General features: G+C 72.2%; 105 protein-coding genes, 1 tRNA gene, 2 pseudogenes and 1 riboswitch (2 of these 109 only partly in view). Of the genes and pseudogenes, 65 read left to right on the top strand and 43 right to left on the bottom strand.

What is annotated here, in order from left to right; all coding sequences use genetic code 11:
• The 5 genes in view from DEI82_RS08940 to manD are tightly spaced (at most 47 nt apart) and all read left to right on the top strand, a layout consistent with a single transcriptional unit that may run on beyond the window.
• Positions 1–635, top strand: partial view of a sugar phosphate isomerase/epimerase gene (locus tag DEI82_RS08940; protein WP_111036555.1) — the 3' portion only. The gene continues 208 nt to the left of window position 1, outside the view; only the last 635 of its 843 coding nucleotides appear in the window; its start codon lies beyond the left edge, outside the window; it ends in the stop codon at positions 633–635.
• Positions 632–1,840, top strand: a complete 1,209-nt coding sequence (locus DEI82_RS08935) for a Gfo/Idh/MocA family protein (RefSeq protein ID WP_111036538.1) — start codon at positions 632–634, stop codon at positions 1,838–1,840. Before DEI82_RS08940 ends, DEI82_RS08935 begins: the two co-directional genes overlap by 4 nt.
• A complete protein-coding gene (locus DEI82_RS08930) occupies positions 1,837–2,697 on the top strand; it encodes a sugar phosphate isomerase/epimerase (RefSeq protein WP_111036537.1) in 861 nt (286 codons plus the stop codon). Before DEI82_RS08935 ends, DEI82_RS08930 begins: the two co-directional genes overlap by 4 nt.
• Positions 2,694–4,016, top strand: a complete 1,323-nt coding sequence (locus DEI82_RS08925; RefSeq protein ID WP_111036536.1) for a mannitol dehydrogenase family protein — start codon at positions 2,694–2,696, stop codon at positions 4,014–4,016. The genes DEI82_RS08930 and DEI82_RS08925 overlap by 4 nt, the downstream gene beginning before the upstream one ends.
• Before the next feature lie 47 nt (positions 4,017–4,063).
• Positions 4,064–5,302 carry a D-mannonate dehydratase ManD gene (gene manD, locus DEI82_RS08920; RefSeq protein WP_111036554.1) on the top strand — a complete coding sequence of 413 codons (1,239 nt, stop codon included), beginning with the start codon at positions 4,064–4,066 and terminating at the stop codon, positions 5,300–5,302.
• Between the two features lie 27 nt (positions 5,303–5,329).
• Here the strand turns inward: manD and DEI82_RS08915 are convergent, their stop codons facing one another.
• On the bottom strand, positions 5,330–6,307 hold the full coding sequence (locus tag DEI82_RS08915) for a hypothetical protein (protein WP_111036535.1): 978 nt from the start codon (positions 6,305–6,307) through the stop codon (positions 5,330–5,332).
• On the opposite strand from DEI82_RS08915, the gene DEI82_RS08910 reads away from it, so the two are divergent.
• Both DEI82_RS08910 and DEI82_RS16225 read left to right on the top strand, forming a co-directional pair.
• Positions 6,297–6,683: a hypothetical protein gene (locus DEI82_RS08910; protein ID WP_111036534.1), complete on the top strand. Its 387-nt coding sequence runs from the start codon at positions 6,297–6,299 to the stop codon at positions 6,681–6,683. The two genes, DEI82_RS08915 and DEI82_RS08910, sit on opposite strands and share 11 nt — an antisense overlap.
• Positions 6,684–6,965: 282 nt before the next feature.
• Complete coding sequence (locus DEI82_RS16225) at positions 6,966–8,027, top strand: hypothetical protein (RefSeq protein WP_181435162.1); 1,062 nt, start codon at positions 6,966–6,968, stop codon at positions 8,025–8,027.
• An 11-nt stretch (positions 8,028–8,038) separates the two neighbouring features.
• Here the strand turns inward: DEI82_RS16225 and DEI82_RS08900 are convergent, their stop codons facing one another.
• Entirely contained in the window at positions 8,039–8,533 is a 495-nt protein-coding gene (locus tag DEI82_RS08900) for a MarR family winged helix-turn-helix transcriptional regulator (protein WP_111036533.1), read from the bottom strand.
• 53 nt (positions 8,534–8,586) lie between these two features.
• Between DEI82_RS08900 and DEI82_RS08895 the strand changes: the two genes are divergently transcribed.
• The 4 genes from DEI82_RS08895 to mfd all read left to right on the top strand — a co-directional run bounded on the left by DEI82_RS08895 (position 8,587) and on the right by mfd (position 14,473).
• Positions 8,587–9,375, top strand: coding sequence for an alpha/beta fold hydrolase (locus DEI82_RS08895; protein ID WP_111014245.1), 789 nt, complete (start codon positions 8,587–8,589; stop codon positions 9,373–9,375).
• A gap of 200 nt (positions 9,376–9,575) precedes the next feature.
• Positions 9,576–10,160 (top strand): 50S ribosomal protein L25/general stress protein Ctc, encoded by a 585-nt coding sequence (locus tag DEI82_RS08890; RefSeq protein WP_111011437.1) that lies wholly within the window; start codon positions 9,576–9,578, stop codon positions 10,158–10,160.
• Between the two features lie 21 nt (positions 10,161–10,181).
• On the top strand, positions 10,182–10,766 hold the full coding sequence (pth, locus tag DEI82_RS08885; RefSeq protein ID WP_111027645.1) for an aminoacyl-tRNA hydrolase: 585 nt from the start codon (positions 10,182–10,184) through the stop codon (positions 10,764–10,766).
• A 113-nt stretch (positions 10,767–10,879) separates the two neighbouring features.
• Positions 10,880–14,473, top strand: coding sequence for a transcription-repair coupling factor (gene mfd / locus DEI82_RS08880; RefSeq protein WP_111036532.1), 3,594 nt, complete (start codon positions 10,880–10,882; stop codon positions 14,471–14,473).
• A gap of 97 nt (positions 14,474–14,570) precedes the next feature.
• On the opposite strand, the gene DEI82_RS08875 is transcribed toward mfd, so the two are convergent.
• The gene (locus tag DEI82_RS08875; protein ID WP_111036531.1) at positions 14,571–15,743 is read right to left on the bottom strand and encodes a Na+/H+ antiporter NhaA; all 1,173 of its coding nucleotides are present in this window, start codon (positions 15,741–15,743) and stop codon (positions 14,571–14,573) included.
• Between the two features lie 118 nt (positions 15,744–15,861).
• Here DEI82_RS08875 and DEI82_RS08870 point away from each other — a divergent pair, with 118 nt between their 5' ends.
• The 8 genes from DEI82_RS08870 to DEI82_RS08835 all read left to right on the top strand — a co-directional run bounded on the left by DEI82_RS08870 (position 15,862) and on the right by DEI82_RS08835 (position 23,915).
• Complete coding sequence (locus DEI82_RS08870) at positions 15,862–16,599, top strand: MazG nucleotide pyrophosphohydrolase domain-containing protein (RefSeq protein WP_181435161.1); 738 nt, start codon at positions 15,862–15,864, stop codon at positions 16,597–16,599.
• Positions 16,600–16,883: 284 nt separating this feature from the next.
• Positions 16,884–18,131 (top strand): histidine--tRNA ligase, encoded by a 1,248-nt coding sequence (hisS, locus tag DEI82_RS08865; protein WP_111036530.1) that lies wholly within the window; start codon positions 16,884–16,886, stop codon positions 18,129–18,131.
• Between the two features lie 64 nt (positions 18,132–18,195).
• Positions 18,196–19,479: a phosphopyruvate hydratase gene (gene eno / locus DEI82_RS08860; protein WP_111011429.1), complete on the top strand. Its 1,284-nt coding sequence runs from the start codon at positions 18,196–18,198 to the stop codon at positions 19,477–19,479.
• Positions 19,480–19,737: 258 nt separating this feature from the next.
• Entirely contained in the window at positions 19,738–20,313 is a 576-nt protein-coding gene (locus tag DEI82_RS08855; RefSeq protein ID WP_111036529.1) for a septum formation initiator family protein, read from the top strand.
• 86 nt (positions 20,314–20,399) lie between these two features.
• Positions 20,400–20,948 (top strand): DUF501 domain-containing protein, encoded by a 549-nt coding sequence (locus DEI82_RS08850; protein WP_111036528.1) that lies wholly within the window; start codon positions 20,400–20,402, stop codon positions 20,946–20,948.
• A 36-nt stretch (positions 20,949–20,984) separates the two neighbouring features.
• Complete coding sequence (locus DEI82_RS08845) at positions 20,985–22,547, top strand: NAD(P)/FAD-dependent oxidoreductase (RefSeq protein ID WP_111027639.1); 1,563 nt, start codon at positions 20,985–20,987, stop codon at positions 22,545–22,547.
• Between the two features lie 141 nt (positions 22,548–22,688).
• Positions 22,689–22,761, top strand: a tRNA-Leu gene (locus DEI82_RS08840).
• 53 nt (positions 22,762–22,814) lie between these two features.
• Positions 22,815–23,915, top strand: coding sequence for an acyltransferase (locus DEI82_RS08835; protein WP_111036527.1), 1,101 nt, complete (start codon positions 22,815–22,817; stop codon positions 23,913–23,915).
• An 89-nt stretch (positions 23,916–24,004) separates the two neighbouring features.
• Here the strand turns inward: DEI82_RS08835 and DEI82_RS08830 are convergent, their stop codons facing one another.
• A complete protein-coding gene (locus DEI82_RS08830) occupies positions 24,005–25,714 on the bottom strand; it encodes a class I adenylate-forming enzyme family protein (RefSeq protein ID WP_111036526.1) in 1,710 nt (569 codons plus the stop codon).
• Positions 25,715–25,823: 109 nt separating this feature from the next.
• Entirely contained in the window at positions 25,824–28,208 is a 2,385-nt protein-coding gene (locus tag DEI82_RS08825; protein ID WP_146242872.1) for a hypothetical protein, read from the bottom strand.
• Between the two features lie 231 nt (positions 28,209–28,439).
• Between DEI82_RS08825 and DEI82_RS08820 the strand changes: the two genes are divergently transcribed.
• Positions 28,440–29,021, top strand: a complete 582-nt coding sequence (locus tag DEI82_RS08820) for a LemA family protein (protein WP_111011421.1) — start codon at positions 28,440–28,442, stop codon at positions 29,019–29,021.
• Between the two features lie 12 nt (positions 29,022–29,033).
• Here DEI82_RS08820 and DEI82_RS08815 read toward each other — a convergent pair whose 3' ends face one another.
• A complete protein-coding gene (locus tag DEI82_RS08815; protein WP_111036524.1) occupies positions 29,034–30,311 on the bottom strand; it encodes a winged helix-turn-helix domain-containing protein in 1,278 nt (425 codons plus the stop codon).
• Between the two features lie 115 nt (positions 30,312–30,426).
• Between DEI82_RS08815 and DEI82_RS08810 the strand changes: the two genes are divergently transcribed.
• Positions 30,427–31,782, top strand: a complete 1,356-nt coding sequence (locus DEI82_RS08810; RefSeq protein WP_258372015.1) for an AI-2E family transporter — start codon at positions 30,427–30,429, stop codon at positions 31,780–31,782.
• A gap of 57 nt (positions 31,783–31,839) precedes the next feature.
• Complete coding sequence (ilvA, locus tag DEI82_RS08805) at positions 31,840–33,084, top strand: threonine ammonia-lyase (protein ID WP_111036523.1); 1,245 nt, start codon at positions 31,840–31,842, stop codon at positions 33,082–33,084.
• A gap of 196 nt (positions 33,085–33,280) precedes the next feature.
• Here the strand turns inward: ilvA and greA are convergent, their stop codons facing one another.
• Positions 33,281–33,769 (bottom strand): transcription elongation factor GreA, encoded by a 489-nt coding sequence (gene greA / locus DEI82_RS08800; protein ID WP_111010902.1) that lies wholly within the window; start codon positions 33,767–33,769, stop codon positions 33,281–33,283.
• A gap of 71 nt (positions 33,770–33,840) precedes the next feature.
• Positions 33,841–34,290, bottom strand: a complete 450-nt coding sequence (locus tag DEI82_RS08795; RefSeq protein ID WP_111010901.1) for a DUF4307 domain-containing protein — start codon at positions 34,288–34,290, stop codon at positions 33,841–33,843.
• A gap of 96 nt (positions 34,291–34,386) precedes the next feature.
• Here DEI82_RS08795 and mca point away from each other — a divergent pair, with 96 nt between their 5' ends.
• A complete protein-coding gene (gene mca / locus DEI82_RS08790; protein ID WP_181434886.1) occupies positions 34,387–35,271 on the top strand; it encodes a mycothiol conjugate amidase Mca in 885 nt (294 codons plus the stop codon).
• Positions 35,268–35,648 carry a hypothetical protein gene (locus tag DEI82_RS16520; RefSeq protein ID WP_309146644.1) on the top strand — a complete coding sequence of 127 codons (381 nt, stop codon included), beginning with the start codon at positions 35,268–35,270 and terminating at the stop codon, positions 35,646–35,648. Before mca ends, DEI82_RS16520 begins: the two co-directional genes overlap by 4 nt.
• 20 nt (positions 35,649–35,668) lie before the next feature.
• On the opposite strand, the gene DEI82_RS08780 is transcribed toward DEI82_RS16520, so the two are convergent.
• On the bottom strand, positions 35,669–36,394 hold the full coding sequence (locus DEI82_RS08780) for a hemolysin III family protein (protein ID WP_111036522.1): 726 nt from the start codon (positions 36,392–36,394) through the stop codon (positions 35,669–35,671).
• A gap of 79 nt (positions 36,395–36,473) precedes the next feature.
• Here DEI82_RS08780 and DEI82_RS08775 point away from each other — a divergent pair, with 79 nt between their 5' ends.
• The 3 genes from DEI82_RS08775 (at position 36,474) to DEI82_RS08765 (ending at position 40,329) form a co-directional block, all read left to right on the top strand.
• The gene (locus tag DEI82_RS08775) at positions 36,474–37,253 is read left to right on the top strand and encodes an isoprenyl transferase (protein ID WP_111010899.1); all 780 of its coding nucleotides are present in this window, start codon (positions 36,474–36,476) and stop codon (positions 37,251–37,253) included.
• Positions 37,254–37,464: 211 nt separating this feature from the next.
• A complete protein-coding gene (locus tag DEI82_RS08770) occupies positions 37,465–38,574 on the top strand; it encodes an aminotransferase class V-fold PLP-dependent enzyme (protein WP_111010898.1) in 1,110 nt (369 codons plus the stop codon).
• 369 nt (positions 38,575–38,943) lie between these two features.
• On the top strand, positions 38,944–40,329 hold the full coding sequence (locus DEI82_RS08765) for a PhoH family protein (RefSeq protein ID WP_375334617.1): 1,386 nt from the start codon (positions 38,944–38,946) through the stop codon (positions 40,327–40,329).
• Between the two features lie 237 nt (positions 40,330–40,566).
• Here the strand turns inward: DEI82_RS08765 and DEI82_RS08760 are convergent, their stop codons facing one another.
• From DEI82_RS08760 to xseA, 5 genes and pseudogenes are all read right to left on the bottom strand, one after another.
• On the bottom strand, positions 40,567–42,003 hold the full coding sequence (locus DEI82_RS08760; RefSeq protein ID WP_111036521.1) for an aspartate ammonia-lyase: 1,437 nt from the start codon (positions 42,001–42,003) through the stop codon (positions 40,567–40,569).
• 125 nt (positions 42,004–42,128) lie between these two features.
• The gene (locus DEI82_RS08755; protein WP_111036520.1) at positions 42,129–42,788 is read right to left on the bottom strand and encodes a carbonic anhydrase; all 660 of its coding nucleotides are present in this window, start codon (positions 42,786–42,788) and stop codon (positions 42,129–42,131) included.
• On the bottom strand, positions 42,785–43,441 hold the full coding sequence (locus tag DEI82_RS08750) for a DUF4245 domain-containing protein (protein WP_111036519.1): 657 nt from the start codon (positions 43,439–43,441) through the stop codon (positions 42,785–42,787). The genes DEI82_RS08755 and DEI82_RS08750 overlap by 4 nt, the downstream gene beginning before the upstream one ends.
• Positions 43,438–43,686, bottom strand: a complete 249-nt coding sequence (locus DEI82_RS08745; RefSeq protein WP_111027076.1) for an exodeoxyribonuclease VII small subunit — start codon at positions 43,684–43,686, stop codon at positions 43,438–43,440. The genes DEI82_RS08750 and DEI82_RS08745 overlap by 4 nt, the downstream gene beginning before the upstream one ends.
• A gap of 78 nt (positions 43,687–43,764) precedes the next feature.
• Positions 43,765–45,057 (bottom strand): annotated as a pseudogene (gene xseA, locus DEI82_RS08740) (exodeoxyribonuclease VII large subunit); the annotation flags it as partial.
• A gap of 168 nt (positions 45,058–45,225) precedes the next feature.
• Between xseA and DEI82_RS08735 the strand changes: the two are divergent.
• Together DEI82_RS08735 and DEI82_RS16380 are read left to right on the top strand one after the other, a co-directional pair.
• Positions 45,226–46,293 carry a 4-hydroxy-3-methylbut-2-enyl diphosphate reductase gene (locus DEI82_RS08735; protein WP_111010893.1) on the top strand — a complete coding sequence of 356 codons (1,068 nt, stop codon included), beginning with the start codon at positions 45,226–45,228 and terminating at the stop codon, positions 46,291–46,293.
• Positions 46,290–47,021, top strand: a complete 732-nt coding sequence (locus DEI82_RS16380) for a DUF6264 family protein (RefSeq protein ID WP_111036517.1) — start codon at positions 46,290–46,292, stop codon at positions 47,019–47,021. Before DEI82_RS08735 ends, DEI82_RS16380 begins: the two co-directional genes overlap by 4 nt.
• Positions 47,022–47,144: 123 nt before the next feature.
• On the opposite strand, the gene DEI82_RS08725 is transcribed toward DEI82_RS16380, so the two are convergent.
• Positions 47,145–48,410: a M18 family aminopeptidase gene (locus DEI82_RS08725; protein WP_111036516.1), complete on the bottom strand. Its 1,266-nt coding sequence runs from the start codon at positions 48,408–48,410 to the stop codon at positions 47,145–47,147.
• A gap of 2 nt (positions 48,411–48,412) precedes the next feature.
• The gene (fbaA, locus tag DEI82_RS08720; RefSeq protein ID WP_111010890.1) at positions 48,413–49,441 is read right to left on the bottom strand and encodes a class II fructose-bisphosphate aldolase; all 1,029 of its coding nucleotides are present in this window, start codon (positions 49,439–49,441) and stop codon (positions 48,413–48,415) included.
• A 178-nt stretch (positions 49,442–49,619) separates the two neighbouring features.
• Here fbaA and glpX point away from each other — a divergent pair, with 178 nt between their 5' ends.
• Positions 49,620–50,606 carry a class II fructose-bisphosphatase gene (gene glpX, locus DEI82_RS08715; RefSeq protein WP_111010889.1) on the top strand — a complete coding sequence of 329 codons (987 nt, stop codon included), beginning with the start codon at positions 49,620–49,622 and terminating at the stop codon, positions 50,604–50,606.
• A 116-nt stretch (positions 50,607–50,722) separates the two neighbouring features.
• Here glpX and DEI82_RS08710 read toward each other — a convergent pair whose 3' ends face one another.
• Entirely contained in the window at positions 50,723–52,018 is a 1,296-nt protein-coding gene (locus DEI82_RS08710) for a DNA recombination protein RmuC (protein ID WP_111036551.1), read from the bottom strand.
• 72 nt (positions 52,019–52,090) lie between these two features.
• On the bottom strand, positions 52,091–52,705 hold the full coding sequence (locus DEI82_RS08705) for an exonuclease domain-containing protein (RefSeq protein WP_111027081.1): 615 nt from the start codon (positions 52,703–52,705) through the stop codon (positions 52,091–52,093).
• A 179-nt stretch (positions 52,706–52,884) separates the two neighbouring features.
• On the opposite strand from DEI82_RS08705, the gene ychF reads away from it, so the two are divergent.
• Complete coding sequence (gene ychF / locus DEI82_RS08700) at positions 52,885–53,958, top strand: redox-regulated ATPase YchF (RefSeq protein ID WP_111036515.1); 1,074 nt, start codon at positions 52,885–52,887, stop codon at positions 53,956–53,958.
• A gap of 239 nt (positions 53,959–54,197) precedes the next feature.
• Here ychF and DEI82_RS08695 read toward each other — a convergent pair whose 3' ends face one another.
• On the bottom strand, positions 54,198–54,797 hold the full coding sequence (locus DEI82_RS08695; protein WP_111013668.1) for a TetR family transcriptional regulator: 600 nt from the start codon (positions 54,795–54,797) through the stop codon (positions 54,198–54,200).
• A 102-nt stretch (positions 54,798–54,899) separates the two neighbouring features.
• Between DEI82_RS08695 and DEI82_RS08690 the strand changes: the two genes are divergently transcribed.
• The 3 genes and pseudogenes from DEI82_RS08690 (at position 54,900) to DEI82_RS16375 (ending at position 56,963) form a co-directional block, all read left to right on the top strand.
• Positions 54,900–55,847: an aldo/keto reductase gene (locus DEI82_RS08690; RefSeq protein ID WP_111036514.1), complete on the top strand. Its 948-nt coding sequence runs from the start codon at positions 54,900–54,902 to the stop codon at positions 55,845–55,847.
• Positions 55,848–55,954: 107 nt separating this feature from the next.
• Positions 55,955–56,254, top strand: a pseudogene (locus tag DEI82_RS08685) (DUF933 domain-containing protein); the annotation flags it as partial.
• Between the two features lie 28 nt (positions 56,255–56,282).
• Positions 56,283–56,963 carry a hypothetical protein gene (locus tag DEI82_RS16375; RefSeq protein WP_220037253.1) on the top strand — a complete coding sequence of 227 codons (681 nt, stop codon included), beginning with the start codon at positions 56,283–56,285 and terminating at the stop codon, positions 56,961–56,963.
• 122 nt (positions 56,964–57,085) lie between these two features.
• Here the strand turns inward: DEI82_RS16375 and DEI82_RS08675 are convergent, their stop codons facing one another.
• A complete protein-coding gene (locus tag DEI82_RS08675) occupies positions 57,086–57,472 on the bottom strand; it encodes a HepT-like ribonuclease domain-containing protein (protein WP_111036513.1) in 387 nt (128 codons plus the stop codon).
• Entirely contained in the window at positions 57,469–57,933 is a 465-nt protein-coding gene (locus DEI82_RS08670) for a nucleotidyltransferase domain-containing protein (RefSeq protein WP_111036549.1), read from the bottom strand. Before DEI82_RS08670 ends, DEI82_RS08675 begins: the two co-directional genes overlap by 4 nt.
• Before the next feature lie 145 nt (positions 57,934–58,078).
• On the opposite strand from DEI82_RS08670, the gene DEI82_RS08665 reads away from it, so the two are divergent.
• Entirely contained in the window at positions 58,079–58,543 is a 465-nt protein-coding gene (locus DEI82_RS08665) for a phage tail protein (RefSeq protein WP_111036512.1), read from the top strand.
• A gap of 133 nt (positions 58,544–58,676) precedes the next feature.
• Here the strand turns inward: DEI82_RS08665 and DEI82_RS08660 are convergent, their stop codons facing one another.
• Positions 58,677–59,693: a LacI family DNA-binding transcriptional regulator gene (locus tag DEI82_RS08660; protein WP_111013665.1), complete on the bottom strand. Its 1,017-nt coding sequence runs from the start codon at positions 59,691–59,693 to the stop codon at positions 58,677–58,679.
• 165 nt (positions 59,694–59,858) lie between these two features.
• On the opposite strand from DEI82_RS08660, the gene DEI82_RS08655 reads away from it, so the two are divergent.
• The 5 genes from DEI82_RS08655 to DEI82_RS08635 are packed head-to-tail and all read left to right on the top strand — an operon-like array spanning position 59,859 to position 67,166.
• Positions 59,859–61,793, top strand: coding sequence for a glycoside hydrolase family 127 protein (locus DEI82_RS08655; RefSeq protein WP_111036511.1), 1,935 nt, complete (start codon positions 59,859–59,861; stop codon positions 61,791–61,793).
• Between the two features lie 56 nt (positions 61,794–61,849).
• Complete coding sequence (locus DEI82_RS08650; protein WP_111036510.1) at positions 61,850–63,124, top strand: ABC transporter substrate-binding protein; 1,275 nt, start codon at positions 61,850–61,852, stop codon at positions 63,122–63,124.
• 9 nt (positions 63,125–63,133) lie between these two features.
• Positions 63,134–64,078, top strand: coding sequence for a carbohydrate ABC transporter permease (locus tag DEI82_RS08645; RefSeq protein ID WP_111036509.1), 945 nt, complete (start codon positions 63,134–63,136; stop codon positions 64,076–64,078).
• Positions 64,075–64,974: a carbohydrate ABC transporter permease gene (locus DEI82_RS08640; protein ID WP_111010881.1), complete on the top strand. Its 900-nt coding sequence runs from the start codon at positions 64,075–64,077 to the stop codon at positions 64,972–64,974. Before DEI82_RS08645 ends, DEI82_RS08640 begins: the two co-directional genes overlap by 4 nt.
• Complete coding sequence (locus tag DEI82_RS08635; RefSeq protein WP_181435160.1) at positions 64,971–67,166, top strand: hypothetical protein; 2,196 nt, start codon at positions 64,971–64,973, stop codon at positions 67,164–67,166. Before DEI82_RS08640 ends, DEI82_RS08635 begins: the two co-directional genes overlap by 4 nt.
• A gap of 119 nt (positions 67,167–67,285) precedes the next feature.
• On the opposite strand, the gene DEI82_RS08630 is transcribed toward DEI82_RS08635, so the two are convergent.
• On the bottom strand, positions 67,286–67,576 hold the full coding sequence (locus DEI82_RS08630; RefSeq protein WP_111010879.1) for a hypothetical protein: 291 nt from the start codon (positions 67,574–67,576) through the stop codon (positions 67,286–67,288).
• Between the two features lie 825 nt (positions 67,577–68,401).
• Here DEI82_RS08630 and DEI82_RS08625 point away from each other — a divergent pair.
• On the top strand, positions 68,402–69,244 hold the full coding sequence (locus DEI82_RS08625; RefSeq protein ID WP_111036507.1) for an alpha/beta fold hydrolase: 843 nt from the start codon (positions 68,402–68,404) through the stop codon (positions 69,242–69,244).
• Between the two features lie 6 nt (positions 69,245–69,250).
• Here DEI82_RS08625 and DEI82_RS16675 read toward each other — a convergent pair whose 3' ends face one another.
• The 3 genes from DEI82_RS16675 to DEI82_RS08610 all read right to left on the bottom strand — a co-directional run bounded on the left by DEI82_RS16675 (position 69,251) and on the right by DEI82_RS08610 (position 70,515).
• A complete protein-coding gene (locus tag DEI82_RS16675) occupies positions 69,251–69,661 on the bottom strand; it encodes an antibiotic biosynthesis monooxygenase (RefSeq protein WP_111036506.1) in 411 nt (136 codons plus the stop codon).
• A 96-nt stretch (positions 69,662–69,757) separates the two neighbouring features.
• The gene (locus DEI82_RS08615) at positions 69,758–70,024 is read right to left on the bottom strand and encodes a hypothetical protein (RefSeq protein WP_111013659.1); all 267 of its coding nucleotides are present in this window, start codon (positions 70,022–70,024) and stop codon (positions 69,758–69,760) included.
• Positions 70,021–70,515: an FBP domain-containing protein gene (locus tag DEI82_RS08610; protein ID WP_111010875.1), complete on the bottom strand. Its 495-nt coding sequence runs from the start codon at positions 70,513–70,515 to the stop codon at positions 70,021–70,023. The genes DEI82_RS08615 and DEI82_RS08610 overlap by 4 nt, the downstream gene beginning before the upstream one ends.
• Before the next feature lie 220 nt (positions 70,516–70,735).
• On the opposite strand from DEI82_RS08610, the gene DEI82_RS16220 reads away from it, so the two are divergent.
• A complete protein-coding gene (locus tag DEI82_RS16220; protein WP_181435159.1) occupies positions 70,736–70,903 on the top strand; it encodes a hypothetical protein in 168 nt (55 codons plus the stop codon).
• Here the strand turns inward: DEI82_RS16220 and DEI82_RS08605 are convergent.
• Entirely contained in the window at positions 70,875–71,660 is a 786-nt protein-coding gene (locus DEI82_RS08605) for a M56 family metallopeptidase (protein WP_111049555.1), read from the bottom strand. The two genes, DEI82_RS16220 and DEI82_RS08605, sit on opposite strands and share 29 nt — an antisense overlap.
• A gap of 11 nt (positions 71,661–71,671) precedes the next feature.
• The gene (locus DEI82_RS08600) at positions 71,672–72,049 is read right to left on the bottom strand and encodes a BlaI/MecI/CopY family transcriptional regulator (RefSeq protein WP_111010873.1); all 378 of its coding nucleotides are present in this window, start codon (positions 72,047–72,049) and stop codon (positions 71,672–71,674) included.
• A gap of 98 nt (positions 72,050–72,147) precedes the next feature.
• A riboswitch (glycine riboswitch) is annotated at positions 72,148–72,262 on the top strand.
• 157 nt (positions 72,263–72,419) lie between these two features.
• Here DEI82_RS08600 and gcvT point away from each other — a divergent pair.
• The 3 genes from gcvT to gcvP are packed head-to-tail and all read left to right on the top strand — an operon-like array spanning position 72,420 to position 76,967.
• Positions 72,420–73,583 carry a glycine cleavage system aminomethyltransferase GcvT gene (gene gcvT, locus DEI82_RS08595; protein ID WP_111010872.1) on the top strand — a complete coding sequence of 388 codons (1,164 nt, stop codon included), beginning with the start codon at positions 72,420–72,422 and terminating at the stop codon, positions 73,581–73,583.
• 2 nt (positions 73,584–73,585) lie between these two features.
• On the top strand, positions 73,586–73,963 hold the full coding sequence (gene gcvH, locus DEI82_RS08590) for a glycine cleavage system protein GcvH (protein WP_111013656.1): 378 nt from the start codon (positions 73,586–73,588) through the stop codon (positions 73,961–73,963).
• A 16-nt stretch (positions 73,964–73,979) separates the two neighbouring features.
• Positions 73,980–76,967, top strand: coding sequence for an aminomethyl-transferring glycine dehydrogenase (gcvP, locus tag DEI82_RS08585; RefSeq protein ID WP_181435158.1), 2,988 nt, complete (start codon positions 73,980–73,982; stop codon positions 76,965–76,967).
• A gap of 158 nt (positions 76,968–77,125) precedes the next feature.
• Here the strand turns inward: gcvP and DEI82_RS08580 are convergent, their stop codons facing one another.
• The gene (locus DEI82_RS08580; protein WP_111036503.1) at positions 77,126–79,159 is read right to left on the bottom strand and encodes a S9 family peptidase; all 2,034 of its coding nucleotides are present in this window, start codon (positions 79,157–79,159) and stop codon (positions 77,126–77,128) included.
• Positions 79,160–79,497: 338 nt separating this feature from the next.
• Here DEI82_RS08580 and DEI82_RS08575 point away from each other — a divergent pair, with 338 nt between their 5' ends.
• From DEI82_RS08575 to DEI82_RS08565, 3 genes are all read left to right on the top strand, one after another.
• The gene (locus tag DEI82_RS08575) at positions 79,498–81,261 is read left to right on the top strand and encodes an ABC transporter family substrate-binding protein (RefSeq protein WP_111013653.1); all 1,764 of its coding nucleotides are present in this window, start codon (positions 79,498–79,500) and stop codon (positions 81,259–81,261) included.
• A gap of 281 nt (positions 81,262–81,542) precedes the next feature.
• Positions 81,543–83,069 carry an ABC transporter permease gene (locus tag DEI82_RS08570; protein WP_111010867.1) on the top strand — a complete coding sequence of 509 codons (1,527 nt, stop codon included), beginning with the start codon at positions 81,543–81,545 and terminating at the stop codon, positions 83,067–83,069.
• Positions 83,070–83,100: 31 nt separating this feature from the next.
• Positions 83,101–84,117: an ABC transporter permease gene (locus DEI82_RS08565; protein ID WP_111010866.1), complete on the top strand. Its 1,017-nt coding sequence runs from the start codon at positions 83,101–83,103 to the stop codon at positions 84,115–84,117.
• A gap of 44 nt (positions 84,118–84,161) precedes the next feature.
• Here DEI82_RS08565 and DEI82_RS08560 read toward each other — a convergent pair whose 3' ends face one another.
• Entirely contained in the window at positions 84,162–84,797 is a 636-nt protein-coding gene (locus DEI82_RS08560) for a PH domain-containing protein (RefSeq protein ID WP_111010865.1), read from the bottom strand.
• A gap of 92 nt (positions 84,798–84,889) precedes the next feature.
• On the opposite strand from DEI82_RS08560, the gene DEI82_RS08555 reads away from it, so the two are divergent.
• Entirely contained in the window at positions 84,890–86,665 is a 1,776-nt protein-coding gene (locus tag DEI82_RS08555; protein WP_111036502.1) for an ABC transporter ATP-binding protein, read from the top strand.
• Positions 86,666–86,770: 105 nt separating this feature from the next.
• Here DEI82_RS08555 and DEI82_RS08550 read toward each other — a convergent pair whose 3' ends face one another.
• The 3 genes from DEI82_RS08550 to DEI82_RS08540 all read right to left on the bottom strand — a co-directional run bounded on the left by DEI82_RS08550 (position 86,771) and on the right by DEI82_RS08540 (position 89,283).
• Complete coding sequence (locus tag DEI82_RS08550) at positions 86,771–87,373, bottom strand: hypothetical protein (RefSeq protein WP_111036501.1); 603 nt, start codon at positions 87,371–87,373, stop codon at positions 86,771–86,773.
• Positions 87,374–87,869: 496 nt separating this feature from the next.
• Positions 87,870–88,349: a peroxiredoxin gene (locus tag DEI82_RS08545; RefSeq protein WP_111036500.1), complete on the bottom strand. Its 480-nt coding sequence runs from the start codon at positions 88,347–88,349 to the stop codon at positions 87,870–87,872.
• Positions 88,350–88,482: 133 nt separating this feature from the next.
• On the bottom strand, positions 88,483–89,283 hold the full coding sequence (locus DEI82_RS08540; RefSeq protein ID WP_111010861.1) for a CPBP family intramembrane glutamic endopeptidase: 801 nt from the start codon (positions 89,281–89,283) through the stop codon (positions 88,483–88,485).
• Between the two features lie 86 nt (positions 89,284–89,369).
• Here DEI82_RS08540 and typA point away from each other — a divergent pair, with 86 nt between their 5' ends.
• The 7 genes from typA to DEI82_RS08505 all read left to right on the top strand — a co-directional run bounded on the left by typA (position 89,370) and on the right by DEI82_RS08505 (position 97,412).
• Positions 89,370–91,292, top strand: coding sequence for a translational GTPase TypA (gene typA, locus DEI82_RS08535; RefSeq protein WP_111013649.1), 1,923 nt, complete (start codon positions 89,370–89,372; stop codon positions 91,290–91,292).
• 115 nt (positions 91,293–91,407) lie between these two features.
• The gene (locus DEI82_RS08530) at positions 91,408–92,601 is read left to right on the top strand and encodes an amidohydrolase (protein WP_258372014.1); all 1,194 of its coding nucleotides are present in this window, start codon (positions 91,408–91,410) and stop codon (positions 92,599–92,601) included.
• On the top strand, positions 92,601–93,188 hold the full coding sequence (locus DEI82_RS08525; protein WP_111036498.1) for a hypothetical protein: 588 nt from the start codon (positions 92,601–92,603) through the stop codon (positions 93,186–93,188). Before DEI82_RS08530 ends, DEI82_RS08525 begins: the two co-directional genes overlap by 1 nt.
• Before the next feature lie 52 nt (positions 93,189–93,240).
• Positions 93,241–94,503: a PIG-L family deacetylase gene (locus tag DEI82_RS08520; protein ID WP_146242871.1), complete on the top strand. Its 1,263-nt coding sequence runs from the start codon at positions 93,241–93,243 to the stop codon at positions 94,501–94,503.
• Positions 94,504–94,540: 37 nt separating this feature from the next.
• Entirely contained in the window at positions 94,541–94,858 is a 318-nt protein-coding gene (fdxA, locus tag DEI82_RS08515; protein WP_111010856.1) for a ferredoxin, read from the top strand.
• A 3-nt stretch (positions 94,859–94,861) separates the two neighbouring features.
• On the top strand, positions 94,862–96,010 hold the full coding sequence (gene dapC / locus DEI82_RS08510; RefSeq protein WP_111036496.1) for a succinyldiaminopimelate transaminase: 1,149 nt from the start codon (positions 94,862–94,864) through the stop codon (positions 96,008–96,010).
• Positions 96,011–96,182: 172 nt separating this feature from the next.
• On the top strand, positions 96,183–97,412 hold the full coding sequence (locus tag DEI82_RS08505; protein WP_258372018.1) for a citrate synthase: 1,230 nt from the start codon (positions 96,183–96,185) through the stop codon (positions 97,410–97,412).
• 142 nt (positions 97,413–97,554) lie between these two features.
• On the opposite strand, the gene dapD is transcribed toward DEI82_RS08505, so the two are convergent.
• Entirely contained in the window at positions 97,555–98,568 is a 1,014-nt protein-coding gene (dapD, locus tag DEI82_RS08500) for a 2,3,4,5-tetrahydropyridine-2,6-dicarboxylate N-succinyltransferase (RefSeq protein WP_111036548.1), read from the bottom strand.
• 149 nt (positions 98,569–98,717) lie between these two features.
• Between dapD and dapE the strand changes: the two genes are divergently transcribed.
• From dapE to DEI82_RS08480, 4 genes are all read left to right on the top strand, one after another.
• The gene (gene dapE / locus DEI82_RS08495) at positions 98,718–99,800 is read left to right on the top strand and encodes a succinyl-diaminopimelate desuccinylase (protein ID WP_111036495.1); all 1,083 of its coding nucleotides are present in this window, start codon (positions 98,718–98,720) and stop codon (positions 99,798–99,800) included.
• Complete coding sequence (locus DEI82_RS08490) at positions 99,785–101,029, top strand: hypothetical protein (protein ID WP_111036494.1); 1,245 nt, start codon at positions 99,785–99,787, stop codon at positions 101,027–101,029. Before dapE ends, DEI82_RS08490 begins: the two co-directional genes overlap by 16 nt.
• Positions 101,030–101,135: 106 nt before the next feature.
• The gene (locus DEI82_RS08485) at positions 101,136–101,306 is read left to right on the top strand and encodes a DUF3117 domain-containing protein (RefSeq protein ID WP_111010852.1); all 171 of its coding nucleotides are present in this window, start codon (positions 101,136–101,138) and stop codon (positions 101,304–101,306) included.
• A 226-nt stretch (positions 101,307–101,532) separates the two neighbouring features.
• Positions 101,533–102,255, top strand: coding sequence for an AAA family ATPase (locus tag DEI82_RS08480; RefSeq protein WP_111010851.1), 723 nt, complete (start codon positions 101,533–101,535; stop codon positions 102,253–102,255).
• On the opposite strand, the gene DEI82_RS08475 is transcribed toward DEI82_RS08480, so the two are convergent.
• On the bottom strand, positions 102,256–102,888 hold the full coding sequence (locus DEI82_RS08475) for an O-methyltransferase (protein WP_111010850.1): 633 nt from the start codon (positions 102,886–102,888) through the stop codon (positions 102,256–102,258).
• A gap of 62 nt (positions 102,889–102,950) precedes the next feature.
• On the opposite strand from DEI82_RS08475, the gene DEI82_RS08470 reads away from it, so the two are divergent.
• Positions 102,951–103,310, top strand: a complete 360-nt coding sequence (locus tag DEI82_RS08470) for a Sec-independent protein translocase TatB (RefSeq protein ID WP_111036493.1) — start codon at positions 102,951–102,953, stop codon at positions 103,308–103,310.
• A 110-nt stretch (positions 103,311–103,420) separates the two neighbouring features.
• Here DEI82_RS08470 and DEI82_RS08465 read toward each other — a convergent pair whose 3' ends face one another.
• From DEI82_RS08465 to DEI82_RS08455, 3 genes are read right to left on the bottom strand one after another with little or no spacing between them, the layout of a single operon-like run.
• Positions 103,421–104,602 carry an Mrp/NBP35 family ATP-binding protein gene (locus DEI82_RS08465; RefSeq protein WP_111013641.1) on the bottom strand — a complete coding sequence of 394 codons (1,182 nt, stop codon included), beginning with the start codon at positions 104,600–104,602 and terminating at the stop codon, positions 103,421–103,423.
• Positions 104,595–105,140 carry a DUF1003 domain-containing protein gene (locus DEI82_RS08460; protein ID WP_111013692.1) on the bottom strand — a complete coding sequence of 182 codons (546 nt, stop codon included), beginning with the start codon at positions 105,138–105,140 and terminating at the stop codon, positions 104,595–104,597. The genes DEI82_RS08465 and DEI82_RS08460 overlap by 8 nt, the downstream gene beginning before the upstream one ends.
• Positions 105,141–105,192: 52 nt before the next feature.
• Complete coding sequence (locus DEI82_RS08455) at positions 105,193–106,521, bottom strand: magnesium transporter MgtE N-terminal domain-containing protein (RefSeq protein WP_111010847.1); 1,329 nt, start codon at positions 106,519–106,521, stop codon at positions 105,193–105,195.
• A gap of 68 nt (positions 106,522–106,589) precedes the next feature.
• Here DEI82_RS08455 and DEI82_RS08450 point away from each other — a divergent pair, with 68 nt between their 5' ends.
• Entirely contained in the window at positions 106,590–107,546 is a 957-nt protein-coding gene (locus DEI82_RS08450) for a general stress protein (RefSeq protein ID WP_111036492.1), read from the top strand.
• 42 nt (positions 107,547–107,588) lie between these two features.
• On the opposite strand, the gene DEI82_RS08445 is transcribed toward DEI82_RS08450, so the two are convergent.
• A complete protein-coding gene (locus DEI82_RS08445) occupies positions 107,589–108,074 on the bottom strand; it encodes a GNAT family N-acetyltransferase (RefSeq protein ID WP_111036491.1) in 486 nt (161 codons plus the stop codon).
• A 30-nt stretch (positions 108,075–108,104) separates the two neighbouring features.
• A complete protein-coding gene (locus DEI82_RS08440; RefSeq protein ID WP_181435157.1) occupies positions 108,105–109,583 on the bottom strand; it encodes an aminopeptidase P family protein in 1,479 nt (492 codons plus the stop codon).
• 93 nt (positions 109,584–109,676) lie between these two features.
• Between DEI82_RS08440 and DEI82_RS08435 the strand changes: the two genes are divergently transcribed.
• Positions 109,677–110,552, top strand: a complete 876-nt coding sequence (locus tag DEI82_RS08435; protein ID WP_111036489.1) for a PHP domain-containing protein — start codon at positions 109,677–109,679, stop codon at positions 110,550–110,552.
• 87 nt (positions 110,553–110,639) lie between these two features.
• On the opposite strand, the gene DEI82_RS08430 is transcribed toward DEI82_RS08435, so the two are convergent.
• Positions 110,640–112,256, bottom strand: a complete 1,617-nt coding sequence (locus DEI82_RS08430) for a DEAD/DEAH box helicase (protein ID WP_111036488.1) — start codon at positions 112,254–112,256, stop codon at positions 110,640–110,642.
• Positions 112,257–112,375: 119 nt separating this feature from the next.
• Here DEI82_RS08430 and DEI82_RS08425 point away from each other — a divergent pair, with 119 nt between their 5' ends.
• Positions 112,376–113,089 carry a ferritin-like domain-containing protein gene (locus DEI82_RS08425; RefSeq protein ID WP_258368670.1) on the top strand — a complete coding sequence of 238 codons (714 nt, stop codon included), beginning with the start codon at positions 112,376–112,378 and terminating at the stop codon, positions 113,087–113,089.
• 100 nt (positions 113,090–113,189) lie between these two features.
• On the opposite strand, the gene DEI82_RS08420 is transcribed toward DEI82_RS08425, so the two are convergent.
• Together DEI82_RS08420 and DEI82_RS08415 are read right to left on the bottom strand one after the other, a co-directional pair.
• Positions 113,190–113,492: a hypothetical protein gene (locus DEI82_RS08420; RefSeq protein ID WP_111010840.1), complete on the bottom strand. Its 303-nt coding sequence runs from the start codon at positions 113,490–113,492 to the stop codon at positions 113,190–113,192.
• Positions 113,493–113,505: 13 nt separating this feature from the next.
• Positions 113,506–113,730, bottom strand: a complete 225-nt coding sequence (locus DEI82_RS08415; RefSeq protein ID WP_111010909.1) for a DUF3107 domain-containing protein — start codon at positions 113,728–113,730, stop codon at positions 113,506–113,508.
• Positions 113,731–113,833: 103 nt separating this feature from the next.
• Between DEI82_RS08415 and DEI82_RS08410 the strand changes: the two genes are divergently transcribed.
• Positions 113,834–115,343, top strand: the 5' portion of a protein-coding gene (locus DEI82_RS08410; protein WP_111036486.1) for a UrvD/REP family ATP-dependent DNA helicase. 1,694 nt of this gene lie beyond the right edge of the window; the window shows 1,510 of its 3,204 coding nt (coding positions 1–1,510); its start codon is at positions 113,834–113,836; its stop codon lies off the right edge, out of view.

The raw sequence follows: 115,343 nt of genomic DNA, 5'->3' as shown, positions 1-115,343 counted from the left end.
TCGCCTCCCCGATCGGCAAGGTCGACGTCGGCCTGCCCGTCGAGCACGAGGTCGCGCGGCTCGAGCGGGCGATCGCCGCCGCGCACGCCCTCGGGACCCGGGACATCCGGGTCTTCTCGTTCTACCGGTCGCCCGAGCAGACCCCCGAGGACGTCCGCGACGCGGTCCTCACGCGGATGCGGGCCCTCGCCGACGTCGCCGAGCGCGAGGGCGTCCGACTGCTGCACGAGAACGAGAAGGACATCTACGGCGACGTCCCCGAGCGGGTGCTCGACGTGGTGGAGTCCGTCGGATCGGACGCGCTCCGCCTGGCCTGGGACAACGCGAACTACGTCCAGTGCGGGGTGCGCCCGTTCACCGACGGCTGGGGCCTCCTCGCCCCGTACGTCGTCTACCTCCAGGTCAAGGACGCCCTGGCCGCCGACGGCACGGTCGTCCCCGCGGGCGAGGGCGACGGCGAACTCCGCGAGACCCTGACGGCGCTCCGCGACGCCGGGTACGAGGGCCACGCCTCCCTCGAGCCCCACCTGGCGAGTGCCACCCGGCTCGGCGGATCGAGCGGACCGGCCGCGTTCGGTCGTGCCGCCCGCGCGTTCCGGGACCTCACGCGACAGATCGGAGTCACCCTGCGATGAGCACCAGCCCCACCGACGCGGCCCCACCGCTCCGCCTCGCCGTCGTCGGCGCGGGCGTCATCGGCCAGCACCACGCCCGTGTCGCCGCACAGCACCCGGACCTCGACCTCGTCGCCCTCGTCGACGCCGTCCCCGCGGCGGCCGTGGCCCTGGCGGACGAGATCACCGCGACCGGCGTGCAGCGACCCCTGACGGCGACGACCATCCGCGAGGCCGTCGACGCCGTGGCGATCGACATCGTCGCGATCTGCTCGCCGTCCGGGATGCACGTCGACCTCGCGACCGCGGCGATCGCGGCCGGCAAGCACGTCCTCATCGAGAAGCCGCTCGACACGACGATCCCGCGGGCACGGAAGCTCGCGGCGCTCGCCGCGTCCGCTCGCGACCGGGGGCTCGTCGTGTCCGTCGTGAGCCAGCACCGGTTCGACCCGGCCTCGGTCGCGGTGGCCCGGGCCGCGCACTCGGGCGGGTTCGGCACCCTCACGAGCGGCGTCGCGAGCGTCGCCTGGTACCGCTCGCAGGGCTACTACGACTCCGGCGACTGGCGGGGTACCTGGGCGCTCGACGGCGGTGGCGCGGTCATGAACCAGGGTGTGCACACCGTCGACCTGCTCGTCTGGACGCTCGGGCGTCCGGTCGAGGTGTCGGCGCGTACCGGTCGACTCGCCCACGAGCGGATCGAGGTCGAGGACACCGCGGTCGCGACGGTCCTGTTCGACGGTGGCGCCCTCGCCGTCGTCCACTGCACGACGGCCGCCTACCCGGGGCTGTCCGCGCGGTACCAGGTGCACGGCACGCGCGGTTCGGCGATCGTCGACGACGACCGACTCGCCTTCTTCCACATGGCGCCCGACGACGCGGCCCTGGTGTCCGCGTCGACGACGAGCGGCGCCCAGGCCGTCGCGGGTGCCACGGACCAACGGGCCGAGGTGGTGCCGCCCGAGCACGTCGTCGGCGGCCCGTCGGAGCCGGATGCGTTCCTCCACGGCCACGCTCGGCAGTACGACGACCTCGTCGACGCGATCCGCGACGGGCGCGAGCCCGGGGTGACGGTCGAGGCCGCCCTGCTGTCCCTGGCGACCGTGCGGGCCCTGTACGTGTCGGCGACGCTCGGCGTGCCGGTGCGTGTCGACGACGTCCTGAGCGGCCGGTACGACGACGTCGAACCCATGGTCGGGCCGGGCCCGGGGAGCGTGCTCGCATGAGGTTCTCGGTGTTCACGGCGGCGACGCCGGAGTGGGTCCCCGAGCAGGCCGTGTCGATGCTCGCCGCGCAGGGCTGGGACGGCGTCGAGTGGCGCGTCACGGACCAACCGGACGCCCAGGGCGCACCGGGGTTCTGGGCCGGCAACCGTGCCACCTGGCCGTTCACGGGCCTGGAGGACCAGCTCGGGCAGATCGCGCGCGTCACCGCCGGCTCGGGGCTCGCGTACTCCGGCATCGGCGGGTACCAGCAGGCGTCGGACCACGACGCGGTCCTGCGGATGCTCCGGGCCACCGCGGGGCTCGGGGCCGAGCGCGTCCGGGTCACGATGCCGCACACCCGGACGGGCACCCCGTACCCGCAGCTGTTCGACCGCACGCGCGCCGACCTCGAGTGGATCGCCGCGCGGGCCGCGGAGCTCGGCGTGCAGGCGCTCGTCGAGCTCCACCACGGCACGATCACCGCGTCGGCGTCCGCGGCGCTCCGGCTCGTCGACGGTCTCGACCCCGCGCACGTCGGGGTCATCCACGACCTCGGCAACCTCGTCATCGAGGGACGTGAGGACCACCTCGCCGCCTTCGAGCTGCTCGGCCCCTACCTGGCGCACGTGCACGTCAAGAACGTCCGCTGGGTGCCGACCGACGACCGACGCGCGGACGGCAGCACGGTGTGGGTGCACGAGTGGGCGACGCTCCGGACCGGGCAGGAGTCCGTCGCGGACTACCTCGCCGACCTGCGGACCGTCGGGTACGACGGCTGGGTCACGGTCGAGGACTTCTCGACCGAGCTGCCCCTCGTGGACCGCACGGCCGACGACCTCGCGTTCCTCCGCTCGCTCGTGTCGACGGACACCCCGTGACGGGCGGCACCACACCCGACCGCCGACCGGGCATCGTCCACCTGGGGATCGGTGCGTTCGCCCGCGCCCACCTCGCCTGGTACACGCAACGCGCCGGCACCGACGACGACGGACGCGCCTGGGGCATCGTCGGCTTCACCGGGCGGTCACCCGACGCCGCCACCACGCTCGCGGCGCAGGACTGCCGGTACACGCTCGTCGAGCGCGCGGCCGACGGCGACACCGCGACCGCCATGGACGTCGTCGTCGCCGCGCACCCCGGGTCCGACACATCGGCCTGGAGGACCGCCCTCGCGTCCCCGACGACGGCGATCGTCACGCTCACCGTCACCGAGGCCGGCTACCGGCCGGGGTCCGGCGTCGCGGACCGGCTCGTCGACGGCCTCCGGGCGCGGGCGACCGCGGCGGGCGGCCCCCTCACGCTCGTCAGCCTCGACAACCTCGCCGGGAACGGCCGGGTCCTCGCCGGTGCCGTGCGGGAGGCCGTCGGGGCGGATCCGGACCTCCTCGCCTGGATCGACCGGAACGTCACGTTCCCCGACGCCATGGTCGACCGGATCACCCCGGCCACGACCGACGAGGACCGCGCCGCCGTCCAGGAGCTGCCCGGCGCGGTGCCCGACGACCGCGTGCCGGTCGTCACCGAGCCGTTCGCCGAGTGGGTCCTCGCCGACCGCTTCGCGGGGGACCGGCCGCCATGGGAGCGTGCCGGGGTCCGCATCGTCGACGACGTCGAGCCGTACGAGCAGCGGAAGCTGTGGCTCCTCAACGCCGCGCACTCGCTGCTCGCCTACCTCGGCCTCCTGCTCGGGCACACGACGGTGGCCGAAGCGATCGCCGACCCGCGCTGCCGCGGCCGCGTCGACCAGCTGTGGGACGAGGCCGGAGCCGAGGTGCGCCTCCCGGCCGACGAGATCGTCGCCGCGCGTGCGGCGATGCTCGAGCGGTGGGCGAACCCGCGGATCCGTCACACGCTGCGACAGATCGCGAGCGACGGGTCGCGCAAGCTCCCCGTGCGGATCGTCGACCCCCTGCGACGGCGACTCGCTCGCGATCCGGACGCCGGCGTCGGACCCGGCACGGCGACGGTCGTCGCGGCGTGGTGGCTGCACTGCGCCCTGCAGGCCGACCTCGTGTCGGACGACGGCGCCCCCGCCCCGGACGCCGACGTGCACGACGTGCTGGCGGTGCTCGACCCGGACCTCGACACCGTCCCCGTTGTGTCCGCGATCACCGCGGCGGCGACCCGCATCAGGACCATGATGGACACCGACGACGGCGACGAGGCCGTCGATCCGACACGAGGAGCGACCGCATGACCGCCACCGACCTCCCCTCCACGAGCTCCACCCGGGGTGCGCGGGGGATGCGCATCACGAAGGCCGAGGTCGTGGTGACGAGCCCGGACCGGAACTTCACCACCCTGAAGCTCACGACCGAGGACGGCATCACCGGTCTCGGGGACGCGACGCTGAACGGCCGAGAGCTCGCCGTCGTGTCGTACCTGCAGGACCACGTCGTGCCGATGCTCATCGACCGCGACGCCTCGCGCATCGAGGACACCTGGCAGCTCCTGTACCGCGGGGCGTACTGGCGTCGCGGTCCCGTGACGATGGCCGCCATCGCCGCGGTCGACATCGCGCTCTGGGACATCAAGGCCAAGGCCGCCGGCATGCCCCTGTACCAGCTGCTCGGCGGCGCCTCGCGTGAGGGGCTCATGGCGTACGGACACGCGTCGGGCAAGGACCTGCCGGAGCTGTTCGACTCGATCCGGGAACACCAGGAGCAGGGCTACCGGTCGATCCGCGTGCAGACCGGCGTGCCCGGGCTCAAGAGCATCTACGGCATCGCGTCGAACGCCCGGCTCGACGGCGACCAGGGCGTCCGGTACGACCACGAGCCCGCGCAGCGCGGGGCCCTGCCGGCGCAGGAGGACTGGGACACCCGGTCGTACCTGCGCCACGTGCCCACCGTGTTCGAGGCCGTGCGGAACGAGTTCGGGCCCGAGCTGCCGCTGCTCCACGACGCCCACCACCGGATGACCCCGATCCAGGCCGCGCAGCTCGGCAAGTCCCTGGAGCCGTACGACCTGTTCTGGCTCGAGGACTGCACCCCAGCCGAGAACCCCGAGGCCCTCCGGCTCGTCCGCCAGCACACCACGACACCGCTCGCGATCGGCGAGGTGTTCAACTCGCTCTGGGACTACCAGCAGATCATCCGCGAGCAACTCATCGACTACGTCCGGAGCGCGGTCACCCACACCGGCGGGATCAGCCACCTGCGGAAGCTCGTCGAGTACGCCGCGCAGTACCAGATCCGCTCGGGGTTCCACGGGCCGACCGACATCTCACCGGTCGGGATGGCGGCCCAGATGCACCTCGGCCTCGCGATCCACAACTTCGGGATCCAGGAGTACATGCAGCACGGGGCTCGGACGAACGCCGTGTTCCAGCAGTCCTTCACGTTCGAGGACGGTCTGCTCCACCCGGGCGACCAGCCGGGCATCGGGGTGGACCTCGACGTCGACGAGGCGGGGAAGTACCCGTACGAGCAGGCGTACCTGCCGTACAACCGCCTGGCGGACGGCACCGTGCACGACTGGTGACCCCGCGGAGGACGTCGCTCGATGTCGCTACTGGGTGGCGATCCCGGCGAAGGTGTCGAAGGACGCCTTGCGCTGGTGTGACCAGGTGTAGAGCCCGAAGTCGCCGTCCTGGCCGTCGTCCTGCCAGCCGTAGAGGAACACCGGCCCGACCTGCGGGTACTGCGCGGCGATCTGGTACAGCTCCTTGATGGTCTCCTGCTGCTGTGCGACGGAGAACGCCGGGTAGTTGCCGTCCGAGCCGGTCGGCATGCCGCTCTCGGTCCACCAGATCGGCATCGAACCGTCCCCGTACTGGCGCATGACGGCGAGCAGGTCCGGCAGGACGGACAGCAGGTTGTAGCCGCCGTCCGCGGTCATCGGCATCACCGGGTAGGTGTACGGGTGCAGGTTGACGGCGTCGAACCAGCCCGCCGCACCGTTCCAGTACATCTGGCGGATGAAGTCGATGGGGTTGTAGTCGTTGCCCTGGGGGCCGCTCCCCGAGACCTGCCGCCCGAACGGTGCCATGCCCGCCATGAGCACGGTGGCCTGCGGGTCGGCCTGGTGGATGATGGGGTACACCGCGCGCAGCAGACCGGCGTACGCAGCGGGGTTCGCGTGGCCGCCCGCCCACGTCCAGCCGAGGTTGACCTCGTTGCCGATCTCGAAGTCGTGGATGCCCCCGGCCGCGAGGCGCCGCACCGAGTAGGTCATCCAGCCGTTCTGCGCCGAGTACCCGGCGGATTCCGGCATGGATGCCGTGCCGTCACCGAAGATGACCTCGACGTTGAGACCCGCCATGCGGGCCTGCGTGATCGTCTGGTCGGAGGCGCCGCCGTGCCCGGTGGAGTTGCCGGCGTAGTTGTAGTCGAGCCGGACCCACTGCACGCCCGCGGAGCGCATGTCCTGGAACACCGAGCGCGCTCCACTGGCGGACATCGTGTTGATCTCCGACTCGTACAGGCCGCCGGGCGAGATGCCCTTGCCGTGCACGATCCCGGATGCTGCGGCGGTCGTGGCCGTCACTGCCGACGCCGGCACCGCCGACGCGCTCGCGGCGGCCGTGGTCGCGGTGATGGTGCGCGGGGCGGGCGACGCAAGGTCCGCCCGCACTACCGGGGTGGCCGTCGTCGGCGCGGGCGACGCCGCCGCGGGGGCGGCAGTGGCACTCGGCTTCGAGGAGGCGGTGGTCGCAGCGTCGGCGGTGGTGCCGCCCTGGGGCAGCGCACATGCCATCAGCGCCACCGACGACGCCACTGCGGCGACCGTCACCGGGAGCGCCCAGCGCACGCGGCGTCGGGCCGAGCGGTCCGTTCCGCTCGTCGTGGTCTCGTTCATGGTCGGGTTCGTGTTGTCCATGGGCTCGTTCCTCCCTGAAGGTCGTGAGCGACCAGAAACGTAACGGTTTTCCGTACCCCCGGATTCGGCTGATTCTCAGGCACGCCGGTTGACTGTCGGGCGCGGATGTGAGGGTCCGTGGAGCGCCCTGTCACCTGTTCGGGGGTCAGGCGAATTACCTGTACGAGTTCGCAGGATTCGATTCGCTCGGACAGGTCGCGCACGGCCTCGCGACCGGGTTGGGGGGCACCCTTTGCAGGGCGGCGACGTCCGCAGCGGTGGATGCGGCGCGAGCCAGCGGGTGACACGCGAGCCGGCGGTCCCGGCGCGGGGCAAACTCGACGGCATGGACCCCGAGCAGCTCGCCGCCGTCGCGCGCGAGCTGTACCGGCGACGCCCCGAGGACTTCGTCGCCGAACGGACCGCGCGGGCACGCGATCTCCGGAAGCGTGACCGGGCCTTGTCGGACGGCGTGAGGGCGCTCCGCAAGCCCTCGCCCGCCGCGTGGGTCGTCGACCTGCTCGCGGCGCAGGGCGCCCTCGACGACGCGGTCGACCTCGGACCGGCGCTCCGCGCTGCGCAGGAGCACGCCGACCCGCGGGCGATCAGCCGGCTCCGGCGCGAGCGGGCCTCGCTCGTGGCGTCGCTCACGGACGCCGGGGCCGATCTGGCGCGCGACGCCGGGCACGAGCCGTCGGACGTCGTGCTCGAGCAGGTCGGGGCGACGGTCGAGGCGGCCATGGCGGACCCCCGTGCGGGTGCTGCCGTGCGGTCCGGGATGCTCGTCCGCGCGCTCGAGGCCGTCGGGTTCGAGCCGGTCGACCTCGACGGCGCCGTGGCGGTGCCCGAGGCGGTGCCCGACATCGACGGGGAGGGCGCCGAGGCTGAGCCGGAGCCGGAGCCGGAGCCGGAGCCGGAGCCGGAGCCGGAGCCGGAGCCGGAGCCCGGGCCGGAGCCCGACGCGGAGCCGGAGCCCGAGTCCACGCCGCCACGCCGTCCGCGCGGCGGCACCGGCCGTCCGCGCCGCGCGACCGGTGGCCATCCGGCGGACGCGCCCCGGTCCTCCCGTCCGACGCAGGGCGACGACCACGACCACGACCACGACCACGACCGCGTCCGCCAGGAGGCCCGGACGGCCGAGGCGGCGGCACGCGACGCCGCCCGGACCGCCGACGACGACCTCGAGCGCCTCGAGGACGCGCTCGACGACGCCGACCAGCGCCGTCGTGACCTCGAGGGGCGCCGGCACGACCTCGAGGAGGAACTCGCCGCGGTCCGCCGGGACCTCGACGACGCCGAACGGGAGACGCAGCGGCTCGAGGACGATCGCGACGCCGCGGAGGAACGCGCGGACGAGGCGCGGACGGCGCTCCGGCGGGCCCGCGCGCACCGGCGCGAGGTGGGCTGAGCCCGCGTCTGCTACCGGTCGTCCTCCGGCGTGTCCGAGCCCACGCTGGCACCACCGTCGGCACCACCATCGCCGTCGGCGCTGCCCCCGTCGTCGTCCTCGCCGAGCAGCCGGCCGAGGATCGACGTCAATGCCGCCCGGTCCGCCTCGTCGAGGGGCGCGAACAGCGTCGCGAGCGTCCGGTCCGCGGCCTCCTGTCCGGCTGCGAGGAGCCGTTCACCCTCGGCGGTGAGTTCGTACCGAACCCGGCGGCCCACCCCGGGACGGCGCTCGACGAGCCCCCGCGCGGCCATGCGCGTCGTGAGGGTCCCGAACGCCTGGTCGCTCTGGAACGTCACGAGTGCGAGCGCGTGCGCCGAGGCCCCGGGGCGGGTGGCGATCGCGCGGAGGGCGTCCCACTGGGCGAGGGTCGTCCCGACACCGTGCAGGGCCGCGTCGACCGCACGGTGGTCACGCCACTGCGCCTGTTTCACCATCCGGCCGAGCCGTCGCAGGTCCGTCGTCATGGTGCTACCGTATCAGCAGCATTAGATAAACATGTTGAGACAGGAGCGACACCATGGACATCACCCTCGACGAACGCGGCACCGACGGCCCCCTCGCCCTCGTGCTGCACGGCGGCGGCGGCCCCGCGACGGTGGCGCCCTTCGTGGCGCACCTCGCCGAGACGCACCACGTCATCGCACCGACGCACCCGGGGTGGAACGGCACCGACCGTCCGGACGACCTCGACACGGTGCGGGCACTCGCGGGCGTGTACCTCGACCTGCTCGAGCAGCGCGACGCCCGGAACGCCGTGCTCGTCGGCAACTCGCTCGGCGGCTGGATCGCGCTCGAGATGGCCGTCCAGGCGGCAGAGCGCGGCTCGGACGCGGTCGGTGCGCTCGTCGTCGTCGACGCGGTGGGCGTGACGGTGCCCGACGAGCCGGTGCGCGACTTCTTCGCGCTCGACGCGCGCGGGGTGGCGGAGTACGCCTGGCACGACCCGGAGCGCGGGTACCTCGACCCGGCGACCCTCTCGGACGAGCGCCGGCGCGTCCAGGCGGCGAACATGGTCGCGCTCCGGACCTACGCGGGCGCCGCCGCCATGGCCGACCCGACCCTCGCCTCCCGGCTCGCCGACGTGCGGGTCCCGGCGCTCGTCCTGTGGGGTGACAGTGACCGCATCGTCACCCCCGCGTACGGGGCGGCGCTCGCGGATGCGTTGCCCGACGCGCGGTTCGTCGTGGTCGAGGCGGCGGGCCACCTGCCGCAGCTCGAGCGCGCCGACGCCACGTTCGCCGCGGTCGACGCGTTCGTGACCGCGCTCCCGACGCCCGGCGCGGACGAGGCGCACGACATGCGCTAGAGTGACCGACTGGACTTCGGCGAGGGCCGTGCGCAGGCGCGGCCGTGATCGACGCGGTAGGAGATCCGGTCCCGTGCTCCGTGCGGGTGACCGGCGGTGGCCCCGGATCACGGGCCCTCCTGGCGCTGTGACGCGTTCGAGTCGAACACACTGACCGACGACGGCCGCATGGCGGTCGTCCCCACCCAGGAGGCACCACCATGGCCGACCAGTACCAGCTCGCCGCCGAGCACCGCACCGCATTCGGCAAGGGCGCGGCACGCAAGCTCCGCGCCGCCGACAAGATCCCCGCCGTCGTCTACGGTCACGGCACCGACCCGCAGCACGTCACGCTGCCCGGGCACGACACGATGCTCGTCGTCCGCCGCGCGAACGCGATCATCGAGCTCGACATCGAGGGCGCCACGCAGCTCGTCCTCGTCAAGGACGTCCAGCGTGACCCGGTGCGGCAGATCATCGAGCACATCGACCTCGTCGTGCTCCGTCAGGGCGAGCGGGTCACCGTCGAGGTCCCCGTGGTCGTGGAGGGCGAGTCGGCTCCGGGCACCATCCACGTGCAGGACGAGTCCACGCTGTCGCTGGTCGTCCTCGCGACGAACATCCCGCAGCACGTCGTCGTCGACGTCACGGGCCTCGAGGACGGTGCCCAGCTGCACGCCTCGGACATCACGCTCCCCGAGGGTGCCGAGCTCGACACCGACCCGGAGGCCCTGGTCGTCAGTATCAGCACGCCCCGCGGCGCCGGTGACGAGGGCGACGAGGCCGGCGAGGACGCCGCGGAGTAGTCCGCGAGCCTCCCGACGCCCATGGCGGAACGAACGCTGCTCGTGGTCGGGCTCGGCAACCCCGGGCCCGACTACGCCGGCAACCGGCACAACGTCGGACAGATGGTCCTCGACGACCTCGCGGTGCGGATCGGTGCGACCTTCCGGAAGCACAAGACCCCCGCGCAGGTCGCCGAGGGCCGCCCGGCCCCGGGTGGGCCGAAGCTCATCCTGGTCAAGCCCGCGTCGTTCATGAACACGTCCGGCGGCCCGGTGTCGGCTGCCCTGTCGTTCTACGGTCTGACGCCCGCCGATCTCGTCGTCGTGCACGACGAGCTCGACCTGCCGTTCGACACGCTCCGGCTCAAATCCGGTGGCGGGCACGGCGGGCACAACGGCCTCCGCGACATCATCAAGGCCTGCGGGACGAACGAGTTCGCTCGGGTCCGCGTCGGTATCGGCCGCCCGCCCGGTCGGCAGGACCCGGCCGACTACGTGCTCCGTGACTTCTCGTCGACCGAGCGCAAGGTGCTGCCGTCGCTCCTCGCCGAGGCCGCCGACGCGGTCGAGGCGATCGCGACCGACGGCCTCCTCGCCGCGCAGCAGCGGTTCCACGCGCCGGCCTGACCGTCCTAGGACGACCGGGAGGCTCGGTGTGCGCCCGCCCATCTCCCTCCCGTTCGCCCACAGCACGCGGTGGGCCGGATCGCCTGTCGGAGGGCGCCGGTACCATCGGATGAGTGACGATCTCGGGCATCATCCCTGCGCTCTCGCGCGCCTCCGCGTTCGATCGTGTCCTCGCCGCCGCCCCGCGTGACGCCGACTTCTCCGTCGTCGACGGCCTCCGCGTCCCGTTGCTGGCGGCACTGCTCGCCGAGCGGAACGGCCCGCAGTGCGCCTTCGTGATCACCGCCACCGGGCGTGAGGCCGAGGGCGTGCGTGACGCCGTCCGGTGCTACGTGCCCGAGGCCGAGGTCCTCGAGTTCCCCGCGTGGGAGACCCTGCCGCACGAGCGCCTGAGCCCGAGCGCGCAGACGGTCGGCACGCGCATCAACACCCTGCGGCGCCTCGCCGACTGGCAGGCCGCCGCCGACCGGGGCGAACCCCGTGGGCCGATCGTCGTCGTGGCGAGCGTGCGTGCCGCGCTCCAGCCCATCGCGGACAACATGACCGCGATGGCACCCCTGGTGCTCCGGACGAACTCGCGGGGCAACGACCTCACGCAGCTCGCCGGCGCCCTCGTCGACCTCGCCTACGCCCGGGTCGACCTCGTGTCCCGCCGTGGCGAGTTCGCGGTCCGCGGCGGCATCCTCGACGTCTTCCCTCCGACGGCCGACCACCCGGTCCGCATCGACTTCTTCGGCGACGAGATCGACGCGATCAAGGCGTTCAGCGTCGCGGACCAGCGCTCGACGGACGAGGACCTCGGGCAGGTGGAGCTCACCGCGAGCCGCGAGCTCCTGCTCGGCGAGAGCGTCCGGCAGCGGGCGCGCGAGATGCTCCACGAGTTCCCGAGCCTGTCCCAGATGCTCGCCAAGATCGCCGAGGGCATCCCGGTCGAGGGCATGGAGTCCCTCGCGCCCGCTCTGGTCGACCGCCTCGTGCCCGTCACCCACTACCTGCCGTCCTCGGCGGTCGTCGCGGTGTTCTCGCCCGAGCGTGTCGTCGCCCGGGCGCACAGCCTGGCCGAGACGAACCAGGAGTTCCTGCAGGCCGCCTGGAGTGCGGCGACCGCCGGCGCGCAGGCCCCCATCGACCTCGATGCCGGCAACTTCCTGTCCCTCGGGGCGCTCAAGCAGTCCCGTGGCGACCGCACCTGGTGGACGGTGTCGCCGTTCGACTCCGGTGCCGACCTCACCGACGAGCAGGCGGTCGAGTCGGCGGGCGACTACCTCCGTGTGCCCGCCGAGACCGTCCCGAGCTTCACCGGCAGCGCCGAGGGCGCGCTCGAGCACGTCGCCGAGCGCACGCGGGACGGCTGGTCCGTCGTGGTCACCGCGCAGGGCGCCGGTCTGGTCGAGCGTGCCGTGCAGGTCCTCGCGGACGCCGGCGTCGCCGCCCGGGTCGAGGACGTCACCGAGCCTCCGGAGCCCGGCGCCGTGTTGCTCACGACCGCGTCGGTCGAGCACGGGTTCGCCGTGCCGGAGCTCCGCCTGCTCGTGATGTCCGAGGCCGAGTTCTACGGCCGGAGCGCCCAGCAGGGAGCCCGGCAGGTGAAGAAGCTCGCCAGCCGCCGGAAGAACGTCGTCGACCCGCTGCAGCTCAAGCCGGGTGACGTCGTCGTGCACACCACGCACGGGATCGGCAAGTTCGTCGAGCTCGTCTCGCGCGAGGTCTCGTCGGGTGGTCGGAACGCGGTCAAGACGCAGCGCGAGTACCTCGTGCTCGAGTACGCGCCATCGAAGCGCGGGTACCCGGGCGACAAGCTCTACGTGCCGACGGACCAGCTCGACCAGCTCTCGCGCTACGTCGGCGGCGAGGCCCCGACGCTGAGCAAGATGGGCGGCAGCGACTGGGCGTCGGCCAAGAGCAAGGCGCGCAAGGCGGTCCGCGACATCGCGGTGGAGCTCGTCAAGCTCTACTCGGCGCGGATGGCGTCGAAGGGCCACGCTTTCGGGCCGGACACCCCCTGGCAGCGCGAGCTCGAAGAAGCCTTCCCGTTCGCCGAGACGCCCGATCAGCTCACCACGATCGACGAGATCAAGGCCGACATGGAGCGGCCGATCCCGATGGACCGCCTGCTGTCCGGCGACGTCGGCTACGGCAAGACCGAGGTCGCGATCCGCGCCGCGTTCAAGGCCGTGCAGGACGGCAAGCAGGTCGCGGTCCTCGTGCCGACCACGCTGCTGGTCCGCCAGCACTTCGAGACCTTCCAGGAACGCTTCGCCGGGTTCCCCGTGCACCTGCGCGCCCTGAGCCGGTTCCAGACCGAGAAGGAATCCAAGGAGACCATCGCGGGCCTCGCCGACGGCACGGTCGACATCGTGATCGGGACGCACCGCATCCTGTCCCAGCAGGTGCAGTTCAAGGACGTCGGCCTCGTGATCATCGACGAGGAACAGCGCTTCGGCGTCGAGCACAAGGACCAGCTCAAGAAGCTCAAGACGAACGTTGACGTCCTCGCCATGAGCGCGACCCCGATCCCGCGGTCACTCGAGATGGCCGTGACCGGCATCCGCGAGATGTCGACCCTCGCCACCCCGCCCGAGGACCGCCATCCGATCCTGACCTTCGTCGGGCCGCAGTCGGACATGCAGGTCGCGGCGGCGATCCGGCGGGAGCTGCTCCGCGAGGGCCAGGTGTTCTACGTGCACAACCGCGTCAAGGACATCCAGGGCACCGCCGCGCACCTCGCCGAGATCGTGCCCGAGGCCCGGATCGCGGTCGCGCACGGCCAGATGTCCGAGCAGGCCCTCGAGCAGGTGATGGTCGACTTCTGGGAGCGCAAGTTCGACGTCCTCGTGTCGACCACGATCATCGAGACCGGCCTCGACATCGCGAACGCGAACACCCTCATCATCGACCGCGCCGACAAGTACGGGCTGTCGCAGCTGCACCAGCTCCGGGGTCGTGTCGGCCGCGGGCGCGAGCGCGGGTACGCGTACTTCCTCTACGACGCCGACAAGCCCCTGTCCGAGACCGCGCAGGACCGCCTCGAGACCATCGCGGCGAACAACGAGCTCGGTGCGGGCATGCAGGTCGCCCTCAAGGACCTCGAGCTCCGCGGAGCGGGCAACCTGCTCGGTGGCGAACAGTCCGGTCACATCGCGGGGGTCGGGTTCGACCTCTACCTCCGGATGATCGGCGAGGCCGTCGGGCAGTTCCGCGGCGACGTCGCCGAGGGGCAGACGGAACTCCGCCTCGAGCTCCCGGTCGACGCCCGCATCCCCGACGACTACGTCGAGAGCGAGCGTCTCCGGCTCGAGGCGTACCAGAAGCTCTCGGCCGCGTCGGCTCCTTCGGCGCAGGACGCCGCGATCGACATGGTGCTCGACGAGCTCACCGACCGGTACGGCACGCCCCCGAAGGCGGTCACGACGCTCATCGAGGTCTCGCGGCTCCGGCGCATGGCGCAGCAGGTCGGCCTGTCCGACGTCGTCGTGATGGGGTCGAACCTCCGGGTCGCGGGCAAGGAGCTCGCCGATTCCCAGCAGGTCCGGCTCACCCGCATGTTCCCGGGGTCGCGGTGGTTCGCCCAGCAGAACGCGACGAGCATCCCGCTCCCGAAACGGAACGGCGAGCCGCTGCCGGACGATGCGCTCATCGACTGGGTGGAGTCGATCCTCACGGCGATCTACGGCGCGAACGTGCCCGAGCAGGCGCCGGCCGCGTAGGCGGGGGCGGGACCGCCGGACGGGAGGCACGGTGCGGGGCCGCCCCGCGCCTCCCGCCCGGCCGGGCCCGGGGCGGAACCGCCGGATCGTGCTCTGGTCAGGGCGCGCCCGGAGCGGCCGCGCGCTCGGACCGCGCACGGCGTGCCCCGAGCGCGACGACGACGGCCGACGCCACCATCGCGACGCCCGAGCCGACGAGGACCGCGAGCGTGCCCTGGTCCGCGACCCGCGGCGTGCGCACGAACGCGAGTTCGTTCATGAGCAGCGAGACGGTGAACCCGACCCCGCCGAGGACGCCGACGGTCGCGACCGCCGAGAGCGACAACGTCGGGCGCTCAGGATGCCGGAACACCTGGGTCGCGACCCCGCCGAAGAGCGTGATGCCGACGACCTTGCCCACCGGGAGTGCGAGCACGATCGCCCAGAACGCCGGCGACAGCGCACCGAACCCCACCGCGGGCACGGCGACCGCGGCCGAGGTGAACGCGAACACCGGCAGGACGACCCCGTTCGACCAGGGTTCGACAGCGTGCCGGACCGTGTGCCCGGCGCGCCGGGGGAGCACCAGCCCGAGTGCCACCCCGGCGATCGTCGCGTGGACCCCCGAGTGCAGGACGAGCCACCACGTGACGACGCCGAGCACGACGAGGCCGACCACGATCGCCGGCCGGGCACGCCCGACGCGGCGCAGGGACCGGGCCAGCACCGCGAACGCCGCGAGGGCCACGACCGCCAGCCCGAGGAGTCCCAGGTCGGTGCCGTGCGCGAAGACGATCGCGATGATGACGATCGCGATGAGGTCGTCGAGCACCGCGAGCGCCAGGAGGAACACCCGGAGGCGTGACGGCAGCCCGCGACCGAAGATCGCGAGGATCCCGAGTGCGAACGCGATGTCGGTCGCGGTGGGGATCGGCCAGCCGTGTTCGAGCCCGGTGCCCTGCGCGACCGCCAGGTAGAGCACCGCCGGCACGACGACACCCCCGACGGCGGCGATCGCGGGCACGATCGCGGTCCGGGGATCCGACAGCTGCCCGATCGTCAGCTCGTGCTTGAGCTCGATCGCGATGAGCAGGAAGAACGCGACGAGCAGCCCGTCGCTGACCCAGTGTGCGATCGACAGGTCGAGTCCGACCGCGGACCAGGGTGTGTGGAGCGCCAGCAGGTGCTCGAGTCCTGGCCCGAGGGGGGAGTTCGCGGCGGCGAGTCCGAGGACCGCGGCGGTGAGCAGGGCGACGGCGCTGAAGCGCTCGGAGCGGACGATGGCGGGCACGGTGACTCCGTCTCGTTGGGGTCGGTCGATGGTCCGTCGACCAGACTTCCCGACACGCCCCGGTCAGCCTACCGCCGGGGACCGCCGTGCTGGGCGAGCGTCGGTGCGACGATGGAGCATGACCCCGCATCAGGAGGACCAGGCCGACCCCGCCGACCGAGCCGCAGCCGTCCAGGCCCTCGCCGCGGTGGTCGATTGCTTGCTCGCGCCGGACGGCTGCGTGTGGAACCGCGCGCAGACCCACCGGAGCCTGGCGGCGTACGCGGTCGAGGAGTCGTACGAGCTCGTCGACGCGATCGACGTGGACGACGACGTCGAGATCCGCGAGGAGCTCGGCGACGTGCTGTACCAGGTCGTGCTCCACGCGGGGATCGCCGAGCGTCGCGGGGCCTTCACGCTCGCCGACGTCGCCGAGCACGCCCGCGAGAAGATGGTCCGCCGCCATCCGCACGTGTTCGGCGACGAGCACGCGGAGACGTTCGCCGACGTGGTCCGGGTGTGGCGCGCGGCGAAGTCGGCCGAGAAGGCAGCGCGCACGAGCGTGTTCGACGGCGTGCCCCGGGCGATGCCGCCACTCGAGCGGTCCGTGAAGCTCCTCGAGCGGATCGACGAGCACGGCCTCGGTGCCGTGCCCCTCGCGCAGGCCGTCGCGGATGCCGCTCGGCAGGACCGTACGCCCGGGGTGACCGACGGCTCGGACGGTCACGGTGCCGTCGATCCCGCGTGGGGCGGTGAGCTCCTCGACCGGATCGGGGCGGCCCGGGCGGACGGCGTCGACCCGGTGGCGAGCCTCCGCGCTGCGGTCGTCGCGCTCGAGGCGGCTGGCCGCGCGACGGAGCGCGAGCGGTCGCGCTGAGTGCAGCGGGGCTCCGAGCGCGACCTGGGGCCCGGGCGTCGGACGCATGGCGACACGACGAGGTGAGGGCGCCCTCCCAACCCGAAAAGGAGGGCGCCCTCCGCGCGGCGACCGCGGCACGCAGCCGCCACGCCGGACGCGGGAGTCCGCAGCACTGGCCCCCCGCGGCCCGCCACGAGGGCGGACGATCGACCACCGTGATGGATCAGTGGAGCGGTGATCGACTGGAATACAGCATATCATCGCCGACGGCGCGGCGGCAAGCGCTCTGCGAAGATGGGGCCATGGCGACTGTCGTGACGGCTCCCCGCGGGATGCGGGACTTCCTCCCAGCCGAGAAGGCGCGCCGTGACCACGTGCTCGGCGTGATCCGTGGCGTGTACACGCGCCACGGCTTCGACGAGATCGAGACCCCCGTCGTCGAGGACGCCTCGCGGCTGCACGCGGGCCTCGGCGGCGACAACGAGAAGCTGGCCTTCGCCGTGATGCGTCGGGGGCTCACCGTCGAGGACCTCCGCGTCGCCGAGGCGCCGCTCGACCTGGCCGACCTCGGACTCCGGTTCGACCTCACGGTCCCGCTCGCCCGGTTCTACGCGAGCCACCGCTCCGAGCTGCCGACGGTGTTCCGGTCCGTGCAGATCGCGCCCGTCTGGCGCGCGGAGCGTCCGCAGAAGGGCCGCTACCGGCAGTTCGTGCAGTGCGACATCGACATCCTCGGTGAGGCCGGGCCGCTCGCCGAGATCGAGCTCATCCGCGCGACGACCGACGCCGTGGACGCCCTCGGCATCACCGGGACCACCATCCGCGTCAACGACCGGCGGATCCTCGTGGCGCTGCTCGGCTCGTGGGGCGTCGACGGGCCCGATGCCGACGCCGCCCTCGTCGTCGTCGACAAGCTCGACAAGATCGGCCCCGACGGCGTCGCGCGCGAACTCGTGGCACTGCCGGGGCTGGCCGGACACGACGCCTCCGAGCTCGAGGCCGTGCTGCGCGACCTCGCGACGGCCGACTGGGACAGCGTCGTGGGCGCCGACTGGCTCGACGCCGAGGCGTTCGGGGACCTGCAGGCCCTGCGTGCGGCCCTGCCCGGCGTGCGACTGCAGTTCGACCCGACGCTCGTCCGGGGCATGGGGTACTACACGGGCACCATCTTCGAGGTCGCGCACCCCGACTTCGGGTACAGCCTCGGCGGTGGTGGGCGGTACGACGGCATGATCGGGCGCTTCCTCGGCCAGGACGTCCCCGCGGTCGGCTTCTCGCTCGGGTTCGAGCGCCTCGTCGACCTCGTGACGCTGCCCGAGGACGCCACCGCCGACGCCGTCGTGCTCGTCCACGACCGCGATGTCCCGCCCGCCCGCCTCGCCGCGCTCAAGCAGGAGGTCCTGGCCGGCCACGCCCGGGTGCGCCTCGAACGCCGGACCAAGAACATGAAGAACCTGTTGGCCGGGCTCGCCGCCGCGGGGTTCACCGCCTTCGCGACGGTGGACACCGACAGCACCCTCGAGGACCTCGCCTTCCGACCGCTCGAGTGACCCCGCTCGCTAGGATCGGTCCCGGATTCGTCCAACCACCACTACCGCTTGTTAGGAGTACCCCGTGGCCGTGATCGATGCCGTTGGAGCACGCGAAGTCCTCGATTCCCGAGGCAACCCGACCGTCGAGGTCGAGGTGCTCCTCGACGACGGCGTGGTCTCGCGCGCCCTGGTCCCGTCCGGCGCCTCGACCGGCGCGTTCGAGGCCTACGAGCTGCGTGACGGCGACGCCGGACGCTACGGCGGCAAGGGCGTGCTCAAGGCCGTCGAGGGTGTCCTCGACGAGATCGGCCCGGCGCTCGAGGGCTTCGACGCCACCGACCAGCGTCTCGTGGACGCGGCGCTCATCGAGCTCGACGGCACCGAGAACAAGTCCCGCCTCGGCGCGAACGCGATCCTCGGCGCCTCGCTCGCGGTCGCCCGCGCCGCGGCGGACTCCGCCGACCTGCCCCTGTTCCGCTACCTCGGCGGCCCGAACGCGCACACCCTGCCCGTGCCGCTCATGAACGTCGTCAACGGTGGTGCCCACGCCGACACGAACGTCGACATCCAGGAGTTCTTCCTCGTGCCCTACGGCGCGTCGTCCTTCTCCGAGGCCCTCCGGTGGGGCGTCGAGACCTACCACGCGCTCAAGGGCGAGCTGAAGAAGCAGGGGCTCGCCACCGGCCTCGGCGACGAGGGCGGGTTCGCCCCGGAGCTCGCTTCGAACCGTGCCGCGCTCGACTTCCTCGTCGCCGCGATCGAGAAGGCCGGGTTCACCCCCGGCAAGGACATCGCGCTCGGCCTCGACGTCGCCTCGACGGAGTTCTACGCCGACGGCACGTACGCGTTCGAGGGCGGGCAGCTCTCGAGCGAGGAGTTCACGCAGTACTTCGTGGACCTCGTCGGCAACTACCCCCTCGTCACCATCGAGGACCCGCTCGCCGAGGACGACTGGGAGGGCTGGACGCACTTCACCGCCGAGCTCGGGTCGAAGGTGCAGATCGTCGGTGACGACCTCTTCGTGACGAACCCGAAGCGCCTCGCCAAGGGGATCCAGGAGCGGGCGGCGAACTCGATCCTCGTCAAGGTGAACCAGATCGGCACCCTGACCGAGACCCTCGACGCCGTGGCGCTCGCACAGCGCAGCGGCATGACCGCGATCCTGTCCCACCGCTCGGGCGAGACCGAGGACACGACGATCGCCGACATCGCGGTCGCGGTGGACGGCGGCCAGATCAAGACCGGTGCGCCGGCCCGCTCGGACCGCGTCGCCAAGTACAACCAGCTCCTCCGGATCGAGGAGGAACTGGGCGACGCCGCCGTCTACGCCGGCCGCAGCTCGTTCCCGCGCAGCGCCCACCTGTGAGCCGCGCGCTCGCTGGTCCGGACCGTCGGACCAGCGGGTGCCGCTCCGGCTCCGGCCCCTGGGCCTCCCGACCGGGAGGCCCGGGGGCCGTTCCGCGTGTCCGCCGGCGGACGACGCCTCAGTGGAGTCACCGGCGTGAGCACGGGCGCGGGATGCAGTGCCCGGCGTCCTCGGTGGTCGGTTGCGCGTGGCATCGGGGGACGGGTCCGGACCGTGCCGCTGCCCCGACCGGACCGGCGCCCGGGTTATCGTCGCTCCATGCCCTCGACGAAGCCCCGCGTCCGTCGCGTGCCGATCGCGATGCCCGCGGCCACGAGTCCGTCCGGCGCCTGGTTCCGGAACATCCGGTTCTCGGGCTTCAGCGTCCTCATGCTCGGCATCGTCGTGCTGTTCGTCGTGGTGCTCGCGCCGTCGCTGCGGACGCTGATCCAGCAGCAGCAGGAGATCGCGCAGAAGGAGCAGCAGGTCGCCGCGCAGCGTGCGGACGTCGCGACGAAGAAGCGGGACGTGGCGCGGTGGGACGACCCCGCCTACATCGAGGCCCAGGCGCGCGACCGCCTGCTGTACGTGTACCCGGGCGAGACGAGCTACCTCGTCATGGGCGCTGGGAGCGGGTCCTCGTCGGGCTCGACCAGTGCCGTGACGACCGACTCGGGCACCCCCGTGAGCACGAAGCTCCAGACGCCGAAGGTCGACTGGGTGCAGGCGATGTTGTCGTCGGTGCTCGAGTCCGGGCTGACCGAGAAGACGACGTCCGAGCTCGTCGCCCCGGACGTCTCGGGCAGTGGGACGCCGACCACGGGTGCGACCGCGGGCACGGGCACCGGGCGTTGATCGCGCGGGCATCGTGCGCCGACCTGCGGGTACCCAGCGCCGGACGGCCCGAGGACGGATCGTGCACCGGGTAGGATCACCGTCCCGTGGCAACTCCTCCGTTCGATCCGCCCACCGCCCGTGACGTCGCCGTCGTCTCGGCCCAGCTCGGGCGTCCCGCGCGTGACGTCATCGGCATCCCGGCGCGCTGCGTGTGCGGTGCGCCGACGGTGGTGGCGACGCAGCCCCGGTTGTCGAACGGCACGCCCTTCCCGACCCTGTACTACCTGACGCACCCCGCGGCGACGGCCGCGGTGTCGACGCTCGAGGCGACGGGTGCGATGCCGGAGCTCGCGGCCCTCCTCGAGGAGCAGTCCGTGGCCGACGCGTACCGTGCCGCGCACGAGGCGTACCTGGCGGACCGCGAGTCGATCGAGGCCGTCGCGGAGATCGCGGGGGTCACCGCGGGCGGCATGCCGAACCGGGTGAAGTGCCTGCACGCGCTCGTGGGGCACGCCCTCGCCGCGGGGCCGGGCGTGAACCCGATCGGCGACCTCGCGCTCGAACGGGCGGCCTGGAGCCCCGAGCGGTGCGCCTGCGTGACGTACGATGGGGTGGACGACGGCGGAGTCGGGGTGGGCGGAGGCAGAGAGTAAACTCTCGGCAAACCCCCATCCAAGGAGACATCACTCGTGCCCAAGATCCTCATCGTCGGCGGCGGCTACGCCGGCTTCTACACAGCATGGAAGCTCGAGAAGGCGCTCCGCCCGGGCGAGGCCGAGGTCACGATGGTGGACCCGCTGCCCTACATGACCTACCAGCCGTTCCTGCCGGAGGTCGCGGCCGGGTCGATCGAGCCGCGGCACGCGGTGGTCGCGCACCGTCGGCACCTCGGCAAGACGCGTGTCGTCACGGCCAAGGTCACCAAGGTCGACCACGCCACGAAGACCGCGACGATCACGCCGCAGGTCGGTGAGCCGTGGGAGGAGACCTACGACACGCTCGTCATGACCGCCGGTGCCGTCTCGCGCACGTTCCCGATCGCCGGCGTCGCCGAGGAGGCCATCGGCCTCAAGACCATCGAGGAAGCCGCCGCGATCCGCGACAAGATCCTCACGAACTTCGCGAAGGCCGCGAACCTGCCCGCCGGCCCGGAGCGCGAGCGTCTCCTCACCGTCGTGGTCGTCGGCGGTGGCTTCGCCGGCATCGAGATCTTCGCCGAGCTGCGGTCGTTCGCCACGAACCTGCTCCGCAACTACCCGACCATCTCGTTCGACGAGACCCACTTCCACCTGGTCGAGGCGATGGGGCGCATCATGCCCGAGGTCTCCCTGGAGACCAGCCACTGGGTCCTCAAGAACCTCGCCGAGCGCGGCGCTGAGGTCCACCTCGACACGCAGCTCGCCTCGGCGGTCGGCGGCGTCTGCCAGCTCAAGCCGAACGAGGGCGAGATCCAGACCGTCGAGTCCGACCTCATCATCTGGACCGCGGGCGTCATGGCGAACCCGATGGTCAAGGGCACCGACCTCCCGCTCGAGCCGCGCGGACGCATCCGTGTGCAGCCGGACCTCCGTGTCGTGGACGACAACGGGATCGTCGCGGACGCCTGGGCCTGCGGTGACGTCGCGGCGGTGCCGGACCTCACGGGCGGCGGTGTGGGCGGCATGTGCGTGCCGAACGCCCAGCACGCGGTCCGCCAGGCCAAGCAGCTGGCGAAGAACCTCGTCGCGGTCATCCGCGGTGAGGAGCCGAAGGACTACAAGCACGAGAACCTCGGCGCGGTGGCGGGCCTCGGCCTCGGCATCGGTGTGTTCCAGTCGGGCAAGTTCGCGATGAAGGGCTTCCTCGCCTGGGGCGCGCACCGCGGGTACCACGGCCTGGCCATGCCGTCGTGGGAGCGCAAGGTCCGCGTGGTCGGCGACTGGCTCACCGGCACGATGTTCGGCCGCGACATCGTCTCGCTCGACGACCGCGAGACCCCGCGTGCCGCGTTCGAGACGTTCGCGTCGCGCCCGAAGCCCCCGATGCCCGAGGCCGGCACGCCCGAGGGTGCGTCGGGCCCGGTCTACGCGACCCCCGCCGACGACGTCTCGAAGGACGTCAAGAAGGACGACGCCGCGCCCGCCGCGAAGACGACCACGCGCAAGCCGGCCGCCAAGAAGGCCGCTGCGCCGAAGGCCGACGCCGCTGCCGCGGCCCAGCCCGTCGCCGAGCCGGCCGCGGAGTCGGCGCCGGTCAGCGCCAAGGCGGAGTAGCCGACTCCGTCCGTGCCAGCGGATCGACCACGATCGAGGCGGTCACCCCACGGGGTGACCGCCTCGTCCGCGTCCGGGGTGCCGACGATCTAGGCTGGAACGCGTTCCCGAGCAACGCTCGGTGCGCGGCTGGCCCGCGCCGCCCCCGTGGCCCAACGGCAGAGGCATGCGACTTAAAATCGCCGAGTTGAGGGTTCGAATCCCTCCGGGGGCACCGAACACCGCCGGCGCCCCCGCGACGGCCCGTCACCCCCTAGGCTGCGGATCGTGACGACCCGAACCCGAACCGCGTCGACCCGAGACGCGACCCTCGACATCGCCCGTGGCATCGCGATCACCATGATCGTGCTCGGCCACGTCCTGCGCGGACTGGCGTCCGCACACATCCTCGACCGCCACACGGTGGGCTACATCGACACCGACCGACTCCTGTACAGCGTGCACCTGACGGTGTTCGCGTTCATCAGCGGCCTGTTCGTCGCTCGCGCCGTCGATCGTGACGGCGTCGGCCGGTACCTCCGCAGCCGCGACGTGCTGTTCATCTACGTCTACGTCGTGTGGTCGCTCGTGCAGGGCGTGGTGAAACTGGCTGCCGGCGCCCTCGTGAACTCGCCCACGAGCATCACGAGCACACTCGACCTGCTGCACCCGGACGGGCAGCTCTGGTTCCTGCCGTGGCTCGTGGCCGTGTCGACGGTGGCCGCGCTCGTCCGCCCGTGGCGGTCCCGTGCCGTCATGATCGCCAGCATCGTGGGGGCGCTCGTCGTGAGCATCGCGGGCTGGGGCACGGACCTGGGGGTCGCCCTCGTCCAGGGCCTCGGGATCTGGGTGTTCTTCTTCCTCGGCGTGTGCATCGGCGCGCGCCGCGTGATCGAGCTCATCGCGCGCGTGCGGCTCCCCGTGGTGGGTGTCGTCGCGCTCGTCGGGACCGTCGCCTTCGTCGCCCTGGTGTTCGGCACGACCGAGGGCACGCCGACCCCGAGTGCCGGCGACCACCACGGGGTGGTGGCGGTCGCGCTCGGTCTGCTCACGACCCTGGTCGGCCTCGTGGCGGTGATCGCGGTCTCCCGGCTGCTCGCGGCCGTGTCGTGGCTGACCTGGGTCGGTGCGGTCGGCCGCCGCACGCTCGAGATCTTCCTCGCGAGCATCACGTTCGCGTCGGGCACCCGGATCGTCCTGTCGCACCTCGGCGTCCAGGACCCGGTCGTCCACGTGGTCGTCGGCACGCTCGCGGGCGTCGTCGGTCCGATCCTGCTCGGTATCGTCCTCGAGCGGCTCCGGTTCCCCTGGCTGTTCACGGCGCCCTCGCGGCTGACCGGCACGCGTGCCTCCGTGACACCACGCGCGGACGTCCCAGCGCACCGCTGACCCAGACGCGGGGCTGCAGCACCGTCAGTGGTGCGGTCGGGAGGCGCGGGGCGAGCCGGTCCCGCGCCTCCCGACCGGTGGGCAGTGGGTCAGGGCGCGATGAGCAGCCCGGCCGCGTGGTCCTCGGCCGCCGTCGCCTTGGCGACGTAGTGCACCTTCTTGCCGGTCGCGTTGTAGGGGATGCTGTCGACGAACCGGTACAGCCGGGGGCGCTTGTAGCGGGCGAGGGCGGGGTGGGATCCGGTGAACGACTCGAGCGCGGCTGCCGCTGCCGCGTCGTCCTCGGGCAGACCGTCGCCGGGCCTGCGGACGACGTAGGCGGTGACGAGCTCGCCCCACCGCTCGTCGGGCACGCCCACGACGACCGAGTCGGCGACGCCGGGGTGCTCCCCGAGCACGGCCTCGACCTGCACCGGGTGGACGTTCTCGCCACCGGAGATGATCATGTCGTCCTTGCGCCCGACGATCGTCACCCGCTCCTGAGTGTCCCAGGTGGCGAGGTCGCCCGGGTAGAACCAGCCGTCCGAGAACTTCTCGTCCTCGAGCTGCGGGTTCCGGTACGAGTAGCCCGACTTGACGGTGCGGACCGCGAACTCACCGATCTCGGTGCCGTCCTTGGCGACCGTGTCCGTCGGATCGGCGAGGCGGTCGGCGTACACCTGGACCACCGCCACGTCGTCGTCGGTGGACGCACGGCCGGTGGAACCAGCGCCGTCGGGGAAGTCCTCCGGCCGCAGGAACGTGTTCCAGAAGGTCTCGGTGGTGCCGTACCCGTTGAAGATCCGCGGGGTCAGCAGCTCCTGGAACCGCAGCGCGGCGGCACGGTCGAGCGGAGCGCCCATCGTGACGATGCCGTGGAGCGACGACAGATCCCGGGCGTGGCGTTCCTGCGCGTCGGCGAGCTGGACGAGGTTCGTCGGGGCGCCGATGAGGAACGTCAACCGCTCGGACTCGACGAGGTCGAGCACTGCGTCCGCGTCGAAGTGCCGGAGGGTGGTGAGCTCCGCTCCGACGTAGAACACGGGGTTGGGGCCGCCGGAGTACAGGCCACCCCGGTGGAACAGCGGCGACATGTTGAGCGTCTTGTCGAACGGCGTCAGCGGGAAGTGCATGATGACGTCGTGTGCGCTGAGCACCTCGACGAGGCTCGGCAGCGGCACGGGCTTCGGCCGTCCGGTCGTGCCGGACGTGTACAGGCGTGTGGTCTCGTCGTAGGTGGTCCGCGGCCGTGCGTCGTCGCGCTCCGCGAGTTCGAGGTGCGTGACGGGCTCGGCCGCCAGCAGGGTCTCGAACGACTCGGTGTCCGCGGACGTCCCGTCGGCCCCGACCACCACGACCCGCGCGGGAGCGTGGGTGGCGGTGGCGAGCGCGTCGGTCATGTCCCCGGTCCGCGCGGCGTCGTGGAGGAGCACGACCGGTGCCGAGTCGTCGATGATGTACGCGACCTCGGCGGGGGCCAGGCGGAAGTTGGTGGGCGAGAACACGGCGCCGATGCGGTGGCACGCCAGGTACGCGATCGCGAGCTCCGGACCGTTGAACAGCTCCGCCATGACGACGGCACCGCGTCCGACGCCGTTCCGGACGAGCCACCCACCGACGCGGTCGACGGCGTCGCCGAGCTCGGCGTAGGTCCAGGAGCGTCCGGAGGACGGATCGCGCAGGGCCGGCCGATCGGCGAACCGGTGCACGTTGCGGGCGAAGCCGTTGGCGTAGGTGTACTGCCCCTCGAACACCCCGCGGAAGCGGGTGGGGTCGTACGGCGTCGTCGTGTCCGGTGTGCGGTCGGTGTCGGTGCTCATGGTCGCTCCAGCTCGTCGGCGCGTCGGCGGGCTCCGGCGCACCGTCCGTCAGCGTATCGCGGGGGACCGCCGGGGCGGGTCGATCCGCGGGGGCCGGTCGGGCCTCCCGTCAGTCGCGCAGGGCGGGCTCGACGACGCGGGTCCAGGTCCAGACGGCGACCGCCACCGCGGCGCAGCCGCCCATGGTGACCCCGACGGTCGCGAGGGACAGGTGCGTGCCGGTCGAGCCCGAGTACACGGCCACCGCGAGCGCCACGGGGACGGTCGCGACGGCGGCGTAGCGCGCGCGGGACGTCGCCCACAGTGCGGCGCCGGCCGACCCGGCGACGGGGAGGAGCGTGGTCACGACCGACCCGAGGCCGCCGACGCAGAGGGTGGTGGCGAACTCGGACAGCAACTGGTGCCAGAACCCCGCTCCGGCGCTGACGCTGCACAGGAGCCAGCCGATCGCCGCGAGCGCGAGGAGCGCGCCCGTCTGCACGGTCGCGCTCCTCGCGCTCACCCCGTCGGTGCCCAGGGCGACGACCCTGCGCGGGCGTCGGACGTGCCGGTGCGGGAGCGGATCGCGTCCACCGACGCCGACCGAGGGGACGATGAGCACGCCGAGCAGCACCGCGGGTGCGAGGTGCGCGCTCCGGGTGAGGAGGCACGCGACGAGCGCCGCGATCACGAGGGCCGGGGAGACCCGGACGACGACGGCGTCGCGGGACGGTCCCGCGCTCCATCGTGCGGCGACCACCACGGCGACCGCGAGCACGGCGGTCCCGAGGACGACCGCGATCGCGAGGCGGGCGTAGCGCGGCTCCGCGGCGATGCCGGTGGCGAACAGCGTCAGCAGGCTGGCGACGCCGGCCGACACGGACACCGCGGCCCACGTCGGGAGCGCCCCCGTGCCCTCGGCGGTCGAGGCGACGGGGCGGTTCCGCCCGGTCAACCGTGCGAGACGCCACCGGAACCGGCCGCGGGTGGACCGGGCGAGCAGTGTGAGCGGCACCGCGACGAGCACGAGGAACGCGGCGACCCCGACGAGCACCAGCACGAGGGTCCGCAGCGAGACGCTCGCCGGGATGCTCGGCACGTGTGCGTCGTAGGCGGTCGCCGCCGTCCAAGCGTCGTCGGGTCGGGCGCCCGCACCGCCACCGCCGGTACCGCTCGCGTCGTCGCCGGTCGCGCCACCGGGTCCGCCGCCCGTACCGGACCCGCCCGTACCGGACCCGGACGCGCCGGACCCGGATCCGCCGGACCCGGGGCCACCACGGACCGAACCGCCCGGGAGGCCCGGTTCGGCCCGTCCCGTCGCGTGCGGTGACGAGGGCGCCGCGCCGGACGTGCCGCCCCCGTCGCCGCCGGACGACGTCGGACCGCCGCTCGGTGCGTCGGTCAGGGCGCCCCCGACGACCACCGCGCGCCCGGCCGACACCGGCGAGAGGTTCCCCGCCGCGTCGCGCTGTCCCGCCGCGAAGCTGCGTGTGCCGTCCGGGATGCTCGATCCGGCCGTGGTGCACGACCAGCGGGTCGCGGTGACCGCGCTCTGGCACACCGGATTGCCGTCGACGTACACCGTGACCGTGTCGCCGGTCTCGCCGGTGCCCGCGACGGTGATCGGCTGCGCCCGGACGTGCGTGCCGACCGCGGGACGCGTGAGGACCGGGGCGACGGGCGCGGTGCGGTCGACGCTGACGGCCACCGGTGACGACGACGTGCTGCGCACGGTCGCGGCGAACCCCAGCGCCGGATCCGCGGCCTGGGTCGCCGTCATCGTCCAGGTCCCCGTCGTCAGGGCGTCGGGCCCGGCGGACCAGGAGACGTACCAGGACCCGTCGGAGGCGATCGTGGCCGTTCTTGAGCCACTCCCGGCGTCCACCGTCACCCGCGCTCCGGGGTACCCCGTGCCGGTCACGCCCCCGGTCGTCGGGCCCGTCGCCCTGACGACCGGCGGTGTCAGGACGTCGACGGGTGCCGCGTCGTCGGGCACCAGGTCGTCGTGCGTCGTGTCGAGGACCGTGAAGACCTGACGGGGCCCGGAGCGGACCGGTCCGGTGCACGCCCACGTCCCGTCGCCGGTCACGGTGGTCGAGCAGACCGACGCCGTGGGCGTGCTCGGGTCGGCGACGCGCACGCGGTCGTCCGGGGTCCCGCGGCCCGTGAACCGGCCGGCTCCGGTGGTGATGGCCGACTGGTCGTCGATCGACGGTGCGACCGGCGTCGGAGCGGTCGGGCTCGCCGAGGCGGCCGGCGCCACCTGCTGTGCGCCCGCCGGCTGGGTCGGCACGGCCCGGGGCATGGTGGTGGTGATCGGAGCACGTGCCGTCGCGTCGGGCGAGGCGGCGCGTGCGGGAGCCGCCGCGGCGAGCAGGGCCACGACGACGGCGAGCGGCACCGTGGTGGCGAATGCGACCCGTCGCCCCCGCAGGGCGCGTCGGCGCCGAGCGGGCGGTCGACGGACGACCGGCCACCCGACGACCCCCCGGCCCGCTCGTGTTCCCTGATCCACTGCCCCCCATTCGAGGTCACCCGCGGGCCGACGTCAACCACTCGCTCGGCTCGGCGGATCCAGCCGATGCGAAATCGTGACGAAGGCTCCACGCGCCCGGGAACCAGCCGAACGGTGCGCGGGAATCAGCCGAGAGCCAGTACCCCGGCGGCCGAGCGCTCCTGGTGCCGCCCGTATAGTCGATACGGACACATGTGCCTGCGTGTCCGTCGCGGAGAAGGAGTACTCGCCATGGACACCGGTCTCGTCACGACGCTCATCGTCGTCGGAGTGGTCGTCGTCGTGCTGGTGGTCGTCGGCATCGCCGTCTGGGCCACGTCGAGGTCGCTCGTGGCACTGAAGGGCCGGGTCGACCAGGCGTGGAGCGAGATCGAGACGCAGTTCCACCGGCGGGCCGAGCTCGTCCCGACGATCGTCGACACCGTCCGTGGGTACGCCACCCACGAGAACGGTCTGTTCGAGACCGTGACGCAGGCCCGGGCCGAGACGCTGAGCGCGGGCGACGCCACGGCTGCGTCGGAGGCGGAGGGGCACATGCAGAAGGCACTCAAGCGCGTGTTCTCCATCGCCGAGGGCTACCCACAGCTGCAGTCGAGCCAGGCGTTCCTGCAGCTGCAGTCGGAACTCGTCGCGACCGAGGACAAGATCCAGTCGGCGCGCCGCTACTACAACGGCAGCGTCCGCGAGCTCAACACGAAGATCCGCGTGTTCCCGGGCTCCGCCGTCGCGCGGAACCGCGGGTACCGCGAGGCACCGTTCTTCGAGACCGCGGAGCCCGCCGCGATCGCCGAACCCCCGCGCGTGCAGTTCTGACGGGTGCGGTCGTCAGGGGCCGTCCGGTGGGGAGTCCGCGGCCTCGGCGTCGTCCGCGGCCTCGGCGTCGTCCGCGGCCTCGTGCGGCACGAGCGGCACACCGAGAGCGTCCGCGAGCCGCGCTGCCGCTGTTCCCCGGTCGGTGACCGCCACGGCGTCGAGTCCCTGCCAGTCCGCGGTGCGGAGCAGCAGTGCGCCGAGACGCCCGGGATCGAGGTGTCGGCCGGGTTCCTCCCATGCCGTCCGGACGCGGAGGACACCGTGCTGGCGGTCGCTCTTGAGGTCGACCCGGCCCACGACCTGGTCGTCCTGCAGGACCGGTAACACGTAGTAGCCGTACACGCGCTTCGGGGCCGGTGTGTAGATCTCGATCCGGTAGTGGAACCCGAAGACGCGCTCGGCGCGCGGCCGGAACCAGACGACGGGGTCGAACGGGCTGAGCACGGCGTCGGCCTCGACACGGCGGGGGACCGTGGCGTCGGCGTGCATCCACGCCGGGCGGCCCCAGCCCTCGACCTCGACGGGCACGACGACCCCGGCGTCCTCGAGGTCGCGCAGCGCCGACCGCGTCCGGTCCGACCGGAGGCGGTGGTAGTCCGCGACGTCCGCGAGCGTCCCGACGCCGGAGGCCCGGATCGAGCGCTCGACGAGGGTGCGGACGGCGTCGGTCTCGTCCGGGATCGTGTCGAGCACCTCGGCCGACAGCACCTGGTCCGGCAGGCCGTACACGCGCTCGAAGCCGCTCCGCCCGGCGCTCACGACGTCGCCCCAGCGGAACAGGTGCTCGAACCCCCGCTTGACGTCGCTCCAGCCCCACCACGGTCCTCGCCGCACGTTGCTCTCGTGCTCCACCGCGCTCGCGGGCAGGGGCCCCTCGGCGCGGAGCACGGCGAGGAGTTCCCGGAGGAGTGGCGCGTGGGTGGCCGCGAAGCCGTCGTGGTCGGCGTGGTCCCGCGCACGCCGCGTGTCCATCGCCCACCGGAACAGCGGCCAGCTCGTGCGGGGGATGAACGCGGCCTCGTGCGCCCAGTACTCCAGGTGGGCGGCGCCCCTCGTCATCGTCATGCGGTCGAGGAGGGCCTTGTCGTACGCACCGAGGCGGGCGAAGACGGGGAGGTAGTGGCTCCGCTCGAACACGTTCACGGAGTCGATCTGCAGGAGCCCCAGCCGCTCGACGAGGGCGCGGATGGTCCGGCTCGACACCGCGCCCTCCGGGACCGCGCGGCCGATGCCCTGTGCCCCGAGCGCGACGCGTCGTGCCTGGGCGGCGGAGAGTGCGGTCCGGACCATGCCCGCAACGCTACCGGCGGCCTCCGACGTGCCCGCCGCCTCCCGGTCGTCCGGAACGCGCGCATCGTATTCCGGGATCGGAACACGAACGGGCACGCGCTCATACACTGGCGCAATGGCATGGGGCAAGAAGAAGCAACCGGACGCCCGGACGACGCGGCCGGCACCAGCGCTGTCGCGCCCCGCGGGTCGCGAGCAGGCGCGGACAGGTCGAGAGCAGGTCCCGTCGCGACGGCATCCGGCGTCGGTCGTCGAGGACAACGTCCCCGTCGGCATGCAGATCGCCGGTGCGTTCAGCTGGCGGATCCTCGTCGTCGTGGGCGTGATCGCGCTCTTCATCTGGCTGATGACGCTGTTCAGCGAGATCCTCATCCCGTTCCTCGTCGGCATCGTGATCGCGGCGTTCCTCATCCCGATCTCGAACTGGATGCAGCGGCACCACGTGCCCAAGTGGGCGGCGATCGTCATCAGCCTGATCGGCGGGCTCGCCGCGGTCGCCGCACTGCTCTGGCTCGTCGTGAGCCAGATCGTCTCGTCCTACCCGTCCCTCAAGAAGCAGACGCTGTCGCAGTTCGACAACATCAAGGACCTGATCGCGGGCGCGGGCCTCGGCGTGACGCAGAAGGACATCTCGGGCTACCTCGACCAGGGCACGAACTGGCTCCAGGCGCACTCGAGTTCGATCCTGTCGGGCGTCGCGAGCGCCGGATCGAGCCTGACGCACGTCGCCGAGGGCCTGTTCGTCATCCTGTTCACGGTGATCTTCCTGCTCATCGACGGCAAGAACGTCTGGCGATGGTCGGTTCGGGTGTTCCCGATCAAGGCCCGCGCGGCGGTCGACGGCGCGGGCGTCGCCGGCTGGATCACGCTCTCGAGCTTCGTGCGCGTGCAGATCTTCGTCGCGTTCGCCGACGCGGTGGGCATCGGGTTCGGCTCCTGGTTCGTCGGCCTGTTCTTCGGCGGGCTGCCGCTCGTCATCCCGATCGCCGTGTTCGTGTTCCTCGGGGCGTTCGTGCCGGTGGTCGGCGCGATCGTCACCGGCTTCCTCGCGGTCTTCGTCGCGCTCATCTTCAACGGCCCCGTCGCAGCCTTGCTCGTCATCGGCGTCGTCCTGCTCGTGCAGCAGATCGAGGGCCACATCCTCCAGCCGCTCGTCATGGGCAACGCGGTCAAGGTGCACCCGCTCGCGGTCGTGCTCGGCGTCACGGCGTTCTCCGGTCTGGCCGGCATCGCCGGCGCGTTCTTCGCCGTGCCGCTCATCGCCGTGCTCAACTCGATGGTCACGACCGTCGCGCAGGGGCGCTGGAAGTACATGGACTCCGACCACGTGCGCGACGCCAAGCCCGAGCACGGCACCACGGTCATCCCGCGGTCGCGGTGGCACCGGCACAAGATCGGCGACGACGTGCCGGCACCGGGCAGTGACAAGCAGCCGACCGCCAACAAGGGCACCGCGGTCGACGTCGAGTGAGTCGTCCCGCGACGGTGACCCGTCGCGGGACGTGCGCCGACACGCGATGATGGTCCGGTGACGATCCCCAGCACCGTGCCGCAGGTCCCGACCCTCGACGACGTCGAGGCCGCACGGGTGGTCGTCGAGGGTGTGGCGCGCGTCACCCCGATGGAGACATCGCAGTTCCTCGGCGAGATCCTCGGCTCGGCCGTGCACCTCAAGTGCGAGAACCTGCAGCGCACCGGTGCGTACAAGATCCGTGGTGCGTACAACCGGCTCGCGGCGCTCGACGCCGACGAGCGCCGGCGCGGCGTCGTCGCCGCGAGCGCTGGCAACCACGCGCAGGGGGTCGCCCTGGCGGCTCGTGAGCTCGGCGTGCCGGCGACGATCTTCATGCCCGTCGGCGTCGCGCTCCCGAAGCTGCAGGCGACCCGGCAGTACGGCGCCGACACGGTCCTCCACGGCCACAGCGTCGAGGAGGCCCTGGCCGCTGCCCAGGAGTTCGCCACCCGGACCGGCGCGGTGTTCATCCCGCCGTTCGACCACCCGGACATCATCGCCGGGCAGGGCACCGTCGGCCTCGAGATCGTCGACCAGGTGCCGGACGTCGACACGGTCGTGGTGCCGATCGGCGGCGGGGGCCTGGTCTCCGGTGTCGCGCTCGCGGTCAAGGGCATCGCGCGGCAGCAGGGGCGATCGATCCGAGTCGTCGGCGTCCAGTCGGCGAACACGGCCTCGTACCCGGTGTCGATCCAGGCGGGTGCGCCGACCACCATCACGACCACCCCGACCATCGCCGACGGGATCGCCGTCGCCCGACCCGGCGAGCTCAACTTCCCGCTCGTCCGCGACCTGGTCGACGAGATCGTCACCGTCGCCGACGACGACGTCGCCCGGGCGCTCCTCGTGCTGCTCGAACGCGCCAAGCTCGTCGTCGAGCCGGCCGGCGCGGTGGGTGTGGCGGCGATCATGGCCGGGACCATCCGCGACTCCGGTAGGACCGTGGTGGTGCTGAGCGGTGGCAACATCGATCCGCTCATGATGGAGCGCGTGATCACGCGCGGTCTCGTCGCGGCGCAGCGCTACGTGGCGATCCGGATCATGCTCCCCGACCGCCCGGGGCAGCTCGCCCTCGTGTCGCAGGTGATCTCGGACGCCGGTGCGAACGTCGTCGAGGTCCTGCACACGCGGCACGGGCAGGGGCTCGAGATCACCGAGGTCGCGCTCGAGCTGAGCATCGAGGCCCGGGGGCCCGAGCACGCGGCCGAGGTCACGGAGCGCCTGCGCGAGGCCGGGTTCCGTCCACTCGTCCGCCACTGACGACGGTCGGGAGGGCCGGTGCGGACCGGTCCCGCCCCTCCCGCCTGCCTGCCCCAATCCCGCGAGATCGCACTCGTTGCCGCTCTGCAGGCGCCAGAGCGGCGACGAGTGCGATCTCGCGGGAGGAGATGCGGGGACGTCGAACGCCCCCGTCGGCGGAGCGACGGGGGCGTTCGACGTGGATCGGGGGAGCCGCCTACGGCTCGTACCGCTCGACCTTCTGCACCGTGACGGCGATCTCTCTGCCGTTCGGCGCGGTGTAGCTCGTCGCGTCGCCCGCACGGAGCCCCATGATCGAGGCGCCGACCGGGCTCGACGGGCTGTAGACCGTGAGGTCGGCGCCGTCGGCGACGATCTCACGGTTGCCGACGAGGAACGTCGAGTCGTCACCCGCGATCGTGGCCGTGACGACCGTGCCGGGCTCGACCGTGCCGTCGAAGTCGGCCTCGCCGACCGTGGCGTGCTTGAGGAGCTCGGTGAGCTGACGGATGCGGGCCTCGATCTTGCCCTGCTCGTCCTTCGCGGCGTGGTAGCCGCCGTTCTCCTTGAGGTCGCCCTCCTCGCGCGCGGCCTCGATGCGCTGCGCGATCTCGGTGCGAGCGGGGCCGCGCAGCTGCTCGAGCTCCGCCTGGAGACGGTCGTGCGCCTCCTGGGTCAGCCAGGTGACCTGGGTGTCGTTGCTCATGGGTGTTCCCTTCGGCCGAAAAAAAGGAGACCGGCCGGAGGGGCCGGTCTCGCTTGGCGAATCAGAGCAGACTAAGGGATCCAGCAGGTGTTGATCAAGCCGGTGACACCGCGGGAACTCGTCTTGACGACCGTGTCGATCGAGGTCGTGCGCTGGGTGCTCGCCGGCAGGTCGACGACCTTCCACCCGACGATGGTGAACGACTTGTCGAGCACCTGCACGGCGCAGTCGACGCGGTTGCCGGGGTCGACGGACACCTGGGAGTGCACGAGCGTCGCACGGTCCGACTGCACGTGGTACCCGACGTCCTCGGAGTCGAGGCCGTGGTCGGTCTGGCCGGGACCGGCCCAGATGACCCAGACCGTGAACACGACCACGATGACGATCGCCGCGGCGACCGCGACGAGGACAGACCGTCGGCGTCGCCCAGGGGTGCGACCGTAGCGGTCGTCGAGGGCGGCTGCAGCCGATCCCTGTGCGGATCCGAGGCCTGGCGTGGGGGTGTGCGAAGCGGACAGCATGGACTCCTGGAACGATTATCCTCGTCCCAGGGTAGTTCACCCGGCCCCTCGCGGGGTTCGCCCGCCCGGCCAGCGCCGGCAGCATCGAGGAGTGTCGTGCCCCTGCGTCTCATCGCGGTCCATGCCCATCCCGACGACGAGTCGAGCAAGGGAGCCGCGACGTACGCCAAGTACGTGGCGGAGGGCGCTCAGGTCCTCGTCGTCTCGTGCACGGGTGGTGAGGCGGGCGACATCCTCAACGAGCAGCTCCCGGAACCCGCGCGCAGCCGGGCGCACCGCGACATGGCCGGACACCGACGGACGGAGATGGCGGCAGCCCAGGCGGCCCTCGGGATCGACCACGTCTGGCTCGGCTACCACGACTCGGGGCTCCCCGACGCCGAGAAGGGCGAGACGGTGCGGCCGGGGACCTTCGCGACCGTCCCGATCACGACGAGCGCGGCGGTCCTCGTCCGGATCGTGCGGCGCTTCCGTCCGCACGTCATGATCGCGTACGACGAGAACGGCGGCTACCCGCACCCGGACCACATCCGGTCGCACGAGATCGCGATGGAGGCCTGGCGCACGTCCGGCGACCCGACCGCCTACCCCGAGGCGGGCGCCCCGTGGACCATCGACAAGCTCTACTACGAGCGCACGTTCAACCCGGATCGGTTCCGCGCGATGTACGCGGCGATGGCCGAGCGCGACCCGGACGCGCCGGAGCTCGCCGAGATGGCGACGTTCCTCGAGCGGTTCGAGGGGCGCGAGGACCTCTCGACCTCCCATGTCCACGTGGCCGAGCACCTGGCCGCGCGTGACGCCGCGCTGCGGGCCCACGCCAGCCAGGTGCCCACCGACAGCCGCTTCTTCTTCTGGCCCCCGGACGTCGTCGCCGCCATCTGGCCGACCGAGGACTTCCAGCTCGTCGAGTCCCGTGTGCCGACGACGCTGCCGGAGACCGACCTGTTCGCCGGGATCGACGAGGAGTCCGCCCGATGAGCGCCACCGTCCTGACCGGGGCCCTCGTGCTCGCGGCCGCCACGTCACCGACCACGCCCGCCTCCACGGTCCCCGACGTCGACGTCACGCCGGGCGTGTGGGGGTTCGTCGCCATCGCGCTCGTCGCGGTCGCGACGATCGCGCTCGTCGTCGACATGACCCGGCGCATCCGCCGGACCCGGTACCGGTCGGAGATCCGGGAACGGCTCGAGGCCGAGGCCCGCGGCGAGCTCCCGGGCGAGGACGCCGACGGCGTCGGGGACCTCGACGGCCGCGGCGGTCAGGACGACAGCCGGGGCCCGGGAGGCCGTGGTGACGTCCGCGGGACCGGTGACGGCGGACGCGCGGACGTCGGGGACGACACCGAGCGCGGCTGAGGCCTCCGGCCGGATCGCGGTCAGCGCACCGGATGGAGCGCGACGACGAGCACGCCCGCCCACTGCGCGACGAACGCCACGACGGTCAAGGCGTGGAACACCTCGTGGAACCCGAAGACGCGCGGCGCGGGGTCGGGTCGCTTGAACCCGTACACGGCCGCACCGAGCACGTACGCCAGCCCGCCCGTCAGCACGAGGACCATCATCGCCGTGTCGGCGGCGAACAGCTGCGGCAGGTAGAACAGCGCGGAGCACCCGAGCAGGACGTACAGCGGCACGTAGAGCCAGCGCGGGGCTCCGACCCAGAACACCCGGAACGCCATCCCGAGGGCCGCGCCGCTCCACATCACGACGAGCAGCACGGTCGCGTCGCGGTCGCCGAGCGCACAGACCGCGACGGGCGTGTACGTGCCGGCGATGAGCAAGAAGATGTTCGTGTGGTCGATCCGCTTGAGGACGACCTTGACGCGTGGGCTCCACCGGAACCGGTGGTAGGTCGCCGAGACACCGAACAGCACGAGGGACGCCGCCGTGAACACGGCGCTCGCGGCCTTCGCCGCCGGGGTCGCAGCCAGGCAGACGAGCACGATGCCGAGCGCGGCCGCGACGGGGAACGCCCCGAGGTGGATCCACCCGCGCCACGCGGGTGGCGGGACCGGCGCCGGCGCGACCGACGCGTCCCGGGCCTCCTCGGCTTCCTCGACGAACGGCACGTGCGGGAGCGCGTCCGGGCTGGGATCGGTCATGGTCCAACGGTAGGCGACCCGGCTGTCGTGCGTGCCTCGGCCGGATCCCGGGTGCAGGTCCGTGCACTAGCGTTGTCGCGTGAGCGCCAGGGCGGGATGGACAGGGCGAGGCCTGGTCTACCGCGCCTACCAGCGCCGCATCCGCGCGCAGATCGCCGCGACCCCACGTCACGTCGCGATGATCGTCGACGGCAACCGCCGATGGGCGAAACAGCTCGGACTCGAGACGGCCGCGCACGGCCACCGGGCCGGAGCCGCGAAGATCCCGGAGTTCCTCGGTTGGTGCGACGACCTCGGCGTCCAGGTCGTGACGCTGTACCTGCTGTCCGCCGACAACCTGACGGGGCGGCACTCCGACGAGCTCCGGCAACTCACCGGGATCATCGCCGAACTCGCCGCGAACCTGGCGGCCCATCCAACGTGGCGGGTGCAGCACGTCGGGTCGAACGAGGGACTGCCGCCGGAACTCGTCCGCGCGCTCGAGGGTGCCGAGGCCGAGACCGCCGAGCACACGGGGCTGCACGTCAACCTCGCCGTCGGGTACGGCGGCCGGCGCGAGATCGCGGACGCCATGCGCAGCATCGTCCGGGCGCACGGTGCGGGCGGCGGGACGCTCGACGACCTCGCCGAGGTGCTGACGCCCGAGCTCATCGGCGACCACCTCTACACGCAGGGACAGCCCGACCCGGACCTCGTCATCAGGACGTCGGGCGAACAGCGTCTGTCCGACTTCATGCTCTGGCAGAGCGCACACAGCGAGTTCTACTTCGTCGAGGCGTTCTACCCGGACCTGCGCGAGGTCGACTTCCTCCGCGCGGTGCGGGACTTCGGGCGGCGGTCGCGCCGGTTCGGCGGCTGACGGCTGCGGGCCTCCCGACCGCGGTCCGGCCGGATCGCGTCGGCCCGGCCACGGTCCTCCCGGCCCTGCCGGATCGCCGGTGCGTGCGCTCTGCGGCTCCGGTGCAGCGGCACCAGCGCGTTCTCGGTACACTCACAGCGCTCGCGTCCATGAGGACGCATCGACCGGGGATGGGGACGGTCGGCGGACCAGAACCAGGAGACCACCGGACGTGACCACCATCGACGAGTACGCCGCCGGGTTCCAGGAGGAGCCGGGGTACCTCGACCACGCGGCGTTCGGCCCGGTCCAGACCGCGGTGCTCGAGGAGCAGCGCGTGCTCGGCACCATCCAGGAGCACGTCCGCTTCGGCGCCATGGAGGTGCTCGACGAGCAGGACGCGCGGGTGCGCACCGTCGCCGCGCGCCTCGTCCGCCGTCGCGACGACCAGGTCGTCTCGCAGACCGCGACGACGCCCGGACTCCTGCACACCGCCTTCGGCTTGACCGGCGGTGTCCTCGTCGCCGCGGACGAGTACCCGTCGTTGCCGCTCGCACTCGCGAGCGCCGCCGCCGCCACGGGGCGCGTGCAGCCGCTCGTCATCGAGTCCGGCGCCGGGTGGATGACGCCGGACCTCATCGCCTCGCGCCTCAGCGACGACGTCGCCGCGGTCGCGCTCAGCCTCGTCGACTGGCGGACGGGGTACCGAGCCGACCTCGCGGCGATCCGCGACGTGATCGGGGACCGCCTGCTCATCGTCGACGCGATCCAGGGCTTCGGTGCCGTCGACGAGCCGTACGAGGTCGCGGACGTCATCGCCACCGGTGGCCAGAAGTGGTTGCACGCCGGCTGGGGGACCGGGTTCGTGTCGTTCAGCGACCGCGCGCTCGAGCGGCTGCAGCCCGCGCTCTCCGGGCCCGCGGGCACCGTCGGTGAGCCCGGCGAGGTCCCGACCGTCGCGCCGGGCGCCGCCGCGTACCAGATGACGCGCATCGACCCGGTCGCGCAGGCGCGGCTCGCGGTCTCCCTCGAGTCCCTGTCCGGCGTCGGTGTCGCCGCGGTCGAGGCCGCCGTCGCCGAGCGGGCCGAGCGGGTGTTCGACCTGGCGGACGAGTTCGGCGTCGTCGTCGAGTCCTCGCGCGACCGCCGCGAGCGCGCGGGCATCGTCGTGCTCCGGCCCGCACCCGAGCGGTTGACCGCGCTCGCCGCGTCGCTCCACAACCACGGCGTGACCGCGACGACCCGCGCCGGGACGCTGCGCGTGTCGGTCTTCGTCTCGACGACCAACGAGACCCTGGCGATGCTGCGGGACGCGCTCGTGTCCTTCGCGACGATGGTCTGACCCGCTCCGGCTTCCGGCGTCCGGCGTCCGGCGTCCGGCGTCCGGCGTCCGGCTTCCGGCCCGGCCCCGAACCTCCGCGATATCGCAGTAGGTGTCGTTCTCGCGCCGTCACGACGACAACGACTGCGATCTCGCGAAATGGCACGGGCCGGGCTGGGCCGGGCCGGGCCGGGCTGGGGCAGGAGTGACGAGCGTTCACGTCCTCGTAACCCGGAGCCGCCGCGTGTCCCCGGGAGCGTGTCGGTGGGCGGACGTAGATTCGCGACATCGGGCATCGTGCCCGGTCGAAGCGGCCACCGGCGGAGCTTCGAGACCGCGTCGTGGCCGTTCCGAGGACAAGGACCGGGTCGAACGCGGCCCGGGGATGGAGTGGTCGTGACCTCTCAGAACACCTCGCGTGGAACGTCCTCGACAGCGGGGGCCGCACCCCGCTCGGGACGGGCCGCCGATGCGTCCGCCGGTACCGCGCAACGGACCTACGTGCTCGACACGTCCGTCCTGCTCAGCGATCCGCGCGCCCTGTTCCGGTTCGACGAGCACGCCGTCGTGCTGCCGGTCGTCGTGGTGAGTGAGCTCGAGTCGAAGCGGAACGACCCCGAGATCGGGTACTTCGCTCGGCAGGCCCTGCGGATCCTCGACGAGCTCCGCATCGAGCACGAGCGCCTCGACTTCCCCGTCGCGGTCGGCGAGGGCGGTTCGCTCCGCGTCGAGCTCAACCACTCCAACATGACCGTGCTGCCGTCGGGGCTGCAGCTCGGCGACAACGACTCCCGGATCCTCGCGGTCGCCATGAACCTGGCGAACGACGGCCTCGACGTCGTCGTCGTGTCGAAGGACCTCCCACTCCGCGTCAAGGCGGCGTCGATCGGCCTGCCGGCCGAGGAGTACCGCGCGGAACTCGCGGTCGACAGCGGCTACACGGGCGTCACGACGCTCGAGATCTCGGGCGACCAGATGGCGGGCCTCTACGAGCACGAGGAGGTCCGCTCCGCCAGCCTCGACGGCGTGCCGGTCAACACGGGCGTGGTGATCCACTCGGAGCGCGGGTCGGCACTCGGACGCGTCCACACGCCCGGCGCGGTGGCGCTCGTCCGCGGTGACCGCGAGGTCTTCGGCCTCCGCGGCCGGTCGGCGGAACAGCGCCTCGCGATCGACGCCCTGCTCGACCCCGAGATCGGGATCGTGTCCCTCGGCGGCAGCGCGGGCACCGGCAAGTCGGCGCTCGCGCTGTGCGCCGGTCTGGAGGCGGTGCTCGAGCGACAGCAGCACAAGAAGGTCATGGTCTTCCGCCCCTTGTACGCGGTGGGCGGCCAGGAGCTCGGCTACCTGCCGGGCGACGCCGCCGAGAAGATGAACCCGTGGGCGCAGGCCGTGTTCGACACACTCGGTGCCCTCGTGTCGGACAACGTCCTCGAGGAGGTCCAGGAGCGCGGGATGCTCGAGGTCCTGCCCCTGACCCACATCCGCGGGCGTTCCCTGCACGACGCGTTCGTGATCGTCGACGAGGCCCAGTCCCTCGAGCGCAACGTGCTGCTCACGATGCTGTCCCGGATCGGGCAGAACTCGCGCGTGGTCCTGACCCACGACGTCGCGCAGCGCGACAACCTGCGCGTCGGTCGGCACGACGGCGTCGCCTCCGTCATCGAGCGGCTCAAGGGCCACCCGTTGTTCGCGCACGTCACGCTGACGCGGTCCGAACGGTCGGCCATCGCGGCGCTCGTCACCGAGATGCTCGACTCGCCCGAGCTGGCGTAGCGCCGAGCTGGCGGAGGGCCCGACTGCTCCTCCACACCGGCGCCGCCGACACGTCTCTCCACAGATCCGGGAGGGACGGGTCGGCGGCGTCGGTCGTCCCGCCATGCTGGACCCGTACACGCCGCGGGTCGGTTCCGGCTCTGGGGACGGCCTCCGCCGGCTCGCGGCGTGTGCAGCCCGGGCGGCCTCCGGTGGGGGAGTCGACGTCGCCCGGGTCCCCGTCCGGTCCGAGCTGGGTCAGTTCGGGTGCGTCATGCTCAGCACGTCGAGCGCGCTGTCGAGCTGCTCCTCGGTGACCTCGCCCCGCTCGACGAACCCGAGGGCGACGACGGCCTCCCGCACGGTGATCGATTCGGCGACGGCGTACTTGGCGACCTTCGCGGCGGCTTCGTACCCGATCACCCGGTTCAGGGGTGTGACGATGGACGGGGACGACTCGGCGAACCCGCGGGCTCGGTCGAGGTCGGCCTCGAGCCCGACGATGGTCTTGTCGGCGAGCGCACGCGTGCTGTTCGTCAGGAGCCGGATGGACTCGAGCAGCGCGGTGCCCATGACCGGGATCGCCACGTTGAGCTCGAACGCGCCGGAGGCTCCGGCCCAGGCCACGGTGGCGTCGTTGCCGATGACGCGCGCGGCGACCATGAGCGTGGCCTCGGGGATCACCGGGTTGACCTTGCCGGGCATGATCGACGATCCGGGCTGCAGGTCCGGGATCCGGAGCTCCCCGAGCCCGGTGTTCGGACCCGACCCCATCCACCGCAGGTCGTTGTTGATCTTCGTCAGGCTCACGGCGAGCACCCGGAGCGCGCCCGATGCCTCGACGAGGCCGTCACGAGCGCCCTGCGCCTCGAAGTGGTCGGCCGCCTCGGTGATCGGCAGGCCGGTGTCGGATGCGAGCTGCTCGATGACGCGCTGCGGGAACCCCGCGGGGGTGTTGATCCCGGTGCCGACCGCGGTGCCGCCGAGGGGGACCTCGGCCACCCGCGGCAGGGTCGCCTGCACGCGCTCGATCCCGAGTCGGATCTGCCGGGCGTACCCGCCGAACTCCTGCCCGAGCGTCACCGGGGTGGCGTCCATGAGGTGCGTCCGGCCGCTCTTCACGGCCGTCGCCCACAGCGCCGCCTTGTCCTCGAGTGCGGAAGCCAGGTGGTCGAGCGCGGGGACCAGGTCGTGGATGAGCGCCGCGGTCACCGCGATGTGCACCGATGTCGGGAAGACGTCGTTCGAGGACTGCGACGCGTTGACGTGGTCGTTCGGGTGCACCGCGGTCCCCGAGGCGTCCGACGCGAGCGTCGCGAGGACCTCGTTCATGTTCATGTTCGACGACGTGCCGCTGCCGGTCTGGTAGACGTCCACGGGGAACTGGTCGTGGTGCTCGCCGCCGATGACCCGGTCGGCTGCCGCCACGATCGCCTCGGCGACGTCCGGCCCGACGACCCCGAGCTGCCCGTTGACGATCGCCGCCGCGCGCTTGATGCGGGCCAGGGCGACGATCTGGGCCGGCTCGAGGCCGCTGCCCGAGATCGGGAAGTTCTCGACCGCCCGCTGGGTCTGTGCGCGGTACAGGGCCGAGGCCGGTACACGGACCTCGCCCATCGTGTCGTGCTCGATGCGGTAGTCGCCGCTGTCCGCCGTGCTGCCGTCGGCGGATGGGGAGGTCGTGGTGTCGGTCACGTCGTCGTGGTCCTTCCTGTGGTGCCGGTCCCCGGCGGTCGGCCGGTCGGCTGCGGTGCCGAGTGCGGCGATTCGCGCCGGTCGACGGAGGCGTCGGGCGCGGGGCCCGGCCGTGGCGGGAGGACTCAGGCGTCCCCGACCACGGTGTCGATGTCGACCAGTCCCGTCGTGAGGTCGTAGGTCGCACCGACGACGGCCAATCTACCCTCGGCGATGGCGTCCGACACGGCACCGGAGCGCTCGATGACCGTCCGCATGGTGGCCTCGAGGTGGGCCGCACCCACGGCCTCCGGGTCGACGGCGAGGGCGGTGTCGGCGGCGGCGTCCGGCGCCGGGGCTCCCGCGGCGGCGCCGACCGTGGACCGCACCCGCTCGACGCTGGGGGCGATCGCGTCCACGAGGGCCTGGAGGTGCGGCGCCGGCACGGGTTCGCCCGAGCACGCGGCGTTGACCGCTCCGCAGCGGGTGTGCCGGAGCACGACCACCAGCGGCGTGCCGAGCGCGACCACCGCGAACTCGATCGACCCGAGCACGACGTCGTCCGCGATCTGCCCGGCGTTCCGGATGGCGAACACGTCGCCGATGCCGGCGTCGAACACGTGCTCGAACGGCACGCGGCTGTCCGAACAGCCGAGGACGGTCGCGAAGGGCGACTGGGACGCGGCCAGCTCGCTCCGGCGCTCGGGGTCGGTGCGACCGACGCGACGTTTGTCGGAGGCGAACCGAGCGTTGCCCTCGACGAGCAGGCGCAGGGCCTCGGCTGGGGTGCTGGCGGCGCGGCTCATCGGTTCTGGTCCTCCAGTTGGGTGGCGATGCGGTGTGCGACGGTGCGGAACGAGGCGTCGTCCGCCGTGCCGGCCAGGACGACCGTGCTCGCACCGAACGTCGCGACGAGCGAGTAGGCCTCGTTCCCGGCGCCCTTGCCCTCGTCGCGCCGGTCGTACACGGTCCATTTCGTGCCGTCGATGGTGCGTGAGCCGGTGGCGGCGTGTTCGTCGAGCTGGTTGGCGACCCACGTCTGGTTCGCCCTGATGCCCTGGTGCACGCCGATGTACTGGTCGTCCGGGGTGATGAGTCCGACGGTCCAGACGTCGACCCCGTCGGCGGTGTCGTCCTGGAAGTCCGCGCGGTTCGCCGAGTACCCCGACGGCAGTCGTGGCGCGACCAGGGTCACGTGCGGGACGTCGGCCTGCGCCGCGACCGACCGGTAGTCGACGTGGGTCGACGTGCTCGACGGGTGATCGGGCCGGGCGACGATCGCGACGAGTGCCAGCACGACGGCCAGGGACGCCGCGAGGGACAGCACGAGGTTGAGCGCCGTCTGGTGCTGCCGGCGGACGCGACGGGCGTCCTCCTTGCGGATCCGGGTCTCCTCGGCGGTCTCGGGGCGTCCGAGCTCGGCGACGACCGGCGCGCCCTGCGGGTGTTGGTCGCTCATCGGTCGTCCTCGGGCGGCACGCCGTTGCGTGCCGCGTCGAGTCGTGCCCGGGCGCCGACGAGCCACTCCTCGCACCGAGCGGCCAGGGCCTCGCCCCGCTCCCACAGCGCGAGCGACCGTTCGAGTGTCGCGGAGCCCTGCTCGAGCTCGGACACGACGCGGACGAGTTCGTCGCGAGCGGCCTCGTAGCTCAGCGAGGCGACGTCCGACCCCTGGTCGGCTCCGGAAGCGGCTGGTGCTGGCACCGTCCGATCCTACCGAGCACCCGGTGACAGCACGGCGTCGTCGGCGTCGAGCTGGGGATCGTCCCGACCCGCCCCGTCGGACTCGGCCCCGTCGGACTCCCCCCCGTCGGACGCCGCGGCGTCGCCCGGCGCCGGACGCGCGCCCTGCGGACCGGGTCCGTCGGCGGTGATGGTGCCGACCGCCGTGCCGTCGCCGAGCGTCACCCGCACCGGCGTCGGTGCCGTGACCTCGGCGGACGAGCGCACCACCGCGCCGTCATCGGTCTGGACGATCGCGTAGCCGCGCCGGAGGGTGTCCCGCGGCGACAGCGCCCGCAGCCGACCGGTGAGGTGCCCGACCTCGTGGTGGGAGCGCTCGATCGTCCGCTCGAGGAGTTCACGGCTGCGGGACAGGTCGCGCGCGACCTCCTCGGCCCGGGTGTCGACGAGCCACGCGGTGGACGCGAGCGCGGGACGGGACCGGAGCGCGGCGATCCGGTCCGCCTCCACCGAGAGCGTGTGCGACAGGCGGAGTCCGATCCGGGCGCGGGCCTGGCGGACGTTCGCGAGCTCCTCGGCCACGTCGGGCACGACGCGCTTGGCGGCGTCGGTGGGGGTCGACGCACGGAGGTCCGCGACCTCGTCCAGCAGCGGGCGGTCGGCCTCGTGCCCGATGGCCGAGACGATCGGTGTCGTGCATGCGGCGGCGGCGCGGACCAGACCCTCGTCGCTGAAACCGAGCAGGTTCTGGAAGTCACCGCCACCACGCGCGACGATGATGACGTCGACCTCCGGGTCGGCGTCGAGGGTCTGGATCGCCGCGGTCACCTCGGCCACGGTGCGGTCGCCCTGCACGGCGGCGTGCACGGTGCGGAACGCGACCTGCGGCCAGCGGAGCTGCGCGTTGCGGAGCACGTCCTTCTCGGCGTCGGAGTCCTTGCCCGTCACGAGTCCGATCCGCCGGGGCAGGAACGGCAGCGGGCGCTTCCGCGCGGCGTCGAACAGCCCCTCGGCGAGCAGGGTGGCGCGGAGCCGCTCGAGGCGTTCGAGCAGGTCCCCGAGTCCGACGTGCTTCATCTCGACGACCTGCATCGTCAGGGAGCCGCCCTTGACCCAGTAGTTGGGCTTGATCGCGGCGACGACACGGTCGCCCTGCCCGAGGTCGGACGGGACCCGCGCACGGACGCTCGACCAGATCGAGAACGACACGGTGGCGTCGACCTCGCAGTCCTTGAGCTTGCCGTAGACGTTGCCGCCGGCCACGTTCCACTGCGTGATCTCGCCCTCGACCCACGCGGTGCCGAGCCGGTCGATCCAGTCCCGGAGCTTCGCGCCGAGCAGCGCGACCGGCCACGGGTTGTCCGCGGTCGGGGGGCCCTGGTCGATCGCCATGCACTGCTCCTGTCGTCGTGCGCCGACGTCGTGCCGCCGGTCGTGGGAGGGTCTCCATCATCCCCCGTTCCCCGGACGGTCTCGGTCGTCCGGGGCGTTCCTCCACACCGGTTCCGCCCAGGGCGGACGCCCAGGGGACGTGTCAGCGTCGGCACCTAGGATCGACGCGTGACGATCACCAACGGACGCACCGTGCAGCTCGCGCCGCCCCGCGTCCCGGCGGCTCGCGGCCGACTCCGGGACGAACCGGTCGCCGGCACCAAGAAGGTCCTCCTCGCCGCCCCTCGCGGGTACTGCGCCGGGGTCGACCGTGCCGTCATCGCGGTCGAGAAGGCGCTCGAGCAGTACGGGCAGCCCGTGTACGTCCGCAAGCAGATCGTCCACAACGTCCACGTCGTGTCGACACTCGAACAGGCGGGCGCCGTGTTCGTCGATGACGTCGCCGAGGTCCCGCACGGCGCGCACGTCGTCTTCAGCGCCCACGGGGTCTCGCCCGCGGTCGTGCAGGGGGCGGCCGACCGCGACCTCCACGCGATCGACGCGACCTGCCCGCTCGTCACGAAGGTCCACCGCGAGGCCCTGCGGTTCGCCAAGGCCGACCGCACGATCATCCTCATCGGTCACGCCGGACACGAAGAGGTCGAGGGCACGATGGGGCACGCCCCGGAGCGCACGATCCTCGTCAACGGCCCGGAGGACGTCGCCGCGCTCGAGGTCCCGGACCCGACGAACCTCGTCTGGCTCTCGCAGACCACGTTGAGCGTCGACGAGACGATGGAGACCGTCCGCCTGCTGCGCGAGAAGTTCCCGCTCATCGAGAACCCGCCGTCCGACGACATCTGCTACGCCACGCAGAACCGCCAGGTCGCGATCAAGAAGGTGGCGGCCGACGCCGACCTGGTGATCGTCGTCGGCTCCGCGAACTCGTCGAACAGCGTCCGCCTGGTCGAGGTCGCGCTCGAGCACGGTGCCAAGGCCGCGCACCGCGTCGACTACGCCGAGGAGATCCAACAGGAGTGGCTCGACGGCGTGCAGACCGTGGGCGTCACCTCCGGCGCCTCCGTCCCCGAGGTCCTGGTGCGCGAGGTGCTCGAACAGCTCGCGGACGCCGGCTTCGGCACGGTGGACGAGGTCGTCACCGCGCACGAGGACCTCATGTTCTCGCTGCCGAAGGAGCTCCGCACCGACGCGACGGGACAGCGCGACGCGCGCGCCCTGGGTGGCCGTACCCGGTGAGCGACGCGACCGACGGCCGGGAGGCCCCTCCCGCGTCCGGCGGTCGATCCTCCGATCCCGTCGGCCGGGAGGCCCCTCCCGCGTCCGGCGATGGTCCCACTCCCGAACGCCGTCCGGATCCGGCCGACGCTGCCGGCCGCACCGTCGGTCGGCCCGCCCCGCAGTACGGCGAGTACGCGCCCGAGGGCTGGGTCAATCCGGTCGAGGTCGAGCGCGCACGCGGTGAACGCGAGGCGGCGGAACGCCGCCGGGCCGAGGCCGACGACCAACGAAGGCCGGTTCCGGTGGGCCGGGTCGGGCCTCCCGGCCGTGCACCGGGGCGATCCCGTCCCGCGGTGCCGACGTCCGGCCGGTTCGGTGCGTCCCCCGGAGACCTGCTCCTGACGGTGCTGCTGCTGGCGTTCGGGTTCACGACCGTCGTGCAGCAGCTCTTCGGCATCAGTCACACCGCCGCGACCATCGCCGACCAGATCGCCGCGCGCTACACCGAACTCGCCCACCCGGAGGCGCTCGTGCCCGCGAGCGCGCTGTGCGCCGTCGTGGACCTCGTGTTGTTGATCGGCACGGTGTGGTGGTCGGTGGCGCGCCTCCGCCGTCGCCGGGTCACGTTCTGGGTGCCGCTCGTCGGTGGTGCGGTCGCCGGGGCGTTCTCGGTCGTCGTCTACGTCGTCGTGCTCGCGCACGACCCCGCGTACGTCACCTGGATGGTCACGCACAGCGGGCTCTGACCGAGCGCCACCGACCAGTGGCCGAGCGCCACGGACCAGCGGCCGAGCGTCGCCGATCCGGTGGCCGCATCGCGCCGATCCGGTGGCCGCACCGCGCCGATCAGCGGCCGGACCGCGCCGGCCTCAGCCGACCAGGAACGCGCCCACCGCCGCGTGGAGGGCCGCGAGGTCGTCCACGTGCACGAGCTCCCGCGCCGAGTGCATGGACAGCAGCCCGACGCCGATGTCCACGGTGGGGATCCCGAGCCGGGTCGCGGCGAGCGGACCGATGGTCGAGCCGCCGGGGATGCCGTTGTGGTTGACGAAGGGCTGGTACGCGACGCCGGCCGCGGCGCATGCGGCGGCGAACACGGCCTCGCCCCGGCCGTCGGTCATGTACCGCTGGTTCGCGCTGATCTTGAGCAACGGACCCGCGCCCGGTCGGGGCCGGTTCGCCGGGTCGTGCTTCTCGCCGTGGTTCGGGTGCACCAGGTGTCCGGCGTCGCTCGAGAGCAGCCACGACGCGCGGAACGCCCGCGCCGCCTCGCCGACCGTCGCGCCGAGTCCGGCCTGGACACGGCGCAGCACGTCCTCGAGGAAGGGCCCGGACGCACCCGACGGGGTGGCGGAGCCCACTTCCTCGTGGTCGAACGCCGCGAACACGGGGACGTGGTCGGCGTCCCCGGGCGCCGCGATGACCCCACGGAGCCCGGCGTGCACGCTCGTCAGGTTGTCCATGCGCCCGGACGCCAGGAACGCGCCGTCGATCCCGATGCGGGCCGGGGCCTGCGTGTCGGCGAGGAACAGGTCCCAGGCCACGACGTCGCCGGGGATCCGGGCGCGGAGCCACTCGACGACGTCCGGCCCGCCGAGGGTGCCGCCGTCGGTACCGACCACGGGCAACACGTGTCGCTGTCGGTCGATCGCCGCGCCCTCGTTCACCCCGCGGTCCAGGTGGATCGCCAGGTTGGGGATGCGCGCGACGGCCTCGGTCGCCACGAAGGTCGTGCTGCCGTCGGCGAGGACCGCGCGTCCGGCGATGCGGAGGTCGCGGTCGAACCAGGTCGAGAGGATCGGTCCGCCGTACACCTCGACGTCGAGTTGCTCCCACCCCGCGTTCCGGACCACCGGGTTCGGCTTGACGCGGAACCCGGGGGAGTCCGTGTGGGCGCCGACGATCCGGAACGGGGTGGTGGGCGTCGCGCTCGCCGGCAGTCGCCATGCGATGACGGCGCCGTCGCGCACGACGACGTACGCGCCGGCGTCGGTCGGCCAGTCGTCGAGCTCGTCGAGCTGTGTGAACCCGGCCGCCACGAGCCGGCGGGCCGCAGCATCCGCGGCGTGGAGGGCCGTGGGCGCGTCGACGACGAACGACGCGAAGTCGGGGACGAGGGCGTCGGGGTCGGTCACGCTCAGCTCTGGGACTGTCCGGCCGACCCGAGCACCTTCGCCGCCTGGACGACGCGGGCGGCCATGGCGGTCTCGGCCTTCTTGCCCCAGGCCCGCGGGTCGTACTGCTTCTTGTTCCCGACCTCGCCGTCGACCTTGAGCACGCCGGTGTAGTTCGTGAACATCGAGTCGGCGATGTCGCGCGTGAACGCGTACTGCGTGTCGGTGTCGATGTTCATCTTGATGACGCCGTTCGACACGGCCTCGTGGATCTCGTCGTCGGACGACCCGGAGCCGCCGTGGAACACGAGGTCGAGCGGGTTCTGACCGGTGCCGTGGTGCTCGGCGATGCCGCGCTGGATCTCGCCGAGGAGCTCCGGACGGAGCTTGACGTTGCCCGGCTTGTAGACGCCGTGCACGTTGCCGAACGTCAGCGCGGCGATCCACCGGCCCTCGTCGCCCATGCCGAGCGCCTCGACGGCCTTCTCGACATCGCCGAGCGTCGTGTACAGGGCCTCGTTCGTGCCCTCGTGCTTGACGCCGTCCTCCTCGCCGCCGACGACGCCGATCTCGACCTCGAGGATCGCGTTGATGTTGCGGGTCTTCTGGATCATCGTCTTCGCGATCTCGAGGTTCTCGTCGAGGGGGATCGCCGAACCGTCCCACATGTGGGACTGGAAGATCGGGTCGCGGCCCTGCCGGATCTCGTCCTCGCTCGCCTGGATGAGCGGCAGGACGAACGAGTCGAGCGCGTCCTTGGGGCAGTGGTCGGTGTGGAGCGCCACCGTGATCGGGTAGTTCTTGGCGACCTCGTGAGCGAACGCCGCCATGGCCAGCGCGCCGGCGGCCCGGTTCTTGACCGTGTGGCCGGCGAAGTAGTCGGCACCGCCCGTCGTCACCTGGATGATGCCGTCCGACCCCGCCTCGGTCAGGCCCTGCAGGACGGCGTTGATCGTCTGCGACGACGAGACGTTCACGGCCGGGTACGCGAACTTGCCGGCCTTCGCGCGGTCGATCATCTCGGCGTACTGCTCGGGGGTTGCGATGGGCATCTCGGCTCTCCTTCGACGTGTCGATCCGTCCACGATCGTAGCCAGGGGCCGGGAGGCCGGTCACAGGTGGTCGAGGGCGGCCTCCCGCCCGGCGCGCCGTCCGACTCCGGACGACAGCTGTCGCTCAGCTCTGGGACGACCGAACGTCCACTGGGAAGCGGCTCGGTACGCTGGACGAGTGAATGCGACTGACACCGGTGCCCTGTTCCTCCAGCCCGACCGCAACCTGGCGCTCGAGCTCGTGCGTGCGACCGAGGCGGCGGCGATCCGCGCGCAGCCGTGGGTGGGGCGGGGTGAGAAGAACCTCGCCGACGGTGCCGCGGTGGACGCGATGCGCAAGTTCCTCGGCACGGTCAACTTCGACGGCGTCGTCGTGATCGGTGAGGGCGAGAAGGACCAGGCGCCCATGCTGTTCAACGGCGAGCACGTCGGCAACGGGCACGGACCCGCGTGTGACATCGCGGTCGACCCGATCGACGGCACATCGCTCACCGCGGCCGGGCGACAGAACGCGATCTCGGTGATGGCGGTCTCCGACCGGGGGTCGATGTACGACCCGTCGGCGGTGTTCTACATGAACAAGATCGCGGCCGGCCCCGAGGGGCGCGGGGTCCTCGACCTGCACAAGCCCGTCGGCGAGAACATCCGTGCGCTGGCGAAGGCGAAGCACAAGGACATCGAGGACATGCAGATCGCCGTCCTGGACCGTCCCCGGCACGAAGAGCTCATCCGGCAGATCCGCGCGGCGGGTGCCGGCACGCGGCTGCTGCTCGACGGTGACGTCGCCGGCGGGATCTCGGCGGCGATGCCCGGATCGAAGATCGACATGTGCGTCGGTGTCGGCGGGACGCCCGAGGGCATCATCACCGCCTGCGCGATCAAGGCGCTCGGCGGCGTGATCCTGGGGCAGCTGCAGCCCAAGGACGACGACGAGCGGCAGAAGGCCATGGACGCCGGGCACGACCTCGACCGCGTGCTCGACCAGGACGACCTGGTCACGGGCGACAACACGTTCTTCGTGGCCACGGGTGTCACCGACGGCGTGCTCGTCGACGGCGTCCGTCGCTCCCGCGGTGTCATCCACACCGACTCGATCGTGCTCCGTTCGCACTCCGGCACGGTCCGCCGGATCCAGGCCGACCACCGCGTCGAGAAGTGGTTCTGACCCCCACCCCCCTCGCGAGATCGCACCTGTTGCCGTTCTGACCACCGTCGGAACGGCAACAACTGCGATCTCACCGAGCTCAGCGACCCGTCGCCGTCGCCGGTGGCCGGTCGCTGTCAGTCGTCGTCGACCGCGGCGACGAGTTCCGGCGCGGTGAGCAGGCGGGGCTCGTCCTCGACGGGGGTGGGTTCGGCGATCACCTTGGCCTCGTCGAGCAGCGACAGGCGACGGGCCGACGGCAGCACCTGCCGCTCGAGCGAACCGACGAAGCGGTTGTAGTCGACCACGGTCCCGCGGATCGTCCGACCGAGCTTGTCCACGTGCCCGGCCATCGTCGCGAGCCGCCCGTACAGCTCGCGGGACACGCGGAACAGCTCGCGGGCCTCCAGGGTGACGACGTCCTGCTGCCAGCTGAACGCGACGGTCTTGAGGACCGACCACAGCGTCACCGGCGAGGCGAGTGCGATCCGCTTCCGGAACGCGTGATCGAGCAGCCCCGGATCCGCGGCCAGTGCACTCGACACCAGGGACTCGGACGGGATGAACGCGATCGTCAGCTCGGGTGAGGCGTCGTACCCGGACCAGTACTCGCGCGCGGCCAGGGCGTCGACGTGGGCGCGGACGGCGCGCACGTGCTGGTCGAGCAGTGCCCGGCGGCGGGCGGCGGCCTCACCCGTGGCGGTCTCGGGGATGCTCGTGGCCTCGAGGTAGGCGCTGAACGGGACCTTCGCGTCGACGGCGATCGACTTGCCGCCCGGCAGGTGCACGACCATGTCCGGACGGGCGGCCCCCACGGTGGTGGTGACGCTCGACTGGACGTCGAAGTCGACGCGTTCCAGCAGCCCCGCGGCCTCGACCACGTTCCGCAGCTGGGTCTCGCCCCACACGCCGCGGGTGCTGTTCGACGACAACGCGCTCGCGAGGGTCTCGGCGGTGGCGCGCAGTCGCTCCTCCGACTCGACCGCGGCACGGAGCTGTGCCGACAGCGCGCCGTACTGCTCCCCGCGGCTGCGCTCGAGCGCCGTCACCGTCCGCTGCATCTGCTCGAGCGTGGCCGCGACCGGCCCGAGCGCCGTGAGGACGCGGGACTCCTGCTCGCTCCGCGTCGTGTCGGCACCGTGCATGCGGGAGACGATGTGCTCGAGCTCGGCGGCCCGGCGCTCGAGCGACTCGACCTGCCGGCGGTACTGGGCGTCCTGCATGGCCAGGCGGTCGGCGTGCTCCTGTGCCCGCTCGGCGTCGTGCGCGGCAGCGTCGGCGACGGCACGGTCCAGCTGCGCGCGGAGACCGTCGGCCGTCGCCCGGGCGGTCGCGAGGTCGGCGCCGGTGCGACCACGCACCACCGACCACGCCACGAGGGCGCCGAGCGCGGCCCCGACGAGCAGTCCGACGACGAGCAGGAGAGCGTCCATGTCCCCGAGCGTGGCAGCCACCTCCGACACCGCCCGCGGGCCCACGCTGCGGCGGGTGACCCGAGCGGGAACTCAGTCGGCGAACGCCATCGCGCGGTCGCCGCGGGGCTCGGACGTCCGCGCGTGGACCGTCCCGAGCTTGGCGTTCGTGGCCGTCGACAGCCCCTCGAGCGAGTCGACGCCGTGCTGCGCGGCCGCGTGCACGATGATCGCGGCGCAGGCCTCGGCGTCGGCGAGGGCGTCGTGGTGGCGGAAGCCGTCGAACCCGGCCGCGCCCGCAGCCATCGGGAGCCGGTAGGAATCGAGCTGGTAGGTGCGTCGGGCGACCTGCAGGCTGCAGAGGTGCCGGTGGGCCACGACGTCGATCCCCGTGGCCGCGCACCCGCCCGCGATGACGCCCATGTCGAACCGGGCGTTGTGGGCCGTCAGGACGTCCTCGCCGGCGAAGGCACACAGCTCGACGTACTGTTCGGCCCAGCCGAGGGCGTCGATGACGTCCTCGGCGACGATGCCGTGGATCCGCGTGTTCCACTCGAGGAACGCGTCGTGCCCGACCGGCGGCCGGATGTACCAGGAGGCCCGTTCCACGACCACGCCGTCGCGCACCTTGACGAGTCCGACCGAACACGCCGAGGCGCTCGATCCGTTGGCCGTCTCGAAGTCGATCGCGGTGAAGTCCAGGGGCACGTCGCCATGCTCGCACGACGCTCCGACATCCCCTCGTGTCACACGCCGCGTCCGTCGCCCGCCGCCGGACCGGGAGGTGCGGGGCGGGCCCGCACCATCCCTCCCGGCCGCCGCCGGACCGGAAGTGCGGGGCGGGCCCGCACCGTCCCTCCCGGCCGCCGCCGTTAGGCTTGTCCGTCGTGGCACTCACCATCGCGATCGTCGGACTCCCGAACGTCGGCAAGTCGACCCTGTTCAACGCCCTGACGAAGAACCAGGTCCTGGCGGCGAACTACCCGTTCGCGACCATCGAGCCGAACGTCGGCGTCGTCAACCTGCCGGACCCGCGCCTGCAGCAGCTCGCGGACCTCTTCCACTCGGAGAAGGTCCTGCCGGCTCCCGTGTCGTTCGTCGACATCGCGGGCATCGTCAAGGGCGCGAGCGAGGGCGAGGGCCTCGGCAACAAGTTCCTCGCGAACATCCGCGAGGCCGACGCCATCGCGCAGGTCGTCCGCGGCTTCGCGGACGACGACGTCGTCCACGTGTCCGGCCAGGTCTCACCGCGCGACGACCTCGAGGTCATCAACACCGAGCTCATCCTCGCCGACATCGAGACCATCGACCGCGCCCTGCCGCGGTACGAGAAGACGGTGAAGCTCAAGCAGGCGGAGCCCGCGGTCCTCGAGACCGCTCGGGAGGCCCGTGCCGCGCTCGAGCAGGGCACGCTCCTGTCCGCGACGTCCATCGACCTGGCCCCGATCAAGGAGCTCGGGCTCCTGTCGGCCAAGCCGTTCATCTTCGTGTTCAACGTCGACGAGGCCGTGCTCACCGACGATGCCCGCAAGGCGGAGCTCGCCGCGCTCGTCGCCCCCGCGCAGGCCGTGTTCCTCGACGCCAAGATCGAGTCCGAGCTCATCGACCTCGAGCCGGACGAGGCACAGGAGCTCCTCGAGGCCACCGGGCAGCCGGAGTCCGGGCTCGACCAGCTCGCCCGCATCGGGTTCGACACCCTCGGGCTGCAGACGTTCCTGACCGCCGGTCCCAAGGAGTCCCGCGCCTGGACGATCGGCAAGGGCTGGAAGGCGCCGCAGGCCGCGGGCGTCATCCACACCGACTTCGAGAAGGGCTTCATCAAGGCCGAGGTGATCTCGTTCGACGACCTCATCGCCGCGGGGTCGATCGCCGAGGCACGGTCTCGTGGGGTCGCCCGGATCGAGGGCAAGGACTACGTCATGCAGGACGGCGACGTGGTGGAGTTCCGCTTCAACAACTGACCGGCTCGGAACGACGCCGATCCGGCGCTGTTCGCCCGCCTCGGTCCGCAGGGAGTCCGCAGGGTCACCGGAGACCTGGCGCAGAGCCCTGCTGACGCGGACCGTGTGCGGTCGTCGGCGTTCGGCCCGACGTGGCTGTAGCCTGCGCGCCGCGGCGATCAGCTGGCTCGTCCGATCACGGACCGGGACGCTTCGACGTCGACCCAGCGGATCGGATGAGCACAGATCCGTGAGCGGCGTCAGGAGCTGGCGTCGAGCGTGTCGAAGGTCCGGCGAAGCAGATCGACGGGGAGGACACCGGGGGTGTCCTCCACGGCCCAGATGCTGATCGCCACGTCGAAGCAGCTGAGCGCGGCGTGCACGAGCGTCCGGGCGCGGAGGTCAGCGTCGTCGCGGGCGATGCGTTCAGCTGTGAGCGGCACGAGTACCTCGGCCCAGGACAGGTGCTTCTCGAGGTTGCGGGCACGGAGCGACGGCGTGCGCAGCATCACGCGGACCGATTGACGGCCGGCGTCGGAGTCCGCGCCGCCGCGTTCGAGCATCACGACGAACGCTTCGCGGAGCGCATCCCAAACAGGTTCGCCAGCTGGTCGGGCGCGGAGCGCGTCGGCGAGGTCGTCTCGGTGGCGAGCCGGATCGCCGATCACCGCGTCCTCCTTCGCGGGGAAGTAGCGGTGGAAGCTCCGGGCGGAGATGCCGACCTCGGCCGCGATCTGCTCGACGGTCACGCTGTCGAACCCCTCCGCGTCGAACCGAGCGACGGCCACCGCGGCGATCCGAGAACGCACGGCGTCGCGGGTGATGTCCCGCAACCCGGTCCGGCTCGTCGTCTCGCTCACGGGGTCATCCTACTGCCGCTGACACTGTGGGCCCAGAGTGTCAGGGTCTGACACGAAAGGCGTACACTGACACGACTTGCTCTCCACACGGAAGGAACCAACATGCAGCAGCGCATCCTCGGCGACCAAGGTCTGGTCGTCAGTGCTGTCGGTTACGGCGCGATGGGCACGGCGTTCGCCTACGGGCCGAGCGACGACACCGAATCGACCGCCGCCATCCGGCACGCGCATGAACTCGGGGTCACGCACTTCGACACCGCAGAGTTGTACGGGTGGGGCGTCGGCGAACGCCTGCTCGGAACCGCCCTCGCTCCGATCCGCGACGAGGTCACCATCGCGACGAAGTTCGGCTTCGCCCGTGGTGCCTACACGCCGGACTCGCGCCCGGAGCACATCCGCGAGGTGGTCGAGGCGAGCCTCCGGAACCTCGGCACCGACTCGATCGACCTCCTGTACCAGCACGTCCATGACCCCGCGGTGCCCGTGGAGGACGTCGTCGGCGTGATGCAGGAGTTCGTCCAGGCTGGGAAGGTCCGCTACCTCGGGCTGTCGAACACCGATGCCGAGCAGCTCCGCCGGGCGAACGCCGTCCACCCGATCTCGGCGTTCCAGACCGAGTACTCCGTGTTCGCCCGAGAGTCCGAGGAGCTCTTCCCCGTCGTCGATGAGCTCGGCATCGGTGTGGTCGCGTACTCGCCGCTGGCGCGCGGCTTCCTGAGTGCGGCCGTCCGCCCTCGCTCCGACTACCCGTCTGACGACATCCGGCACATGCTCGACTGGTGGGCACCGGAGCACTTCGACGCGAACGTCGCCGTCGCCCAGGGGCTGTCGGCAATCGCGGACGACAAGGGCATCTCGCTCTCGCAGCTGTCACTCGCGTGGATCCTCGCGAAGCGCGACGACCTCGTCCCGATCCCGGGGTCGCGCAATGCGAACCGGGTCGCGGAGAACGTGGCCGCGGCGGACGTCGTCCTCACGCCTGATGACATCGCCCGCATCGACGCGTTCGCCGAGCGCGTGCAGGGATCGCGCGCGGCCGCGACTGCCTGAGACGCTCCCCGATGACACGGGGTGCGTGACGCGCTCTTCGGGCGCCGAACGGAGGGGAGAACCGCTCTGGCCTGGTCGACGCCTCGTGTCGACCAGGCCAGCCTGTCGGGCTCGACCAGCTCGCCCGTATCGGGTTCGACACCCTCGGGCTACAGACGTTCCTGACCGCCGGTCCCAAGGAGTCGCGCGCCTGGACGATCGGCAAGGGCTGGAAGGCGCCGCAGGCCGCGGGCGTCATCCACACCGACTTCGAGAAGGGCTTCATCAAGGCCGAGGTGATCTCGTTCGACGACCTCATCGCCGCGGGGTCGATCGCCGAGGCACGGTCTCGTGGGGTCGCCCGCATCGAGGGCAAGGACTACGTCATGCAGGACGGCGACGTGGTGCAGTTCCGCTTCAACAACTGAGCCCGCGGCCGTCGATACGCTCGCCAGGATGACCATCGAGCTCGAGGCTGCCCTCACCGCGCACCGCACCTCGCCCATCCCGATCGCCGTCGACCGCGGCGAGCGGTTCGGCCTGGTCGATCCGGTGTCGATCGCGCCGGACATCGTGGGTCCGGCGGCCGCGGTGGTCGACGGTGATGTCCTCGCACCCGACGCCGCCCGCACGTTGCGCCGTGCGGCGGACGAGCTCTCCGCATCGCTCATCGCCGTGCCCGAGGCTGCGCGGTCGTGGTGCGTGCAGCTCCTGCTCGTCGCGGAACTCACGCTTCGGGTCGATGCAGCGCGCGGCGCAGATGCCCGCGTGGACGAGCCCGAGGAGCGCCCGGACGCGGTACGGCGTCCGCGCTCGGGCCTCGCTGCCCTCTTCCGTGGAGCGCGTTCGCCGCAGACCCCGCCGACGCCGGACCCCGGCGCGTTCGTCGAGCAGCTCGAGGCGATCCTGTTCGCGGTCGACCCGGTCGGCATCGCCTTCGAGACGAACACGGACGAGTACCGCCCCGAGGCCGAGACGATCGCGGACCGGCTGCCCCACGCGACCTCCGTGGACGACGTCCAGCGGATCCTCCACGAGGAGTTCACGGCCTGGTTCGGTCCGGAGACGGCGGGGTCGCCGATGGCGTACCGGGCGATCGCAGCGCGCGTCTGGCTCGTCTGGAGCGGCCAGCACTGACGGACGGGAGGCGCGGGGCGGCGCCGTCCCGCGCCTCCCGTCTGACCGGCACAGCTGCCGCGATGTACGCTTCCGCAGTCTGCCCGCGTACCAGAACCAGCCAGCTCCCTGTCGTCGCAGGTTCAGTCCACGAGGGCGATGATCACCGCGGGGACACGGTGTTCGATCACTCCCCAGACGATGTCCTTCCGCGCTGCCCGGTAGTCGTGGGACAGGATGTTCCGTGTCCTCCGGACCGCCGCGAGTGAGAGGTCCGGCGGCAGGAGCGCTGCCCGTTCAGGTGGGAGGCGTCCGATCAGGTCGTCGAAGTGGATGATGACGGCTTCAGCCGCCCGGTAGGTGAGGCTCCGGGGCGCGTTGAACTCCCGCTGGCCGTGCTCCACGATCGCCGAGCACTCGGCCAGCAGGTCCAGGAGTCCCGCTCTGACGGCGGGCCATCGATCGCGCGCTGTCGACCGAGCATCCGGCGTGACGCGGGGAAGCGGTGCGAACTGGTCACCGTCCGTCACAGTCGCACGGCCTCGTCCTGCACGTGGCGGAAGAAGGGGTCTTGGACCTGGGCGTCCGTGAGGACATCGACGGCGAAGCCGGTCATCTGTTCGACCGCGTCCGCAAACCCGCCGAGATCGAAGAGCGTCGCGCCCGGGCCGAGTGTGACGAGGAGGTCGATGTCGCTCTGCTCGGTGTCCTCGCCACGGACCGCCGACCCGAAGACACGGACATCGCGGAGATGGAACCGGTCCGCCTCGTGGCGGATGTCCTCCGCGTACACGGCCAACGGGATGCTCGGCCTCGTGTGGGCGGCCGTCAGGATCCGCTCGAGCGACTGGGCGCGCGGCCGCTTCCGCCCGCTCTCGTACGCCGAGATGGTGGGCTGCTGCATCCCCGCCGCACAGGCCAGCGCGGACTGGGACATGCCGATGTCCGCCCTCGCGGCGCTGATGAGATCCGCGGCGCGGTCGGTCCGCATGCCATCCTCCCTCACGTCCTGGACAGCAGTATAGACATCGTCTATGGGGCCTCGGCCGGATGCGGGCGGGCCGGGGAACCGTCCTCGCAGAGACCCTGGAGCGGCACTACGGTGGTGCTCACTCACCCCGCCGAGGAGGGATCGCATGTCCAACACCATCGACTTCGTGGACGTCAGCACGGCCGGTCTCGAGTCCTCGCCGGTGGCCGAGGCGCTCGCCGGCCTCCGCGCGAACGAGGCCCGGTACTACAAGAACAAGTACGACCACGAGTTCGTCACCTCCCCGGCGGACGAGGCCCCCGACGCGGTCGACCGCGTCACGCGGATCCTCGCTGAGGAGCGCGACATCGTGATCGCGTCCCGCCCGCTCGAGGCCACCGACTTCGTGGTCGATGGCCTCCGGATGACGTACGTGTTCTACGAGTCGGGTCTCGCGATCAACGTCATGTACAGCATCGAGGACGGCGGCAAGCGGGCGGTTGGCTTCAAGCTCTCGCAGGGCATGGACGTCCCCGATGAGCTCGCGTCGAAGTTCAAGTTCGCCCGGCAGCGGTCGAAGCTCGCGGGCGAGATCCGCGGCTCGTTCTTCGTGATCAAGGGCGAGTACTGACGTACCCATGATCACGGCCGATCGGCGCAGCTGCGCATGCGGACGACAAGTGCACATGCGGGCGCAAGCGCACTTGTCGTCCGCATGCGCATGTCGGCGCTCCGCGCTCCGCGCTCGGCGCTCCGCGCTCCGCTCAGCCGAGGGGCGCCGTCGACCCCCGCACGACGAGCCGGCACGGCACCTCGGTACGCCCGCCGTCGTCCTGGCCGTCGATCGCGGCGAACAGGCGGTTCGCGGCGATGCGGCCGAGTTCCTGGAGCTGCATGTCGACGCTGCTCAGTTCCGGGCGTGAGCTCTGTGTGACGACGCCCCAGTTGTCGAAGCCGAGCACGGCGACCTCGGTGGGGACGTCGCGCCCGAGCTCGTGGAGCACGTCGACGACGCCGCGCGCGATCTGATCGCTGCCGCAGAAGACCGCGTCGACGTCGGGCGTGGACTCGAGGAGCATGCGGGCGGCACCGCGACCCCAGGCCTCGTTCCAGGTGCCGTGCAGGACGCGTCCGCCCGCGAGTTCGAGGCCCGCGTCGTCGAGCGCATCGAGGGCACCGCGCGCGCGGTCACGGGCGGCGTGGTACTCGATCTCGCCGGTGATGTGCGCGATGCGCCGTCGTCCGGCGTCGATGAGGTGCTGCATGCCGACCCGGCCACCCTGCACGTTGTCGCTGACGACGGAGAGCGCCGCGGGGTCCTCGGACGGTGCGTACGCGTAGACGACGGGGACCGGCAGGTCGTCGCCGAGCGACGCACGTGGGTTGGTGCTCGACCCGACGACGATGAGGCCGTCGACCCGGCGCGACAGCAGCGCCTGGACGTGGTGCTGTTCGCGGATCGTGTCGCCACGGGCGTCGCACAGGAAGATCTGGGTGGCACCGGCGCCGAACGCGTCCTCGGCGCCCATCATGATCGGGAGCGAGAAGCGGCCCTCGAGGTCGGACGTGATGAGGCCGACGGTGCCGGTGCGCCCTGCGAGCAGGTTCTGCGCGAGCACGTTCGGCCGGAACGACAGGCGCTCGGCGACGGCGAACACGCGGTCGCGGGTCTCGGAGCGGACCTCGCCCCGCCCGTTCAGCGCACGCGAGGCGGTGGCGATCGAGACCCCTGCGGCTCGTGCGACATCCGTGAGCGTGGCCGCCTTCTGCCGTTCCTTCACGCAGCCCCCTCTTGTCCGACCGCCCCAGGCGTCGACCCCGCTGCCGTGAACAGTACCGGCAACCCGTTGCCGCAAACAGTACCGGCAGCTTTCCGCTTGACGCAATCGAGACCCGGAAGCTACGGTTCGTAAAGCTTTCCGGAGATTTGCAGCAAGGACGCACGAATGACCGACATCAGCACCACCCCCACTTCGCAGCGCGGCCTCGTGGTCGCGCCGACGACGGGCCGCCTCCGCCCCGTCCCCATGACCGACGTCACGATCACGGGCGGCTTCTGGGGTGACCGCCAGGCGACGAACGCCCGCGCCACGCTCCGCCACTGCCTCGAGTGGATGGAGCGACTCGGCTGGGTCGGCAACTTCGACCGCGCGGCCGAGGGGCGAGAGGCTCCGTCCGCAGGCCGGGAGTTCGCCGACTCGGAGATCTACAAGCTCCTCGAGGCGCTCGCGTGGGAGTCCGGACGCTCGGGTGATGCCTGGGTGGAGCAGACGTTCCAGGACCTGTCGGCCCGTGTCGTCGCAGCCCAGCAGGAGGACGGCTACCTCAACACGCGCTTCGGAGGCCCGGGGCAGCAGCCGCGCTGGTCCGACCTCGAGTGGGGCCACGAGCTCTACTGCGCCGGGCACATGATCCAGGCCGCTGTGGCGCGCGCCCGCACCGCCGGCCGCGACGCGTTCGTCGAGGCGGCGATCCGCGTGGCCGACCACGTGTGTGACGTCTTCGGCGCGGACGGCGACCAGCGCGTGTGCGGCCACCCGGAGATCGAGGTCGCGCTCGTGGAGCTCGCCCGCGTGACCGGTGACGAGCGGTACCGGACGCAGGCGGCGCTGTTCATCGAGCGCCGCGGGGACGGCACGCTGCACGATCCCGACGTGCCCGCGTCGTACTTCCTCGACGACCTGCACGTGCGCGACGCAGACGTGCTCCGTGGCCACGCGGTCCGCGCGCTCTACCTGGCGGCCGGCGCGGTCGACCTCGCCGTGGACCGGGGCGACGCCGAGCTGTCGGACGCGCTCCGGACGCAGTGGCACAACACGGTCGCGCACCGCACGTACCTGACCGGTGGCATGGGGTCGCGGCACGAGGGCGAGTCCTTCGGCGACGACTTCGAACTGCCCTCCGATCGGGCCTACTCCGAGACCTGCGCCGGTGTCGGGTCGATCATGTTCAGCTGGCGGCTCCTGCTCGCCGACGGTGAGGAGCGGTACGCCGACCTCATCGAGCGGACGCTGTACAACGTCATCGCGACGAGCCCGGACGAGCAGGGCACCGCGTTCTTCTACGTGAACCCGCTGCAGCGGAACGTGCCCGGCACCCCGGCCGCGGTCGACGAGCCGAGCGAGCGCGCCGCGTCGAGCCAGCGTGCGCCGTGGTTCGCGGTGTCGTGCTGCCCGACGAACGTCGCGCGCACCCTCGCCAGCCTCACCGCGTACGTGGCGACGGTGGACGACGACGGCCTGCAACTGCACCAGTACGCGGAGGGCCGGATCGACACGACGCTGCCCGACGGCCGCACGGTCCGCCTCGAGGTCGCCACGGACTACCCGCTCGACGGCCGCGTGCGGGTCGTCGTCGCCGAGGACGCGCCCGAGCCGTGGACCCTGACCCTCCGCGTGCCGGGCTGGGCCGCTGGCAGCGCCACCGTCGACGCCGGCGACGGAGCCGAGACGGTCGACGGCGGGTCCGTCGCGATCCGTCGCGCCTGGCGTGCCGGCGACGTCGTCACCCTCGACCTCCCGACGCAGCCGCGGCTCGTGGCCCCGGACGAACGGATCGACGCGCTCCGCGGGACGGTCGCGGTGGAGCGCGGGCCGCTCGTGCTCTGCGCCGAGTCGATCGACCAGGACGCCGATCGCGTCGACGCGATCCAGGTCCTCCCGGGGGCCGAGCCGACCGCGGACGGCACCACCGACGCGGCGCTCGACGCGGTCGCCGTCGACGCGCCCGAGCGGGACTGGCCGTACGCCGCCTCGCCCGCGCACGACGCCCAGCGCCCCGGAGCCGTCCGGCTCCGCCCGTACCACCAGTGGGCCGAGCGCGGTCCGTCGACCATGCGCGTCTGGCTCCCGCTGGCGGACGCCGCCACCGCGCAGGCCTGACCCGAACCCGAACCAGCAGCACCACCCGTCATCACGCCAGGGCAAGGAGGCCCATCATGATCAAGCGAACGCGAACCGTCACCGGAGTGGGAGCGCTCGGCATCGCCGCGGCGCTCGTGCTCACCGGCTGCAGCAGCTCGGGCAGCTCGGGCAGCTCGGGCAGCTCGGGCTCCGGCTCGAGCTCGTCCCTCAAGGGCGCCGTCACCGTCGGGTACTCCGGCGGCGGCGTCGTCGACACCTACATGTCGGACATCATCAAGCACGCCGAGAAGGAACTGCCCGGCGTCACGATCAAGACGCACGTCTACCCGACCTACGACGACCAGCTGAACCAGCTGCCGACGCAGTTCGCCGCGGGCACGGCCCCGGACATCACCCTCTGGGACAACTCGGCACCGGTCGCCGAGTACGCGACCGAGGGGGCGATCGCGTCGATGGACGACGTGATCGGGAATACCGATGTCAAGCTCAGCGCGTTCCCGAAGGCGCTCGTGAACGGCTGGAAGATCGGCGGCAAGCTCTACGCGGTGCCGTCGTACCTGCAGAACTCGGGCTACGCCTACAACCAGGACGTGCTCGCGGAGGCGGGCGTCACCTCGACCCCGAAGACCCTCGCCGAGATCGCGACGGCCGCGGCGCAGGTCAAGGCGAAGACGGGCAAGCCCGGCGTGGTGCTGCTCGAGAACCTGTTCCACCTGACGCAGTACATGATCGCGAACGGTGGCGGCTACCACGGCGGCACGACGATCGACTCGAAGCAGAACGTGCAGGCGCTCGACCAACTGTTGACCATGTTCAAGAACGGCGACGCCGAGAGCGCCGAGCAGCTCGGGGCGACCTGGGACGGCGAGGCCTTCGGCAAGGGGAACGCCGCCATGTCCGATGCGGGGCCCTGGTACATCGGCTTCATGCAGACGAGTGACCCGTCGACGAAGTACACACTGACGACGCTCCCCGGGAAGACGGCGTCCTCGTCGACGGTGGCAACCTACGGTGGTGGCTTCAGCATCGCCCAGAAGTCGAAGGACAAGGCGGTCGACATGGCCGTCATCGCCGCGATGACCGACTCGTACTCGCAGAAGGCGATCATCACGACCAAGCTCGGGTACGTCCCGGCCGCCACGAAGTACATCAGCCAGTACCGCCAGGACACCCCGCAGTACGCGGCGTTCACGAACTCGGTGCTGGCGAAGGGCGAGTCGCTCGACTACCCGACCAAGTCGACCGAGTTCGGCAACGACCTGGTCAACGGGTTCCAGCAGCTCGTCGCGAAGAAGGCGACGAGCTCCACGGCCCTGCTGCACCAGCTCCAGCAGAAGTACGGGAAGTAGCCGATCGGCGTGAGTGCCATCAAGAGCTCCATCAGGGCGGCGCGACGGCCCACGTCGTCGCGCCGCCGCGCCTGGCTCCGGACCGACAACCCGGCTGCGTGGCTCATGCTCGCTCCCGCGGTGGTCCTGCTGCTGTGGTGGTTCGCCTACCCGATCGCGCAGTCCGTCGTGCTCAGCGTGCAGCAGGTCGGCAAGTTCGACTTCGACCAGCGCAGCTTCGTCGGGCTGCAGAACTTCGGGCAGCTGTTCGCCGACCCGGCGTTCGGCCGCTCCCTCGGGATCACGGCGACCTTCGTGGCGGGCGTCGTCCCGGCACAGACGGTCCTGGCGATCGTCGTCGCCGCCGTCCTGCGCGGTGCCACCGTCGGCAAGGGCGCACTCCGCACCGCGTACTTCGTGCCCTACATGACATCGACCGTCGCGATCACGACGATCTTCATGCAGCTGTTCGTCAAGGGCGGCATCGCGTCCACCGCACTGTCGCTGTTCGGCCTGCCGAACTCGACCTGGTACGCGAGCCCCGGTCTGGCGCTCTGGTTCCTCGTGATCGTGTACGTGTACATGTTCGTCGGGCTGTACATCGTGATCTTCGTCGGGGGCATGGAGACGATCCCGGCGGACCTGTACGAGGCCGCCGAGATGGACGGTGCGGGCGCCTTCCGTCAGTTCCTCAGCGTCACGCTGCCGGGCGTGCGTCCGTTCACCGCGTTCGTGGTGCTGACCGGGATCATCCAGGCGATCCAGGTCTTCGACCAGGCGTACGTGATCTCGGGCGGGACGGTGCTCGGCAGCCCGGCCGGCGCGACATCGACGATCGTGATCTTCATCTACCAGCAGGCGTTCCGCTTGAGCAACATCGGGTACGCCTCGGCGGCGACCGTGATCCTGCTCGCCATCGTGATCCTCGCCGGCGTCGTCAGCCGGCTCCTCGGCCCGAAGGAGCAGGACGCATGAGCGCCACCTCGACGCAGCGGACCGCGGTCACCCGCCCGAGCACACCGACCAGCGGCACCGGTCGCCCGATGCGCTCGCACCGCACCCAGCAGACGGTCGCCCGGTCCGCCCGGTACACGTTCCTCATCGTGTTCGGACTGATCATGGTCGCCCCGCTGCTGTTCGTGCTGTACTGCTCGTTCCTGTCGCCAGCGGACTTCTTCTCGATCGTCCCGCCGTCGCACCTGACCCTGTCGAACTACACGTACGTGTTCACGCACGCCCCGATCGGACGCTGGTACGCGAACACCGCGATCGTCACGGGCTGCGTCGTCGCCGGCGCCGTCATCGTGAACACCCTGGCGGGTTGGGCGCTGGCCCGTCTGCAGTTCCGCGGCAAGCGCGTCGTGTTCACGGGCATCATCGTGATCCTGCTCGTGCCGCTGCAGGCGTACCTCATCCCGCTCTACCTGCAGATCGTCAAGCTCGGCTGGTTGAACACCTACGCGGCGCTCATCATCCCGTTCATCGTCAACCCGCTCCTCATCTTCCTCATGCGGCAGTCGTTCGGCACGATCCCGAAGGACCTCGAGGAGGCCGCGGCGCTCGACGGCGCGAACCGCTTCCGGATCTTCCTACGGATCGGGCTGCCACTGTCGGTCACGGCGATCGCCACGCAGGCGATCCTCGCCGGCACGTGGACGTGGAACAGCTTCCTCATCCCGGTGACGATGACGAGCGACAAGGACATGTACGTCCTGACGCTCGGCCTCAACAGCCTGCAGTCGCAGAACTACACGCTGCCGACGGTGCAGATGGCGGGCGTGGTGCTGCTCACCCTGCCCGTCGTGGCGATGTTCCTCGTGTTCCAGCGGTTCATCGTGCCGAGCATCGCGTCGAGCGGCATCAAGGGATGACCACGCGCGTCGAGGCCACCGACGTCCCGGGCGGGCTCGGCGTCCGCATCACGACCCCCGGTGTGGGCGGTCCGGCGCTCGTGGCGGCGGCGCCCGTCGTGGTGCTCACGTGGAAGCCCGGAACGGACGCGGCCACGGACGCGGACACGGACGCGGCCACGGACGCGGACGCGGACACCGGCGTCGAGACCGAGCACCGCGCGCCCTACGAGGCGCTGACGGTGACGGCGGACGGCCTCGTCGGCACCGCACGCATCGACGTCGGGGGCGGGACGGTCCTCCAGGTCGAGGACCGGTGGGACACCGACAGCGACGACGTCCGCATGGCCCGCCGGGTCACCGTCCGCGGCGGCCAGGGGCCCGCCCGCGGCTACGGCACGGCGGTCGTCGTCGAGGTCGACGCGGCCGCGCCGTGGGAGCGCGTCGAGCCGTTCTGCCCCGGCGTCGCCTACGGCAACGCGCCACAGGTCGCGCCGCTCGCCATCGCCGGCGTGCACGCACGGCGGGCCGGGGTCACCACCGCGATCGTCCGGGAGGACCGTGCCGCGGCACCGCTGTTCGGCATCCGACTCGAGGACGGAGGCTGGGCGGCCATCGCCCACCGCGACCCGCGCGGTGACACCATCGCCGCCGACGGGATGGTCGAGGACGGTGGCGAGACGATCGTCGATCCGCGGCTCGCGTTCGCGTCCATCGGCGCGCGGAGCACCGGCGACCGCGTGGAGCTCGGCGTGTGGTTCCCCGGCACCGAAGGACCCGTCACCTACAGCAGCGGCGGTCTTCCGCTCCTCCAGCTCGACGCGTGGCGGCGCCGCTTCCACCCCCTGGACGACGGCGCGACCCAGGAGTACGCCGTCGCGGTGCGGACGGGAGGCTCGACCGATTTCCCCGACGTCGTCCGGCAGACCTGGCGGTGGGTCTGGGACCGCTTCGCCCCGGCCGTGCGCAGCGCGGACATCGCGGACGTCGTGCGCAGCGCGGCGGCCGTCCTGGCCGATCAGGTCGTGGCGGTCGCCGGCCGGACCGGGGTCCCGCTCGAGGCGGACGCGGTCGTCCCGGAGCGGACGGACGAGGCGACCGCCGCGGTGATGGGGTTCGTCGGGGCGAACACGGACGCGGCCGTCGTCCTGCTGCGCGAGGCGGACAGCACCGATGACGGCGCCGTGGCCGAGCGGTACCGGGCGAGCGGTCTGGCGATCATCGACTCGTTCGTCACGCTCGCCCTGGACCCGCCCGCTGGCGAGGGGTTCGACACCGTGACGGGTGCGACGACCACGTACCGCACGTTCCGGGACCAGCCGGCGGTGTACGCCCGCGCCGTGGCCGAGGGAGCGCTCGCGGTGCTCGACGCCCTGGCGCTCGAACGCCGTCACGGCGAGGAACACCCGTCCTGGGCCGCCTGGGTCACGAGGGCAGCGAGCTGGTTGCTCCGGAACCAGGCCCTCGACGGTTCCCTCCCGCGCGCCTGGGTGGCCGGCACCGGCGAAGTGCTCGACGACTCGCCGTCCGGGACCGCCACCGTCGTGCCGTTCCTCGTCGCCGTGGGGTCGGAGGAGGCGCTCGCCGGCGCCGTGCGTGCCGCCGAGTTCGTCTGGCGGGAGTACGGACGCCGCGGGTGGTACGCCGGCGGCACCCTCGACAATCCCGACGTGGTGGACAAGGAAGCCGCGGTCCTGGCCGCCGAGGGGTTCCTCGACCTGTACGACGCGACCCGCGGGGCCGAATGGCTGGACCGGGCCGCCTCCGCGGCCTCGGTCGCCGAGACGTGGATCTACGTCTGGGACGTGCCCATGCCGGAGGACGCCGATCCAGGGCTGCTCCACTGGAAGCACGGGGTCTCGACCATCGGACACCAGCTCATCGCGTCCGGGGTGTCGATGACGGACGGGTTCCTCGCCGTGAACGCCTCGGTGTTCGCCCGGCTGTTCGCGCTGACGCACGACGACCACTGGCTCGACGTCGCTCGCGTGGTCACACACGGCACGACCACGATGTTCGCGACGGTCGAGCACGCGTTCGACCTCCGCGGGGTCGGGTGGCAGCAGGAGCACTGGTCGTTCGCCCCACGTCGGGGGTTCGGCCTCAACCGTCGGTGGTTGCCGTGGGTGCCGGTCGCGCACGCCCGGGGGATGTACCGCGTCGAGGATCGTTGTCCACCCGACGTCGCTGCACGCGTGCTCCGCGCCGACTGAGCCCGCTCAGGGCCGGGCGCGTGTCACGGTGCCGTGGGCGGTACCGCGGCGTCGGGCGGAACGGTACCGTCGGCACCGCGCCGTCGGGCGGAACGGTGCCGTCGGACCGCACGGTGTCGTCAGGCCGCGAAGGCGAGCGCCGCGAGCTGCACGTCGTGCGCCTGCAGGATCGTCCGGCTCGGCTCGTGCCGCCAGGGACGGCCCGGGACGACCCAGCCGGCGGCGCCGGCGGCCTGCACGTGGGCGCCGGCGACGACGTGCGCGCCGAGCTCGGTGCGGGGGAGGCGGACGAGGAACTCGCGACGGGAGACGTCGTCGGCGACGACGAACTCGACGAGGTCGTCGGTGGTCAGGACGGGCGCGTCGAGCACGGTCCCGCTGATCTGGATGAAGTCGATGGTGCTGGTCATGGTGCTGTCTTTTCCGATGGTTCGTTGGCGACGAGCGCGGTGCGCTGGCCTCGATCCCTTCTACAGGGCGCTGGCCGGGCTGGCACTCGGATCGCACACGCCGGAGGTCGGCGTGGGTTGTCCGGCCATGATCGGCGGGACGGGGCCCCGGTGGAATGCGACTCGATGGAGCCGGTACGGAGCAGGCGGCGGGGCGGATGAGATGGGTCCGCGGCAGAACGCCAGCTCTGAACTCTAGCACCATCGGGGCAGGACTGGAAGGGGGCGGCGCCGGTGGCGGGGTTCGTCAGTAAAGGCGGCGACGAGTGCGCGCACGGCCCGCCAGCGAGGGCCGCCTCGGTCAGGAGACCGGGCGACCGCCGCTGTCGTTGCCGTGGTCGTGCGTGCCGGGGTGACGTGTGCGACCTGTGTCGGTCCAGAATCCGTACCGTGCGGCTGGGGGACGCATCCGCCGCCGCTCGGCGGATGAACGGCGCGTGTTCCGACCAACGGCACCCTCCGGCGGGGTACAGAACACTCGTTCTACCTCTGGTCTGGGGACGTGCGGGAGCTGCGGCGGACACGGCCGTCCCAATATGCTCGCAACCAATCCGGGCTTCGGGGCCCGTGGTTACGAGCGGCGATTCGGGTGCCGCCGGTGGTGGGCTCGGCTTCGGGTGTCGAGCCCCCACCCCTCCCGATCCGGTCCTCCCGGCAGGTCGAGGGCGTCGGATCCTCCTCCCGCTCCCACGGCAGGCCGCCCGATGGGCCGCTGCGCCGTCGCTCCCAGTTCGCACGTACCCCGTTGGGCCGGACCGCCACTCGTGGGCGGCCTACCGTGGCGGCATGACCCGCATCGACCAGCTCCGCCGCGGCGGCCTCGTCCTCGACGTCGACGACAGCGGCCCAGAAGACGGTCCGGTCGCGGTCCTCCTCCACGGGTTCCCCGCCGACCGGAGCACCTGGCGGGCGGTCACGCCGCTCCTGACGGCCGAGGGCCTCCGCGTCGTCGCGCCGGACCAACGCGGGTACGCGGTCGGGGCTCGACCGGAGGGACGCCGCGCGTACCGGCGTGACTGGCTCGTCGACGACGTCCTGGCGCTCGCCGACCGACTCGGCGCAGAGCGGCTCCACCTCGTCGGCCACGACTGGGGCGGGCTGGTCGCCTGGCGGCTCGCGCAGCGGGCTCCCGACCGACTCGCGTCGCTCACGGTCCTGGCGACCCCGCACCCGCGGGCGATGGCGCTCGCGGCGGTCCGCTCCGACCAGGCCCTGCGGTCGTGGTACATCGCGGCGTTCCAGGTGCCCTGGCTCCCCGAACGGCTGCTCCGGGGGCGTCTCGTCCCGGTGCTCGAGAGCATGGGCCTCGCACGCGCCACCGCCGAGCGGTACGACCGTCGGATGCGCGAGCCAGGAGCACTGCGCGCGGCGATCGACTGGTACCGCGCACTGGCGCTGCCCACTCCGGCCGGCACGCCGCGCGTCGACCCGCTGGTCCGTGTCCCGACGTCGTACCTGTGGGGCTCCCGGGACGCGGCACTCGGTCGGGTCGCGGCCGAGGCGACCGAGCGGTACGTCGCGGCGCCCTACCGGTTCGTGGCCGTCGACGAGGACCACTGGCTGCCCGAGAACGCGGCCGCGCTCGTGGCCGAGGTGGTGCTCGACCGGGTGCGGTCCGTCACGGCGTAGCGGGGCTCAGAGCTCGACGACCTCGAACTCGAGCAGATCCGCGCCGGTCGCGACGGGGCGTCGGGCGCCGTCCTGCGCGTCGCCGTGTCCGGCGGCGGCCCCGTGCCCGGCAGGAGTGCCGTGTCCGGCAGGAGCGCCGTGCTCGCCGGGCGCCGCCGCATGCCGACCGTGCGCACCCTCGGACCCACCGGCGTGCGCCGCCTTCGCGCCGTCGGCGGCCCACGCCTGGAACGACGCCTCGTCCGCCCACGTCGTGACGACGAAGTACCGGTCGTCGCCCTTCACCGGGCGGAGGAGCTGGAAGCCCTCGAAGCCGGGAGCCCCGTCGACCGCGTGTCTGCGGGCAGCGAACCGCTGCTCGAGCTCGGCGCCGGCACCGGCGGGGACGTGGATGGCGTTGATCTTGACGACGGACATGCTGCGGTGGTCCTTCCGGTCTGGAGGCGCGGTGCGGGCCGCACCCGTGCCTCCCGAACCGTAACGGGGCGCGCTGAACGCGACCGGGGCGCGGTGTCAGGCGGGCAGGACGGCTGCGCGGGCCAGGCCCAGCTCGTCCTCACGCCAGGGGCGGGCGCCGACGGTCCGCAATCCGAGCCGGGTCAGCGCGAACGCCACGTGGTCCACGACGTCGGGTTCCCACTCGCCCTCGACCCCCATGCCGAACGAGGCGATCTCGTCGTCGGCCTCATCGAGGACCGTGACGGACCACCGCCCGGCGTCGTGGCGTTCGACGGTGACCCAGCGCGCCGCGGCGAACCGGTCGGGAGCACCCGTGGTCACGCGGTCTTCATGACGTCCGCGGTGAAGTTCTGCACGCGCTGGAGCAGGGCCGCGGACCGGGCTGCGATCGTCTCGGGCGGGTTGAGGTGCGGGGGCGCCACGCGGATGAGGAGCGAGCACGCCAGGTCCTCGCAGATGTAGGACCCGATGGTGTTGCCGTTCCGGCCGGACTCGCCGGCACGCGCAGCCGAGAACAACCGGACCTGCGTGGCCGGCTGGGGTGAGTGGCAGAAGGAGCACATCGCCGCGATGCCCGGCCGGAGCGAACCGCCGGCTGCGCGGACGACGATCCCGGTGGGGCGGCCGTCCATCCAGTGGACCATGTAGCCGCGGCGGGCGGCCTGCGGGTCGCGCCAACCGAGGTACTCGCGCTCGTCCCAGAGCATCTCGTGCAGACCCGGGATCGGCAGGTGGTCGAGCTCCTCCGGGGTCGCGTTGACGAACGACGATCGGATGTCGGACTCGGTGAGTGCCTTCACGGTCCCCCTCATGGTGGTGGTACCCGATCCTACCGCGCGGGCCGGACACGGCGCCCTGGTACTACCCCTGTCCGGGGGCCAGGTCAACCCCTGACTTGCCGAGAACGCTGCACGTACTGTCGAAGGACCAGAAGCGCACCGCGTGCACACCGAGCGCAGCGAGCGCCGACGTCGTCCTCGACGGGCGACGACCGACCACCGACACCCAAGCGATCAGGCACCAGGGGATCAGATGAGTCTGTACGAGTCCGAGCCGGGCGTCCCCCCGGCTCGCATCAAGACGTTCCGACAGCAGCGCCGCGAGCGCCGTTGGGGGTACCTGGTCGACGGGGACCTCGAGCCCGTGCTCTACGCCGACTTCTTCCGCGACGTCACCGGAGCTGCCCGCCACCGGCGCTGACCCGGTGTGGCCGGTCTCGGAGTCGAGCGACCCGGACGCCGGTCAGGGGCGCCGCACCACCGACGTCACTGCGCTCGATCGCTCGGGCCACCACCTCGGCACCGACGCGTCTGGCGGCGGTGTCGTCGGCGGCGAACTCGACCAGGACCCGGGTCGCACTCGCCATGGCGCGCGCGCCGGGCACCCACGGCACCGCCCGCTCGATCGACTCCGCGACGCCGACCACGGCCGCGTGGTGCCCCGTCAGGTGCGCCGCCTCGTGTGCGACGACGGCATCGAGTTCGTCGGGACGGAGGCGCGCTGCCAGTCCGGTGCTGACGAGCACGGTGCGGTCGCGTCCGGGCACGGCGCACGCCAGGGCCCGCTCGCCCGCGACCACCGCGATCTCGGTCCCGGCGACCCGACGACGTTCCGCCGCCCCGGTTCGCAGGGCCGCGCGGACGGCCGCGTGCTCCGGCCCGGGAGGGACGCGGACGGCGACCACGAACGCGAGCACCGCGGCGACGGCGACCACGAGGTGCGCGCCGTGGGTCGGCGAGGCAGCCAGCCGGAACGGGTCCTCGCCGTGTCGACCCCCGAGCGCGACGAGCGTGACGCCCGACACGGAGCCGCCGACCCCGATGAGGACCGCGGCGCACCAGCTGACGAGCGCGGTCCGAGGGCGGTCGATCGTCCACGCCCACCGGGTGAGCAGCCGGGGAGCGGCGGCGGCCACGACGACCGCGGTCACGACGAGGGCGACGCCCCAGACGATCACGGTCGTTCCCGTCAGGACCGGGCGCGCGCGTCGATCGCGCGACGCAGGGCCTCGAGGTCGTCCGACGCCAGGGAGCCGGTGAAGCGGAGCAGCGCGGCCTCGCGGTCGCTCGACGCGGCGAGCGCGGACTCCATGAGGGACGCGGCGTGATCGGCGCGGGAGCGGCTCGCGCGGAACCGCAGGGGGGCGTCGGCCTGTTCGTCGCGGAGCACCCCGCCCTTCCGCCCGAGGCGCTCGAGCACCGTCAGCACGGTGGTCAGCGCGGGTCGTGGTTCGTCGCAGCGGTCGAGGACCTCACGCGCGGTGAGCCCGTCGGGGCCCGCGGACCAGAGCACGTCGAGCACCGCCTGCTCGAGCTGCCCACGCGGGCGCGATCGCTGTCCGGCCACGCGGTGATCCTACGAGATGTCGAACGACCGGCCGGCCTCGTCACGAGGCCGTAACACGGCGTTGGTACGATCGGGGCCACAACAGCACACCGGGCCGACCACACCCTGCGGGAGAGTCCGATCACGAGCGCGCCGAGCCGGCGACCGCGAGACCGGACACCGAAGGAGCAACCTCCCCGTCAATCTCTCAGGTCGTACGACCGCAGGGGTCAGGCCACTCTGAAAAGCAGGGCGCCGTCACGGCGTGCCCTCGCCCACGGTGAAAGCCGACCGCCTCCGACCGGTCGGCGAAACTCTCAGGCACATGACAGAGGGGGAGTTCCGACCGGCGTCCCCGCCGGGACGCGTCGACGCAGGAGAACTCCACCCCATGACCGATCCGACCCCGTCGGGCAGTGCCGGACCATCGGTGCACCGCCGATCCCCACTCCACGAGGCCCATGCCGCCGCCGGCGCCACGTTCACGGACTTCGCGGGCTGGCAGATGCCCGTCCGGTACAGCTCAGACCTCGCCGAACACCACGCCGTGCGCAGCGCGGCGGGGCTGTTCGACCTCTCGCACATGGCGGAGATCGGTGTCCAGGGACCCGACGCCGGCGCGTACCTCGACGCCGCGCTCGCGGGCAAGCACGCCACGATGCCCGTCGGTCGGGCGAAGTACTCGCTGCTCCTGACCGACGACGGCGGCGTGCTCGACGACGTCGTCGTGTACCGCACCGAGGACGACGCGTTCCTCGTCGTCGCGAACGCCGCCAACCGCGACGTCGCCGTCGCCGCGCTGCGCGACCGCGCGGTGGGCCACGACGTCGAGGTCACGGACGACAGCGACACCACGGCCCTCGTCGCGATCCAGGGCCCGGCCGCCGCGGGCACGCTGGACGCGCTCGTCGTCGCCGATCGTCTGCAGCCCGAGACGCCGCTCGACGAGCTCCGCTACTACCGGGTCCTGCACGCCTCGTTCGACCTGCAGGACGTCCTCATCGCCCGCACCGGCTACACGGGCGAGGACGGCTTCGAGATCTACTGCCCCACCGACCTGGCGCCCGTGCTCTGGGACGCCCTGCTCGACGCCGGTGCCGACCGCGGCGTCGTGCCCGCCGGGCTCGCCGCACGCGACACGCTCCGGCTCGAGGCCGGGATGCCGCTGTACGGCCACGAACTCGACACCACCGTGCGTCCCGCGCAGGCCGGACTCGGTCGCGTCGTCGCGATGGACACGGAATTCGTCGGGAGGGCCGGGGTCACGCCCGCCACCGACGCCCCGCTCCTCGTCGGGCTCGTCATGGAGGGTCGCCGTGCCGCCCGTGCCGGTTACCCGGTGCTCGACGGCGGCCAGACCGTCGGCACGGTCACCTCGGGCGCCCTGTCACCGACGCTCGGGCACCCCGTCGCCATGGCGTACGTCGACCCTGCGGTCGCCACCCCGGGCACCGTCCTGCGTGTCGACGTGCGCGGCACCGCCGTCCCGGCGACCGTCTCCGAACTCCCCTTCTACCGCCGCCCCGCCAGCGCCGCCCCAGGCCAGAAAGGCTGACCATGACCGACATCACCGCGCTCCGCTACACCAAGGACCACGAGTGGCTCCTCGTCGAGGGTGACGTCGTCACCGTCGGCATCACCCAGTTCGCCGCGGACCAGCTCGGCGACGTCGTGTTCGTCGAGCTCCCCGAGGTCGGCACCACCGCGACGGCCGGACAGACCCTCGGCGAGATCGAGTCGACGAAGAGCGTCGGTGAGCTGTTCTCGCCGATCGAGGGCACCGTCGTCGAGCGCAACGACGCCGTCGTGGACACCCCGGACCTCGTCAACCAGGACCCCTTCGGTGGGGCCTGGCTCGTCAAGATCCAGGTCGACGGCACCAGCTTCCCCGAGGACCTCATGGACCACGAGGCGTACGCCGCCTTCGCGGGCTGATCGGATGGACGAGGACATGACCCAGCACGACCGGACCCCGCAGGCCGACCAGAACCTGCAGACCACCTTCGCCGACCGCCACATCGGCACGGGCGCGGCCGACCAGCGCCTCATGCTCGAGACCGTCGGGTACGACTCCCTCGACGCGCTCGTCCGTGCGGCCGTCCCCGCCGCGATCCACGCCGAGCCCGTCGTCGACTCGGTGATCCCCGGTGCCGTCGGCGAGACCGAGGCGCTCGCGGAGCTCCGTCGGATGGCGGCACGGAACACCGTGCGCCGCCCGATGATCGGACTCGGCTACCACGGCACCCACACGCCCGCCGTCATCCAGCGGAACGTGCTCGAGAACCCGAGCTGGTACACGGCCTACACGCCGTACCAGCCGGAGATCTCGCAGGGCCGGCTGGAGGCGCTCATCAACTTCCAGACGATGGTCGCCGACCTGACCGGCATGGCCACCGCGGGCGCCTCGATGCTCGACGAGGGCACCGCGGTCGTCGAGGGCATGCTGCTCGCCCGCCGGGCCTCGAAGGTCCGCGGGGACGTGTTCCTCGTCGACCGGGACGTCCTGCCGCAGACCATGGCGCTGCTCGAGCACCGGGCCCAGGCCGTCGGCATCACCCTGCGCACGTTCGACGTCGCCGGGGGACCGGACCAGGTCGACGTCGAGGGCGCCTTCGGACTCGTCGTGCAGTACCCGGGCGCGTCCGGCCGGGTCGTCGACCCCGCGTCGGTGATCGAGCGGATCCACGACGGGGGCGGCATCGCCGTCGTCGCGGCGGACCTGCTCGCGATGACGCTCCTCGCGTCGCCCGGTGACCTCGGCGCGGACGTCGCCGTCGGCACGACCCAGCGCTTCGGCGTGCCGCTCGGCTTCGGTGGACCGCACGCCGGCTACCTCGCCGTCCGCGCGGGCCTCGAGCGGCAGCTGCCCGGTCGCCTCGTCGGGGTGTCCTTCGACGCGGACGGTGGCATGGCCTACCGCCTCAGCCTGCAGACCCGCGAGCAGCACATCCGGCGCGAGAAGGCGACGAGCAACATCTGCACCGCGCAGGTGCTCCTCGCCGTCATGGCCTCGATGTACGCCGTCTACCACGGCCCCGAGGGCCTGCGGTTCATCGCCGACCGGGTCGCCCGCACGACCGCCGCGATCGCCGACGCGGCTCGTGCCGCTGAGATCGGCGTGCCCGTCGACGCCTGGTTCGACACACTGACGCTCCGCGCCCCCCGCCGGGCCGCCGCGATCGTCGACGCGGCGCGCGACCGCGGGTACCTCCTGCACCTCGTCGACGCGGACACCCTCCAGCTCTCGGCGGACGAGACGACCACGCCCGAGGACGTCGCAGCGCTCGCCGACGTGTTCCGCGACGTCGCCGCAGCCCACTCGGAGGCGTCCGAGTCGGCCGCGTCGACCATGACCGTCCCGATGGCGGAGGCCGCCGTGCGTGACGCCGCTCCGGGCCTCCCGGCCGCGCTGCGGCGCGAATCGGCGTACCTGACGCACCCCGTGTTCCAGGCGCACCGCAGCGAGACCCGGATGATGCGGTACCTCAAGCACCTCGCCGACAAGGACTACGCGCTCGACCGCGGCATGATCCCGCTCGGCAGCTGCACGATGAAGCTCAACGCCGCGACCGAGATGGCCGCCGTCACCTGGCCGGAGTTCGCGGGGATCCACCCGTTCGCGCCGCGTGAGGACGTCGCCGGGTACCTGTCGATGATCGCCGACCTCGAGTCGTGGCTCGCCGAGGTCACCGGGTACGACACCGTCTCGGTGCAGCCGAACGCCGGGAGCCAGGGTGAGCTCGCCGGACTCCTGGCCATCCGCGGGTACCACCGCGCCAACGGGGACACCGCACGCACGGTCTGCCTCATCCCGCAGAGCGCGCACGGGACGAACGCCGCGAGCGCCGTGCTCGCGGGCATGCGCGTGGTCGTCGTGGCGTGCGACGAGGACGGCAACGTCGACCTCGCCGACCTCCGCGCCAAGACGGAGCAGCACCGGGACGACCTCGCCGCGCTCATGATCACCTACCCGTCGACGCACGGTGTGTACGAGCACGAGATCCGTGCGATCTGCGACGCCGTGCACGAGGCCGGCGGGCAGGTCTACGTCGACGGCGCGAACCTCAACGCGCTGCTCGGGCACGCGCGCTTCGGCGACTTCGGCGGCGACGTCTCGCACCTCAACCTGCACAAGACGTTCTGCATCCCGCACGGCGGCGGCGGACCCGGTGTCGGACCGGTGGCCGCCAGGGCCCACCTGGCCCCGTTCCTCCCCGGCCATCCGTTCGCGCAGGACGCCGACCGTCGCCCCGGCTCGGTCACGGCGGGCGGCGCGGACCGGCTCGCGCACGGTGGCGGACCCGTCTCGGCGGCGCCGTACGGCAGCCCGAGCATCCTGCCCATCACGTGGACCTACGTCCGCATGATGGGCGTCGAGGGGCTCACGCGCGCCACCGAGTCGGCCGTGCTCGGCGCGAACTACCTGGCGGCGAAGCTGCGCGACGCGTTCCCCGTCCTCTACACGGGCGACGACGGTCTCGTGGCGCACGAGTGCATCCTCGACCTCCGGCCGTTGCGTGAGGCGACCGGCATCACCGTGGACGACGTCGCGAAGCGCCTGATCGACTACGGGTTCCACGCGCCGACGATGTCGTTCCCGGTCGCGGGCACGCTCATGGTCGAGCCGACCGAGAGCGAGGACCTGGCGGAGCTCGACCGGTTCGTCGACGCCATGCTCGCGATCCGTGCCGAGGCCGACGAGGTCGCCGCGGGCACCTGGCCGGCCGACGACAACCCGCTCGTCGGGGCGCCGCACACCGCGTCGAGCGTCATCGCGGGGGAGTGGGCGCACGCCTACACGCGTGAGCAGGCCGTCTACCCGCTGCCGGGCATCGCCGGTCGCAAGTACTGGCCGCCCGTGCGCCGGATCGACCAGGCGTACGGGGACCGCAACCTCGTGTGTGCCTGCCCGCCGATCGAGGCGTTCGCGCAGGCCTGATCAGCCCGGCCGGTCGGCCCGGTCGGTCCGGCCGGCCCGGCCGGCCAGCCCGTCCGGTCGGCCGGTCCGGCCCGGCTCGGCGCCGAGAGTGCAGAACACGCCGCTCACCTCGCGAGGTGAGCGGCGTGTTCTGCACTCTCGCCGGACGGGGGCGGCCGTCAGACGACCGGCAGGTGCGTGTTCCACCAGCGGAGGACGTGGTCGAACCGCTGCACCCGGTGGCTCGGGCGCCCGGACCGGGACAGCTCGTGGCCCTCGCCCGGGAACAGCAGGAACTCGGCCTCCACCCCTGCCCGGCGCAGGGCGACGAACTGGCGCTGCCCCTGCTCGAGCGGGCACCGCCAGTCCTGCTCGGAGTGCGCGACCATGAACGGCATCGTCACGTCCGCGGCGTAGGTCAGGGGGCTCTGGCGGCGCTGGTCCTCCGGGTCCGCGCCGACGTACGCCTCGGCGAAGAACCAGCCGATGTCCGAGCTGCCGGCGAACGAGTCCCAGGCGTTGACGGCCCGCTCGCTCCAGGCAGCCGTGAACCGCTCGGGCTCGCGGGCGGCGATCCAGCTCGTCATGAACCCGCCGTACGAGCCGCCCATGATCCCGACCCGCGAGGCGTCGAGGTCGTCCCGCTCGAGCGCCACGTCGAGCAGCGCCAGGACGTCGTCGACGTCGACGGTGCCGAGGCGTCCGATGATCGCCTGGCCGTGGTCGAAGCCGTACCCGGCCGAGCCGCGTGGGTTGCCGAGGACGACCGCGTACCCGGCTGCGGCGTAGACCTGCGCCTCGTCGAACACCGCCCGGTCCTGCTGCGCGAACGGGCCGCCGTGCACGACGCGGAGCACGGGGTGGGGGCCCTCGCCCTCGGGCAGGACGAGCCAGCCGTGCACCTCGTGTCCGTCGGGAGCGGTGCCGACGAGTTCCTCGACGGGCCGCAGTCCCACAGCGCGGAGGCCGGCACCGAGATCGCTCAGGGTCTCGACGGAGCCCGCCGCGGTGTCGATGAGCACGACCTCTCCGGCGCTGTCCGGCAGGCCGACCGTGGCGATGACGACGTCCTCGCCGATCGCGGTGATCGCCCGCACCACGACCTCGCCGCCGTGCAGCACGGGGAGGGCGTCGAGGGGCAGCGGCTCCGCGCCGGTGCTCGCGTCGTCGTCCGCGGCGCTCGCGGTGGCGTCCGTGGTCCACGGGACGGCACGGAGCTCGACCGCCCCACGGTGCAGCACCCCGACGAGCACGTCACCGCTGCGCGGGACGAGGAGGCCCGGCCCCACCTCGAGGTCGACGGTGCGGTGGTCCGTCAGGCGGCGGGCACGGACGGGGCCGTCGTCCGTGGTCCGCGCCGCGTACAGCCCGGCCGGGACCGCGACGATCCCCTGCGTCCGGTCGGTCCCGAGGAAGAAGAGGGTGCCGTCGGGTCCGAACTGCGGTGCGGCCGCGGTACCGTCGGACTCGACGAGCAGCGTGATCGCGCCCGAGACCGCGTCGACCCGGTAGAGGTCGCTCTCGGTCGTCTCGGCGGCGCCGGCGTCACGCGGGGCGCTCACCACGAGCGCGGTGCCGTCCGGCGTCCACGTGGGGTCGCTCACCGCGGTGGTGTCATCGGTGATCGCGGTGTCGACGGGGTCTCCCGTGAGGGCGGCGGCCACGTCGACGACCACGAGACGCCGCAGACGGTCGCGGAGGAACCCGACGCCGTCCTGGCGGTAGTCGAGCCGGGTGATGTGCCGCGGGGGCTCGGCCGAGGCGTCCGCGGCGGTGCCGTTCGCGGTCGGGGTGCCGTAACGGCCGGGTTCGGGGATCCGGGCCGTCGTCGCGATCCGCGTGGAGTCGGGGGACCACACCGGGGCCTCGGCACCGAGCGGGAGGGCCGTGACCACCCGGCCCTCCCCGCCGGCCATGGGCATCACGACGAGTTGCGGGTGGGCGTCCGGGCCGGTGCCGCCGATGCGACGGAGGAACGTGACCCACCGGCCGTCGGGCGAGATGGACGGGGCGCCGTCGTGCGGGCCGTGGGTCCAGTCGGTCGTGGTCCACCGCCCGTCGGCGGCCGCGAGACGCACGACGTGGCCGACGTTCTCGTCCGCGTCGAGGTCGGGACGGGTGAGGCCCACGAGCAGCGGGGCCCCGGAGCGGGGGTCGGCGACGGCGGCGGCGCGGGACGGCATGACGAGGTGGGCGATGTCGGAGGGGTGCATGATGCAACGCTAATCACCGGTCGGCGGGAGGGGGAGTGGGGGCGTACCCCGGTCCTCCCGGACGGCAGGAGACGGACGGCGTGCGGTGCGCTTCGTGCGGATCGGTCCTGCGACGTGCCGCGCGGACGCGTGAGCGCAAGCAGAATCATTGCGAATCGGTGGACCAGAAGCAACGAAACGGCGGCCGGTGCATGGATCCTGCGCCGTCATTTCCGGTGTGTAACAAGTTCCCGCTGGATTTTGAGGTGCTCGCGAGGCCCACCTATGGTTCTTTGCGAACGCGCCGGTGCGCCCTGCCGCCAGCGGTTCGATCACATTCCATCCAGGAGGATCACAGAGTGAACATCACCAAGAGGCGGTGGCGACAGGTCATCGGATCCGTCGCGATCGCGGGCTCGGCTGCCGTCGTGCTTGCCGGTTGCACCACCTCGACGTCGAGCGACAGCGAGACGTCGAGCTCGGGCGGCACCGTGACGGTCGCTGAGGTGAACGAGGCGACCTCGTTCAACTACAACACCCCGCAGGGCAACCTGGACACCAACGGGTTCATCTGGCAGCTCACGCAGCCCCAGTTCATGACCCTCGGCACGAACTACAAGGTCGAGCCGAACACCGACCTCGGCACGTACAAGAAGATCAGCAGCTCCCCGCTGAAGGTCCGGTACACGCTGAACAAGAACGCCAAGTGGTCGGACGGCAAGCCGATGACCTCGGACGACCTCCTCCTCGGATGGGCGCAGTCGTCGGGCTACTACGAGTCGGCCACCACCGACGCGGACGGCAACGTCACCAAGGGCACGCAGTACTTCGCGTCCGCCGCGGGCTACCCGTTCCAGACGGACTACCCGACGAACATCACGAAGCAGTCGATCACCATCACGTACAAGAAGCCGTACGTCGACTGGAATCTCGTGAACCCGATCCAGTTCCCCGCGCACATCGTGTCGCAGGAGGCCGGTGTCTCCGAGTCCGCCTTCATCAAGGCGCTCAAGGACACCCCCGCCGGCAACACGGCGAGCCCGGCCCCGGCGAACGACACCCTCAAGAAGGTCGCGAGCTTCATCAACACCGGTTACGACCAGACGAGCCTGCCGAGCGACAAGAAGCTCCTCGTCTCGGGCGGCCCGCTCCAGGTCAGCGCCTGGACGCCGAAGCAGTCGATGACCTTCAGCAAGAACCCGTACTACAAGGGCAAGCACGAGGTCCAGTTCAACAAGCTCGTCATGCGCTTCATCGGTGACGCCAACGCCCAGGTCACGGCCCTGCAGAACGGCGAGGTCGACGCGATCCAGCCGCAGGCCTCGGCCGACACGGTCAAGGCGCTGAAGCAGGCGTCCGGCATCAAGATCCAGCAGGGTAGCCAGGTCGCCTACGACCACCTCGACCTCAACTTCGGTTCGAGCGTGTTCAAGGACGAGAACGTCCGCAAGGCGTTCCTCATGACCATCCCGCGTCAGCAGATCCTCGACTCGATCGTCACCCCGATCAACAAGAGCGCCAAGGTCCTGAACTCGCAGCTGTTCCTGCCGGGTCAGAAGGGCTACGACGAGGCGGTCAAGAACAACAACTCCGACGAGTACGACAAGGTCGACATCGCCGGCGCCAAGAAGCTCCTCAACGGCGCGACGCCGACGGTCAAGATCCTCTACAACACCGAGAACCCGAACCGTGTCGACACGTTCCAGGCCATCCAGGCCTCGGCGGCGAAGGCCGGCTTCAAGGTGGTTGACGGTGGCTCGCCCGACTGGAGCTCGCTCCTCACCGGCGGCAACTACGACGCCTCGCTGTTCGGTTGGGTGAACCCGGGTGCGGGCAACGCGGCGGTCCCGCAGCTGTTCCAGACCGGCAACTCCGGCAACTACAACCGGTTCGCGGACGAGAAGGCCTCGAAGCTCGCGGTCGACACGCAGACGACCCTCGACGCGTCGAAGCTGCAGTCCATGAAGGTCGACATCGACAAGATCGCGTTCAACGACGCCTACGGTCTGCCGCTGTTCCAGCTCCCCGGCATCTTCGCCACGAACTCCACGCTCCACGGCGTGAAGTACTTCGGCGGCCAGAACGGGATCTTCTGGAACGTGTGGGACTGGACCAAGGGCTGATCCCCAGGACCACCGCATCCTGAGCACCACCGCGGCGGGGGCGCCGGGCTCGACGAGTCCGGCGCCCTCCCGTGTGGGCGGGGCGGGGACGCCCTGCGATCCCCGCCCCGTCCCGTCGGTCACTCCGGCGGCCCCCCCAGCCTGAGCGACCCTGCAGCACCGCCCCGTCCGGCGCCCCAACCGGGCTCGTCGGGCTCAGCGGCACCCGTTACCCTTGGTCGGCGCGTCACGAACGTGATCGACCGTTGCACCCTTCCCACACCGGAGAGGCCCCTTCGCCCATGGTGAGCTTCATCGCGAGACGGATCCTCGTCTCGGTCCTCATCCTCATCGCCGCCTCGTTCATCATGTACAACCTGGCGGCGATCGCGGGGAACCCCCTGCAGGACCTCCAGGGGAGCAACTCCCCGAACCGCGCAGCGCTCATCGCCGCGCGCGTCGCGACGCAGCACCTCGACGTCATCCCGCCGCTCCGCTGGGGGATCTGGATCGGTGGCGTGGGCAAGTGCGTCATCGGACAGTGCGACCTCGGCACGACGTTCCACAACCAGCCGGTGACCCAGCTCCTGCCCCAGGCGATGCAGTCGACGCTCCAGCTCGTCACCTTCTCGTTCGTGCTCGCGATCATCTTCGGCATCGGGCTCGGGATCGTCACCGCGCTCCGCGCTTACTCGGGCTTCGACTACGGCGTCACGCTCGTCAGCTTCTTCCTGTACTCCCTGCCGTCGTTCCTCATGGCGGTCCTCCTCAAGTCGTTCGTCGCGCTCGACTACAACAACTTCCTCGCGAAGCCGCACATCGCCGTCACGACGCTCATCGTCATCGCCGTCGTGCTCGGGGCGATCGTGCAACTCGTCGTCGGAGGCGACGCCCGCCGCCGCGCCATCGTCTTCGGCCTGACCGCCGTGGTGACCGCGGGCATGCTCCTGCTCATGGAGGCCACCGGCTGGTTCAACGACCCGTCGCTGGGCCCGGTGTTCGTGATCCTGTTCAGCGCGGGTCTCGGACTCGCGATGGTGACGATGCTCGCCGGCACCAGGAACAACCGTGCCTGGCTCGTCGGCGGCATCAACGTCCTCATCGCGATCATCTGCTACTTCACGCTGCAGGGCCTGCTCAACGTCTCGTCCGGCGGCACCATCTTCATCCTCGCGGTCGCGGCGGTGGTCGTCGGTCTCGCTTCCGGGTACTTCGTCGGTGGGCACGACCGCGGCCTGATGATGCGCATCGGTGCGCTGACCGCGTTCCTGACGGCCGGGGTGATCGTGCTCGACCGCTTCATGCGCTCGTGGCACAACTACTCGATCAACTTCGTGGGCGGCCGACCGATCGCGACCGTCGGATCGGGCACCCCGGGCCTCCAGGCCGACTTCTGGATCACGGGTCTCGACACCTACACGCACCTGCTGCTGCCGTCGATCAGCCTCCTGCTCATCAGCTTCGCGTCGTACACGCGCTACTCGCGGTCCGGCATGCTCGAGGTCCTCGAGCAGGACTACGTGCGGACGGCGCGTGCGAAGGGCCTCCCGGAGCGGACCGTCATCGTGCGGCACGCCCTGCGGAACATGCTCATCCCGATCGCGACGCTCGTCGCGACGGACATCGGCGCCCTGCTCGGTGGCGCGATCATCACCGAGACCGTGTTCGCGATCTCCGGCATGGGCGCCCTGTTCAACAGCGGCCTGTCGATCACGGACGTCAATCCGGTGATGGGGTACTTCCTCGTGATCGCCATCACCGCGATCGTCTTCAACTTCCTCGCCGACCTCGCCTACTCGGTGCTCGACCCGCGGGTGCGCGTCCGATGAGCACGGCAACGACCAACACGGAGGACATGCGATGAGCACCCTGCAGGGCGGCGCCCCGCTCGAGCCGAACATCAGCGACGGCTTCGACGACGCGGCCTCCGGTCAGGAACACGAGCCCGGCGAGAGCCAGGGCCGCATCATCCTGCGTCGGTTCCTCGGCAACAAGCTCGCGGTGATCTCGCTGGTCGTCTACGTGCTCGTGATCCTGTTCAGCATCTCGGCGATCGGACTCGGTCCCATCCCGGGGTGGTGGCACTACTCGTACAAGGCGCTCAACCCGCTCGTCGGCGGCGGCGCCCCGAGCAGTGACCACCCGTTCGGCCAGGACCGCATCGGCAAGGACTACTTCGCGCTCACCATGCGGGGCATCCAGAACTCGGTGCTCGTCATGATCGTGATCGGCGTCTTCGCGACCTTCATCGGCGTGGTCGTCGGCGCGGTCGCGGGGTACTTCCGCGGCAAGACCGACGCGATCCTCATGCGCATCACCGACATCTTCATCGTGATCCCGGCGATCGTCATCGGTGCCGTCGTCGGCAAGACGGCGAACGGCCTCGGGGCGTGGGGTCTCGCGCTGCTGCTCGGACTCGTGTCGTGGATGGTCATCGCCCGACTCGTGCGCGCCGAGTTCCTGTCGCTCCGCGAGCGTGAGTTCGTCGAGGCGGCCCGCGTCGCCGGCGCGTCCGACATCCGGATCATCTTCCGGCACATCCTGCCGAACGCGATCGGCGTGATCATCGTCTCCGCGACGCTGCTCATCGCCACCGCGATCCTGCTCGAGACCGCCCTGAGCTACCTCGGCTACGGCATCAAGGCGCCGGACTCGTCGCTCGGTCTCCTCATCAGCCAAAACCAGTCGGCGTTCCAGACGCGGCCGTACCTGTTCTGGTGGCCGGCCTCGTTCATCGTGCTGCTCGCCCTGTGCGTGAACTTCGTCGGTGACGGCCTGCGCGACGCGTTCGACCCGCGCTCGAAGCGGTTCAGCATCCGTCGCACCAAGGAGCGCGAACTCCACAACTCCTCCGAGTCGGAGATGATCAGCGCGTGACCGCCCTGGTCCTGACCGTCAGCGGTCGCGCAGCCGCGCGGGCGTCACTGCGCGGCGATCGCGAACCAGCCGCCGACGCCCGTCGCCACGAGCAGGGCGATCGTCACGACGTGCAGGCGCACGGGGACGGCGACCGTGTCGGCGACGCCGAGTTCGATCCGACCGGACTCGCGCAGGCCGTCCCAGTGCTCACGCACCAGGTACGCCGCGTCGCCGGACTCCGTCGACAGCAGGTCACCGGCGCTGCGTTCGCCGGGCGCGGTGGTCGGGGTCAGTCCGACTCGGCCGTGGCGCTGGTTGCGGCGCCGCGCGAGGGCGACGCCCGCTCGGCCGGGCGCGGGGGCCGCCCAGGCGGCGACCTTGCGGTGCGGCGTGACGAGCGTCAGCGCGAAGCGGGTGTCGACGTGCACGAGCGCCGCCCACGGGACGTCGGCGGTGTGGAACACGTTGACCACCTCGACGCCGTCGTCGTCGACGACCAGGCGCGGGTGCCAGAGCGCGGTCCAGCCGAGCAGTCCGCCGAACGCCGCGGGCACGAGGCCGAGCCAGCGGTGCCAGTCGTGGCCGTTCGCCACGCCGGCGGCGAGCAGCGCCGCCACGATGACCCAGAGGGCGATCGCCAGCACGCGGTTGAACCTCGAGACGAACACGGTGCGCGGATCCGGCGCGGGGGAGACCATGCGGCCATCGTCGCAGGTCGCCACAGCGCTCCGCACATCGTCATCACCAACCACGCGGTCGCCTCGTGCGGCCGGGAAAGGACCGGACGTCGATGAGCACGAGCACGCCCGCCTCCGCGACTGCCACCCGGACCACGGTCGGTGCGCCGATCGTCGAGGTCACCGACCTCGACGTCGACTTCGCCGTCGACGACTACTGGACCCCCGCGGTCAAGCACCTCAGCTACGAGATCCGCTCCGGGGAGGTCCTGGCGCTCGTCGGCGAGTCCGGTTCGGGCAAGTCGGTCAGCTCCATGTCCATCCTCGGGCTGCTGCCCAGGAACGCCCGCGTCAACGGCTCGGTCCGCTTCCAGGGCACCGAACTGCTCGGGCTCCGTCCGGCGCAGATGCGGGACTACCGGGGCAAGGAGATCGCGGTGATCTTCCAGGAGCCGATGACCGCTCTGAACCCCGTGTTCACGGTGGGCTCGCAGATCGTCGAGACGCTGCGGATCCACTACGGGATCTCGCCGAACGAGGCACGCGACCGCGCGATCGAGCTCCTCGCCATGGTCGAGATGCCCGACCCGCAGAAGGCGTTCGACTCGTACCCGCACCAGCTCTCCGGCGGTCAGCGTCAGCGGGCGATGATCGCGCAGTCGATCTCGTGCGATCCGAAGCTCCTCATCGCCGACGAGCCCACGACCGCGCTCGACGTGACGGTGCAGGCCGAGATCCTCGACCTGATCCGTGACCTCGCGGGCAAGCTCGGCAGCGCGGTCCTGCTCATCACGCACGACATGGGCGTCGTCGCCGACCTGGCGGACCGCATCGTCGTCATGCGTCAGGGGGAGGCCGTCGAGACCGGCACGGTCGCCACGGTCTTCGCGGACCCCCGCCACGAGTACACCCGGACGCTGCTCGACGCCGTGCCGCGGCTCGGGCAGGCCGGTGGCGAGGCCATCGACGTGACCGAGACGCTCGAACACGTCGTCGAGTCGGACGAGCCGGTCGCCGTCGTGCACCCCGTGCACCACGACGTGCCCGAGGTCGGCAAGCCGGTCCTCGCGTTCGACGACGTCGTGATCGAGTACCCGGGCCGCGGGCGCGTCAAGGCGTTCCGTGCGGTGGACCACGTCGACCTCACGGTGCACGAGGGCGAGGTCGTCGGTCTCGTGGGCGAGTCCGGCTCAGGCAAGACGACGCTCGGTCGCGCGGCGATCGGGCTGCTGCCGATCACCTCGGGCCGTCTCGACGTCACGGGCGTGGACCTGTCGAAGTCCACGCGGTCGCTCGTCCGTCAGGTGCACAAGAACGCCGGCATCGTGTTCCAGGACCCGGCGTCGTCGCTCAACCCGCGGATGACCATCGGGCAGTCGATCGGTGAGCCGCTGCTGCTCGCGAAGGGCCTCAAGGGCGGCGCGCTCAACCGCGAGGTCGAGTCCCTGCTCGACAGCGTCCGGCTGCCGCGCGCCTACGCGACCCGCTTCCCGCACGAGCTGTCGGGTGGGCAGAAGCAGCGCATCGGCATCGCCCGGGCACTGGCGCTGAAGCCCGCGCTCCTCATCGCCGACGAACCGACGAGCGCGCTCGACGTGTCCGTGCAGGCGACCGTCCTCGAGCTCCTCAAGGACCTGCAGCGCGAGTTCCGCTTCGCGTGCCTCTTCATCACGCACGACCTCGCCGTCATCGACGTGCTGGCGGACCGGATCGCGGTGATGCACCACGGCAAGCTCGCGGAGTTCGGCACGCGTGACCAGATCCTGCGCGACCCGCAGGACCCGTACACGCAGCGCCTCATCGCCGCCGTCCCGCTGCCGGACCCGGAGGTCCAGCGCGAGCGTCGTGAGCTGCGCCGGGCGATCCTGGCGGCCGGCGCGGACGCCTGACGGGAGGCCCTGGTCGGGCCTCCCCGGCCGGTTCCGGTGGCGCACCGGGCCGGACCGGGAGGCCCGGTTCCGATGTGCGGGCCGGGCCGGACCGGGAGGCCCGGTTCAGATGCGCGCGCCAGCCATCGACCCGAGCAGGCCGAGCGCGATGAGCGCCACCACGCTCCAGCCGTGCACGCGGTGCTCGATCCGAGCGGGCGTGACCTCGGCGGGCGGCGGGCCCTCCAGGGGTGCCGGGGACGGGACGAAGGCCCGGAGGCGGTCCGCCGCCTCGGCGACGGTGAGTGTGGTCTCCGCGGCCTGCGCCGGGCCTCCCGGTCCGAGCGGTGCGACGGGGGTCAGGCGGAGACGCGCGGTGGGCCGCGGGGCGATCCACGTGCGGCGGTCACCCTCGCTCGTGACGACCTCCAGGCCGAACCGTGATCCGACCTCGAGCACACGGCCCCACGCGATCCGCGTCGTGCGACGGACGTCGACGACCACGACGCCGTCGGCGGTCGCGAGCACGCGGGGACGCCAGAGAGCGGTCCAGGCGAACCACGCCGTGAACGCGGACGGGGCGGGGACGAGCAGCAGTGCGCGGGGGCCGTCGGTGATGAGCCCGATGGGCACGAGGGCGACGGCGACGATCCAGAGGGCGACGGCGGAGCGGCGCATCGCGGGCGCGACGAGCCGGAACGGGACGGGGTCGTCGTGCGGCACGCTCACGCTCCCATGGTCGCAGACACGAGTGGCCGCTGCACCGGCGATGACGTACCCGTCGTCATCGCCGGTGCTGCGCCGGACGCTCCCGGACGACCTACCCGTGGTCGTCGTGGGAACGGAGCCGACAGCTGCGGTTCCTGCCGTACCCGTCGGCGGGGGCCGCAGCGGTCTGCGGATTCCTCCTTGCAGTGCTGCGTGTTGCGGTGGAGCATGCGGTGCGGGTCCCTGAGTGGGGAGAGGTCTCCCCGGGGACATTCTGCCGAGCGGGCGTGACACGCACCGCGAACCGGAGAAAGACCCGATTCCCCGGGGAGACAGTCCTGAAGGAGGATGACTCTCCGATATCAATTAACGGGTACCCCCCGTTCGGGTGTCAAGCCCCCCGGTCGAAGACGTCATCCCGGGCGCGCCGTGTCCAGTGGAACACCGCGCGTCGGCGGTGCCGCCCCGGCGGAGCGGTGGGCGCCGGAACGGGGGTCGCGGGTTCCGGTCCTGGCCCTCAGGCGACGAGCGCCTCGACGTGCTCGCGGATGGTCGAGGCCTTCGGGAACCGCATGCCGACGAGGCCGACGTGGTGCCACCGCACGACCCCGTCCGGGCCGATCACGAACACCGAGCGCCGGACACCGACGCCCGGGGCCTGGACACCGTATGCACGGACGACCTCGCCCGCGGTGTCGGCGAGCAGCGGGAACGACAGCGAAGCCCCGCGGGCGAACGACTCGTGCGAGTCGAGTCCCTGGCGACTGACCCCCCAGACGATGGCCCCGAGCTCCAGGAACTCGTCGAGCTCGCGCTCGTAGCTGCACATCTGCGCCGTGCACACGGGCGTCGCGTCCCCGGGGTAGAAGGCGAGCACGACGCTCCGGCCGATCTGCGCGCGCAGCGAGTAGGCGTCGTCGGTCCGCTCTCCGCGGCGCAGGAGCGTGCCGGGGAGGGTGAAGTCGGGAGCCAGCTCGCCGACGCCGGGGATCGCCATGCCTCCACGGTAGGCGTCCTCGGGCGCTCACTGGACCGCTGACCTGCGAAACCCCCTCGATCTGGGGGCCGTCGCCGATGTCTTGGCCGATCCGATGCGCGGTCGGTGGGCGCCGAACTGATCGACGGAGCGGTCAGTGCGCACCGAAGAGGTGTGGGAACGCCGACGCGACGTACGGGTAGCCGACGAACACGGCGGCGTCGAGCAGGCAGTGCGTGATCACGAGCGGCAGGAGCCGCCCCCACCGCGTGTACACCCAGCCGAACACGATGCCCATCACGGCGTTGCCGACGAACGCGCCGAAGCCCTGGTACAGGTGGTAGCTGCCGCGGAGGACCGCCGTCGACGTGATCACCGTCCAGCGGCCCCACCCGAGCCGGCCGAGGCGCTCGTACAGGTAACCGACGACGATCACCTCCTCTTGCAGGCCGGAGCGGATCGCCGACAGCAGGAGCACCGGGACCGTCCACCAGTACGTGCCGAGCGCGGTGGGCACGACGTCGACCGTGATGCCGAGCGCCCGTCCGGCGAAGTACAGGCCGAGCCCCGGGACGCCGATGAGCAGGGCCAGACCTGCGGCGCCGCCGAGGTCCGCACGCGGGCGGAAGCGGTCGATCCCCAGCCGCGCCAGGTGTGGTCGCGCGCTCCGCCAGAGCAGGAACGCGACGAGCGCGACCGGCGCCAGGTCCACGGCGACGCCGATGAGCTGGTCGAGCAGGTCGAAGAGCGAGCGGTCGTCCTGCGACGTGTTCAGCGTCGTCGTCTGCGACGCCAGCGCCGTGGTCTTCGTCAGGTCGTCGACGATCTCGACGATCGAGTACACGGCGCTCGCCCCGAGTGACAGGGCGAGGACGATGACGACCTCGGCGGCGAGCCGGCCGCGGGACGTCGGCGGAGCGGTGTTCGCGGTGGGCGTGTCGACGTCCTCGTCCAAGGTCCCTCCGGGTCGTCCGCGCCCGGTAGACTCGGACGCCGGGCATTCTGCCCGATCCTCTCCCTCACGCTCTAAGGAAGTCCTGTATGGCGCTCGCCACCCGGTCCGACCTGCGCAACGTCGCCATCGTGGCACACGTCGATCACGGCAAGACCACCCTGGTCGATGCCATGCTCACGCAGACCAACTCGTTCGACGCCCACTTCGAGGGCGAGGACCGGATGATGGACTCGAACGACCTCGAGCGCGAGAAGGGCATCACCATCCTCGCGAAGAACACCTCGGTGCTCTACAACGGGATCCACGCGGCCGAGTTCAACGACGGCGGACGCATCACGATCAACGTGATCGACACCCCGGGCCACGCCGACTTCGGTGGCGAGGTCGAGCGCGGCCTCTCGATGGTCGACGGCGTCGTCCTGCTCGTGGACGCGTCCGAGGGCCCGCTGCCCCAGACGCGCTTCGTGCTCCGCAAGGCGCTCGCGGCGAAGCTCCCCGTGATCCTGCTGGTCAACAAGACGGACCGTCCCGACTCGCGCATCGACGAGGTCGTCGCCGAGTCCCAGGACCTCCTGCTCGGGCTGGCGTCGGACCTCTCGGACGAGGTCGACGACCTCGACCTCGACGCCATCCTCGACGTCCCGGTCGTCTACGCGTCCGGCCGGAACGGTGCCGCGAGCCGCAACAAGCCCGCCGACGGCACCCTGCCCGACAACGACGACCTCGAGCCGCTGTTCGAGGCGATCCTCCAGCACGTCCCGGCGCCGACGTACGACGACACCCACCCGCTGCAGGCGCACGTCACGAACCTCGACGCCTCGCCGTTCCTCGGTCGTCTCGCGCTGCTCCGCATCTTCCACGGCACCATGAAGAAGGGGCAGACGGTCGCGTGGGTCAAGCACGACGGTTCCGTCGTCAACGCCCGCATCACGGAGCTCCTCATCACGAAGGCGCTCGACCGGTTCCCCGCCGAGTCGGCCGGCCCGGGTGACATCGTCGCCGTCGCCGGGTTCGACACCATCACCATCGGCGAGACCCTGACCGACCCCGAGGACGTCCGCCCGCTGCCGACCATCACGGTCGACGACCCCGCGATCTCCATGACGATCGGCACGAACACGAGCCCGCTCGTCGGGAAGGTCAAGGGGCACAAGCTCACCGCGCGCATGGTCAAGGACCGCCTCGACCGCGAGCTCGTCGGCAACGTGTCGCTCCGGGTCGTCGACATCGGCCGTCCCGACGCGTGGGAGGTCCAGGGCCGCGGCGAGCTCGCCCTGGCGATCCTCGTCGAGCAGATGCGGCGCGAGGGCTACGAGCTCACGGTCGGCAAGCCGCAGGTCGTCACCCGGCGTGACGAGAACGGCAAGCTCCAGGAGCCGTACGAGCACATGACGATCGACACGCCCGAGGAGTACCTCGGCGCGATCACGCAGCTCATGGCCGCGCGCAAGGGTCGCATGGAGAACATGACGAACCACGGCACGGGCTGGGTGCGCATGGAGTTCATCGTCCCGTCGCGTGGGCTCATCGGCTTCCGCACCGCCTTCCTCACCGAGACCCGCGGCACGGGCATCGCGAACGCGATCTCGCACGGGTACGGCGAGTGGGCCGGCCCCATCCAGACGCGCGTCAACGGCTCGATCGTCTCCGACCGCGCCGGCGTCGTGACCCCGTTCGCGATCACGAACCTCCAGGAGCGGATGACGTTCTTCGTCAACCCGACCGAGGAGGTCTACGAGGGCATGGTCATCGGCGAGAACTCGCGCGCCGACGACATGGACGTCAACATCACCAAGGAGAAGAAGCTCACGAACATGCGGTCGTCCACGGCCGACACGTTCGAGTCGATGACGCCGTCCCGGCAGCTCTCGCTCGAGGAGTGCCTCGAGTTCGCGCGCGAGGACGAGTGCGTCGAGGTCACCCCCGACGCCGTCCGGATCCGCAAGGTCGAGCTCGACGCCCAGTCCCGGGCCCGGGCCACGGCGCGCCTCAAGCGCCAGGACGCCTGAGCCGCGGTTCTCCTCCGCACACGACGACGCCCGTCGGCCCCTCCGGAGCCGACGGGCGTCGTCGTTCCCGGACGAGATGCCCGTCGCGCCGACGGCAGCCGGTTACGGTTGTCGGGTGACGACGCTCCCGCTGTTCGACATCTACCGCGACCTGCACGCGCACCCCGAGCTCGCGTTCGCCGAGCACCGGACCGCCGGTGTCGTCGCGGACCACCTCCGATCGCTCGGCCTCGAACCGACCACGGGGGTCGGTGGCACGGGCGTGGTCGCGGTCCTCGAGAACGCTGCCGGCCCGGTGGTGTGGCTCCGCGCCGACATGGACGGCCTGCCGGTCGAGGAGCGAACGGGCCTGGCGTACGCGAGCGTCCACACCGCCGTCGACGAGGACGGCTCCGAGACCCGCACGATGCACGCCTGCGGTCACGACCTGCACATGACCTGGCTGCTCGGTGCGCTCGAGCGGCTCATCGCGACGCGGGACTCGTGGGCGGGGACCGTCGTCGCGGTGTTCCAGCCGGCCGAGGAGGTCATCGGCGGTGCCCGCGCGATGGTCGACGACGACCTGGTCGGTCGCGTCCCCCGCCCCGACGTCGTGCTCGGGCAGCACACCGCGCCCGAGCCGGTCGGACGGGTGACGGTCGGGTCCGGGCCGGTGATGGCCGCGAGCGACCGGTTCACGATCACGTTCCGCGGCCGGGGCGGCCACGGCTCCGCGCCGCAGACGACCCGTGACCCGGTGGTCGCCGCCGCGTCGGCGGTCGTGCGCCTGCAGTCGGTCGTCGCCCGGGAGGTCGGTCCCCGGCAGGCCGCGGTCGTCACCGTCGGCAGCATCCACGGTGGCACCCGCGCCAACATCATCCCCGACGTGGTGACGATCGAGGTGAGCACGCGTGCCCAGACCGACGACACCCGGCACCAGGTCGAGCAGGCGGTGCGCCGGATCGTCGCGGCGGAATCGGCGGCGGGCGGCCTCGACGAGCCGCTCGTCCGGGTGCGGCCGGGCGCGAACGTCCTCGTGAACGACGCCGACGCCGCCGGGCGCGTGCTGGCCGCCCTCGAGGGGGTCGTGCCGTCGCTCGTGGCCGGCGACTCGGTGCTCGGCATGGCGAGCGAGGACGTCGGCGACCTCGCGACGGCGGCCGAGGCCCCCATCGTGTACTGGTTCACGGGCACGACGGACCCGGCGCTGTTCGCCGACGGCGCCGAGGTCCCGACGAACCACTCGCCGTTCTTCGCCCCGCTCGCCGAGGCGTCGATCCCGGTCGGGGTGGACGCCTTCGTCGCGGCGACCCGGGCCTGGCTCGCCTGATGTCGCGCACGCCGCGTTCCGGTCGGGCGCATCGCCGTGCGGCGCGACCGCGGGTCGTGCCGACGGCCGCGGTCCTGGCGGTCCTCGCCGTCGGGCTGACGGGTTGCGCCGGGATCACCGACCACGTCTCGGGGGTCGGGACGGCGGTCGCGTCGTCGGTGGCGTCGGGCGTCCGGTCGGGCCTGCAGGGCGTCACGGGCGGTTCGATCCAGCGCGGGATGCGGCAGGTGGCCGGCGGCATCGACGGCGCGCTCGACGCCGCCCTGCGGGGCGCGGCGGTGACGACCGACGGTGCGGTCCCCGCCGGGTTCCCGACCCACGCCGTCCCGCTCGTCCACGGCACGGTCCTCGGCGGGGGGAGCGGACCCGCCGGGTCGGGCTGGGTGGTGCAGGTCCGCGTCGCCTCGGTCGCGGAGTTCACGACGGCACACGCTCGGCTCACCGCGGACGGCTTCGCGGACGGTGCCGTGCGGAGCGACGCCCGCAGCGCGTTCGGCCTTTTCCGGAGCGACCGGTACCGCGTGGTGCTCGCCTTCTCGACCGGCCACGACGGCGTGACCGCGACGTACATCGTCACTCCGCGCTGACCGCCGTCCGGAGGCGCTCCGCCACCGAGCCGATCCCGTACCCTGGGTGGCGATGTCCACGCCCACCCCGGCGACGCGCCCCGAGCGTGTCCTGTTCGTCCACGCCCACCCCGACGACGAGACGTTGGCGACCGGGGGCACGATCGCGACCCTGGTCGAACTCGGTGCCGACGTGACGGTGCTCACCGCGACGCGAGGTGAACGCGGCGAGATGCTCACGCCGGCGCTCGCGCCGCTCTTCGGCGACGCGCCCCGGGTCGCCGCGCACCGCGAGACCGAGATCGCGGCCGCGCTCGCCGCGCTCGGCGGGCCTCGGCACCTGTGGCTCGGCGGCCCCGGCGCCCGTCCCACGGACCTGCCGCCGCGTCGGTACAGCGACTCCGGCATGCGGTGGGCCGCGGACGGGCGGGCGACGGCCGCCGAGGACGCGCCGGCCGACTCGCTCACCGCGGCGGACCTCGGGGAGGTCGTCGACGACGTGCGCGCGGCGATCCGCTCGACGGGTGCCGATGCCGTGGTCAGCTACGCGGACGACGGCGGGTACGGACACCCGGACCACGTGCGGGTGCATGCGGCTGCCCGGTACGCCGCCCGTGCCGAGGACGTCCCGTTCTCGACCATCGTCGACGCCGACAGCGGTCAGGCCGACCTCGTCGTCGACGTGCTGCCGGTGCGCCCCCGGGTGCGTGCCGCGCTCGAGCAGTACCGGAGCCAGCTCACGGTCGATCCCCTCGACCCCGAACAGCCCGAGCGCCTGACGTACGTCATGCCGCACGGCGCCCGGCTCGAGGCGCCCGCGCGCGAGGGCTTCCGGCACGACGCGCCACCCGCAGCGCCGGCGGCGCAGTCGTTCGCCGAGCACGGCCGGGGGATGCAGTCACTGCTCGTCGTCGCCGCGCTCGCAGCGGGGGCCGTGGTCGGCGGCCTCGGCACGATCACCCACCAGCAGACCCTGGGGAGCCTCCCGGTCGGCATGGTGATCACGACGCTGCTCGTCGCGTGCCTGCTGCTCGGCGTCCGGCTCGTCTTCCGCTCCCGGTGGATGGTGACGGCGGCGGCGCTCGGGGTCCTGCTCGTCACCCAGGTGCTCGTGGCGGTCGGCGGGACGAGTTCGCCGCTCGTCCTCGCGAACACGGCCGGGTACGTGTGGACGTTCGGGCCGGCCGTGATCGCGATGCTCGTGCTCGCGTGGCCGTCGTTGCCCCCTCGCGGCGCTCCGCCGGCGGGCACGGTCCCCGCCGACGGCCGAGAGCGCGGTCCGGCCGTCGTCGACGTCACGGCGCCGACGGCGGGGACGCCCACCCGCCCGGAGTAGACTCGACGCTGCCGCCTCGAAGGGACACCGAAGAACCGTGACGTACGTGATCGCCCAGCCCTGTGTGGACGTCAAGGACCGCGCCTGCATCGACGAGTGCCCGGTCGACTGCATCTACGAGGGCGACCGCTCGCTCTACATCCACCCCGACGAGTGCGTCGACTGCGGTGCGTGTGAGCCGGTGTGCCCGGTGGAGGCCATCTACTACGAGGACGACCTCCCCGAGGAGTGGGCGGACTACTACAAGGCGAACGTCGAGTTCTTCCAGGAGATCGGGTCTCCGGGCGGCGCTGCCAAGGTCGGTGTGATCCACCAGGACCACCCGGTCGTGCTCGCCGAGCCGCCGCGGGGCTGACCCGTGCCGCTCGACCTGCCGGACTTCCCCTGGGACCAGCTCGCCGCCGCGAAGGATCGCGCGGGCGGCCACCCGGACGGCATCGTCGACCTGAGCGTCGGGTCGCCCGTGGACCCGACGCCCGAGCTCGTCCGTCGCGCTCTCGCCGACGCCACGGACGCCCATGCCTACCCGCAGGTGGCCGGGACCCCCGCGCTGCGCGAGGCCATCGTCGCGTGGTACGGCCGACGCCAGGGGATCACCCTGACGACGGACGAGGTCCTGCCGACGATCGGGTCGAAGGAGTTCATCGCCGGACTCGCGCTGTGGCTCGGCATCGGCGCCGGTGACACGGTCGTGTTCCCCGAGGCCGCCTACCCGACCTACGAGCTCGGCGCGGCCCTCGTCGGCGCCGAGGCGTTGGCCGCCGACGACCCCGCGTCCTGGCCGGCGTCGACGAAGCTCGTCTGGCTCAACTCGCCGGGCAACCCCGACGGCCGCGTGCTGTCGATCGAGGAGCTCCGGGTCGCGGTCGAGCGAGCCCGTGCCCTCGGCGCGGTCATCGCGGGCGACGAGTGCTACGCGGAGCTCGGGTGGGAGCCGCCGTACGACGGCACCCCGACGCCGAGCATCCTCGACCCCCGCGTGGTCGGTGACACGCACGACGGCGTGCTCAGCGTGTACTCGCTGAGCAAGCAGTCGAACCTCGCCGGCTACCGCGCCGGCTTCGTGGCGGGTGACGCGCGGGTGCTGGCCGAGGTCCTGGCCGTCCGCAAGCACACCGGCATGATGCCCCCGGCGCCGGTGCAGCAGGCGATGATCGTCGCGCTCGCCGACGACGCCCACGTCCGCGAGCAGAAGGCGCGGTACGCGGGACGGCGCGACCGCCTGGCGTCGGCACTCGTGGCGGCGGGCTACCGGATCGACCGCAGCGAGGCCGGGCTGTACCTCTGGGCGACGCGCGGCGAGGACGCCTGGGCCACGGTCGCGGCGCTCGCGGAACTCGGGATCCTCGTCGCACCGGGCACGTTCTACGGCAGTGCTGGTGGTTCGCACGTGCGCATCGCCCTCACCTCGACCGACGAGCGCATCGATGCCGCGGTCGTGCGGTTGCGGTCGTCCGGGACCGGTCCGGTCGCCGACCACGCGGCGGAGTCGCCGGTTCCGCGTTGACGGGCGCCGGGCCTCCCGTGCGCGTGCGCCACGGTCGTCGGTTTAGGCTGTCGTCGTGACTGACACTGCCAATGACGCTCAGAAGGCGGCCACACTGCCCTCGACCGGCACCCCGGACGAGGCGGCACCCACCGCGGTCCTCCACTACCCGGGAGGCACGGCCGAGTTCCCGATCCTGCGCAGCACGGACGGTGCGTCGGCCATCGACATCGCGACGTTGACGAAGCAGACCGGCTTCACGACGCTCGACTACGGCTTCGTGAACACGAGCGCGACGAAGAGCTCGATCACCTACATCGACGGCGAGCAGGGGATCCTCCGGTACCGCGGGTACCCGATCGAGCAGATCGCGGCGAACTGCACGTACCTCGAGGTCGCTTGGCTCCTCATCTACGGCGAACTCCCCACGGCGGACGAACTCGCGGCGTTCGACGACCGCATCCGGCGGCACACGCTGCTGCACGAGGACCTCCGGCGGCTCTTCGACGCCCTGCCGCACTCGGCGCACCCGATGTCCGTCCTGTCGAGCGCGGTGAGCGCCCTGTCGACCTACTACGAGGACGACATGGACGTCGACGACCCCGAGAAGGTCGAGCTGCAGACCGTCCGCCTGCTCGCCAAGCTCCCCGTGATCGCGGCCTACGCGCACAAGAAGAGCATCGGGCAGGCGTTCCTGTACCCGGACAACCAGCTGAGCTTCGTCGACAACTTCCTGCGGCTCAACTTCGGCACGATGGCCGAGCCGTTCGAGGTCAACCCGGTCCTGTCGAAGGCCCTGGAGCGGCTCCTCATCCTGCACGAGGACCACGAGCAGAACGCGTCGACGTCCACCGTGCGACTCGTCGGCTCGACGAAGGCGAACATGTTCGCGTCGATCTCGGCGGGCATCAACGCCCTCTACGGTCCGCTGCACGGTGGTGCGAACGAGGCCGTGCTCGAGATGCTCGCGAAGATCCGTGACTCGGGCGAGCCGGTGTCGCGCTTCGTCGAGCGTGTGAAGAACAAGGAACACGGCGTCAAGCTCATGGGCTTCGGGCACCGGGTCTACAAGAACTACGACCCCCGGGCCAAGCTCGTCAAGGAGTCCGCCCACGAGGTCCTCGAGGCACTCGGGGTGCAGGACGACCTGCTCGACATCGCCATGGAGCTCGAGGGCATCGCGCTCGCGGACGAGTACTTCGTGTCGCGGAAGCTGTACCCGAACGTCGACTTCTACACGGGCGTCATCTACAAGGCGATGGGGTTCTCGCCGCGGATGTTCACCGTGCTGTTCGCGATCGGTCGGCTGCCCGGGTGGATCGCCCAGTGGCGCGAGCTGAACACCGACCCGCAGAACAAGATCGGACGGCCGCAGCAGCTGTACCTGGGCCACCCGAAGCGCGACCTGCCGCCCCGCGGCTGACCCCGGCCGCGCGTCCCGGCCGCGCGTCCCGGCCTCCGCGGCCCGGGGGTTCCGGGGTCCGGGTTCCGGGACATCGCACTCGTTGCCGTTCTGTCCGCGGTCAGAACGGCAACGAGTGCGATGTCAGGGAGATCGGGCGGCGTCAGGCGTGCAGCGCCGCGTTGAGCTGGATGCCCGTGCCCGAGCGGGGCAGGGCCTCCACGGCACCGGTCCGCGAGTTCCGGCGGAAGAGCACGTTCGGCGCGCCGGACAGCTCGACGGCCTTCACCGTCCGGGGCGTGCCGTCCGGAGCCGGAGCGGCGCCGACGAGCGTGACCTTCGTGCCCGCCGTGACGTACAGGCCGGCCTCGACGACGGAGTCGTCCCCGAGCGAGATCCCGAGCCCTGCGTTCGCGCCGAGGAGCGCGCGGTCCCCGATGCGCACACGTTGGGTGCCGCCGCCGGAGAGCGTCCCCATGATGGAGGCGCCCCCACCGATGTCGCTGCCGTGCCCCACCACGACGCCCTGCGAGATGCGGCCCTCGACCATGGCGTCGCCGAGGGTGCCCGCGTTGAAGTTGACGAAGCCCTCGTGCATGACGGTCGTGCCCGGGGCGAGGTGCGCGCCGAGCCGGACGCGTGCGGCATCCGCGATGCGGACCCGATCGGGCACGACGTAGTCGAGGAGTCGGGGGAACTTGTCGATCGCGTGGGCGACGATCCCGGCCCGCTGCAGCGCCGGACGGAGCTGCGGGAAGTCGTCGGCGGCGACCGGCCCGGCGTTCGTCCAGACCACGGTCGGCAGGTGCGCGAACACGCCGTCGAGTGCGATCGTGTTCGGCCGCACGAGCAGGTGGCTGAGCAGGTGGAGCCGGAGGTACGCGTCCGGTGTCGAGGCGGGCGCGGCGTCCAGGGCGATCTCGACGGTCGTCACCGTGAGCCGGACGCCGCGACGGGGGTCGTCCCCGGCGGCGTCCGCGAGGTCGGCGGGGACGACACCGTCCGCGCCCTCGGGTCGTCGTCCGAGCCGCGGCCCCGGGAACCACGTGTCGAGCACCGTGCCGTCCGCGGCGATCGTCGCGAGACCGTGGCCCCACGCATGGGTCGCGGTCCGGTCGCCGCCGACGGCGTCCGGGTCGGGCTGCTGGGCGTCGGTGCTGCTGCTCGCTTCGGTCACGGGCACCAGGGTAGCGGCGCACCTCCGGCCGACCGCGGACCGTCCGGACGGGAGGCCCGGTACCGGCCGTGCGGACGACCGCGCGTGTGCGGGTGGCCGGTCGCGGGCCTCCCGGTCGGGTGCCGGGGCGGCCCCGCTAGGCTGCCCCCATGCCCGTCGCCACGCTGGACCTGACCGCTTCGTCCATCGACATCACGCGCGCGATCTGCGACATCGAGTCCGTGTCGGGGAACGAGGGCGGACTGGCGGACGTCATCGAGGCCGTGCTCACGCCGCTGGACCACCTCGAGGTCGTGCGCGACGGCGACGCGATCGTCGCGCGGACGCAGCTGGGCCGTGATCGACGCGTCGTCATCGCCGGGCACATCGACACCGTGCCGCTCAACGCCAACCTGCCGACGCAGACCCGGGCCGAGGACGGCGCCGAGGTGCTGTGGGGCCGGGGCACCGTCGACATGAAAGGCGGGTGTGCCGTCCAGCTCAAGCTCGCGCACGACCTCGTCGACCCCACCGTGGACGTCACCTGGGTCTGGTACGACCACGAGGAGGTGAGCGATGCCCTGAACGGCCTCGGGCGTCTCGCCCGCACGCGGCCCGAGCTGCTCGCCGGGGACTTCGCGATCCTCGGCGAACCGTCGAACGCCCAGATCGAGGGCGGATGCAACGGCAACCTCCGCGCCGAGGTCCGTGCCTACGGCCAGCGGTCGCACAGTGCCCGCTCTTGGATCGGCGACAACGCGATCCACAAGATCGCCGGGGCGCTCGACCGTCTCGCCGCGTACGAACCCCGCACGGTCGAGGTCGACGGTCTCGAGTACCGCGAGGGCCTCAACGCCGTCGGGATCACCGGCGGCATCGCGGGCAACGTGATCCCCGACGAGGTCATGCTCCACGTCAACTACCGCTTCGCGCCCTCGCGCTCTGCGGACGAGGCCGTGGCGCACGTCACCAAGCTGTTCGACGGGTACGACGTCACGATCGTCGACCTCGCCGCCGGTGCGCGCCCCGGGCTCGACGCGCCGCTCGCGCAGGAGTTCGTCGCCGCGGTGGGCGGCGCCGCCCCGAAGCCGAAGTACGGGTGGACGGACGTCGCCCGCTTCTCGGCGCTCGGCGTGCCCGCCGTCAACTACGGCCCCGGCGACCCGGCGCTCGCCCACCACGACGAGGAGCGCGTGCCGGTCGCGCAGATCACCGCGGTCGAGGAGGGCCTCCGGCGGTGGCTGACGGCCTGACGACCGCGAGGCCGGAGCGGGAGCGCCCGCGACGGCCCGTCCGGGTCCGGCTGCTCGTGCAGTACCGGATGGTGCCGTGGTGGCTCCGCGTCACCGTCGTGTACGTCCTCGCGCGGATCGTGACAACGGGGCTGCTGGCGGCGTTCGCGCGCGTCCAGACCCAGAACTCGTTCACGCTGGCGTCGCCGCACTACCTCGACTTCGCGACCATCTGGGACGGCCGCTGGTACGCCCTCATCGCGCAGACGGGATACCCGGCGACGCTGCCGATCGGGACCGACGGCGCCGTGACGGAGAACGCGTGGGCCTTCATGCCCGCCTACCCGTTCCTCGTCCGCGGCCTCATGGTGGCGACCGGAGCGGGGTACGCGGTCGTCGCGGTGACGGTCTCGGTGCTGTTCGGATGGGGAGCGGCCCTGCTCTTCCGGCGTCTCGTCGGCCGGTTCCTGCCCGAGGGCACGGCGACCTTCGCGACCGTGCTGTTCTGCGTGGCCCCGGTGTCCACGATGTTCCAGGTCGCGTACGCCGAGTCGATGGGGGTGTTCCTCCTGACGCTCGCGTTGTGGCTGCTCGTCACACGTCGGTTCTGGTGGATGCTGCCCGTCGTGGTCGTCCTCGGGTTCACCCGACCGACCGGCCTGGCGATCGCCCTCACGATGGCCAGCTACCTCGTGCTGCGGTTCGTGCGGCGCAGTTCCGCGGACCCCCTGTCGCTGCGCGCCGCGATCCCGCCGGCGGTCGTGGCCGTGGTCGCGGGGCTCGTCGGGCTGGCGTGGCCGACGATCGCGTGGGCGGTCACCGGGGTGCCGAAGGCGTACACGGACACCGAGCTCGCTTGGCGGCAGTCCTACATCGGCCGACACGAACTCGTCCCGTTCGCGCCGTGGATCCAGGGGTTCGACTGGTGGTTCCACGAGCCCGCGGGCGGCGTCCTGCTCGTGCTCGTGGTCGCGGGGTTCGCCGGGTTCCTCCTCATGCCGGCCGCCCGGGCGATCGGGCCGGAGCTGCGGATCTGGTCGGCGTCGTACTTCGTGTACCTGCTCGCGGTGTTCTTCCCGCAGTCGAGCACCTGGCGCATCCTCATGCCGCTCTTCCCGATGCTCGCGATCGTCGCCCGCCCGCGATGGGTGACGTACCGCGTCGCCGTGGTGGCCGTCTCGATCGCGCTGCAGGTGGCATGGATGTACTCCTGCTGGTGGATCAACGGGTACGACTGGACGCCGCCGTGATCCGGCTCCCGGGGCGGTTCGGGGTACGTCGAGCTGGATGGTTTCGCAGATCGGCCCTCCGTGCCGGATAATGGAGGGGCATGTACTGCACGAAAGGGGACATCTGATGGCAGCCATGAAGCCGAGGACCGGTGACGGGCCGATGGAGGCTGTTAAGGAGGGTCGACTCATCATCGTGCGGGTTCCGCTCGAGGGTGGAGGCCGTCTGGTCGTCTCGGTCAACGATGCCGAGGCGAAGGAACTCCACGACGCACTCGCCGAGGTCGTCTCGGTGTAGTCGTCACGACGCACCACACGAACCGCCCGGGTCCTCGGACCCGGGCGGTTCGTCGTCTCCGGCGCCGGAGCGGCCGTCGCCGGGCCGCCCGGATCGCCGTCGCCGGGCCGCCCGGATCGCCGTCGCCGCGCCGCCCGGATCGCCGTCGCCGGGCCGCCCGGATCGCCGTCGCCGCGCCTCCCCGGACGGCGGTCAGCGGGCCTCCCGGATCGGGCAGGATGAGCGCATGCCCGCCTCGCGCCTGCCCGTCCGTCGGATCGAGGAGCGCGGGGGTGACCCCATGCCCCGCGGCGTGTGGCCCGCGACCCTCGCACCGGTCGCGCAGGTCCTCGAGTCCGGGCTCGACCTCGATCGGTGCACGGTCCTCGTCGGCGACAACGGCGCGGGCAAGTCGACGATCGTCGAGGGGCTCGCCATCGCCTTCGGACTGAACGCCGAGGGCGGGTCCACCGGGGCGGTGCACCGCACGCGTGCGTCCGAGTCGACACTCGGCGACCACCTGCGGCTCGTCCGGGACCCCGGCGCGGAGCGCAACGGCACGTTCCTGCGCGCGGAGACGATGTACGGGTTCTTCACCTACCTGGAGCAGCACCCGGGCGGACGGCCCGAACCGGTGTTCCACGAGCGGAGCCACGGCGAGGCGTTCCTCGACTTCGTCGCCGACCGGTCCACCTGGCCGGGCCTCTGGCTGCTCGACGAGCCCGAGTCGGCGCTGTCGTTCCAGGGGTGTCTCGAGCTCATGCGGCTCATGCAGGACGTCCTGACGGATCCGCGGGCGCAGATCGTGCTGTCGACGCACTCGCCGATCCTGGCGTCGTTCCCCGGTGCGAAGGTGCACGAGGTGGGCGAGTGGGGCATCCGGCCCTCCGCCTGGGAGGACCTCGAGCTCGTCAGGAACTGGCGCGCCTACCTGGACGCGCCGGAGCGGTACCTGCGGCACCTGCTCTGATCAGCTGGTGACCTTCGTCATCTGGAGCAGACCGTCACCGGCGGGCGAGAGCGCGCTCCGGACCGCCCCCGACGTCGAGACCTCGGTGAGCAGCGTGCGGAAGTCCGTGGCCGCCCGGTCGCGCTTGGTGGGGTCGGCGACCCGGCCGCGCCAGAGGGCGTGGGGGACGAGGACGGTCCCGCCGATCCGCGCGAGCCGCAGCCCGTGCTCGACGTACTCGATGACGTTCTCCGGGTCCGCGTCGACGACGACGACGTCGTACGAGGCCTCGTTCATGCGGGGGAGCACCTGGGCGGCGCGACCGGGGATGAGGCGGACGCGGCTCGGCACGGCACCGGCGTGCAGGAACGCGTCGCGCGCGTACTGCTGGTGGTCCACCTCGACGTCGATGGTCGTGAGCGTGGCGTCAGGGGCACCCGCGAGCAGGTACAGCCCCGAGACGCCGAGCCCCGTCCCGATCTCGATGATGCCCGTGGCGCGGGACGCCGCCGCGATGACGCTCATCTGGGCGCCGACGGCGGGGGACACCGCTTCGACGCCGAGCTCGAGGGAGTGTTCCCGCGCACGGGCCACGACCTCGGGCTCCGCGACGATGTCCTCCGCGAACTTCCAGTTCGACTCTTTCTCTGACACGCACACTCCTCGGCCATCAACTCTACGGGTGACCTGACCGCCGGAGGCGTTACCCTTCTCCCGTGTCCATCTCGTTCGACAAGATCCTCGTCATCGGGATCATTGCCGTGTTCCTGTTGGGCCCGCAGCGACTCCCGATGTACGCGCAGAAGCTCGCGCAGTTCGTCAAGATGCTCCGCGGCCTGGCCGACACCGCGAAGACCCGCATGCGGGACGAGATGGGGCCGGACTTCGACGACATCGAGTGGCAGAAGCTCGACCCGCGACAGTACGACCCCCGGCGCATCATCCGTGACGCGCTGTTGGCCGACTCCGGGGGCGAGACGCCGCAGCCGATCACCCCGCCGGCGGTCCGGGCGACCGCGCCCGTCGAGACCCTCGAGGCGGGCGAGGCGGCGCCGTACGACGGCGAAGCGACCTGACCCGAGCCTCCCGACGCCGGGACGCACCGCTCGCTTCCGGTCGAACCGCGTGATCCCGGTGTTCGACCGGAATCCAGCGGTGCGACCGCGCCGACGCCCCGACGAGCGGGTCACCGCACGCCGAGCCCGAGCTTCCGGCCCGCCAGACCGCGGCCCATCGCGACGAGACGGTCCGCGACGGCGGTGAGCGCCACGGCAGCGGGGTCCTCGGGGTGAGCCGCGACGACCGGGACGCCGGCGTCCCCGCCCTCGCGCAGCGCCACCGACAGCGGCACGCTCCCGAGCACCGGCACGGGCTCGTCCTGTCCGACGGACAGCCGTCGGGCGGTCTCGGCACCGCCGCCCGACCCGAAGAGCTCGAGGACGCTGCCGTCCGGCTGCACGAGGCCGGCCATGTTCTCGACGACACCGACGACCCGCTGACCGGTCTGGCGCGCCACGACGCCGCTCCGCTCGGCGACGTCCGCCGCCGCCGCCTGCGGTGTGGTGACGACGAGGACCTCGGCGTGGGGCAGCAGCTGCCCGACCGAGATCGCGACGTCACCGGTGCCGGGCGGCAGGTCGAGGAGGAGGACGTCGAGGTCGCCGAACCACACGTCGGTGAGGAACTGGGTGATCGTGCGGTGGAGCATCGGCCCGCGCCAGGCCACGGCCGTCGAGGCGTCGTCGACGAACATCCCGATCGAGACGACCTTCACGTCGTGGGCCACCGGCGGCAGGATCATGCTGTCGACCCGCGTCGGCCGCGGCGCCCGCCCACGCTCGTCGGTGAGCCCGAGGAGGCCCGGCACGCTGAACCCGTGCACGTCCGCGTCGAGGACGCCGACGCGCAACCCACGGCGGGCGAGCGCCACCGCGAGGTTCACGGTGACGGTCGACTTGCCGACGCCGCCCTTGCCGCTCGTCACGGCGACGACGCGGGTGAGGGTCTCGGGGGTGAACTGCACCCCGCGCGGGCGCCCCGCGCGCAGCCGCTCCGTCAGGGCCGACCGCTGGGCCGGGGACATCACGGACACATCGACGACGACGTCGGCCACGCCGGGCACGCTCGCGGCGGCCGCGCGGACGTCGCGCTCGATGGTGTCGGCGGCCGGGCACCCCACGATCGTGAGCTGCAGGTCGACCCGCACCGTGCCTCCCGGCTCGGCGTCGACACTCCGGACCATGTCGAGTTCGGTCACCGGCCTGCGGATCTCCGGGTCGAGCACACGACCGAGCGCGGCCACGACGGCACCCGCGAGCGCGACGTCGCCGGTCGTCGCGGGTCGGCCGGGAGGCGCGACCTCAGCCATGCAGACCGCTCGCCGCCGTCTCCTGTCCGGCCTTCGCGGCGGCGTCGGCGGCGTCGGACGCCGCCGCTGCGGCCGCGGCGGCCGCTGCCTCGTCGCGACGATCCAGTTCCTCGAGGAGCGACCGGAGCTCGGAGCGGATGAAGTCCTTCGACGCCATGTCCCGGACGGCCAGGCGCAGCGCGACGACCTCGCGGGCGAGGTACTCCGTGTCCGCGAGGTTCCGCTCGGCGCGCTGCCGGTCCTGCTCGAACTGCACGCGGTCGCGGTCGTCCTGCCGGTTCTGCGCCAGCAGGATGAGGGGTGCCGCGTACGACGCCTGCAGTGAGAGCACGAGCGTCAGCGCGGTGAACCCGATCGCCGCGGAGTCGAACTGCCAGGCCGCGGGGGTGAGCGTGTTCCAGCCCATCCAGACCACGACGAACAGCGTGAGCCCGACGAGGAACCACGGCGTGCCCATGCCGCGGGCGATCGCCTCGGTCAGTCGGCCGAAGGCATCCCCTCGGCCGCGGCGTCGGCTCGGCAGCACCCGCGTCCGCATGCCCTTCGGCGAGTCGAGGCGGAGCTCGTTGCGGTCGGTGCGGCGACGGTCGTCATCTCGTGCTCGTGCCACCTGTGGTCCTCCTTCCGGCTGTCACCGGGGTCCTGCGCGTGCGTTGCCGTGGTCTGGAGGCCGGGCCGGAGGGCCCGTCCTGACTTCGCCAGTCATCCGGCAGGACGTGGTCGAGGACGTCGTCGATCGTCACCACCCCGACGAGACGGTGGGCGTCGTCGACGACCGGAACGGACACGAGGTTGTAGGTGGCCATGATCCGCGTGACCTCGGCCGCGCTGGCGTCGACGCGGACGGGCTCGAGCTGGGTGTCGACGAGCGTGCCGAGGCGCTCGTTCGGCGGATAGCGCAGCATGCGCTGGAAGTGGACGAAGCCGAGGAACCGTCCGGTGGGCGGCTCGTACGGCGGCAGGGTGACGCACACCGCGGCGCCGAGCGCGGGAGCGAGCTCGTGTCGGCGGATGAGTGCCAGACCCTCGGCGACGGTCGCGTCGGCCGAGACGATCACCGGTTCCGTCGTCATGAGCCCGCCGGCGGTGTCCGGCGCGTACTCGAGGAGCATGCGGACATCGGAGGCCTCTTCCGGCTCCATGAGCTCGAGCAGGGCCTCGCTCCGCTCGTCCGGCATCTGCGCGAGGACGTCCGCCGCGTCGTCCGGCTGCATCTGGTCGAGGACGTCGGCCGCGCGGGCGTCCTCGAGGCCCGAGAGGATGGCGATCTGCTCCTGGTCCGGCATCTCCTCGAGCACGTCGGCGAGACGGTCGTCGGGGAGTTCGCCCGCGACCTCGAGTCGGCGCTCGGCGGGGAGATCGAGCAGTGTCGAGGCGAGGTCGGCCGGCAGCAGGTCGGAGTAGGCGGCGATGACGTGCTCGGCCGACTGGGACTCGCCGGGGAGCGTGTCCTCCTCGGTGACCTCGTTCCAGGACGCGAACGTCGTCGGGCCCTTGCCGAACGGCGAAGGCGTCGTCTTCGGCTTGCGGAGGAAGAGCTGCGCGACCTCCCAGTCACCCTGGCCGCGGTCCTCGATCGCGACGTCCTCGATCGTGGCGCGGACGCGGTCCCGCGTCACGAGCACCCGGCGACCGAGCATCTCGGCGATGACCCGGACCTCGCCCCCGCGCTGCTCGAAGCGACGCATGTTGACGAGCCCCGTCGTGATGACCTGTCCGGCGCCGATCGAGGTGATCCGGCCGATCGAGACGAAGATGCGGCGCTTGCCGGGGACCTCGACGATGAGCCCGACCACCCGGGGCGGATCCGCTCGGCGGTAGACGACGAGGACGTCACGGACGCGGCCCACGCGATCGCCCGCGGGGTCGAAGACGGAGCACCCGGCCAGGCGGGCGACGAAGACCTTCGTGGCGCTCACCCGTCCAGCGTAGTCGCTCGCACCTGGTTCACGTCGGGCGCCAAGGGTGCTGGTGGAAGATGCCCTGTGTGAGTACTCAGAGCCCGTTCGGTCGTCCCGGCGCCGCGTTCCCCACCCCACCGCGCGGCGACGTCCTGGGCACGTACCAGACGTACCCCGAGGCCCAGCGCGTCGTGGCCCAGCTCGCCGCGGCGGACTTCCCCGTCCGACAGGTGTCGATCGTCGGCAACGACCTCAAGACCGTCGAGCGGGTCACGGGCAAGCTGACCTACGGACGCGCGGCGCTCGCCGGTGCACTCAGCGGGTTGTGGCTCGGGTTCTTCTTCGGGATCGTGCTGACGCTGTTCTCCGGAGCGCCGGGCGGGTCGTTCTGGGCCGCCGCGCTCATCGGCGCCGCGTTCGGCATGCTCTACGGGGTCGTGAGCTTCTCGGTGACGCGGCGGCAGCGCGACTTCACGAGCGTGCACCAGGTCCTCGCCATGAACTACCAGATCATCGTCGACCCCCAGCTCACGATGCGGGCCCGGCAGCTGCTCGGTCAGCAGCAGGGCGGTTGGGCGGCGGGGCCCCAGCAGTTCGGCGGGCCGCAGTACCCCGGCCGACCGCCCCAGGGTGGGCACGGCCAGGCTCCGTACGGGCAGCAGCAGCCGCCGTACGGGCAGCAGCAGCAGCCGCCGTACGGGCAGCAGCAGCCGCCGTACGGGCGGCAGCAGCAGCCGCCGTACGGGCAGCAGCAGCCGTCCGGACAGCAGCAGCAGCCGTCCGGACAGCAGCAGCCGCCGTACGGGCAGCAGGGGCAACCGGGCGCCGTCCGGGCCGAGCGGCCGTCCGGACAGGAGGCCCGCCCCGGCCAGCCGGGCCCGCAGGCACCGGTGGACGAGCCGCCGCGCTACGGGGAACGGGTCAGCCCGACGCCGACGCCGACGCCGACGCCCGCGCAGCCGACATCCGACGACTCGGGCGACCGCGAGGGCGCCGAGGACCGCTGCCACCAGGGCGGCCGGCGGGACGACCAGGCCGACTGAGCACGTGGACGGCGCGGGGCCAGCCGCACGCGGGTCAGTCGGTCACGCCTCGGGGGCCGTCAGCACCTTGGCGTAGCAGACCGACAACGGAGCGCCGATGTACGGGCCGAAGTTCGCGATGCGGGTGAAGCCCTCGCGCTCGTAGAAGTGGATCGCCCGACGCTGCTCCGTCCCGGTCTCGAGGACGAGCGCCGGAGCCCCCAGGGCCCGTGCGGCGACCTCGAGCTGGGCGAGGAGCGCCGCGGCGACCCCCGTGCCGCGCGCCTCGGACCGCACGTACATGCGCTTGATCTCGACGACGCCGTCCTCGACCACCCGCAGTCCGCCGCAGCCGAGCGGCGCGCCGTGGGTGTCGCGGGCGACGAAGAACACCGCGATGGACTCGGCCGTGGGCTTCTCGCCGGGTTCGGTGTCGCGCCCGTACGTGCCGTCGATCTCGATGCGCTGGGCGGCGCGCAGGCGAACGGCGTCAGGGGCGTCGAAGTGCTCCGGGGCGATCGTGAACGGGGGCGTCTCGGGGGTGCTCACGGGCAGCAGGGTACCGGTCGACCTCTGGGCTCAGCGGCTCGCGACCCAGGCCTCGACGTCCGAGGCGGTGCGGGGGATGCCGACGGACAGGTTCTCCGCGCCGTCCTCGGTGACCAGGATGTCGTCCTCGATGCGGACGCCGATGCCGCGGAACTCCTCGGGGACGGTCAGGTCGTCCTCCTGGAAGTACAGGCCCGGCTCGATCGTGAACACCATGCCGGCCTCGACCGTGCCGTCGAGGTAGAGCTCGCGACGGGCCTTCGCGCAGTCGTGCACGTCGAGCCCCAGGTGGTGGCTCGTGCCGTGCACCATGTAGCGGCGGTGGTACTGGGCCTCCGGGCGTAGGGACTCCTCGGCGCTCACCGGGAGGAAGCCCCACTCGGCGGTCCGCTCGGCGATGACGCGCATGGCGGTCGCGTGGACGTCGCGGAAGGTGATGCCCGGGCGCACGATGGCGAACGCGGCGTCCGCGGCTTCGAGCACCGCGTCGTAGACCAGGCGCTGCACCTCCGTGAAGCGTCCGGAGACCGGCAACGTCCGCGTGATGTCGGCTGTGTAGAGGCTCTCGACCTCGACCCCGGCGTCGATGAGGATGAGGTCGCCCGGCGCGACGGCGCCGTCGTTCCGGGTCCAGTGCAGGATGCAGGCGTGGGAGCCCGCCGCGGCGATGGTGTCGTACCCGACGGTGTTGCCGTCCGCCCGGGCGCGACGGTTGAACGTGCCCTCGACGATGCGCTCGCCGCGGGGGTGTGCCAGGACCGTGTCGAAGTCCGCGATGACGTCGTCGAACCCGTGCTTGGTCGCGGTGACGGCACGACGCAGCTCGTTCACCTCGTACGGGTCCTTGACGAGACGCATCTCGCTGAGGTCGCGGGCGAGCACGTCGTCCGTCGCGGGAGTGTCGCTCGTGGCGTCGATGCCGCCCACCGCGACCCCGAGCCGGCCGTCGAGCGCCTCGGTGAACGCGGGGTCGGCGTCACGGACGAGGAGCGCGTCGGTGTCGAGCCGGTCCGCCACGTCGGCGAATGCGCCGAGATCGCGCGTCGCGATGCCGAGGTCCGCCGCGACCGCCTCCAGTGACGGGCGCGGTCCGACCCAGAACTCGCCGATCTCGGGGTTCGCGTAGAACTCCTCGGAGTCCCGGCCCGCACTCGCTCGGAAGTACAGCGTCGCGTCGTGGCCGTCGGCCCTCGGCGTCAGGACGAGGACCGACCCGACGACCGCGTCCGTGCCCCAGCCCGTCAGGTGGGCGAACGCGGAGTGCGGTCGGAACGGGTAGTCGCAGTCGTTCGAGCGCACCTTCGCCTGGCCGGCGGGGACCACGAGGGTCCGGCCCGGGTGCAGCGCCGAGAGCCGTGCCCGGCGCTCCGCAGCGAACGATGCCTGCTCGCGTGCGTCGGGCAGTGCGCGGTCGTGTTCCGCCCAGTTGGACGCGATGTGGTCCTTGAAGGTCGAGGACCCGGGGGTCGTCGATCGGTTGCTCGTCGCGCGGGGAGTCGGCTCGGCCATGCTCACATCATCCCACCATGCGTCGTGCACCGACCCGGGCGCCGTGGGCGTCGATCGCGGGGGCACCGGGGAGTCCACGGCTAGCATGGCCGGGTGCCCGATCCCCTCATCGACCTGCACACGCACTCGAGCGTCTCGGACGGCACCGAGCGGCCTGCCGACCTGGTGCGTGCGGCATCGTCCGCGGGCCTCGACGCGTTGGCGCTGACGGACCACGACACCACGGCCGGGTGGGACGAGGCCATCGCGACGGCCCGGACGCTCCCGATGACGCTCCTGCCCGGGCTCGAACTGAGCACGCGGATCGGCTACCGGAGCGTGCACGTGCTCGGGTACCTCGTCGATCCCACCCACCCCGAACTCGTCGCCGAGACGCAGCGGATCCGCGAGGGCCGCGTCGATCGTGCGATGCGCATGGTCGAGCGGATCGCCCGCGACCACCCGGTGTCGTGGCAGGACGTCATCGCCCAGGCGAGCCCGGGTGCCACGATCGGCCGACCCCACATCGCGGACGCACTCGTGGCCGCCGGGCTCGAGGCCGACCGCAGCGCGGCGTTCCGCGGCATCCTGCACCCCGCCGCGGGCTACTACGAGCCCCACGAGGCGCCGTCGCCGCTGGCCGGCGTCGAGCTCATCCGTGCCGCGGGCGGGGTCCCCGTGATCGCGCACCCGGCGGCGTCGACCCGGGGGATCGTGCTCGACGAGCGAGCGCTCGAGGACCTCGTCGAGGCCGGACTCGGCGGGCTCGAGGTCGACCACCGCGAGAACCTGACGCACGGCAAGCGCGTCCTGCTCGACTGGGCGGACCGCTACGGGCTGTTCGTGACCGGCTCGAGTGACTACCACGGCACCGGCAAGCCGAACCGGCTCGGTGAGCACCGCACCGCCGAGCGCGCGTTCCGGACCATCGTCGCGTCCGCGACCGGTTCCGAACCGGTCGTCGGCGAGGGATCCCGACTCACCGTCTGACGAGCGAAGCGCGTCCGACCGGGAGGCTGGACGCGCGTCGACGGGACCCGTCACGGTGGTCGTCGCCGGACGACCACCGTGTGCGGACTACTCGGCAGCCGGACCGCTCGCCGCGGACGAACTCGCCGCGGACCCCGCGGACTGGCCGCCGGTGGCCGCCGCATCGGCGGCCGTCGACCCGGCCTGACCACTGCCACCACGGCGGCGGCGACGCCGACGCCGCGGCGAGCTGCCCTCGGGACCGGTCGTGCCGGCGGTGGTCTCCGCCGCCTCCGGCTCCGCGCCGACCGCGTCGGAGCCCGCGGCGGGCGCACTCGTCGTGGTCGGGCCTCCCGACCGGGTGCGCGAGCGGGACCCGGACCCGGACCGGCCGCCCTCGGACCGGCCGCCCTCGGACCGGCCGCCCTCGGACCGGCCGCCCTCGGACCGGCCGCCCTCGGACCGGCCGCCCTCGGAGCGGCCGCCCTCGGAGCGGCCGCCCTCGGACCGCTGCTTGGCCGGCGCGGCCGCGTGCGGGGACGAACCGGGCAGACGGCCCTTGGTGCCGGCCGGGATGTCGAGGTCGGTGTACAGGTGCGGACTGGACGAGTAGGTCTCGGTCGGCTCCGGCTGCCCGAAGTCGAGCGCCTTGTTGATGAGCGACCACTTGTGGAGGTCGTCCCAGTCGACGAACGTCACCGCGATGCCGGTCTTGCCCGCGCGGCCGGTCCGCCCGGCCCGGTGCAGGTAGGTGTCCGGGTCGTCCGGGATCGTGTGGTTGATGACGTGGGTCACGTCGTCGACGTCGATGCCGCGCGCTGCCACGTCGGTGGCGATGAGCACGTCCCGCTTGCCGGCCTTGAACGCGGCCATCGCGCGCTCCCGCTGTTCCTGGTTCAGGTCGCCGTGCACCGCCGCGGCGTTGAACCCGCGGTCCTGGAGCTCCTCCATCAGCCGGGCCGCGGCGCGCTTGGTCCGCGTGAAGACGACGGTCTTGCCGCGCCCGTCGGCCTGGAGGATCCGGGCGATCACCTCGTCCTTGTCGAGCGCGTGCGCCCGGTAGATGACGTGCTTGATGTTCGCCTGGGTCAGGCCCTCGTCCGGGTCGGAAGCGCGGATGTGGATCGGCTTCGACATGAACCGCCGGGCCAGCGCCACGATCGGGGCCGGCATGGTCGCCGAGAACAGCATGGTGTGGCGCACCGCCGGGACCGACTGGAAGATGCGCTCGATGTCCGACAGGAACCCGAGGTCGAGCATCTTGTCGGCCTCGTCGAGGACGATCTCCTGCACGTGGCCGAGGTCGAGCACCCGCTGCCGATGGAGGTCGATGAGGCGACCCGGCGTGCCGACGACGATCTGCGCGCCGTCCTTGAGCTGTTCGATCTGGCCCTCGTACGCCTTGCCGCCGTAGATCGCGGCCAGCTTGACCGGACGGTTCGACGCGGCGAGCTCGAGGTCCTCGAACACCTGGACGGCGAGCTCGCGGGTCGGGACCACGACGAGCGCCTTGACGCCCGGCTCGGGGTCGTGCCCGAGCCGTTGGATGAGGGGGAGGCCGAAGCCGAGCGTCTTGCCCGTTCCGGTCTTGGCCTGGCCGATGATGTCCTGGCCGGTGAGTGCGAGCGGGATCGTCTGCTGCTGGATCGGGAAGGGCTCCGTGATGCCCTTGGCCGCGAGCGCGTCGACGATGTCCTGCTCGATGTCGAGATCTGAGAAAGTCAAAGAGTTCAACCCTGTTCGTTGTCGGGGAGTCCGCTCAGTCTACCGTTCTGCGCATTTCCGCAGTTCGGGACGCTGGCGGACTGGGGATGGGGCTCGCGCGCGGCCCCTATGCTGGTCCGGTGGTGTCGTGGTGGAACCGGAGACGCGCGCGTCTCGCGGCGAGCTGGCTGGCGTCGCGGAACCCCCGCGCGGCCGCGTCCGTCGAGCGGCTCCAACTCGACGACGTCTCGCCCGAACTGACCGTCTACCTGGGCCAGGCCGCGTACCTGCAGCTGTCGTTGTACGAGGCCATGGGGCGCGCCGGTGCCTCGGCGCCGACCATGTCGGGGCGCCTCGTCACGGGCGTGCTCGCCACGACCGCGCTCGATCGGCACCGCGCCATCGTGGCCGAGATCGAACGGTCCGGACACGAGCCGGCGGAACTCATGGAGCCCCACCGCGAGGCCATCGACGCGTTCCTCAGACGGACGGCCGGTGCGGACTGGGCGGAGTCGATCCTCACCGGTTACGTGACGGCCGGGATCCTCAACGACCTGTTCGCGAACCTCGCCCGGTCGCTGCCGACGGACGTCCGGAACCGCTTGCGTGGGGTGTTCGACGCACGCGAGGAGCCCGCTGTCGTCGAGGAACTGACGGCGGACATCGCCCGCGACCCGCTCGTGGCCTCGCGCCTCGCCATGTGGGGGCGGCGCCTCGTCGGTGACACGCTGCTCGTGGCGCGGTCGGCGCTCGCCTCGCACGCCCGTGAGGACGAGGAGCGCCTCGAGCCGGTGTTCACCGAGCTCATCGCGGCCCACACGCGGCGGATGGACGCCCTCGGGTTGACCGCCTGAGCCGAACCGGGTGACCGGACCCGGTGCGGATCCCGGACCCGGTCCGGGTCTCCGCCCCGGACCGTGTGCTCCCGGCCGCCCGGGCCTCCCGGCCGATGCGTCAGGAAGCGGTACCGACGGTGCGGAGGCGCTCGAAGAACGCGGCGTCCGCGCGCTCCCGCCGGCGCCCGACCGACCACGCCGTCACCAGCGCGACGACGCCGGCGACCACGAGCGTGACCACCCAGATCCAGGGTTCGCCGTACGACCACCCGGCCCAGGTGAGGGCCTCCCACAGCACGGCCGCGACGGCCCCGCCCACGGCGGGGGCGAGGAACACGCCCCGCGTCACGTGCCACGGCACGACGATCTGCGCGAACAGGCCGGTCAGGATCCCGCCGAGCACGGCGAAGAGGAGTTCCATGTGGACCGAGGGGTCAGGCGACGAAACCGATGCGGCGCGACTCCTCGGAGCCGACCTCGACGTACGCGAGGGACGCGACCGGGACGATGAACCGTCGGCCCTTGTCGTCCTGGAGCGACAGGTGCGTGGCGCCCGAGGAGAGCGCGGCCGACACGGCCTGCTCGATGTCGGCGGCCGTCTGCTTGGTCTCGAAGGCGATCTCACGCGGGCTGTTGGTGATGCCGATCTTGATGTCCACGAGCACAGCGTATCCGAGGGCCCAGGGGCGGGCTCCGGCGTTCACCCACAGCGCACATGCGCGCCGTCCCGGTGGTGTCGGCGGCCCTCGGTAGCGTGACGGCGTGCCGACCGCGACCTCGACGACCAGTGCGCCCCGCCGTGCCGTCCTGCGCGACGCCGGGCTGACCGGCCGCGGGCGGGCGGGTGCCGCGGTGGTCGTCGCTCCGGTCCTCCTGGACCCCGCGCAACGGTCCGTGCTCGCGCTGCCGCACGACACGTGCGCCGCCGTGATCGGTGCGCCGGGCACGGGCAAGACCACGGTGCTCGCGCAGCTCGTCGCCCACCTGCTGTCCGAGCCCGGGGGCGTCAGCGCCGACGGGTACACGAGCGTCCTGACCCTGACGTCGTCGCGTCCGGCCGCCACCGCCCTGCGGGACCGCCTGGCGGCGGCCGCGGACCGCGTGGTGCCCGGCGCGCTCGCCCGGACCGTGAACTCGCTCGCCTTCCAGGTCGTCACGCACGCCGCAGCGCTCGTCGGGCAGGAGGCCCCGACGTTGCTGACCGGTGGGGAACAGGACGCGGTCCTCGCCGACCTCATCGCCGGGCACGCCGTCGACGGCACCGGCCCGGCCTGGCCCGATCCGATCACCCCTGCCGTCCGCGAACGTGCCGGCTTCCGGACCGCGCTGCGCGACGTCATGATGCGCACGGTTGCCGCCGGCATCGAGCCCGACGACATGCGCGAACTCGCAGGCGACCACGGGCGCCCGGAGTGGGCGGCCGTCGGGGACCTCGTCGACGAGTACCGCGCGGCGGTCACGGCGTACCGCGAGACCGCGCTCGACGCGGCGGAACTCGTGGCGTTCGCCACCGCGGCCGTGGCGCGGGGCGAGGTGCCGTCCGCGGTCGCCGCGCTCCGCCACGTCCTCGTCGACGACGCCCAGGAACTCGTGGAGGGCGAGGTCGCGTTCCTCGGTGCGCTCGCCCGACGGGGCGTGCGGATCGTCGCCTTCGGCGATCCGGACATCGCCTCGAGCGCGTTCCGCGGCGCCGAGCCCGACGTGCTCGGTCGCCTGGCGGTCCGGCTCGGCGTGCCGGCCGTGCACGAGGTCGTGCTCGACACCGTCCACCGACACCCACCCGCGATCCGGGCGCTCGTGAGCGCCGTCACCGCCCGGATCGGTGCGGCGGCCGCGGGGCGGCAGCGGGTGGCGGCAGCCGCGGGTGCGGACGACCGGGCCGACGCCGTGGTGCACCTGGAGGCCCCGAGCCGCGCCGGCCTCGTGGCCGCCGTCGCCCGTCGGTTGCGGGAACACCACCTGTTCGACGGCGTGCCGTGGGAGCGCATGGTCGTCGTCACGCGGAGCGGGGCAGCCGTGCCGGACCTCGTCCGCGCCCTGGCCGTTGCCGAGGTCCCCGCCACCGCCGCGAGTGCTCCGGCGCGCCCGCGGGACGACGTCGCCGCTCGGGCGCTCATCGACGCGGCGGCGGTCGCCCTCGGGGTCCGCGCGCTCGACCCCGCCCTCGCCACCGCGTTCGTGTCCGGGCCGCTGGGCGGCCTCGACGCCCTCGCGGTACGGCGGCTGCGGCTCGCCCTGCGCCGCGAGGAGCTCGCCGCCGGGGGCACGCGCC

Origin of the sequence: Curtobacterium sp. MCBD17_019, assembly GCF_003234555.1 — a bacterium.
Lineage (GTDB): Bacteria > Actinomycetota > Actinomycetes > Actinomycetales > Microbacteriaceae > Curtobacterium.
This window is presented reverse-complemented; position numbering and strand designations above follow the sequence as displayed.

Coding starts and splice junctions, on each gene's coding strand:
- DEI82_RS08795 (WP_111010901.1), bottom strand. CDS start 34,290: ATGCTGTCCGCTTCGCACACCCCCACGCCAGGCCTCGGATCCGCACAG.
- DEI82_RS08545 (WP_111036500.1), bottom strand. CDS start 88,349: ATGGCGATCCCCGGCGTCGGCGAGCTGGCTCCCGACTTCACCCTCCCC.
- gcvT (WP_111010872.1), top strand. CDS start 72,420: ATGACCGATCCGACCCCGTCGGGCAGTGCCGGACCATCGGTGCACCGC.
- DEI82_RS08560 (WP_111010865.1), bottom strand. CDS start 84,797: ATGGTCTCCCCCGCGCCGGATCCGCGCACCGTGTTCGTCTCGAGGTTC.
- DEI82_RS08665 (WP_111036512.1), top strand. CDS start 58,079: ATGTCCAACACCATCGACTTCGTGGACGTCAGCACGGCCGGTCTCGAG.
- DEI82_RS08710 (WP_111036551.1), bottom strand. CDS start 52,018: ATGGACGCTCTCCTGCTCGTCGTCGGACTGCTCGTCGGGGCCGCGCTC.
- DEI82_RS08655 (WP_111036511.1), top strand. CDS start 59,859: ATGACCGACATCAGCACCACCCCCACTTCGCAGCGCGGCCTCGTGGTC.
- DEI82_RS08480 (WP_111010851.1), top strand. CDS start 101,533: ATGCCCGCCTCGCGCCTGCCCGTCCGTCGGATCGAGGAGCGCGGGGGT.
- typA (WP_111013649.1), top strand. CDS start 89,370: ATGGCGCTCGCCACCCGGTCCGACCTGCGCAACGTCGCCATCGTGGCA.
- DEI82_RS08565 (WP_111010866.1), top strand. CDS start 83,101: ATGAGCACCCTGCAGGGCGGCGCCCCGCTCGAGCCGAACATCAGCGAC.
- gcvH (WP_111013656.1), top strand. CDS start 73,586: ATGACCGACATCACCGCGCTCCGCTACACCAAGGACCACGAGTGGCTC.
- DEI82_RS08780 (WP_111036522.1), bottom strand. CDS start 36,394: ATGACCGATCCCAGCCCGGACGCGCTCCCGCACGTGCCGTTCGTCGAG.
- DEI82_RS08485 (WP_111010852.1), top strand. CDS start 101,136: ATGGCAGCCATGAAGCCGAGGACCGGTGACGGGCCGATGGAGGCTGTT.
- DEI82_RS08640 (WP_111010881.1), top strand. CDS start 64,075: ATGAGCGCCACCTCGACGCAGCGGACCGCGGTCACCCGCCCGAGCACA.
- DEI82_RS08420 (WP_111010840.1), bottom strand. CDS start 113,492: ATGGAACTCCTCTTCGCCGTGCTCGGCGGGATCCTGACCGGCCTGTTC.
- DEI82_RS08670 (WP_111036549.1), bottom strand. CDS start 57,933: ATGCGGACCGACCGCGCCGCGGATCTCATCAGCGCCGCGAGGGCGGAC.
- DEI82_RS08650 (WP_111036510.1), top strand. CDS start 61,850: ATGATCAAGCGAACGCGAACCGTCACCGGAGTGGGAGCGCTCGGCATC.
- DEI82_RS08525 (WP_111036498.1), top strand. CDS start 92,601: ATGTCGCGCACGCCGCGTTCCGGTCGGGCGCATCGCCGTGCGGCGCGA.
- DEI82_RS08830 (WP_111036526.1), bottom strand. CDS start 25,714: ATGAGCACCGACACCGACCGCACACCGGACACGACGACGCCGTACGAC.
- DEI82_RS08855 (WP_111036529.1), top strand. CDS start 19,738: ATGCCCTCGACGAAGCCCCGCGTCCGTCGCGTGCCGATCGCGATGCCC.
- DEI82_RS08820 (WP_111011421.1), top strand. CDS start 28,440: ATGGACACCGGTCTCGTCACGACGCTCATCGTCGTCGGAGTGGTCGTC.
- hisS (WP_111036530.1), top strand. CDS start 16,884: ATGGCGACTGTCGTGACGGCTCCCCGCGGGATGCGGGACTTCCTCCCA.
- DEI82_RS08755 (WP_111036520.1), bottom strand. CDS start 42,788: ATGAGCCGCGCCGCCAGCACCCCAGCCGAGGCCCTGCGCCTGCTCGTC.
- pth (WP_111027645.1), top strand. CDS start 10,182: ATGGCGGAACGAACGCTGCTCGTGGTCGGGCTCGGCAACCCCGGGCCC.
- DEI82_RS08630 (WP_111010879.1), bottom strand. CDS start 67,576: ATGACCAGCACCATCGACTTCATCCAGATCAGCGGGACCGTGCTCGAC.
- DEI82_RS08460 (WP_111013692.1), bottom strand. CDS start 105,140: ATGCGGACGCGGGTGCTGCCGAGCCGACGCCGCGGCCGAGGGGATGCC.
- DEI82_RS16220 (WP_181435159.1), top strand. CDS start 70,736: ATGAGTCTGTACGAGTCCGAGCCGGGCGTCCCCCCGGCTCGCATCAAG.
- DEI82_RS08750 (WP_111036519.1), bottom strand. CDS start 43,441: ATGAGCGACCAACACCCGCAGGGCGCGCCGGTCGTCGCCGAGCTCGGA.
- dapE (WP_111036495.1), top strand. CDS start 98,718: ATGCCCGTCGCCACGCTGGACCTGACCGCTTCGTCCATCGACATCACG.
- DEI82_RS08690 (WP_111036514.1), top strand. CDS start 54,900: ATGCAGCAGCGCATCCTCGGCGACCAAGGTCTGGTCGTCAGTGCTGTC.
- DEI82_RS08625 (WP_111036507.1), top strand. CDS start 68,402: ATGACCCGCATCGACCAGCTCCGCCGCGGCGGCCTCGTCCTCGACGTC.
- manD (WP_111036554.1), top strand. CDS start 4,064: ATGCGCATCACGAAGGCCGAGGTCGTGGTGACGAGCCCGGACCGGAAC.
- DEI82_RS08520 (WP_146242871.1), top strand. CDS start 93,241: ATGTCCACGCCCACCCCGGCGACGCGCCCCGAGCGTGTCCTGTTCGTC.
- DEI82_RS08570 (WP_111010867.1), top strand. CDS start 81,543: ATGGTGAGCTTCATCGCGAGACGGATCCTCGTCTCGGTCCTCATCCTC.
- DEI82_RS08815 (WP_111036524.1), bottom strand. CDS start 30,311: ATGGTCCGGACCGCACTCTCCGCCGCCCAGGCACGACGCGTCGCGCTC.
- DEI82_RS16225 (WP_181435162.1), top strand. CDS start 6,966: ATGGACCCCGAGCAGCTCGCCGCCGTCGCGCGCGAGCTGTACCGGCGA.
- DEI82_RS08610 (WP_111010875.1), bottom strand. CDS start 70,515: ATGAGGGGGACCGTGAAGGCACTCACCGAGTCCGACATCCGATCGTCG.
- DEI82_RS08555 (WP_111036502.1), top strand. CDS start 84,890: ATGAGCACGAGCACGCCCGCCTCCGCGACTGCCACCCGGACCACGGTC.
- gcvP (WP_181435158.1), top strand. CDS start 73,980: ATGACCCAGCACGACCGGACCCCGCAGGCCGACCAGAACCTGCAGACC.
- DEI82_RS08440 (WP_181435157.1), bottom strand. CDS start 109,583: ATGGCCGAGCCGACTCCCCGCGCGACGAGCAACCGATCGACGACCCCC.
- DEI82_RS08930 (WP_111036537.1), top strand. CDS start 1,837: ATGAGGTTCTCGGTGTTCACGGCGGCGACGCCGGAGTGGGTCCCCGAG.
- DEI82_RS16520 (WP_309146644.1), top strand. CDS start 35,268: ATGAGCGCCACCGTCCTGACCGGGGCCCTCGTGCTCGCGGCCGCCACG.
- DEI82_RS08890 (WP_111011437.1), top strand. CDS start 9,576: ATGGCCGACCAGTACCAGCTCGCCGCCGAGCACCGCACCGCATTCGGC.
- DEI82_RS16675 (WP_111036506.1), bottom strand. CDS start 69,661: ATGTCCGTCGTCAAGATCAACGCCATCCACGTCCCCGCCGGTGCCGGC.
- DEI82_RS08900 (WP_111036533.1), bottom strand. CDS start 8,533: ATGACGACGGACCTGCGACGGCTCGGCCGGATGGTGAAACAGGCGCAG.
- DEI82_RS08810 (WP_258372015.1), top strand. CDS start 30,427: ATGGCATGGGGCAAGAAGAAGCAACCGGACGCCCGGACGACGCGGCCG.
- DEI82_RS08635 (WP_181435160.1), top strand. CDS start 64,971: ATGACCACGCGCGTCGAGGCCACCGACGTCCCGGGCGGGCTCGGCGTC.
- greA (WP_111010902.1), bottom strand. CDS start 33,769: ATGAGCAACGACACCCAGGTCACCTGGCTGACCCAGGAGGCGCACGAC.
- DEI82_RS08465 (WP_111013641.1), bottom strand. CDS start 104,602: ATGGCTGAGGTCGCGCCTCCCGGCCGACCCGCGACGACCGGCGACGTC.
- DEI82_RS08580 (WP_111036503.1), bottom strand. CDS start 79,159: ATGCACCCCTCCGACATCGCCCACCTCGTCATGCCGTCCCGCGCCGCC.
- DEI82_RS08870 (WP_181435161.1), top strand. CDS start 15,862: ATGACCCCGCATCAGGAGGACCAGGCCGACCCCGCCGACCGAGCCGCA.
- fbaA (WP_111010890.1), bottom strand. CDS start 49,441: ATGCCCATCGCAACCCCCGAGCAGTACGCCGAGATGATCGACCGCGCG.
- DEI82_RS08935 (WP_111036538.1), top strand. CDS start 632: ATGAGCACCAGCCCCACCGACGCGGCCCCACCGCTCCGCCTCGCCGTC.
- DEI82_RS08895 (WP_111014245.1), top strand. CDS start 8,587: ATGGACATCACCCTCGACGAACGCGGCACCGACGGCCCCCTCGCCCTC.
- DEI82_RS16375 (WP_220037253.1), top strand. CDS start 56,283: ATGACCATCGAGCTCGAGGCTGCCCTCACCGCGCACCGCACCTCGCCC.